The sequence below is a fragment of the Hanstruepera marina genome (assembly GCF_019880635.1).
In the GTDB taxonomy this organism is placed as follows: domain Bacteria; phylum Bacteroidota; class Bacteroidia; order Flavobacteriales; family Flavobacteriaceae; genus Hanstruepera; species Hanstruepera marina.
Genome location: NZ_JAINVX010000005.1, coordinates 115,343 through 230,685, shown reverse-complemented (window position 1 = coordinate 230,685; position 115,343 = coordinate 115,343). Strand labels below are relative to the sequence as shown.

Sequence of the window (115,343 nt, the reverse complement as noted above, 5' to 3'; positions counted from 1 at the left end):
AAAGCACCATTTATCTAGCCGATAGTAAACATGCTCCTTACGGTACCAAATCTAAAAATGAAATTATAGATTTAAGTATTAAAAACACCCAACTCCTTATTCAAAAAGGGTGTAAAATCATAGTAGTGGCCTGTAATACGGCCACAACAAATGCCATAAAAACACTTCGAAATAGTTTTGACATTCCATTTATAGGTATTGAGCCAGCTATTAAACCAGCAGCTCTCAATACGCAAACAAAGGCCATTGGTATTCTTGCAACTAAAGGTACACTTTCTAGCGAGTTATTCCATCAAACTACCGATTTGTATAGTAACGGCATACAGGTTATAGAACAAGAAGGCGAAGGTATTGTCCCTTTAATAGAATCTGGGCAATTAGACTCCGATGAGATGAAGGCGCTTTTAAATACGTACATGCAACCTATGATTGATGCCAACATTGACTATCTGGTTTTGGGTTGTACACATTATCCGTATTTAATACCTCAATTATTGGATATTCTACCTAAACATATTAAAATAATTGATTCTGGAGCCGCAGTTGCTAAGCAAACACAAATGATTCTTGAACAACACAAACTCCTGAATACGGGTTTACAGAAACCAGAATTAAAATTTTATTCAAATGCAAGCCCTGAAGTTATGGCGTCACTTTTAGAAGGTAAATATCAGGTTGAAAAACTTGATTTTTAATAGTCTTTAAACCAACTTGAATACTTTACATAATTATTGGCAATGCGGTTAATTTCACCCGAAACCAATTCAGGACTAATATCCTTTACTTTTTTTGCAGGAACACCTGCATAAATTGAACCGGCTTCAATATGTGTTTTCTGGGTTACAACAGCACCAGCTGCTACTATACTGTTACTCTCAACAACACAATCGTCCATAACTATACTTCCCATGCCAATTAGTACATTATCATGAATTGTACAGCCATGTACAATGGCATTGTGACCTATTGATACATTGTTCCCAATTGTAGTTGGTGATTTTTGGTATGTAGCGTGAATAACAGCACCATCCTGTACATTAACCTTATTTCCCATTTTTATAAAATGGACATCCCCTCTTATTACAGCATTAAACCATACACTACATTGTTTACCCATGGTAACCTCACCAACAATTGTGGCGTTTTCAGCTACATAACAGTCTTCTGGTATTTCAGGATGTTTTCCGTTTACTGGTTTTATTATTGGCATTTAAATTCCTTTGAAAAAAGGAATCTCATAACATCAAACTCGAATCCTTTTAGGTTATACATTACAACTCTTTTATTTTAGTGCTAATCTACTGATAAATAAGGCAAAAACTAAAGCATTATTTGTTTAAGGGTTTCGCTTTTTTGAGATTCAACATAAAATGTTTTTTTTAGATTCCTGCTTTCGCAGGAACACATTATTTAAAAAAAGATAAAAAATCAGATTTTTTGGAAGCCGACACCATAAGCTGTTTACCATTACTTAAAACTACACTTCCGCCTTTTCCTTTTAAATATTTTATAACTTCGTTGACATTGACCAGATAAGACTTATGTATTCGGGCAAAACTACCATCATTTAAAGCGTCTTCAAAATACTTAAGTGTTTTGCTCACCAATTTCTTTTTATTAGTATTTAGATAGATTTCTGTGTAGTTATCATCGGCTTTACAATATAGAATGTCTGCAGTATTAATAACTTCAAAGCCATCTTGTTGCGGAATAGTTATTTTACCAGAAACACTATTGGTTTTAGGTACCAATACCTGATCTTGCAGTGCATCTTCCTTACTTTTAATTTCTGTAACGTAATCTACAGCTTTTATAAGCTCGTCTATGGAAATAGGCTTCATAAGATAATAGGACGCGTGAGCGTTTAAGGCTTCCATAGCATAATGGTTATAAGCCGTTACAAAAACTGTTTCAAAATTAATATCACCTACTTTTTCTAATAGATCAAACGCATTGCCATAAGGCATTTCTACATCTAAAAACACCAAATCCAAATCGTTATTACGGATAAGAACCAATGCTTGCTCTATATTTTCTGCCTCCCCCAATACATTTACGTTAGGGCAATACTTTGATAGATAATTCTTTAAAATATCACGACTGGTTTGTTCGTCTTCTACTATAATGGCGTTTAGCTTCATAGTTTTTATTTTTTAGCAGAGTTAGTTGTTTTTTATTATATTACTCTTTTAATTCTTTTATTCTTAGTTCAGTAATTTCAGCAATAGAAATATGAGCATAGTTGTTTTGATCCATTGGAAATGTAAATTCATTCAAATATGTCATTTTATATTTCTTGATTGCATCTAAATATTTTTCTGAATCAACTTTTTCCTTGTTCAATAAATAAATCACCTCTTTCGGCCCATAACATCTCATATGAAGCATGTCATTTATTAATACTACGCCATTTAATGCTTCATCTCCCCAAATATTTTCAAAAAACCCATAATCCTTTTTTATATACGTCAAAGAATTTTGTTTAAACATCTTTGGAATAGAATCTGAATCTTTTATTAGTGAATATGATGTAACTGGTAAACCGTTTTTTACGATTAAAGGATTGCTATTTATATATCCTTTATTAAATAAACTAGATATATAATCATCTAGTTTTACAATCTCAATAGAATTATATTTACTAGTCTTGCATGATAGCAACATACCAAAGAACATAATTATCATAAATAAAACACTTTTAGTCATCAATCTTTTTTTAAAGTTACAACTACTTGGGTTCCTGTATCGCCTTCGGTTTGGTAATCGTCAATAAACACATCAACTTTATCTTTATACATATTGTTCAAAATAGAAACACGCTTTTTAATATTGCTCATCCCTTTTGAATTGTGTTTCTTTTGGTTATCTGTTTTAGAGGCTTTAGAGCGTGCTCTTCCAATGCCATCATCTGTAATGGTTATGGTAATTTCAGATGAACTCTTCTTAGCAACTGTTATTTCTAATTTGCCTTTTTCAGTTTTATACCGTAAACCATGCCAAACCGCGTTTTCAATATAAGGCTGCAACAACATTGGTGGAATTTGGTAAGCTGAAACGTTAACGTCTTCATGAACTGTTATTTGATAATCAAATTTATCTTGAAAACGAAAATGTTCCAACTTGGTATACAACTGTAATAATTCCAATTCTTTTTCAAGCGGGATAAAATCTTCTTCGCTGTTTTCTAAAACCGCTCGCATAAGAAATGAAAAATCTGATAAATATTTATTCGCCGTACGCTCATCGCTTGAAGCAATAAAACTATTAACCGAGTTAAGCGCATTAAAAATAAAATGCGGATTCATCTGGCTACGCAACGATTTAAGAGCCAATAAATTATTAGCCAATCGTTGTTGCTTGATGTATTTATACATAAAATAAGCCGTTACCAACAATAATATTAAACCACCAATAAGCGAATAAATAACCAACTGTTGCCGTTTATTGCGTTCGGTTGTAAGTTGGTATTTACTTTGTGATAATTGCCTATCGGTTTCTAAACTGGTTATTCTATTCTGCTGATTACTTATATCGCGGCTCAATTTAGCGGCTCGAACAATTTCTTGCTCCTTTTTAACGTATAATGCTTCAACCAACTCGGTATATTCCTTATAGGTATCTAAAGCTTTGTTATAATCGCCTGCACTACTGTAAACTTCAGACAGTTTACGTTTGGCGTCTTTCTCAACAACTAAATCATTCTTGGTGTTGGCCTCTTCTATACTTTTTTCCAGATAGGTAATAGCATTGTCATAATCCTTTTTTAAATAATAAGCGTTACCTATTTTATAGTTTTGTTTTTGGACCGTTAAAGCACTTTCTATTCCAATTACTGAATCAAGTTCTATATCCTTTATATCATTTATGGCTTCTTTTCGTAGTTCAATCTCATCTGTAAAATCACTTTTCTTATTTTTGAAATCGGCTACTTTTACTTTTTCTTCTAAAGCCCGTTTTTCATTTTCTTGAGACGCCAGATTTAGCGAACTTTCATAAAAACCTTCTGCTGCATCCTGTTTCCCTTGTGCATCATACGTTTGGGCTATTTTAGAATTTAGATCGGTAACCTTTGGTTTTATTAAATGTTCAGTTGCAATATCCAGCCCTATCTTATAATTGTCTAATGCTTCATCAAACTCTTTAATACTAAAATTTGTATCACCTAAACCTTCATATAGGATAACTTTTTGCCAATTAGAAAGTCCTTCTTTTGGGATACTTTGATAAACCGAAATACTCTCTTGATAATTCTTGTTTAAAGCATAGGCCTGACCTAATTTTAGTTGCACATCATTAGAGTTTATACTCTGCAAACTTATACGGTAATTTGTAACAGCTATATCATATTGATTCCAATGCAAGTAAATGTCTCCTAAAGTTTCATAAACTTCCGCATTCTCTTTTCCAGAACGGCTTTCAGTCAAAGCATCAGTAACAAATTGAATACTTTTTTCTAAATCGGTTTTTTTATAAAGCAACGCTGAGTCTATTAACGAGTTAAATGCTATATCAGGCTCGTCCTTTATTTTTGCTTTATTGGAATAACGGTATGGGCGAACCTCTACACGTATGCGCTCTCGATTTTTTATTGTATAATAAACCGTTTCAAAATCCTTGTGCTTTATAACAAGTTCATCTCCAAACTTTACTTTTATTCTAAACTCACCAGCACCATTTGTAGTTGTATATGCGCCACCATTAACTTCTATATTAGCATTTGAAACAGGCTTTTGCAATTCACTATCATAAATAAATCCTCTTACAGTAAACGCAGGATCACCTCCAAGTTTCTGCCCTAGAATTATTTGGCCACTAAAAACCAATATTAAAATAAGTACTCTTTTTACAAACGTTGTCATCTGCATATTTATAATTGTATAAACATACACACTTTAGACCTTATAATAAAATGCCTTACATAGATTTTCAGCTTAAAAACGTTTAAAATTAATGCGTTTACACAATCAAAAATCCTATTTACTCATTCAAACCATACACTTACTCATTATGGGTTTTTTAATAGGAAAGTTGTATGTTCTTTTACAACATACTATTTCCAACCTTATTCATTAATCTAATATTATTTATTTATGAAAATTATTTTAAAAGCACTTATCATTTGTGCATGCTTGGTTGGAATATTGACTAGTAAGGCAAATCCAAACGTTAAGACTGAAAAACATCAAAGTTTAAAACCAATTACTAAAACTGAAAAACAAACCATTAAGGTGGCTTTACTTTTAGACACCAGCAATAGTATGGATGGTTTGATTGATCAAGCTAAAGCACAGCTTTGGGAGATTGTCAACGAATTATCCTATGCTAAATGCGATGATGTCAGACCTAATTTACAAATCGCCCTATACGAATATGGCAATGATAATTTAAACAGCCTTGAAGGTTATATTAGACAAATTATTTCTTTTAGTTCAGATTTAGATGAGATTTCGAAAGCCTTGTTTTCATTAACTACCAATGGTGGCAACGAATTTTGCGGTCATGTAATTGACACTTCTGTCAAACAATTGAATTGGGGTACAGACCAAAAAGACTTGAAGTTAATTTTTATTGCCGGAAACGAACCCTTTACACAAGGCCAGGTAAGCTATAAAGACGCCATCACAAATGCTTTGGAAAAAGGCGTTAGTGTAAACACTATTTTCTGTGGTGATTACAACCAAGGTATATCCAGCTACTGGAAAGATGGAGCGGACTTATCTAAAGGCAATTATATGGCCATAAATCATAATCAAGCTACTGTACATATTGCATCGCCTTATGACGATAAAATATTAAACCTTAACAAGCAATTAAACCAAACTTATATTGCTTTTGGAAAATCTGGAAGACAAAAAATGGCTTTACAAGAAGAACAAGACAACAATGCCAGAGGTTATAGCGAAGCAAATGCGGTTAGTAGAACAGTAAGTAAAAGTTCGCATTTATATAATAATGCTACATGGGATTTATTAGATGCCGAAAAAGAAGGTGTTTTTAATTATGACACATTTAAACAAACCGATTTGCCAATTGAGCTTCAAGGGAAATCAAAAAAAGAAATTAAAGCGTATTTGGCTGAAAAACGTAAAGAGCGTGAAACCATACAAAATGAGATTCAAGAGCTTAACTTAAAGCGCAAAACGTTTATAGCTGAACAATCTCGTAACAAAGAAAACCTATTAGAAAATGCTATGATTGAAGCTGTAAAAAAACAGGCTTCGCTGAAAAATTATCAATGGGAATAATTGCTGAAAAAGAAAAAAGCGCCTTACAATTAAGGCGCTTTTTTATATGTAATTTTTTTGTTGATTTAATTAACCGCTGGACAATTACAGTGGTAACGTTCCTTTCTACAGCTAAAGTTATAACCTAATGTAATTTGATGGAAACCTCCATTTGTAAATGTTACAGAGTTAGCTTGGTAAGCATACGTATACGCAAACATAAAATTGTTAAAGTTAACACCTACTAGAGGCGATACATATTGCAATTTTTGTGTGGTTACGCTTCCTCCATCTACATATTCAGCTCCATCTAAACTTCTTCGGTAAGATAATCCAGCCCAAAGTTTTCCAAAATCCATTTCCTTATAAACTTTGGCATTGACATCAAAAAACGATTCTTGAGTACCGTCTCTATACTGAAACATTACAGATGGTTCGTAACTCCACTCGCTTCCTTGCTTACCAAAAACAATACCTGTTAAAAATAAGAAGCGTCTTAAATTACTTGTAATTTCAATATCATTGTTAATGCCATCATTTTTAAGTAAATTCTTTACGGCAGCATGTGCATAAAAATTATATAAGAAATAAGAAAAGCCAAAATCCATATTGAAATTCGTAGAACTTTGCTCAATACCAGCAATAATTCTATCTGGTAATTCGTTTAAAAATGCTGTTTCATCTAACTTATATTGAATAGCTCCTACACTTAATCCAAATGATAACATATTTAAATCCGTCTCACTTCGTGAAAACATTAAATGATGTGCATAAGTCACATAAGCACCATTTTGAGAGTGATAGCCATTTTTGTCAGCATAAAATATAGCTCCAATTCCAGAATTGGATTCTCCTATTCTACCATTACCACTAATGGTTAATAATTTTGGAGCATCCTCATCTCCAAACCACTGTTGTCTACCCGTCATTCTAATTTTAGAACAATTTGCAGCACCAGCCATAGATGGAAATAACAAATAATAATTATCTGTTAAATAATCTGTATAGATAGGAAGTCCTTCCTGTGAATTTGCTTGTTGAAAAAACAAGGCAACTAAAGCTATTAAAAAAAACCTTTTTATTTTCATAGTATGTATTTCAAGGTAGATAGGCACGCTAAAAATCATAATCCTTACTCCTATATAAACTCTGATTTTATAATAAAATTATAAATCTGCGACCAAATATATAAAATTTACTTTTTATCGCTTAATTTATATAGTTAAAGCTTGCAAAATATCAAATTAAAAAGGATTAAAAAAATCCTTTTTAAAATAGTTTAAATAGATTGTGTAAATAGTTGAACTCTCTTGTAATCTTTTAGTATTTTTGCACAAAGTATTTAAGCTATGAAAACCTATACCGTTTCTATTCAAGAAACTTCAAACAATACCATAATTAAATTTGAACTCAATGCATTTATTACCAACCATCAAAGCTTTGAATTCAATAATATAGACGAAGCAAAAAACTCACCTTTAGCGCAGCAGTTATTCTATTTACCATTTGTAAAAAAGGTATATATCTCTAGTAATTTTGTTGCAGTTGAACGCTTTAATATTGTAGAATGGAAAGATGTTCAAGAGGAAGTCGCACAACAAATTGAGGACTATCTAAACAATAACGGCATTGTAATAACAGAAACTGAAGCCGTTAAAAAAGTACCCGTAACGGTTTATGCCGAAAGTACTCCAAACCCATCGGTTTTAAAATTTGTAGCCAATAAAAAACTTGTAACCGCGACATATGAGTTTAATTCTATTGAGGAGGCTAAACTTTCACCACTTGCAACAGAGTTATTCCATTTTCCATTTGTAAAAAGCGTTTTTATTGAAGACAATTATTTATCTGTAAGTAAATATGATGTTGCCGAATGGGATACCGTAACGATGGAAGTTCGTGAACACATTAGAAACTTTATTGCTCAAGGAAAAGATATAGTTGACCCTCAAGCTCAACAAATCTTGAAAAAAACTACCGAAGAGCTTGACAAAACTTTTGAAAGTTATGATGATACCTCAAAAGAAATTATAAACATTTTAGAAGAATATGTAAAGCCTGCTGTGGCAAGTGATGGCGGAAATATTATGTTTCAATCTTATGATCCCAACGACAAATCTGTAAAAGTTGTACTTCAAGGTGCCTGTAGCGGTTGTCCTTCCTCAACATTTACATTAAAAAATGGTATTGAAAACATGTTAAAGGAAATGTTGAAGGGTAAAGTTGAAACTGTTGAAGCCATAAATGGCTAGCTAGTTTTTCTGTTTTATTTTTCATATCTTATTGCTATTGTTTAATCGCAAAAAATAAAATTATGGCAGTATTAAAAGTTATTGAAATTTTATCGAATTCAGATAAAAGTTGGGAGGATGCCACCAGAAAGGCAGTAAAAGAGGCATCAAAAACTATAAACAATATTAAATCGGTTTACGTAAAAGAACAAAGCGCTATTGTTAATGGTGACGACGTAACCGAGTTTAGAGTTAATCTTAAAATTACATTCGAAGTCAAATAATTAATTCCAAACGCTCTTTATGAGCGTTTTTTATTATGAAATATCTAGTAATCATCCTAATAACGCTAGTAGCTATTGAGCATTTTTATTTCATGTATTTAGAAATGTTTTTATGGACAAAACCCAAAGGCATTAAGGCTTTTGGATTGAAATCAAAAGATTTTGCAGAAGAAACTAAAGTGCTAGCCGCCAATCAAGGCTTATATAATGGTTTCTTGGCCGTTGGCTTGATATTTTCTATTCTTATTAAAAGTAGGATGGTTTGCATATTCTTTTTGAGTTGTATTGTTATTGCGGGTATCTATGGTGCTTTTTCAACACAAAAAATTAAACTTTTCTATCTTCAATCTGTACCTGCAATAATTACATTACTCCTGATAACATTTTACAATTTCATTTTTTAAAATAGAAATCAATTTAGTTTCTATTCTCTTTATTACCTTTGCTAATCAATTAATTAACCAAAAACATAAATATGGAAAATATTGATTTAGGAAAATGGACTGAAATAGCCATCGATTTCGTTACTACCTACGGCTTAAAGGTTATAGGTGCAATAGTCATTTGGATTGTTGGTTCTTGGTTTATAAAAAAGATCATTGGAGCTACTAAAAAAATAATGGCCAAAGCTAATTATGATGAAAGTCTTCAAAAATTCTTACTAAACTTATGTACTTGGGCCCTAAAAATTTTATTAATTATTACCCTTCTTGGAACTTTAGGTGTCCCTACTACTTCATTTGCAGCTGTTATTGCTGCAGCAGGTTTAGCAGTTGGTTTAGCTTTACAAGGATCATTAGGTAATTTTGCTGGTGGTGTTTTATTAATGATTTTCAAGCCTATTAAAATTGGTGATTTAATTGAAGCACAAGGTGAAATTGGTGTTGTAAAAGAAATTGAAATTTTCACAACTAAGCTTACTGGTTTATCTAATAAAGAAATCATTATTCCAAATGGCGCTTTATCTAATGGCAACATTGTAAATTATACAACAGAAGGCACAAGGCGAGTTGATTTAGTTTTTGGAGTAGGCTATGATTCAGATATAAAGAAAACCAAAGAAGTGTTGATGAATGTTCTTACATCTCATCCAAAAGTACTTCAAGATCCAGCACCAGCTGTAACTGTTATGGAGTTAGCAGATAGTTCAATTAATTTTGCGACTAGGCCTTGGTGTAAAACCGAAGATTATTGGGAAGTTTATTTTGATGTTACAGAACAAACAAAAGAAGCCCTTGATGCTGCAGGTATAGAAATACCTTATCCACATCAAGTAGAGATTCACAAAGAATAATTACGATTTTGGCTTTGGCTTTAAAGCCACAAAATCTTTTAAATAATACGGTTCAAAATAAGCGACATCTTCGATGTCGTTTTTTTTGTACTTATTATATGCTATTGCACTTATTTCATTAGCAGACGGTAGTTTACCATCAATAAAAAAAGCATTATCATGCTTGATGATGTTTTTAGCTTTTTCTACACCATTTCCAATAAAGTATACCGGAGAATCCTTTAAATAATTTAAATAAATAGTTTCAGTTAAAATTTCGGCATCGGTATTACGAATGGGATTATAATCTGCTTGATAAACTGCCGAATACACTTCCATGCGTCTAGCATCCAATAATGGAATAATGACACCTTCTTTTACAACTACCTGATGTGCTAAAGATTCTAAAGTCGGTACGGCTATCAATGGTATTCCTAGTGCAAAGCACAGGCCTTTTGCCGCAGAAACCCCTATACGTAATCCTGTGTATGAACCTGGACCTTTACTAACCGCAACAGCCACCAAATCTGATTTTGAAATATTATTTTCTTGAAGTATTTGTTCAATAAAAACATGCAACCGTTCAGCATGAGAATAATTGTTATTATAATCTTCTAACAATGCAAAAGTCTCTCCTTCTTTTGAAAGAGAGACCGAACAATTTGTTGTTGCTGTTTCTATACTTAATAGTATTGACACGTACTTATTGGGTTATAGGTTTTCCTAAATAGAAATCTAATACTTTTGTTTTAAATACAAAATCATATTTCGCATTTATTAAACGTGATTGAGCATTTATAAGTTGAATTCTAGATTGTTCTAAATTAAAAGAATTCATATCGCCAAGTGAATAGCGCTCTTGTGAGTTTTCAAAGGCCAATTTTTGAGCCGCTACTGATTTTTTAGCAGCTTCGTAGGCCTTTAAAGCCGCTTGCGCATCAGTAAAAGCTCTTTGTATATTACTCTCTAAATCTAGTTTAGCTTGTTCTAAATTCAGCTTTGCATTGTCCTCACGAATTTGCGCTTGCGCAACAGCAGTTTTATTTTGGAATTGAGAAAAAATTGGAACCCTTAAACTCAAGCCAAAACTTTGTGATTTATTATCGTTTAACTGATCAACAAATGAGGCCTCATCATCTCTTAAGTTGGTATAGAATACGTTAGTGCCAAATCCATAGTTAAATGACACAATAGGAAGGAAACCACTTTTTGAAATTTTTGTACTTAATTCTGCGCTTTCAATATCCTTTTCTGCAACCTTAATTTCGTAACGGTTATCAAAAGCATAATCTAAAATCTGATTAATATCACTATACATTAATGCTGCAGATGGGCTATCAATTTCTATAATTTGAACTTCAAATCCCTCATAAGGTAATTGTAATAATTGAGATAAAGATAAAATGGCCAAATTATAGTTATTTTCAGCTACTGTTAAATTTTGCTCATCACTACTTAATGTAGCTTCAACATCATAAACATTTACTCTGGGTTGCGAGCCCGCATCCACTAACTCTTTAGTTTGTTCAAGTTGCTTTTTAGTGAATTCTAATTGAGCACGTGCAACTTCTAAATTCTCCTTGTTAAATAATACGTTTAGATATGAATTTACAACGTTTAAGGAAATATTATCTCTTATCCTATTTAATTCTAACTGATTACGTTCAAGAGTTAATTGTGATTGCTTGTATAAATTTGTAAGTCTAAAACCATTAAAAATAGTTTGATTTACATTAATTCCCAAGTTTGTACTATTAGCTGTTCGGTCAACAAATTGCCCTGGAAATATTTCCTGGTTACCTAACGTTAAACCTTGTCTTCCACTAAAATCCAAAGAGGGCAACCTACTTCCATTTCTGGCAATTACATCCTGTTCATTAATCAATAATGTATTCTCGCCTTGTTGCACAGAAATATTGTTTTCAATAGCATAATTCACGCACTCTTCTAATGTCCAAACTTTTTGTTCTTGAGCAAAAGAGTTTAGGTATGAGAATACTATTACTGTAAAAACTATTACAATTCTTATGTTATTCATCTTCATTGTCTTTTGATGCTTTGTTCCATACTTTTATTTTATCGCCTTCACTTACACCATCTTTAATTTCAATGTTTATACCGTCTGAAATTCCAGTTTCCACATATTTCTCTTCGTAAGTGCCATCTTCTTTTAATATCTCTACAAAAGGCTTTTCAGTAATTCTGTTAAATTGTAATAACGACTCTTTTACAACCAAAATACTATCTTTACTTTCTAAATCAATTTCTGCATTGGCACTATATCCTGCTCTTATTTTAGTTGACTGTTCTACTTCAACATCAGCCTTGATAGTAAACTGTACAGCTCCATTTTCTTCAATTCCTTTTGGTGCTACAAAGGTTAATTTTGCAGGGAATTCTTGTTGGTTTATTGCTCCTAAAACTACAATAATTTCTTTTCCTTCTTCCAGTTTTCCAACTTCGGCTTCATCGACTTTTCCTTCAAAAATCATTTTGCTCATATCTGCCACAGTAGCAATGGTTGTTCCGGCATTAAAGTTATTACTCTCAATTACTTGATCTCCTTCACGAATTGGAATTTCTAAAACTGTTCCAGGTATTTGGGCAACAATGTTTGTATTTGCAGAGCTTCCTCCTGATAAAGATCCTTGTTTAATGATTTGAAAATCGTTTTGTGCTTGTCTTAATGTTTCTTTTGCTTGATTAAAAGACAACTCACTGTTTTCAAAATCTTGTTTTGAAATAACACCTTTTTCAAATAATGCTTTATTTCTATCATAAAGTATTTTTGTATTATCATAAGACAATTGCGCGGTGTTTATACGACTACGCGCGCTAACTAAAGTCTGCTCATTTGGCACGACACGAATTTTAGCAATAAGGTCGCCTTTCTTAACAATGTCTCCCTCTTCGACTAAAATTTTATCGACAATCCCAGAAATTTGAGGTTTTAATTCAATTTCTTCTTCAGGATTTAACTTTCCTGTCGCTACCACTTTGGTATTAATAGAGGTATAAAAAGGCTCTTCTACTTTAAACTCTTCAATTTCTTTAGAATTTGAGTCTTTAAAATATTTTATTACCCAGACAAATAGCACCAATAGTACTATACCAATGATTATTTTTACTGTTTTGTTCATTTTAAATTTATGATTGATTATTCTATTCTTCTCTTAAGGCTTCTATTGGTTTAATACTCGTCGCTTTAAACGCAGGTATCAAACCTATTAATGTTCCTAGTATTACTAATATGATGATGGCTACAAAAACCACTGCAATTGATACTGATGCGTTTACAATTGTAGCATCTGGACCTTGCCCAAAAGCTGAATCCAACGCAATTAAAATCCAACCACCACTTATTATTCCAAAAAAACCTGCTATTAGCGTTAAGGTAACAGCTTCTACTACAATTTGCCTTTTAATTTCAAATGGCGTGGCTCCTAAAGCGCGTCTTACACCAATTTCTTTGGTTCGCTCTTTAACCGTAATAAGAAGGATATTTCCAATGGCAAAAACACCTGCAATAAGTGTTGCAATTCCCACAAACCACGTTAGAAACTGCATACCTGTTAAAAACCCTGTCATTTTAGCAAATTCACTACCTAAATTAAAGCTACCAAAGGCTCGTTTATCTTGTGGATGAATTTTATTTAAGTTTTTCAGCATTAATTTAGAGTCTTCTTCAATTTGCCTAATATCATATTCAGGTTTTCCAGTAATCATCATCCATCCAATCTGGTCACCTTGATTGTAGATTTGCTGAAACGTTGTAAAAGGAATATGAATCTCGGTTCTTGGTCCCATATTAATATTGGAATCCTCAAACAAACCAACAACCATAAAATTCATGCCATTAATTTGGATTAACTCTCCTATGGCCTCTTCGTCTTTTTCAAAAACCTGCTTGTAAATACTTTCAGAAATTACAGCTACTTTTTTTCTGTTGTCAATATCATTTTGGTTAATAAAGCGTCCATGCATTAAGTTTACTTTCTGTACCTTGTCTAACAAGGGATAATCGCCATTAATTCCAAAAGTACCGGACAATTCTCCCCTAACAACCAAGCCTTGATTTTGATTTCTTGGAATAACAAATTCAATACCTTCTATATTTTCTTCTACTTTTTTCGCATCAGTTAAAGACAACCTAACACGTTTACCTTCTTGAAAGCCTTTAAAAGGTTTACTAGTACTTTGCCCCCAAATAAAAACACTATTAGTTGCAAAACTTCCAAAAAGTCTATTAAATGAATTTTCCAATCCACGTGCAGAACCCAATAATGCTATTAACAACAAAATTCCCCACCAAACACCTACCATAGTTAATATGGAACGCAATTTGTTTTTGTTAAGACTATCAAATACTTCTTGCCAAGTATCTCTTTCAAATAAAAACTTAAACATACTAATCGTCTCTTAAGGCTACTATTGGTTTAATACGTGATGCTTTTTTCGCTGGCAAATATCCCGCAATTCCTCCTGCTACAATTAAGGTTATGGTAGCACTAACAATAAGCGTGGTACTAACTCCTGGGTCTTTAATAAAATAGGTCTCTAACATAGGTTCAGCTAATCTTAATACCCCAACTCCCATTAACAATCCTACATATCCTGCAATAGCTGTAATTAAAATTGACTCTAATAAGATAATGGATACAATTGAACGTGGTGATGCACCCAATGCTTTACGAATACCAAGCTCTTTTGTTCTATCTTTTACAATAAATATCATGATATTACTAATACCCACAATTCCGGCTATTAGGGTTCCAAACCCTATTACTAAAATTATAATTCCTAAAGCAAATGTCATTTGTCCAACAGCTTTAGTCCCCTCTGCCATATTTCTTACCCTAATGGCTCTTTGGTCATCATCAGCAACATCAAAACGTTCCTTCATTTTATCGGTAATCAATCTTCCAAACGAAATGGCTTCATCAAAATCCATATCCGGATTATAGGTTAGGTTAATTTGATCAACATAATCATTATTACCATAAATGCGTTGAGCCGTTGATACAGGCATGTAAATTAAACGCTCTTCATTATCGCCTCCATCATCTGTAAAAACACCTACAACCTTAAACTGAATACCATTCATATTAAGATACTTGCCAAGAGCTGTTGTTTTAAGGAATAAATCCTCTTCAACCAAACGACCAATAACCACCACTTTGGTTTCATTATCAATATCTAGCTGATTGATATATCTACCTTCTTTCATTAAGGTTTTTTCAAGATATTGATGATCAGGATGTACTGCGCGAACCGAATAGTTGTCCTTTTCGTTTCGGAAAGAAGCAGTTACATTCCTGTAAATTCGTGACGTAATATATTGTACGTCGTCACCAAAATCTTCTTTTAAATAATCGTAATCTTCATTTTTAAATTGAATACGTCTACCTGCCTGCAGGCCTTTGTTTGCTTTTGTAGTTCTACCAGATTGTATAAAAATTGAATTATTAGCATCGTCAACAAATGCTTCAGCAAAAGTGTTTTCCAGGCCTTTTGCCAAACCAAATAATATGGCAAACAATAATATGGCAAATGCAACGGTAAAACCAGAGAGTAAGCTTCTGGTTCTGTTTTTATTAATACTTTGAAGTATTTCCCGCCAAAGATCTCTATCAAACATACTGTTCTGCTCTTACTTGATCTACTTTAACATCCTCCATTATCACACCATCCTTAAGGCGTACAATACGCTTACACATATTGGCTATATCTTCTTCGTGGGTTACAATTAAAAGTGTTTTTCCCTCATCATTTAATTGTTGCAGGAAAGCCATAATTTCGTACGAAGTTTTGGTATCTAATGCACCTGTGGGTTCATCAGCCAAAAGCAATTTAGGGTTTGCAGCCAATGCACGTGCAATAGCTACACGTTGTTTTTGCCCACCAGACAACTCACTTGGATGGTGGTCTGCCCAATCACGTAACCCAACTTTTTCTAAATGAAATAAAGACTTTTCTTGGCGCTCTTTTCGCTTTAATCCCTGATAATACAAGGGCAAAGTAACATTTTCTTGGGCTGTTTTATAATTGATTAGATTGAACGACTGAAAAATAAAGCCTAAAAACTTATTTCTATATATAGCTGCTTTCTTTTCGGTAAGATTCTTGATGGTGACACCATCTAAAATATATTCGCCTTCATCAGCCTCATCAAGCATGCCTATAATATTCAGTAAAGTAGATTTACCCGATCCTGAAGAACCCATAATGGCAACCATTTCGCCTTCATCTACAGAAAGGTCTATTCCTTTTAAAACATGTAAACTTCTATCTCCAATTGGGTAAGATTTGTGCAGTTTTTTTATGGTTAGCATAATTTACTTTTGGTTTATTTCCCTTTATGTTATTAGTTAGACTACCTAAAGGAAAAAATGTTACAACAAAAGTAAATATTAATTAAGGCTTGTCTTTTTTAGTCTTGTTAAACTTTTTATAAATTAAGAAGCCTAAACCGCCTATAAGTATGTAAGGCACAGCCATTAAGTAAATAATCCCATCGTTTATTCCTTTGGCTACACCCTGACCTTCTTCGCTTTCTAAAACAGCTCGGCACATAGCACATTGTGCTTCAGAAGGGGTACTGAAAAGAAATACAATGAGTGCTATGAAGATAATTTTTTTCAATATTTTAATAATAAGGTGAAATCATGATATAAACTACAACCCCTGAAATAGCCACAAATAACCATAATGGAAATGTGTATCGTGCTATTTTTTTATGTCTTTCAAAATCGTTTGTAATTGCCCGAACATAGGTTATTAATACAAAAGGTATGATTATAATTGACATTAAAATATGAGAAACCAACACTGTAAAATAAAAATAACGCATAAATCCTTCTCCTCCATATTTAGTTGAATCGCTAGTCATGTGATAGGCTACATACATAAGCAAAAACACCACAGACAAAATAATGGCAAACTTCATTAATCTTTCATGCATCTTACGCTTTCCGTTAATGATTGAAATAAATGCAAGTACCAAAACCAAAGCAGTAATTGCATTAATTGTAGCATAAATTGGAGGTAAAAACACAGGTAATTCAACATCTAATCTTACCCCAAATAAAGCGGCCACTACTATTGGAATAACTATAGATAAAACTACAATCCATTTATTATATTTTTTGCTTTCTGCGCTTACGTTATTCATTACTATTACTCTTTTAGTAGTTTAGCGATGTCTTCTTTTAACATACTTATTTCTTCTTTCATACCATCGTCATCAACTTGTTCTTCTTCACTTATAATGCCTGCATAAAAAATCTTAGGGTTTCCAAACTCATCCTTCCTTGATCGAATAAACCCGTGCTTATCTATGAGTGCAAAATTGCCTGAATGCTCAAAACCTGCTTCTACACTATCATCTTTTCCAACATAAATATTAAAACCTACATTAGCTAATTCGTAGATTTTTTCTTCCTCCCCTGTCATTAAATGCCAATTTGAATTTGTTATACCATATCTTTCGGCATAGGCTTTCAAGACTTCAGGTGTATCAATTTCAGGTGTAATGGTAAATGATGCTACACCAAAATTTTCTAGACCTTTAAATTCATCTTGAATTTCAATTAAGTTTTTATTCATTCGTGGACAAATTGTTGGACAGGTTGTAAAAAAGAATTCAACAACATACACTTTCCCTAAATAGTCTTTATCTGTAATAATTTTACCTTCTTGGTTTGTAAAGCTAAATTCAGGCACTTTTTTTGGGGCACCATTTATATTTAAAAATACAAGGTCTGACTTGGTAGAATTAACATCTCCATTTGCAACATTCTGACTTCTACTATCACTACGAACCGTATCTCCATTTGATATGCGATCTACAATTCTAGGAATAAAAATTATTCCGAACACCAATATTATAAAGGCGATACCAACAAATGAATAGTTTTGTTTTTTACTCATTACTTTCGTTTAAATCGTTAGCTCTTCTAGATGTTGAGTCAAAATTTCCTTTTCGCTTTTGCCTGTACTCAGTAAACAAAACACGTAAATCTTCTGAACCCATTTTATTCTTTATTACTGCAACCTCAATGCAGTCATAGGAATTTAAACCATAGACCGGTTTATCTTTAGCTTTTTCATTATCTGTTCTATCATCTATTCTTCCTCTCTGGTTTAAATCTGTATCTATTATAAACACATTATCTGTTGATAAATTGGAATCTAATTCGAAATCTGCTTTTAATCCCTTAAAAGTTTTTAGAATCTCATCTTCATTTGCATACACAAAATGCCAAAACCTTAAATCTTCATATGTTGCAATCTCTTTGTACAATTCTTCTGCATCTTTTTGAGCGTCTGAAGTTGCAACAGCTACTATTTGAAATTTTTTAAAGCCTTTAAACTTATCGTAAACCAACTCTTTTAAGTTTGATGCTGAAATAACTTTATCTAACGGTTTTTTTCCTAAAAAAGCTAAAACGGTAATATGCCCTTCGAGCTGTACATTAGCGTTATTTTTAGGCAACTCTACAACGTTTTCCTTTACAATATCCAAGGTGTTATAATTGTCCTTTGATAATGATAAAATTAAAACAAACATAACTGGAAGTAAGAACAATACACCAAGTATGACGTTTCTTTTTATGAGCTTTTTATTCATAATGCAAAAATAAAAAAAGGCGGTTTAAAAACCGCCTTAATCTCTTTATAATATTGTGTTAATTAAAAGTCTCTTTTAACAAATCCTGTAGAATAAACACCTTCAATATAACCGCCTTCTTGCAACAATATAAATACTAAATAGCAAATTAAGAACACAGCAGTCCAAACTACCATACGTCTTAATGCTTTGGTTTCATCACGCATGTGCATGAAGTCCCAAGTAATATAATAAGCTTTAACAATTGTAAGTATAATGAATATCCAGTTCAACAATTTCATACTAAGAACTTGGGTCATTAAAGCTTCAGGCTTGTATATACCCAATGCAACTTCTACTGCTGTTACTATCGACAATAATATTAATACACCCCAAATTTTTTGAGTATTGGATTTAAACTTTACTAATCCTCTTAATATTTCTAATTTATGTTCGTGTCCCATTTTTTTATTCTATTATCTGAAATTAAACAAGGTAGAAGAACGTGAATACAAATACCCAAACTAAATCTACAAAGTGCCAATAAAGCCCTACTTTTTCAACCATTTCATAGCTCTTACGTTTTTCATACGTCCCTAATATTACATTAAAGAAAATAATAATATTAATGACAACTCCAGAAAATACGTGGAATCCGTGAAATCCTGTTATAAAGAAAAAGAAATCGGCAAATAATGGCGAACCATATTCATTTACATAAAGGTTAGCGCCTTCAACAACTGCTTTACCATTTTCTTTAATTTGTTTAAGAGACTCTGCACGAGAAAGCACTGTTTTTTCACCTTCCTCATTGATTACTTGTGTTCTAACTAAAACATTTTCATGCGACTCTAAACCTTTAATTACCTCATCAACCGTGTAAGTTGGCAGCGTACCTTCTTGTACGAACCAAAGACCGTTTTTACGTTCGTGTTCAGATCTGTATTTCTCTTCAGCTACTACAAAATCAGCTAAAGCAACACGTTTCCCTTCAGTATCAACAAACTGCAAAATGTTACCACCTTTTGTTTGTATAGCACCATAATCTCCTTTAATAAACGTAGCCCATTCCCATGCTTGAGAACCAACGAAAATTAAACCACCAATAATAGTTAAGAACATGTACCAAGTTACTTTGGTCTTGTTCATTTTATGACCGGCATCAACAGCCAAAACCATAGTTACCGACGACATAATAAGAACGAAAGTCATGAACGCCACATAAATCATTGGCAATTCTTGACCATGTAAAAAAGGTACGTGGGTAAAAACTTCGTCTGCTATTGGCCAGGACTCAATAAATTTAAATCTTGAAAACCCGTAGGCTGCTAAAAAACCTGAAAACGTCAAGGCATCTGATACGATAAAAAACCACATCATCATTTTACCGTAACTTGCTTTTAGCGGTTCGTTTCCGCCTCCCCAAGTTTTACCTTCTGTTCCAGTATTTACAACTGTAGTACTCATATTTAAGGTTTAGTTTATAAAAGTTGCACAAAAATAATCAATTTATTTATCTAAAGAAATATAAAAACAAAAAGAGATACACCCAAAGCAAATCTATAAAGTGCCAAAAGGTTGCTGCTAGTTCAAAACCAAGCATTTTCGATGTATTATACTTTTGTTTAAAATGATTATAAATTACCACCAACAAGCAGATTAGCCCAACAACCACGTGCAAAATATGCATTATAGCTATTAAATATATATAAGACATGGTTACATTACTTGTTGGCCCTGTAAAATTGTAACCTAAATCAATTATTTCTTGAAAGCCTCTAAATTGATTGTAAATAAAAATTAACCCTAAAACAAAGGTTATAATTAACCACAATGAAGTTGTTTTGGCATTATTATTTTTTAAACTTCTCTTTGCCAATAAAAATGTTATACTGCTTATTATAATAACTACTGTACTTACAATAAAAGCCTGTGGTAATTCAAAATCTGACAGCCAATCTGGTCTACTACTACTTACAACAAAAGCACTGGTCCAGCCGGCAAAAGACATGATAAGTGAAATAATACCAAACCATAGCATCATTTTTTTTGCTCTGTTATTTTTCTCTTCTTGGGTTCCTTGGGTTAAATCCATGGTTATCTAATAAATTTATCTAAAACGTAAACTATTTGAAGCAATGTAATGTATGAAACACTGGCCAACATTAATTGCTTTGCAGCTTGAACGGTCATTTTCTTATATAGCTGAATGGCGTAATACAACATTCCTATTCCTAATAACCCAACAACAATAGCTGAAATAGGTGTTAAATATAAACGTCCTGTAATACCAAAAGCTGGAATTAATGATACTAACAAAGTCCAAACGGTATACATTATAGTTTGAACAGCTGTTGCTTTATCTTGTTTTCCTGTTGGCAACATAAAAAAACCTCCTTTTTTATAATCTTCATATAAAAACCATCCGATAGCCCAAAAATGCGGAAATTGCCAAAAAAATTGAATAGCAAACAAGGTTCCTGGTTCGATACCAAAATCGTCTGTAGCGGCAACCCAACCTAACATAAATGGAATGGCTCCTGGAATAGCACCCACAAAAACCGACAAAGGCGTTTTGGTTTTTAATGGTGTATACACACAGGTGTATAGAAATATTGAAATAGCCCCAAACATAGCTGTTTGCGGATTAATGACATACAGAATGATTATTCCTAGAAGCGTAAAAATTGATGCAATAATAAAAGCCGTGGTTACAGACATGCGTCCTGCTGGAACAGGTCTGTTTTTGGTTCGATCCATTAAGGCATCTAAATCTTTCTCAATTATTTGGTTGAACGCATTAGACGCTCCTACCATAAAGTAACCACCAAAAGCCAAAAGCACTAACGTTTTTACATCAATAGTTTCAGCACCTAAAAGATAACCAGCTAGTGAGGAAAACACCACGCTTAATGCTAAACGCATCTTCGTGATTTCTTTAAAATCTGTTATCCATGAAACAGAAGTTATAGTCTGGTTTTTAGTAGTCAATTGCTCTTTTATTTATCGCGGTTTATTGCGACCGCAAAGATACTTGTAAAAATAGTATTGAGCAATTAAATACTTTTAAAAAACCTTAAATCTAATGGTATTTAGTAGTTTATTGTTTAGTTAAAACAACATCTGTTGGTATAGAAAAGCCTTCTGAGATGTTCGGTAAATTATTAATCATTTTTTGTTCTTTATTTGATATCCTCCAATGTGCTTCAGTAGCTATAATACCTCCTCCAGGCACTTCAAGCGGGTTAATGAGCTCAATACTAGAATTAGAAAATTTTTCATTAATAATATCAATAAAATCAAAAATTAACTCTGTGTCTGAATAATACCCACTAGTGTAGAAAGGAACGGTAGCCCCATCCCACATATTTGTACTTGTTATATTACAATCTAAAGTATTAATAATTTCCACTCCATTTTCCACGTATTTATATTTACCTACTAAATAATCTCTAAAATGGTTACTATGTGGTCTATTAACTAACTCAACTTTTTCCACAATAATAGTAAGTACATTATTGCCTTCGACCCATTCCCAAATACCTAAAAATGGGGCATATTTATTTTCTACATCTTTTACATAGCAACCATCAGTTAATTCAATATCGTCATCATTTTCATAATTTGTCATCGATATTACTGGAGTTTGAGATGCACAACTAAATGAAGTAATTAATAATAAAACAATAAAACTTCTCATAAAGTAAAATTATAGCATCTATATAAAATATCTAATATAGAATTAGTAAAGTAGTTTTTACATTGAGTAAACGGGTATCTAAAAATCAAAATACCAATTGAATAAGTCCGTTCGAATACCTATGTTAAACCAAATTGTATTACTACTTCTAGTAGCTGTGTTTTCAACTTCTGGATTAAAATCCCTAAAGGTTACATCTGCAAAAAGTTTCAAATTAGTTGCTGGATTTATAAGATATCCTGCTTGTATGTTGGCAAACAAACTGGTTGTTTTGTTTCCTTGACCTACTGTAACTCCTGTATCAAAAGGTCTATCGTTGTAATTTCTGTAAATATCACCTCCATAACTAAAATTATCTATACCATCATTAAAATCCAAACCGCGTTCACCAACAATTAACTTGGCATTTCCAAACCAACGTTTATAATGATAACGACCAATAAGCACCAATTCACTAAAATTTGATCCCCAAAGATGCGCCATAGATTGGTTACTATGCCCATAATTCAATACAATGGTGTTGTGTGAATAGGTATACGGACGAACACGATTATATTCCAATTGCAACATTAAGTTTTTAACTTTAAAGGCATTGTAATATTTATATCCCAATTGGTAACCAAATTTGTTTTTCCAACTTTTTTCGCCTCCAGAAACATCACTTGTTGAAAATTCATCAATTATTAACTGCCCATAAACATTCATATTGTCATTTAACTTGAATTTAGATGACAATCCCAACAAGGCATTTCCAGCACCTTGTCCTGTTTCAAACTCAATAGCTCTGAAGAAAATTATTGGATTTAAGTAGTTAATATCGAAACCACGATTATTAGCATTATTCCAGATAACCGATTCAAAAAAACCAACATTTAGGCGTTTTGAAACATTCCAACTTAAAAAATGTGTGGCCATATATTTTGGCAAATACGCACCATCTTCTTCAACTTCTGGTCTTACATCACGCAGCCACGTCCACGTACTGGTATATTTTATTTTCCAAAATGTCGCATTTAGTTTTAAAAATGGATAAGGGGTAGCGGCATCACTTATGAATAAAGACCTATAACCATCACCTATAAAATTTTTACCATGACCAAATTGTATATTTAAAAAATCAGCTGGCGTATAAGACAAATACGCTTCAGCAACGGGATAATCGTAACCATTATCTTTAAAATCTTTTGCAATGCCACGTCCAGGAATAATGGCTACTTCGTCAGCTGCTTTAATAGACTCGGCGTACTGATTGTAATATTGTGCAAAACGCCCTTGGCTTTCAAAAAATGAGGTGTAAAAACTGAATCGTTTGCCCAGACCACCTTGTATGTTAATACCTCGCGTATTATTGTAGGTGTTGTTAAAATCTGCTTCAGTATCTTTTCCCAACTCAAAATCAAAAATAGGATCAATGGCAAACCAATAATCCTTTCCTTCTACCCTCACCAAACGCTCGTTCCATAGTTTTCTTCCCGCAAATGAAGATTTGTCTTTCATTAAAGCCTCTTTCTCCGCACCAAAATCATAATATTTAGCAATATCTTCATATATAAATGGTTTAGAACCTGTATGACTGTTGGTACCCACTAAATTTACACTGCGTTCAAATTGTGCATAGTAACTATGCGTAAACGGAATGTTTAATTGACTGGTATACTCGCGATTGGAAAAAGGTTTGAGGTTTTGGTTGACTTGGTCATATTCTGTTTTTGCGCCTTGTTCCAATTCGGTCAGCTCATCATTTGATGCTAAATCTTTTGTTTGAACGGATTTATCTATTAACGGAATTGGAATAGGCATGGAATATTGTTTGAACGTCGCATTACCATTATATGTAGCCGGTTCAATTTTTGGAAACTCATTAAAAACACGTCTAGTTTCATCTTTAAGCTCATTATACATGGCGTCTACATAAATCACTCGAAACGCGCCTTCCTTATCTACTTCAAACAAGACAACTACTTCTCCTTTATAATTGTTTTCTGAAACCACATCTGGAACCTTAAAATTATTAAAGATGTGTTTAAAAACTTGTGTATCGAAACATTGCTGTAAAGAATCTGTAGAAACTGTTGCACAATCAGGAAAAACTGGCGGCTTTTCGTTAAATAAATTATTTTGTGCAACACTGGTGAAACCTATTAAAAAAAGTAATACGGAAAATGCTTTTTTAATCATGTAAATCGCGTTTATTCGTGGTGAAAGATACTATTTTTTTGATTAGCCACATAGCAAAAAACCGTTATCATAGTACTACAATAACGGCTTTAAAATATTGAAATTGCTCTATTTAATTCCTAATCTGAAAAATTATAGGAATGGTGTATAATACATCAACTTTTTTATTACCATGTTGCCCGGGAATCATGCTTGGTAATTTGTTAATTACTCTGTTGGCTTCTTTAGCCAAATTATCATGTGGAGCACTGGTTTCCAAAATTTCTATATCGCCAAATTTGTTTATTTTGAAATTTACATAAATTTTTTGAACACCTGACAATCCCAAATTGGTTCCTTTTCGTGTATCAAATTTTTTCTGAATAAACTTACCCATTTTATCTGACATGCATTGTCTGCGGGCATCATTTGAAATAGCATTTTCACACCCTGGAAAAATAGGAACTTGCTCGACCAACATAATATTGAATTCTTCAGGTTCTTTAGGAACATCAATATCTCCTGGATCTAATGCCTTGTCTGTATTTGGTGAGTCTTCAGTGAATACTTGACTTGCAGTTTCTTTAACATCTGAATCATTTTCCCTTACATCAAACTCTTCTGGGTTTTTAGGCTCTTTTTTTGGAAGCTCAACTACCTTTTCAACAGGTTTTTTGTAAATTTCATATTTATCCATCGTGAATTCGGTTTGTGGTTCTTCAACCATTGTGAATTCTGGAATTACAATTTCGGATTTATAAAACTTCATTTCTAATAATCCGTAGGCACATAATAGACACAGAATTAATCCTACCTGAAAGTAAAGGGCAGAGTTTTTTTGTAAATTTGCATCATGCTTGTGAGGTTTTTTCACGACTTTATCATTTTGCCGAATGATGTCGTGATTTTTCTTTGAAAAAATCATAATACTATAGTTTAAATTGTTAATATTATGATAAAAACACAATAAGCATACCAAAAAAGAAATCCCGTTACAGAAATTGTAACGGGATTTTATATTTAACCTTTATGAGGTATTTTTAATCTTGTACCTGGAACTTTATTGGCAAGAAATATGGAACTCTTACGGCTTTACCCCTTTGCATTCCTGGCTTCATTTTTGGTAACAAACCTACAACACGTTTAGCTTCTTTTTCTAAACTTGGGTGTGGCGCTCTAGATTGAATATCTACTATATTACCATTTTTATCAATCTTAAAGAACACATTGATTTTCTGAATACCAGATAAGCCTAATTCTTGTGCTAATTCTGTATTAAACTTTTTAGCAATAAACTTATTTATCTTTTCGTTCATACAAGCCTTTTTTGCATTGTTATCACCTTTTTCACACCCAGGAAAAACCGGAACGTTTTCAATAACTGCAAACGGAACTTCTATATCTTCTTCTACTTCTTCTACCTCTACTTCTTCTACCTCTACAATTTCTTCTTCCTGACTAGTTTCAGTAGATTCAATTACAGTTTCCTCAACTTCTTCTTCGTCTTCTACAACTTCAATTACTTCTGGAGCTGCAGGAGGTGGTGGAGGTGGTGGAGGTGTTGCAATCTGTTCGGTAATTGGAACTTCTTCGTCTAATTCTTCATCTAAATTTAACTTACCAATGTCGATTGCGGCCTTATCGTAAGTTTTGAAGTTAATTGCATAATTTGTTAAAAAAAGCATTAACGCTAATCCAATAGCAAAAAACAGCGAACTGTTTCTTCCAACATTAGCTTTAGGGTTTTTCTTCGGTTCCATAATTATAAATTTATTACTGCTCGCTAAAATAACCAATTAAATGGAAATTAAACAAGTGATTAATATTTTTTAACGTCTCTTTTTATGTTAAATAAGAAAACAAGCACAGTTAGTAATACCCCTAGTACATTTGCGGTTATATCTTCAACATCAAAATGACGCGTGTTTGTAAACACTTTTTGAAGTACTTCAATAATTATACCAAAAAGCATAGCGCTAACAGAAACGTAAGCAATAGCTTTATTTTTTTGCACTTTAAATCGCGTGTTTAAAGTATAAACCCAAATAAAGGTTAACAAAGCATAAGCACAAAAATGAAATATTTTATCTCCAAACGAAGGTGCAAACGATTCTATTCCACCTAAATCGATAGTGATTAAGCTGAATATTAAAAGTGTAACTGTATAAAGGGTTGAAAATAGTAAGGCTTGCTTTTTAAGCACCAATAAGCTCTTTATACTCATCGGCAGACATTAAGCCATCAACATCAGAGATATCAGCACATTTTACTTTTACCATCCAACCTTCACCATAAGGGTCTCCATTTACTTTTTCTGGCTCATCTTCTAAAGCTTCATTAAATTCAATGATTTCTCCAGAAACTGGCAAAAACAAATCTGAAACCGTTTTAACAGCCTCTACAGTTCCAAAAACCTCATCAGCTTCCAAAGTTTCGTCAACTGTTTCTACTTCTACATAAACAATATCACCTAATTCACTTTGAGCAAAATCGGTAATACCAACTACGGCAACATCGCCTTCTAATCTCACCCATTCGTGATCTTTAGTGTATTTTAAATCTGATGGAATATTCATAATGTTTTATAATAAGAGTTTCGCAAATGTATTTAATAGGTTTTTAAAATCAAACAATTCATGACTAATTACCAAAATTGTATCGCAAGGTTATTCCTGAACGAATAGTTGTTTGCGGAAATGCCGTAGAAATAGCATACTCTGCAAAGGCATAATCAAAATAGAAAATCCCTGTAAGGTTTTTGCTAAACGCATAATCTGCAGTAAACTTTGTTGACCAGATTGTTTGTCCAGAAGTCACCTGATTATTATTTAAATCTAAATATCTAATTATGGTTAGGTTATCTCTTACTGCAACGTCGGCTTTTAAATTTAAATCACTTACTATCATTTTTTTAGGTCCCGCAAGTTTAGATTTAATTCTAACATCCTTTACCCTATACCCTAAACCTACAATATATTCTTTCCCCTGAATTTCAGTCATTAAATTATTATCAAAACTTAATGAAAGTAATCTGTCTTTTTTCATTTCTAAAAGAATTTTTATGGAGTTTTTCATTTCCATATCAATTCTAAACAATGGACTAAACATTTCTGTCAAGTTAATATTGCTATACAACTTTTCATTTTTAAAGTTACCACCTTGGTCTAATTCGGTTGGATTTTCAGCATCGTAATCTAAATTTGTTCTGAACTGATTAATACTATAAGTTGATCTATAACCATGAACTATTGAAAAACGCTTGAATTTATCTTTAAACCATTTGAAGTTCATGAAGCCCGTGTATTTTAAATCCCAATTTGGAATAGGGAAGCTTCTAAAAGCGGAAAGTGAAATTTTATCTGAACTTTTTCCTGTATAAGCCGATAAAAACGAAGGTAGCAATACAGCTTGATTATTCTTTCCAAACCCAACTGGATAGCCTTCGGCATCTACTGGGAAGTTTGTGGTTCCATAAAAATTCTCCGCTAATCTATTAGCTATTATTAACCTGTTATCCCTAAAGGTCTCGAAAGCTTTAGATTGAAATTCATCGCTTTTACTGAAAGCTGTTTTAATTAAAACGGTAGATATTAAAAAGTTCCCAAAGGTATTCGGTGTAAGCGACTCATACTCTAAATCGTCACCTATTTGATTAACACGGTAATTCTCGGTATAATTTTGCGCATAGGTTCTGTTGCCTACCAAATCAATTTTAAGATCTCTTGTTGGTTCTAAATTTGCTGAATAATCAAATTGCTCTATATGGTTTGTAGTATACTGCTCATTAAAATCTGGGTATAATGTAAGCCATCCATTCCTTGCTGCTTTTTCACGTACATCACGTTGGCTACCAAATGTAAATCCTGCAGTAGGCTTTAATGTACCTATAAAGCCTGGTGTTTGTAAATAGCCTGGTAAATATGTCCCGTTTGTTTCAGAATAATTTAAGGTTACACGCTTAATACTAGTTAAAACATCTACACCAACGTTTAATAATTTGGTTCCTGTATCATTTTTAATCTTCTGCTGCTTTTTAGGGTTTTCACCGTCATTTTTTCCAGCTTGTTGTTTTGCAGCGGCCTCCCTTGATAATGGCTGACTTGCTGTTGGTGTACGCCTTACTGGTTTTTTCTTCAAACCAATATAATCGTACAACTTATTCATATTTAATGTTGTATTTAAATTATGTTGATTGGCATTTGAAACCACATTACCCAAATCATATGTTTGACCATTTACCTCGAGCTCTCTAAATAAATCTGACCCTTTTTGCCATTGGAAATCTCCGGTATAGGAATACGTGGCATCAATAAATGCAAATGTTGGTATTTTATTGAGTGGTATTTGATAGTTTACACCTAACTGTTGAAACTGTGTGTTAGGATCACCAAAATCAAAAAGACCATCCCATATATCTAAAGTCGGGTCTTGTTCTCCATTAATAATGCCATCTTTAAAATAATTCCTAACGATATTAACATTAGAAGCCGTAAAATTAAAACTCAATGCTTTGGTTAAATTATAATTTAAGGCATATTGAAAATCGAATGTATAATTACGTTTATACAATTCTTCTAACCCAATATTAGCACCACCTAAATCAATTTCCCTAAACTTCTGCCTGTTATATTGCCTGTTAATGTTAGTGTTAACCGTAAAACTTGCTGGTAAAGGGTTAATATTAAAATCCTTGAGTAATTTCCAATATTTGCTTCTGAAAATTGAATCGTTATTCTTAAATGGTTCAATTACCAAAGGATCAAAATTAAATGCATAGTTTACTCCTGTTCGCAATATTTTATCTTCTGAACTCTCAATTTCAAAATCGCGGTGTTCAACCTTATTGAAGGAGTAATTAAAAGTTAAATTCTCAACGTCATAAAATTGCGGTTTAGATTCCCCTGTTCTTATTTTTCTAACGCCAATAAAATTGATACTCTTTCTCTTGGTGTAATTCTCGTTGACATTTAAAATAGAATCCTTGTTATTGGTATTATCCAATTGGGTTTGCAATTCAATATCGCGATAATACTCATCAAACTTTGGTGTTATTTTTTCTTCACCTACACCGTAATTAAATGGGATTTGAAGACCCCATTTTTCAGGAAATAATTGTCCTACATTTACATTAGTAACAACGTCATATTGCTGAACATCTTCTCTGCTACGTTGCTCTGGTCCTTGCTCTATGGTTCCAAATCCCGATGTGCTTTTTCGTCCTGCCGCACTTACGCTAACAAAATCGGCCACATTAGCATCTAAACTTAAAGTAGCAGCCCAACCACCCTCACTGTCCATATCTGATAAACGCAATTCATTAAACCACAATATTGCACACTTATCCATTGTTGAACGGTTTTTAACACCAACCATTAAAACCCTTACATCACCAAAGTTTGGATTACCAATTATACCAACACGATGATATTCGTCTCCCGAACCTATCCCACTAGGTAATGGATCGTAAGCCATAACAGGATTTTCGCTTAATTGCTCTCTAACAACATCGTAATAAGTTGGATCTGTTGCTGTAATAGTTCCTTGAGCAATAGATTTAGATTTCATTTGCTGAAGGACTTCCAAAGGCAAATTAATTTCATTTTCTTGAGGCCACAGTTGTTCTCTAGATGTGCCTTGGGATACTTTAAGCGGTACTAAAATTTCGTAATAGTTTTGGGTTAAATCGTTACCCATTCTAATAAAACCAAAAAGATCATCATCAGTTAATCCAGGAACATCACCCGGTTCGGCGTGCATGAACATGCGTAAGCGGTTAAATTGACGCATATCAACATTTACATTCTTGAAAATTGCACGACCATCTTCAGGCTCTAAATCGCAAACATTAACCAATAAGGATTGTTCATTTTGCCTGATAACCGTATTATTATTGAATAATTCTTGAGGTTCAACTCCAGGAGGTGATTGATAAGCATTATCGTTTTGTATCGTTCCAATTACTCCTACAGTAAATTCGGTGTTATCCAAACTTGGATCACCACCATCTGAATCTAGCGTTTGTGAGTATCGTCTCCATTCACTCCTTACTAAATCCAATGTTCCAAATCTGAAAACTGTTTTTTCAGAAAACTCCTTAAGGTACATTCTGGCAAAACGAATAGAACGCAAGTCTGTTATTCCTCCAATAGCATCACTATATTCTTCAACAGGGATTCTAAACTGATACCATTTTGGAACAACCGATTGCCCATTAGGCAACTGTCTAGTTTCATCTTCCTTTATATCAACAATGTAAGGGTTATTAAGGTTAAGTGTAGCAGGCGTTAAATCTAATTCATATTCAAAATAGCTATCAATAGTGTTCATGGTATTATCTCTATTGATATCTTCTACATCAGGTTGTGTAGTTGAACCACGATTTGTATTTGAAAATGTATCAGGTGAGTTACCATCTACACCATTGTATTGCAAGTATCGTTCAAAAATATCTCCATCTCTATTTAAGTAATACACATAGTTATCTGCCGCTGGATCTTCCAACCCACTATAGTCAACAAACTTCAATCTCTCATCGTTATCATTATAACCATCATAACCAACATCTTGATTTGTACGCTCATCACCAGTTGTGTCAAAGGCATAAATAAGCGATTGGTCTTGAGGATAAACCGTATTCCAAGAAGGCGACTCTGGCAATACTCCTACAACATTACCATCGGCTGGCAACCCATTCTCATAAAGTTTTCGTCCATCCTTTATAATATCTTCTGATATGTTTCCAAGATTAAATACTAACTTTCCTCCAGGGTTTGCTTGATTATCTTGAAAAGGATCTTGTAACCAAAATTCAATATACTCAACATTCGCCTGTTCAAAATCTGTTGATGTTAACTGTCTAGAAATACCTGCCCAACTATCTTCAGGGTTTAATAATGTATTGGTACTTATATCAACACCCGTTGTTTGAAAATTATACGGCCCTCTTCTATCTGGATAAAATGTTAAATCTAAAGTGTTTAATACAGCTGTTTGTCCTTGGGCTATATCTTGTTGAGGGAATAATTCGTTAATAAAAACCCTACTGGTATACAAATCAGATATGTCATCATCTGAAATTCCAGATGGTGCTTGATTACCATAGAAAATCGGGTCAATAAAGTACCAATTTAACAAAGCTCTGTTATAACCTTGTTCAATTCCGTTTTGGTCATCATTATTATTATTAATGTTTTTTGGTCTACTGGATAAAAACCATGACTGTGGCGACTTTAAGTCTATGTTGTTTTGCGAACCCTCAAAGTCATCTACATACGAAGTGGCTTCTCCATTAAAATCTGTTCCGCTTGGTGCACCCGGCAATAAATATGCAAATTCCCCTCTTAAGGCAACATTTGAAGGCACATCGGTATCAATAGTCGGAATTTTATTAGCAAGACGTGTTAAAAAAGGAACTTCGGTAGAATAGTTCCCGTTAAAACCAAACATTTGATTGTTTATTGGCTCCTGACTATAGATTGCTTTTTGGGTTATTGGTCTCTCTTTTAAATGTAACCATGTTCCGCCTATGACAAAATTTTCATTAAACGCATGCTCTACATTTATTCCTGTATAACGTTTTGTTTGCTGACCGAAAACCGCGTTATTTTCTGTAGAAACCTGAATAGGCGTGTTTGATGATTTTAAGGCTTCATCTAAAATTTGAACTGTACCTAACTGATAGTTAACGGTATAGTCAATGCCTTCTACCAGAACACGTCCACCTGCTGTAACTGTAACCGAACCACGTGGCACATTAAATGCTCCAATTGGAATTCCGTCACCACCTGATGATTTGTATCTTCCTTTTAATAAGAACTTGTTTTTTTCAGCTTCTTCTAAAGCTGCTGTTTTGGTTTCCTTATATAGTATATCGTAAACATATTTACTTTGGTTATCGTTATAGCTCAAAGGGTTATTATAATCCTCACCACCTAATGCTAACGTATTAAATAAATACTCTCCAAATGGCTCGGCTTTTGTAAATACAATTTTACCATTAGAGGGAATAACAGTTATACCGGGAACAAAATCAAAAAATCCATCCCCATTTTGTTGAGGGTCGTTATTAAAGTTCAACCTATCAAAATTGAAAAGTTTTAAAAGTGTGGTTTCCTGAATCGGATTTCCGTTAAAATCCGGAAAAGGCGTACCATCAACAGGAGTAATAAAGTTTAACGGAGAAGCTTCATTATAAAATATATTGATTACAAAGTCATCTCTTTCCAATTGATAAGCCCCTGTATCATAAATATTTTTCATCATTAAGTCCCAGATAGGTTGGTCAACATTAGTAACTGGGCTTTTTAACATTTTAAGAACTAGGGCATTATTTGTTACCATTGTAATGCCACTATTGTCATCCACATCGGTAGCATTAACACCATCATTAGCAAATTCACCAACTTGATAAACTTGACCTCCAACAGTAAATTGGTAAGCTACGGCTAAAACTTCATCATTATTCAAGCGCTGATTTAAGGAAATATACCCTAATTGCGTGTCTACAGTATATTCCTGACCTTGCTGTAATTTTCTGGCATTTTCTAGTTTTGCATAGTCTGAACCTTCATTAACCTGTGTTGACAAACTACCAAAACCTTGTTGTGCTGTTGCAATATCCCGAATCATTTCATTTAACACAGAGCCTGATCCAATTGCCGTTGGGTCAAAATCATTATTACCATTATCTGGATACGCATTGGGTCCTACGTTAATAAATCCTGGTGGAATTGGGTTTAAATAAACATTGTTTTCATTAGGGTCTGGATTAGATTCACCTAAATCTTGTAAGGCTACAACATTTCTAACGTTTTCTGTTCTATTTGCCCTGTTGGTAACCCAAACTTCTATTCTTGTAATTTGGACATTTGTATTAATAAATGGATAACTTTCAAGAGCTCTATCGTAATTATCCCTAAAATAATGACTTAAGAAAAAGTGCCTGTTTTCATCGTAATCTCTAGCAAAAAAATCAAATTCTTCAATAGTACCTCCTCCTTGGGCCACTACCGTACGCATATCAGATTTTTGTTCTGAAAACACTCCGGTAATGGTTGTTTTACCAAATTGGAGTTCTGTTTTTACACCAAATAAACTCTGTGCTCCAGTAATTAAGGAGCTGTTTAATGGCATACTTACATTACCTACTTCAATTTTTTGAATAATGTCGTCTTCAGTTGGTGTATATTCTAATTTAATAATATTCTGAAAATCAAAAGTTGATTCCGTATCGTAATTGGCCGTTACTTGCAACCTTGTTCCAATTTTACCCAATAAACTTAAGCTGATACGCTGATCGAAATCAAATGTAAAACTACTTCTGTTTTGTGGTGAAAAGGCAGGGTTATCTTGTTTAGTGTATAAAATCCCTAAATCTATCTCTACGGAACCTTGTGGTATAATCTCTATTGTGTTACTCCCAAAAATAGATTCAAAAAAGCCTGAATTTACGTAAAACTCCGGCAATAAATTTCGCTGTTCTTCTTCAGACCCTTCTTTTTTTCCATCAAAAGCGTCTATTTGCTGCTTGTAATAGGATTTAATATTTTCTTTTACAACCAGCTCTTGAAACTCTTCTGGAGTTAAAATAACAGGGTAATTAATATTAAACCTACCAACCGTTTCCGTATAAATATAACGGTCAGTAATAGGATCGTAAGTGTATTTAGATTCAATACTGTTAGGGTTTGGCATTTGCATGTTGCCTAAACTATACCCAGTAGGAATAGAGTCTTGCTCCGTAGCAGGCTCTTGAGACCAAACTAAAACAGAACACAACAGCATAAAAGCTGTAAATAGAAAATGTTTATTTATTTTTAATAAATTATGGTTGGTTGTATTCAAAATCTATTATAAATTTTTTAGCGCTAGTTTAATTATCGTTTCTAGATCAGCATCTGGTTGTTGCGATAGAATTTTGTCTACTACGCGCTCTGACTGCTTCTTTAAAAAACCTAAAACTTCTAAAGCAGATAACGCTTCATCTTTATTAGTATTGCTTTTAACTGTGGAATTTTCATCAATATCATATACTTTCAAAATTTTATCTTTTAAATCCAGAATTACTCGTTGAGCGGTTTTTGCTCCAATTCCTTTGATAGACTGAATTAAAGCCACATCACCTACAGCAATTCCTTCACGAACTTGTACTGGTGTTAGCGATGATAACATGGTTCGCGCTGTACTTGATCCAATACCACTAACAGATATTAAAAGTCTAAATATTTCACGTTCCTCGGTTGACGAAAAACCAAATAACGTATGAGAGTCTTCCTTTACTTGAAGATGTGTAAAAAGTTTTAAATTTTCTTGATCGGGAATTTGCGAAAAAGTATGTAACGAGATATTTAAATGATAGCCTACTCCACCACAATCAATAACTACATTAGTTGGTTTTTTTTCTACAAGTTTTCCTTGAATATGTGAAATCATTAAATAGGAATCTATTAACTCTCAAATGTAATAAAATTATTTACAAAACAAAGTTGTTTACAGCCCTATTCCTGCATTTAATTCTTGCTCTTTTTTTTCTTTTTGTTGCGCATCAATAACAGCAATGGCAGTCATGTTAACAATTTCATCTACACTAGCATCTAACTGTAAAATATGAATAGGTTTTCGCATACCCATCATAATTGGCCCAATAGAATCTGCTTTGTTTAATTCTTTAAGCAATTTGTAAGTAATATTGGCTGATTCCAAATTAGGAAAAATAAGTGTATTTACTTTTCGTCCTGCTAATTTAGAAAACGGAAAAATATCTTGAAGCATTTCACTATTTAATGCAAAATCTGTTTGCAGTTCACCATCAACCAATAAATTGGGATGCCTTTTATGCAAATATGTTACGGCTTCACCAACTTTTGTTGCTGTTTGATTTTTTGAAGACCCAAAATTTGAATATGAAATCATAGCCATTACAGGCTCCATACCAAACATCTTAACCACTCCAGCTGTCATTTGCGCAATCTTGGTCAAGTCGCTAGCAGAAGGGTTAATATTAATAGACGTATCACTTAAAAACATAGGACCACGTTGCGTCATCATAACATTGGTAGTTGCCACCCTAGTAGAGCCAGGTGCTAGACCTATTAACTCAAGCATTGGCTTTACAACTGAAGGATAACTTCGGGAGTAACCAGATATCATAGCATCGGCATCACCTTCATTAACCATCATAGCAGCAAAATAATTACGCTCTCGCATAATTTTTTGAGCTGAATAACGTGTTACTCCTTTACGTTTACGTTGTTTCCAGTAGACTTCAGCATATTTATTCTTCCGATCGGTTTCTTCATCAGATTTAGGGTCGATAATTGGAACTTCAGCATCAAACTCGATTTCTTCCATTAGTTTTTCAATGACGTCTCGCCTACCCAATAATATGGGATGTGCTATTCCTTCGTCATATGCAATTTGGGCTGCCTTTAATACATCCAAGTGATCTGCCTCTGCGTAAACCACACGTTTTGGATTTATTTTGGCACGGTTTAATAACAAACGAACTATCTTATTATCTGAACCTGAACGTTCTAATAATTCATCTTCATACTTTTGCCAATCAGTTATAGGTTGTTGTGCAACGCCACTTTCCATAGCAGCTTTAGCAACAGCTGGAGGCACTTGAGCAATTAACCTTGGATCGAATGGTTTTGGTATTATGTAATCTCGGCCAAATGTTAAACGTGTTTCCCCATATGCTATATTAACTTGCTCTGGAACGGGTTCTTTGGCCAATTCTGCCAAAGCCATTACAGCAGCCATTTTCATAGCTTCATTAATTTTTGTGGCACGGACATCTAAAGCGCCTCTAAAAATAAATGGAAAACCTAGCACATTATTTACTTGGTTAGGGTGGTCACTTCGTCCTGTAGCCATTATAATATCATCTCGAGTATCGATTGCTAAATCATAAGCTATCTCTGGATTGGGATTTGCCATAGCAAAAACAATAGGATTAGCAGCCATTGTTTTAAGCATACCAGGCGTAACAATATCTGCCATGGATAAGCCAATAAAAACATCAGCGTCTTGCATGGCTTCTTCCAAAGTATCTATTTTTCTATCTGTAGCAAACTCCGCCTTTTCTTTAGTTAGATTTTCTCTATCCTGTCTAATTACTCCCTTGCTATCTAGCATCACCATGTTATCTCTAACAGCACCACAAGCTTGATATAATCGCGAGCACGAAATGGCTGCCGCACCAGCTCCGCTAATCACAATTTTTACATCATCAATCTTTTTTTCGGCCAATTCCAAAGCATTTATTAATGCTGCTGCCGATATGATTGCTGTACCATGTTGGTCATCGTGCATAACAGGAATGTCTAACTCCTCCTTTAAACGGCGTTCAATTTCAAAGGCTTCGGGTGCTTTAATATCTTCAAGGTTTATACCTCCAAAAGTTGGTGCTATATTTTTAACTGTGGCTATAAACTCTTCGATGTTTTCAGTGTCGACTTCAATATCAAAAACATCAATATCAGCAAATATTTTAAACAGCAAGCCTTTACCTTCCATAACAGGTTTAGAAGCTTCTGGTCCAATATTACCCAATCCTAAAACTGCTGTACCATTTGAAATTACAGCAACTAAATTCCCTTTTGTAGTATATTTATAGACGTTATTTTTATCTTTTTCTATTTCAAGGCATGGCTCTGCCACACCTGGCGAGTACGCCAACGACAAATCTCTTTGACTAGCATATTTTTTTGTTGGAACTACTTTTATCTTTCCTGGTGTAGGCTTGGCATGGTAAACCAAGGCCTCTCTTCTTCTGCTTTGCTTGCTCATAAATAGTTTTTTATATGACTTACAAATGTACTAAACCTAATGCTTAAATAACTATTGTTTTAAGAAATTGATATTGCGTTTCAACCCAGAAAACTTGGTACGCTTTACCGCTGACTTTTTAAATACCTTTTTAAAAGTGTCTTCGGTAATCTCTTCCCAATCTTTTTTAGAGATTTCTAAAAGTTCAGGGTGAGGATTAAATAAAGGCTCATTATGTGGCTTTGAAAACCGATTCCATGGACAAACATCCTGACAGACATCGCAACCAAACATCCAGTCGTCCATTTTACTTTTAAATTCCGTAGGGATATTTTCTTTTAATTCAATGGTTAAATAGGAAATACATTTACTGCCATCTACTACATAAGGTTCAATAATGGCACCTGTTGGACATGCATCAATACAAGCTGTACATGTCCCACAATGGTCTGTTGTAGGTGTATCATAACCCAACTCTAAATCAATAATCAATTCGGCTATAAAATAAAACGACCCAACTTGTTGAGTTAAAAGATTACTGTGTTTCCCTATCCATCCCAACCCAGATTTAGCAGCCCATGCTTTATCTAATACTGGAGCAGAATCGACAAAAGCACGGCCGTTTACCTCTCCTATTTCATCTTGGATAAAATGAAGCAGAGATTTTAACTTATCCTTGATGACAAAATGATAATCTGTTCCGTAAGCGTATTTTGACAGTTTGTAACTTTCTGAATTCTGAACTTCTGAAGGGAAGTAATTAAGCAACAAGGAAACCACACTTTTTGATCCTTCAACCAATTGGGTTGGGTCAAGACGTTTATCAAAATGGTTTTCCATATATCGCATCTCACCATGCCTATTATTGTTTAACCATTTTTCCAATCGTGGTGCTTCTTCCTCCAAAAATTCTGCCTTACTAATCCCGCATGATATAAAACCTAAACGTTTGGCTTCAGTTTTAATAAGTTTGCTGTATTGCTGTTTATAACTCACAGCGTAAAGTTAAACTATTTAATTTTTTGATATTGGTATATTGTGCTTATAAGTTCCCATCAATCTATCCCAAACTGTAAAATACAATCCATAATTTCCTTTTAATCCATTATGGTGTAAATCATGATCTTTAGATGTATTCTGGAACCTAAAAAATTTAAGATTAGTAGTAAAATAGCCCAAATGAATGAATGTATTGTAAACCATTAAAAAGGTGACAAAAATTACAAGAGCCCAATGATGAAAAGGTATAACAAAAATAATTATTGGTATTATACCTATAGAAATAATAGCCTCTAATGGATGAAAGGCAAAAGAAGCCCAAGGTGTAGGACTATTGAATAGGTGATGGGTTTTATGAGCATACTGAAATAATTTTGAATAATGCATTAAGCGATGAGTCCAATAAAAATAAGCATCGTGGGTAACTATCATAATCAAAATGCTGAAAACAAAATACAAAACCCCAAATTCATCAATGCTTTTATATTGTTTAGTATAACCGTTATCTATCCAAAATAAAAATAGAAAAATTCCGACACCGTAAATAAGAAACGTACTTATGGAATACAAAATTTCTTTTTTTATTTGATTGAATTTAGGAGTTGATTGCTGAATTTTAAATTTTAACATTTCTTTTTTCTTCCACATATAAAATATATAGAATAAAACACCTGCAATTAAAAAATATCTAATTATAAAACTAAAAGTCCCTAAAAGCCATAACTCAATTTTTGAAAAATCATCTAACATGTCTTTGAACTATATGTAGGACAGCCTTCTTCTTTTAACACATTCAAGTTTTTGTCAAATGTCTCGTCTAGAACATTCCCTGTCTTTTTATGACAAAATGGGCAAGCGTTAATATCTCCATCTGTATCAACATACAGACCTTTAACACCTGCACTAAAACAACCTTGCCTTCTTTGATAATAACCATGATAAGTTATTATTGGGTACTTGTTATGAGCAGAGCTAAAGTTCATTTTTAGAAAAAAACCCTCTAATATTTTAATGTGTGATTGACTTAATGCAACATCTTTCTCTGCATAGTGACCAATACTTTTTGGTTCTAAAAATTGAACAAAGGCAACATTTAGTTTTTTAGCCAGATTCATATATTTCATTAAATTATCCTCAGAAATAAACTCTTTAGTAACACAAATGGAAAGTGCGGTAACTAAATTGTTATTTGCAGCATTTTTAAGACCTTCTTCTACCCAGTAATAGGCATCATCAAATTTCCTAAAGAAATTATGCTTTTCTGGCATGTAATGATCCAAGCTCACTATTACTCCTGTTAAACCAGCTTCTTTTAAGCGATATGCATTGTCATTTGTAAGCTTAAACCCAGATGTTGTTACCCAAAAATCCGTTTTATTATGTGCCCCTTTGATGGATTCTGTTAACAAATCCATTTTTAATAATGGTTCTCCTCCCAATAGTTGAATTTGACTAACTCCTTTTAGTTGTAGTTTCTTAATTATAAGTCTTAATTTTTTGGAAGTTAAAACATCTTTCTTATTAAGATTATCCCATTCATAACAATGATCACATTGTAAAGCACATTTTTTCGTTATGGCTAAAAAAACAGTATTGAATCTATTTGCTTTAATTTTTACAGTTTTAAAATCATTAAGTTGTGAAGCGATAAATTGTTTGTAAACATTACTGTTCCATCCAGGTGTATAGAGCCCCATATAATATCTACCATTAGAGTAAATCATTTTTTTTAGAAAATTATCTCCCAAAAATCGTCTACGCAATTTTACTAAATAGAATAATGACTTAACCCAATCAAGAGGATTGTTATAACAAATAATAGCAATCTTCAAGAGACTTAACTTAAGTTTTAAATGAATGAATTTTAAACTTAATCCTGAAATAATATATTGATTATAATTGTCAAATGCAGCAGCCTTTTTTTCTACTTCATCTTCAACAAGTTCTTTTTGAAGTTCTACTAGCATAAATTATAAACTTATCAATTAGTAAATATTGTCATAAGAACTGTTACTATAATCAATTAAAGCTTCATACTCTAATTTAGAAAATTCAGTAAAAGCCCCTGGGTTCCTAAATAATTTCAGTTTATTAAAGTCTGGCTGTCCTTTATATTCTCTTATATAATTATAGTAACCTCTATTTTTTAAGAAAAATGATTTTTTAGATTTAGAAGTGAGTGCATTGTATTTAAATAATACTTCAACTTGATCTCCAATTTCTGGCTGAACAAAGTAGTTTCGGTCTGCGTGAGAAAGAAGCTCTCTTACATTATCCCCATCTTGAGTAATTGCTGTAACTGGTTCTAAATATTGAAGTTGTAAGGGTATATTTTTAGAATAATCTATACCTACATAATCCACTTCCCAAAACATAAAACCAGTTTCGAGTTTAATCTTCAATTTATCAGTTTCGATATCTTTTAAATCAATTGGCACTACAATATTTCTATAGGCCATTGGTCCAACTGAATTAATTAAATCTACCAATTCCCACCCTTTATTTGTTTGTATGTATACTGAAAGTGGGATGTGTTGTTCTTTTATCCATGTTTCACTTTCTTCTTTTGAAATTGATTGCTGATCTTTTTGAAATTTATTGTAGTAACTCCCAAACTGCTCATTAAACTTACCAAAAACATAATCCAACCACATAGAGTTTTTTACTTTTAAATAAAGTTTAGCCTGAGATTTCTGCTTAGGCTTATCAAACTCTAGTGTAATATCTCTTAATGGCGAGTGATTTGATGTTTCAGAATTGAACAGATATGAAGTATTATCTTTTTTTAATAGAGGTTTAATATTTCCATCTGTAAGATTAGGTGGCAAAATTGAATCAAACGAATGTGGAACACCATTTTTATCCAATAATATTTCAACATTCTCTGGATGTTCCGCTAATATTAGTTGAACCTGATCGGTATATTGGATTTCTTTTAACTCATTAGTGATTCTTAATATAAAATCACCATTATTTGAAGTTAGATTCGGCAAGTTTAAATAATCATCTCGTTGCTGATTTGCAGTTATAATACCAGGATATAATTCCCCAGTAAAAATAAACTCTTCACCGTTATTAATATAAACAAAGGGACAAGAACCTTTTAAGGCCGATACAATGATAGTTATACCGGCAATGATACCTACAACTCCCAAGGTTACATTAGCTACAGATCTACCGCTATTTCTTTCATTGATTGATAGCGATGTTATATCTGAAAAAGGTATGGTAACCTCACTTCCAAATTTAGCATCTACATTTGAAGATAAATACAAATGCAACTCGTTAAATGGTTCTTGCTTATCTCTTTTGTACCTATGTACTCTTTTTTTTTCTCTTGGTTGTAAAGGTGTGTGTTCTAAACTTAGTTCTTGTGCAATACCGGTAATAGTTTTGTTATCTTCATTTAAAATTATGTTTTCTAAATGCCATATAGTTATACCTGTATGAATTACAGCATACCTAGATTCAGAGTTGAAATTTTCTATTTGTTTTGATAGGGTCTCTGGACTTGTGGTTAAATCTTTTACATTATAATAAGAACAACTTATTATTAAATTCAGAAATGTAAATGTCAAAATTAGAGCCAATCCTCTTGTTAAATTTTTGTTTTTTTTAAAAACAATAAGAGGACATGAATCGTTAGTTATTGTTTTCATAAAATCAGTGGTTTGTGGTACTTAAATATAATGAAAAATCCAGAAAATTCTCTGTCTAACTCGTCTTTATTTTAAAACACAAGCCGTGTAAAGTATTGAATTTCAGTTTTTTTTGCTTTACAACATCTTTAATTTGTTTTAAAAACAATGCCTTTATAAAACGAATTATTCTTTTAAATTCTCGAATCTTACAATAGCATTTTTTGGCTTCAAAGTAATCAACGGATTAATTTCAATAGTTTTTCTAACTGGCAGAATGTTGAATTTTAATACTATTTCAGATATGGTCAATATCATTTCAAACATTGCAAAATTATTTCCTATACATTTACGAGGACCAGCACCAAAAGGAAAATAGTGTGATGAATGCTGTTTAGCTTGTTCTGGAGTAAACCGTTCTGGAGCGAATACGTTGGGGCGCTCCCATAATGCTTCATGCCTATGAATCTCAAAAATGGAAAACAATAAATTACTGCCCTTATTAAAATGAAACCCATTGTATGAATCCTCTTCAATATTAACCCTATCAATAAAATACGCAGGCGGATACAACCTTAAAGATTCTTCAATTACTTGTTTTGCAAACTGCGATTGCAAAATAGCAGCCATTATATCATCTTTGTTATCGTTTAAAATAGTCTGATATTGTTTACGTATTTTATTTTGCCATTCGGGATTATGAGCCAACAACTGCACAGTGAAACTTAAGGCGTTAGCCGTTGTTTCATGCCCTGCAACAAATAGCACCAAAATTTCGTCTATTAGTTGTTCCATACTCATAGCTGAACCATCATCATATCGTGCATCCAGCAGCACATCCAACAAATCGTTGTAAATTGTTTGCTCTTGTTTCCTTTTAACAATGATATTCTTTAGGATATCTCTGGATTCTTTTGAACGCTTTAAATGTTTATCAATAATACCAAAAGATTCAAAATACCATTTTAAGTAAGGTTGCCTTAACTCTTTTACCAACATAAGCTGGTTTTCTTCTGTAATACTTTGTAAGGTTCTAATTTCCGAATCGGTTGCAGCATTACTGAATAGAGCTCTTACAACGACTTTAAATGCTAAATCACTAAAAACAGGTAAGACATTAACATTTGTATTAGGTTGAATGTATTTAATTTCATGGATTACGGTATCCTTAACGGTTTCTATAAGAGTTTCTAAATTCGATTTATGAAAAGCAGGCTGAATAAGTCTACGCTGCTTACGCCATGTATCGCCTTCAGAAGTCAATAGTCCTTTTCCTAAATACTTGGCAAGGTCTTCTGTTTGAATTGTAGATTTTTTGTAGTTTTTCCAGTTTTTTTGAAGCACATATTCGGCTAGCGTTGCATCTCTAGAAAAAATGGCATGGTTACCAAAACCAACATTTAGCTTGAAAATATCGCCGTAACGCTCAAAATTTTTACGATGAAATGGCAAAGGGTTGTTCAATATTTTTAGGGCTTGCCTTAAAAAGGTGAAAGTTGAAACTTCAGGTATCTTTTTATTAGATGCCATTAAAACAAACCACCTTGCGTAGGCCCTTTTATTTTCCCTAAATGCTTATAGGCTTGTTCGGTCACCTCACGCCCTCTTGGTGTTCTCATAATAAAGCCCTGCTGAATTAAAAAAGGCTCATAAACTTCTTCAATAGTTTCAGCACTTTCGCTAACGGCTGTAGCTAGTGTTGTAATGCCTACAGGCCCTCCTTTAAATTTGTCTATAATGGTCGATAAAATTTTGTTATCCATTTCATCCAAACCATGGGCATCCACATTTAAGGCTTCCAAAGCAAAACGAGAAATTTTAATGTCAATTTTTCCATCACCTTTAATTTGGGCAAAGTCACGAACGCGGCGCAATAAGGCATTAGCTATACGTGGCGTACCTCGACTACGCCCTGCAATTTCAACCGCTGCTTCCATGGTAATCGGAACATTTAGAATACTAGCACTTCGTTGAACAATGGTAGTCAACAATTCAGTGTTGTAATACTGTAACCGACTTTGAATACCGAAACGTGCACGCATAGGAGCTGTAAGCAATCCCGAACGTGTTGTTGCACCAACCAATGTAAAAGGATTCAAATTAATTTGAACGGTTCTGGCATTAGGTCCAGACTCAATCATGATATCGATTTTGTAGTCTTCCATAGCAGAGTACAAATACTCTTCTACAATTGGACTCAACCTATGTATTTCATCAATAAACAGGACATCACGATCTTCAAGATTTGTAAGTAATCCTGCCAAATCTCCTGGTTTATCCAAAACGGGACCAGATGTTACTTTGATGCCTACATGCAATTCACTTGCTAAAATATGCGCCAAAGTAGTTTTACCAAGTCCAGGAGGACCATGAAATAAAGTATGGTCTAAAGCCTCTTCACGACCATTAGCGGCTTGAACAAAAATTTGAAGGTTTTCCAAAACTTGGTCTTGACCCGTAAAATCATCAAATGATAATGGTCTCAATTTTTTTTCTACATCAAGTTCTTCAGGAGAAAAATGCTCGTTAGTTGGGTCTAAATTTTCGTTCATACAAAACAAATATAAAGAAAAAGCCTCTCTAAAAATAGAAAGGCTTTTTAATATTATTGTATAATTACACTAATGTTGTAATTCTTCTTCTCCTTCTTTTAACGGAACGTTTTGAGGTACAAAATCTTCATCATGACCTGGCTTACTATAATCGTAAGACCAACGGTAAACATGAGGAATTTCACCTTCCCAATTACCATGAATATGCTTAACAGGTGCTGTCCATTCTAAAGTTGTAGATCTCCATGGGTTTTGAACTGTTTTCTCTCCTGTAAAAATACTAGCAAAGAAATTATATAAATAAACCAATTGGAAAACTCCACCTATTAAAGCGAAAATGGTAATAATAACATTAACATCTGCTAAATCATCAAATAATGGAAAGTTAGAATTGGTATAATAACGTCTTGGTAAACCGGCCATTCCTATAAAGTGCATAGGGAAGAAAACTCCATATGCACAAATTGCAGTTACCCAAAAGTGAATATAACCCAATTTCTTGTTCAGCATACGTCCAAACATTTTAGGGAACCAATGGTAAATACCCGCAAACATTCCATACAATGCTGATATACCCATTACCAAATGGAAGTGAGCTACAACGAAATATGTATCATGTACGTTAATATCTAAAGCACTATCACCTAAAATTATACCTGTTAAACCACCTGTGATAAATGTTGAAACAAAACCAATAGAGAACAACATGGCTGGGTTCATTTGAAGATTCCCTTTCCATATTGTTGTTATCCAGTTAAAAGCTTTAACAGCTGACGGTATGGCAATTAATAAGGTTGTAAATGTAAATACAGAACCTAAAAATGGATTCATCCCTGAAACGAACATGTGGTGACCCCAAACTATTGTAGATAAAAACGCAATAGCTAAAATAGACATAATCATGGCACGATAACCAAATATAGGTTTACGTGAATTTGATGCCATAATTTCAGACACTAATCCCATTGCTGGTAATATTACAATATATACTTCAGGGTGTCCTAAAAACCAGAATAAGTGCTCAAATAATACAGGTGAACCACCTTGGTAGTGTAATACTTCACCTTGTATAAATATATCTGATAAGAAGAATGATGTTCCAAAACTTCTATCCATTATTAATAATAATGCTGCTGATAATAATACTGGGAATGATACCACACCAATAATGGCGGTTACAAAAAACGCCCAAATAGTTAAAGGTAGGCGTGTCATTGACATTCCTTTTGTACGTAAATTTATTACAGTTACAATATAGTTTAATGAACCCAATAACGATGATGCAATAAAAATAGCCATAGATACCAACCATAACGTCATACCCATTCCTGAGCCACCTTGAGCCATTGGTAACGCAGATAGCGGTGGATAAATTGTCCATCCTGCTGCTGCTGGACCAGCTTCAACAAATAATGAGATTACCATTATAACACTAGATAAAAAGAACAACCAATAAGAAACCATATTTAGGAATCCTGAAGCCATATCTCTTGCACCAATTTGTAACGGAATTAACAGGTTACTAAACGTACCACTCAATCCAGCAGTTAAAACGAAGAATACCATTATAGTACCATGTATTGTAACTAATGCTAGATAAATGTCAGCATCCATTACACCATCAGGAGCCCATTTACCTAATAAAGCTTCAAATAACACATTTGGTTCTTCTGGCCATGCAATTTGCATTCTGAACATTAGAGACATTAAAACACCTATAACACCCATAATAGTACCTGTAATAAGATACTGCTTGGCAATCATTTTATGATCCTGACTAAAAATATATTTAGTCACGAATGTTTCTTTATGATGATGTCCGTGATCGTCGTGTTCGTGAGTATCTGCGTGTGTTGACATAATCTTCTATATACTTTTTAAAACCTATTTATAAATTACTTAATTAAAGAATTTTTGAATTCTTTTTGTTCAGCCATCCAAGCGTCATATTCTTCTTGAGTCTCAACTACTATTTTCATTTGCATATTGTAATGTGATTTACCACAAATTTTATTACAAATCAAAAGATAGTCAAATACGTATGGCTCAAGTGCCTCTTCTCCATTGGCTACTAATTCTTTACTCTTCTCTTTACGAATGTTGTTAATGTTTGCAACTTTATCAACTATAGCTTCACGCTGTCTCATATCTGCAGTCGTAACAGTTGGTGTGAATCCAAATTGTGTAATCATACCTGGCACACAGTTCATTTGTGCTCTAAAGTGTGGCATGTAAGCAGAATGCAATACATCTTGCGAACGCATTTTAAACAATACTGGTCTTCCAACTGGTAAGTGTAATTCTGTAGTAATGACATCATCTTGTGCATTTGGGTCTGATTCATCAACACCTAAAATATTGGCATTGTCTAAATTAATTAAACGCACATTAGCTTTTCCTAATGTATTGTCATTTCCACCATATCTAGCTTTCCAGTTAAACTGCTGGGCATATAATTCAACTACTAAAGGATCATCATCTTCGTTAACGTTCATAATGGTAGTCCAGGTAAACAATCCGTAAATAATCAAACCTGCTAAAACAATAACCGGTATTATTGTCCAAATAGCCTCTAAAGTATTATTGTCAGCATAGAATAATGCTTTTTTTCCTTTTTCACCTCTGTATTTGTAAGCAAAATAGTGTAATAAAAACTGTGTGATTGTTTGAACAATAAAAATGATGACCATAGATATGATCATTAAATTATCAATTCCAGGTCCATGTTCAGAAGCTGAATTTGACATTAACGGTAAATCGCCCCAATTCACAAAACACACAATAGTAATTGCGTAAATGAAAATTAAAAATCCAATCATTAAATAAGCATTAAGCTTATTGTCTTGATCGTTTGCAACTTGACTATTTGATGCACCAACTTGGGCTAAATCAAATATTTTTATCATTTGCCAAATTGCAACGGCAATAAAAACTAAAATTATAACTGTTAAAAAAGCTGTCATTGTCTTTTCTCTTCTTTAATTAATTTTTAATAATGAAAGTGCTCACTTTCTTTAATAAATGGATTTCCTTTAGCTAATAATGGTGCTTTTGTTAAGGCTGTAAATACTACAAATATAAATAGACCAGCAAATAACATTATGGCACCTATTTCTGGTATTCCAATAAACCATCTATCACCAACTGTGGCAGGCATAATCATATTGAACACATCAATATAATGTCCGCATAGAATTACAATACCAGCCATTACAACGAACCAGGGAATACGCTTATAATCACTATTCATTAATACTAATAATGGGAATACAAAATTCATTACTACCATACCAAGGAATGGTAACTTATAATCTGCAAAACGCGTTACAAAATACGTAACCTCTTCTGGAATGTTTGAATACCAAATAAGCATGAATTGTGAGAACCATAGGTAAGTCCAGAAAATACTGATAGCAAACATGAATTTTGCTAAATCATGCAAATGACTATCGTTTACAAATGGTAATAAATCCTTAGATTTCAAGTACATTGTTATTAATGCAATAACTGTAATACCGCTTACAAACATACTTGCAAAAACGTACCACCCGAATAAGGTACTAAACCAGTGTGGGTCAACACTCATAATCCAATCCCAAGACATCATAGATTCTGTATAGATATAGAATACTAAAAATCCTGCAGCAATTCTAAACGACTTCTTAAAATTACTATTATCATTTACATCGGCATTATCTTGAGCTATTGAAAACTTACGAGCAAAATGTCTATATAAACTCCATCCTGCGATAAATATTAAACCACGTATAATAAACCAAGGTAAGTTTAAGAAACTTGATTTACCAGCTACTAATTTATCATAATCTTGATGTTCAGGATTCGTCATGTTTTCATTCATCCAAACAAAAATGCTATTATGTCCTAAAAAGTGTGAAGCTACAGCAATAGCCAAAACAATTAGTGCTCCAGGTAAGACATAAGCCGTTATCCCTTCCATTACTCTAAACAAAACAGGAGACCAACCTGCTTGCGCTGCAAATTGAATAGCATAAAATGCCAAAACACCTAACGCAATCATAAAGAAAAAGAATGCAGCTACGTATACAGCAGACCACGGTCTGTTTGCTATTTGGTGCTGTACATGTTCAACATGTTTGGTGTGCTCATCAACAGTATCGGCATGACCACCTTCTGCATGAGCATCTTCTGAAGCATGTTCATCATGACTTGGAGCAGCATGTGCTACGTCTTCACCATGACCTCCACCATGATGTGAAGCTTCTTCTGCAAGCATGGTTTCAACCTCATCAAAAGATTTATGAGATGTCATGAAACCATACACAACACCCAACGCTCCAATTATCATTAGTGCGATAGAAATGGTCTTTAATTTTTTTGAGAATGTGTACATATCTATATATAAACTTTATCTATCTTATTTTTCTAATTTAGCTTTTAGGTCCAATACATAAGCTGTTACTTGCCAACGCTCTTCTTCGTTTAATTGATTAGCATAAGAACCCATGGCATTTTTACCATAATAAATAGTATGGTATATACTTCCAGCGGTAATAGCTCTACCTACATCATCATAACTAGGAATACCTAATATTTTTTCACGTTTCACTAAAGTACCTTGGCCATCCCCTTTGTTACCATGACAAATACCACAGTAAATATCATATAACTCTTTTCCTCTAGCCAAATCTACTTTTGTAGAATCCAAAGGACTCGATAATGAATCTTTAGCGAAATTATAACCTTCGGTAGTGTTAGCTATATCGAATGGAGTAAATCCTCTAGGCACAGTTCCTTCAGCCGGTAATTGTGCTTCCCAACCACTTCTAAATGCATCAGATTCCATATAAGTTTCATATGATACAGGTTCGTACATGTTAGGCATGAATTGATAGTTTGGTTTTGTATCCTTTTTGCATGATACAACAACTACTAATACTAATGCTATAACTACTATTTTAAATAAGCCTTTCATATTAATGTGCTTCTTCTTTATCAACTAAATTAACTTCTACAGCTCCAGTTTCTTTTAACAAACTTTCTAACTCTTGTTCATTGCCATGAACAGCAATTTCCATTAAGAAATGATCATCTGTTGTTCTTGGGTCTGGGTTTTCAGCTTTTTTAAATGGCCACATTCTACTACGTAAGTAAAACGTAATTACCATTAAATGCGCCGCAAAAAATACCGTTAACTCAAACATAATAGGAACAAATGCTGGCATGTTTTCCAAATAACTAAAACTTGGTTTACCTCCAATATTTTGAGGCCAATCTTCAATCATGATAAAATTCATCATAACGATAGCAACTGTTAAACCAATACATCCATAAATAAATGATGCAATTGCTATACGAGTTGGTTCCAAGCCCATGGCTTTATCTAGTCCGTGAACTGGAAATGGTGTATATATTTCCTCGATATGATGTTTTTCTGACTTAACCTTCTTAACGGCTGACATCAATACATCATCATCTGTATAAATAGCGTGAATTACTTTTGAAGCTTCCATATGCTACTTTCTAATTTTTTGATTCTTTATTATTCTCTCCAGATGTTCTTACATCTGAACCTGTTCCAACTAAACTATCGCCACGCTCTCTTATTTTCTTATAACGCTCTCCAGAGGACTTTAGAATTGTCTTAACTTCTGCCTGCGCAATAACAGGGAATGTTCTAGCGTATAATAAAAATAATACAAAGAAGAAACCGATAGTTCCAATGAATATTCCAATATCTACAAATGTTGGCGAGAACATTGTCCAAGATGATGGCAAATAATCTCTGTGTAATGAGGTAACGATAATAACGAAACGCTCGAACCACATTCCTATGTTTACAACAATAGAAATAAAGAATGAGAACATGATACTGGTACGTAGTTTCTTAAACCACATAAACTGTGGAGAGAATACGTTACACGTCATCATTGCCCAATATGCCCACCAGTAAGGTCCTGTCGCTCTGTTTAAGAATGCATATTGTTCATACTCTACTCCAGAATACCACGCAATGAATAACTCTGTAATATAAGCCACACCAACAATAGAACCTGTAATCATGATAACTATATTCATCAATTCAATATGCTGAACCGTTATGTAATCTTCAAGACTACATACTTTCCTCATAATGATTAATAAGGTGTTTACCATTGCAAAACCAGAGAAAATCGCACCTGCAACAAAGTAAGGTGGAAAAATGGTTGTATGCCAACCTGGTATAACAGACGTAGCAAAGTCAAACGATACAATAGTATGCACCGAAAGTACAAGAGGTGTTGCTAAACCAGCTAATACCAATGATACTTCTTCAAAACGTTGCCAATCTTTAGCACGACCAGACCAACCAAAACTCAATAAAGAATAAATTTTCTTTTGGAAAGGCTTTACTGCTCTATCACGAATCATAGCGAAATCAGGCAACAAACCAGTCCACCAGAATACTAATGACACCGATAAATACGTTGAAATTGCAAATACGTCCCAAAGTAGCGGTGAGTTAAAGTTTACCCATAGCGATCCAAATTGATTTGGAATAGGTAATACCCAATACCCAAGCCATGGACGACCCATGTGAATTATTGGAAATAAACCGGCTTGAACTACCGAGAAAATTGTCATTGCTTCTGCAGAACGGTTAATTGCCATTCTCCATTTTTGACGGAATAGTAAAAGTACCGCAGAAATAAGTGTTCCTGCATGACCAATACCAACCCACCAAACAAAGTTAGTAATATCCCAAGCCCAACCTACGGTTTTATTTAAACCCCAAGTTCCAATACCTGTTGAAATTGTATAAATAATACAGCCTATTCCCCAAAGGAAAGCTACAAGTGATATAGAAAATACAATCCACCAAGATTTGTTTGCTTTACCTTCAACAGGAGCTGCTACATCCACAGATACATCGTGGTATGATTTTTCGCCTGTAACTAAAGGTCTTCTAATAGGTGCTTCGTAATGAGACGCCATAATCCTTTTATAATTGTTTCTTAATTAATTTATTATGCTTCGGTTGTATTTCTCACTTTCGTTTGATACATCACGTTTGGTTTTGTTCCCACGTGTTCTAACAAGTGATACATACGGTTATCTTCTTTAAGTTTTGCAACTTTACTTTTCTTATCGTTAATGTCACCAAATACCATTGCGCCATTACTACAAGCTGCAGAACAAGCTGTTTGGAACTCACCATCTTTAATTTCACGACCATCACGTTTAGCATCAAGAATAGTTTTCTGTGTTTTTTGTATACACATTGAACATTTCTCCATTACACCACGTGAACGAACTGTTACATCTGGGTTCAGAACCATACGTCCTAAATCATCATTCATATGGTAATCGAACTCATCGTTTTGAGCATATAAAAACCAGTTGAAACGACGTACTTTATACGGACAGTTGTTTGCACAGTAACGCGTACCTACACAACGGTTATACGCCATGTGGTTTTGACCTTGACGACCGTGTGAAGTTGCCGCCACTGGGCAAACTGTTTCACAAGGCGCATGATTACAGTGCTGACACATTACAGGTTGGAATGCTACTTGAGGATTATTTGATGGACTTTCCATTTCACCAAATTCGCTTAATGAACTTCCTAATCCTGAAATATTATCCTTTTTAGAATTATCATTCTCAAAAGACTCTTCAGAAGAATAATATCTATCAATACGTAACCAGTGCATATCACGACTACGACGTACTTCAGTTTTACCAACTACTGGCACATTGTTTTCAGCATGACAAGCAATAACACATGCGCCACATCCTGTACAGGCATTTAAATCGATTGACAAGTTGAAATGATGACCAATTGAACGGTCAAATTCATCCCATAAATCAACCTCTGGCGACGTTACTGGTGTTTCTTCATGATTAAGAGAAACTACTGGAACTTTATTCCACCCATGTTTATGATCCTCTTTATCGTATGTGTTAAATATTTCTAATGTGGTTTCTTTTATAATATCGCCACGACCCATTAACGTATTATGCAACTGAACACATGCAAACTCATGCTCCCCAGCTAATGCAGTAATTTGAGCACCTGACTGAACTGGGTTAAAATCCTTGTAGAAAGGATAGGCATTCTTACCCGTTTGCATTTCAGATTTTAATCCATCTTTACGACCATAACCAAATGCTAGTCCAACTGAACCTTTAGCTTGCCCAGGTTGTATAAGCGCTGGAATAGTAACTGAAATACCGTTTACAGTTAATTCAACTAAACTTCCATTTAATCCTCCATTAGCCACATTCCAGTTTTTAATTCCTAACTCATCAGCATCTGCCTGAGAGATTGTTAGATAATTATCCCAAGTTGTTCTTGTAATTGGATCTGGCATTTCTTGTAACCATGGGTTATTGGCCTGTTGACCATCTCCCATCGATACTTTAGAATATAGAGTTAATTCAAGACCTTGACCCGCATTAGCATTTGCCAAGGCTTTTGCAGCAGCTCCAAAGCTAGGTGCAGTTGAAGTATCTGCTTCTGCATCGATATCGCCTTCTAAAACATCTAAATCATCAGATTCCGTAGTATTATTAACAAAGAAACCATCGTGTAAAGCTTTATTAAATGAACTACCTTGAAGAATATCTTCTGACCAGATTTGCTTAATGTAATCATTATAAGACTGGCTATTATTGGTCCATTTCAACAAGCAATCTTGAAATTGTTTTGTATCAAATAACGGACGAATAGCAGGCTGCATTAAACTATAATGCCCTGTTTTTATTTCAACATCACCCCAAGATTCTAAATAATGTGGTGCTGCAGCTATATATTGACATTTCGTTGATGTTTCATCAGTTTTCATTGAAAACGCAATAGATAATTGTGTTTTCTCTAATCCAGCAGCAAACTCATCTGCATTTGGTAATGTATATAGTGGGTTTACACCACTCATAATAATGGCACCTACTTTACCGGCATTCATATCTGCCACTAATTGGGTTACTTCATTATCATTACCTTGTCTTGTTTTTATAGTAGTTTCACTATCAAAAGCATCACTGTTTAAGTGTTCGTTAATACCTAAAACAACTGTTTGGGCATCAACATCTTGAATACCTGTAACAACAACTGCTTTCGTTCCTGCTTTCTTTAATTCTGCTGCAGCTTGACTTACAGCTTGAGCAATATGCTCAGGTAAATCAACTGACACAGAACCACCAACAACTTCACTATATAATTTAGCTAAAGCTAATTTTTGTTGTGTTGGTGTCATTGGCACACGCTTATCTGCATTTGCACCTGTAAGTGACATATTAGATTCAAACTGAATATGACGTGACATTTTACCGTGATCTGGCACTCTGTTTTTTGAGTATCCAGAATCAAAACCACCACCTTGCCAGTCACCTAAAAAGTCGGCACCAACAGAAACAATGGTCATAGCTTTCGAAAAATCGTAATCAGCTAAACCTCTTTTGTTATATTGTTTTTGGAAAGCCTCTACTGCAGCTGATTCTGAAACAGCATCATAAACTACATGACGTACATTTCCATATTCTTCTCTAAAATCTGCTATTAAGTTTCTTGTTGAAGGACTTGCATACGTTTGTGTTAACAACACAACATCTTTACCAGAACCTTTTAAACTATTAAGCACTCGAGTTGTTTCAACTTCAAAATCGCTCCAAGAAATGGCTTCACCCTCTCTCATTGGACCTTGCACTCTTAAACTATCGTACAACCCCAAAACAGAAGCATTAACTCTAGCATTTGCACTACCGTGAGTAACAGCTAAAGCATTATTTTCAATTTTAATTGGACGACCTTCTCGAGTTTTAACTAAAACACTTGCAAAATCAAATCCGTCTGCAATAGTTGTAGCATAATAATTTGCTACTCCAGGCACAATCTCTTCAGGTTGCACTACATAAGGAATTGATTTAATAACTGGCCCTTCACAGGCAGCCAACGAAGCTGCAGCTGTACTAAAACCAACATATTTTAAGAAATCACGACGTGTTGTTTTAGAGCTCTCTAAAGAATCTTTATCTCCTAAAAATTCATCAGTAGGAATCTCTTGAACAAATTCGTTTTGTTTTAGCGTCTCAACAATAGAGCTATTCTCGTTTAGCTCTTCAACACTTTTCCAGTATTTCTTGTTTGATGACATATTATATAATTGAATTACTTCTTATTAAATTAATAATGACACTTACCGCATTCCAGACCACCCATTTGAGCAGCTGTTAATTGGTCTACACCATACTTTTTAGACAATTCTGCATGAATTTTCTCGTAGTATGCGTTGTCTTTAACGTTTACATTTGTTTCTCTATGGCAGTTAATACACCATCCCATTGTAAGCGGCGCATGCTGATACATAATTTCCATTTCCTCAACTGGACCATGACACGTTTGACACTCAATACCAGCCACTGAAACGTGTTGAGAGTGGTTGAAATAGGCGAAATCTGGCAAATTGTGAATCCTTACCCATTTAACCGGTTGAGTTTCTCCTGTATATTTTTGTTCAGCATCATCCCAACCAACTGCAGCATAAAGCTTTTTAATTTCACCATCGTAAAACTCCTTACTGTATTCTGCCGTAGCTGTTTCTGGAGCAACTTCGTAAATAGATTTATGACAATTCATACATACATTAAGCGAAGGGATTCCTGAAGTTTTACTTACTCTAGCAGATGAGTGGCAATATTTACAATCGATGCCATTATCACCAGCATGTATTTTATGTGAATAGTGGATAGGCTGAACAGGTTGGTATCCTTGATCAACACCTACCTGCATTAAATAACCATAAACAAAATAACCACTAGCCAACAATAAGAAAATAGCAGTAACCAATACTAAAAATTGGTTTTGCACAAATGCTTTCCATATTGGTGTGCCTTTTGTTTCAGAAATGTCTACACCTTTAGCTTCAGCAAAACGGTTAAGTGTTTGTCTAACCAAAACTAGCGCCATGGCTAATAGCGCAAATAAAACGGCTAAAGCTCCAAGAATCATTTTATTTGAAATTCCGCCTTCCTGGTTTCCGCTTCCATCTTGACCTCCTGTTACCTGCGCTACTACTGGCTCGGGTACATCTTCAGCTGTGTAAGCTAGTATATGACTTATGTCTTCATCTGTCAACTGTGGCATGGCAGTCATAGCCGCTCCACCATATTCGTCATAAATTTTGCTTGCGTAAGCATCTCCAGACTTAATTACAGCTGCACTGTTTCTAATCCAAGCTGCAATCCACTCTCTATCCAAGCCTTGTTCATCTGAAAGTCTTTGCTCTACTTTGCGCAGTGCAGGCCCTGTCATCTTCTTGTCTAATTTATGACAAGCAGCACAGTTGGCATTAAATAAAGATTTTCCTTTTGCTGGATCGCCTTCTTGAGCAGAAAGTGAGGTTGAAAACGCTAGTAAAATAATTAAACTTAAACGGAGAATGTTTTTGCCTAATTTTCGGTGATTCACCTGTTTCATATTATTAGTTGAATTAACTTCTAAACTTTGGTATGATTTTTTCATTTAATAAAAGAAAAAAATACAATAATAAAATCTCACGCAAAAGTAACATTTAAAGTCGATTTTAGAAATGTTACAGAACTGTTAATTGCTAATTTAGAGAAATTCTAAATAATAAAATAGACTGAGTTTTAGTTATTATAATTTACTTTTGTATTAAATACTATTGAAAATGAATTTATTGAAACCTAAAAATATGCTGTTTCTAGCCTCATGTCTAATTTTAACTACGCAAATTAGCTTTGCACAAGAAGGCAGTTTAAACATTAATCAAGACCCAAAAATTAACAAATTGCTGGTGGTTAAAACGGCCATGAACACATCTGAAACTGATTCCGAACGCTATAAAATTCAAGTCTTTTCTGGAAATCGTCAAGCAGAAGCCGAGAAGGCAAAGTCTATAGTTAAAACCAAAATGAGCGAATTACCTGTAATAACTGTATTTGAAACTCCAAATTATAAAGTTTGGGTCGGAAATTTTAGAAGTCGGTTAGAAGCAGACAGAGCATTATTGAAAGTTCAAAAAGAGTTTAAAAGCGCTTTTGTTTTTAAGCCTAAAAAAGAAAAAGATTAAAACTAAAAAAAAGCGACCAATTGGTCGCTTTTTTTTATAGTATTTAAAACTTATTTCAGCTTCTTCTTCACTTCTACTTCTTGGAATGCTTCAATTATATCGCCTTCTTTAATATCGTTATAATTTTTGATTTGCATACCACAATCGTATCCTTTAGAAACTTCTTTAACATCGTCTTTAAAACGTTTTAATGAAGCCAGTTCACCTGTGTAAACCACAACACCATCACGAATTAAGCGCACGCCAGAATTTCTATAAATCTTTCCGTTTGTCACCATACAACCTGCTATACTTCCAATTTTAGAAACCTTAAATATTTCTCTAATTTCAGCAGTACCGGTTATCTCTTCTTTCAACTCAGGAGACAACATACCTTCCATAGCATCCTTAAGATCATTAATAGCATCATAGATAATAGAATACATTCTGATATCGATTTCTTCTTTATCTGCTATTTGGCGTGCATTACCCATTGGTCTTACATTAAACCCAATAATAACTGCATCTGATGCAGAAGCCAACAATACATCACTTTCTGTAATTGGACCAACACCTTTATGTATAATGTTCACTTGAATCTCTTCAGTAGATAATTTTTGGAACGAATCTGTTAAGGCTTCAACAGAACCATCCACATCACCTTTGAGTATAATGTTCAACTCTTGGAAATCACCTAAAGCTATACGGCGACCTATTTCATCTAATGTAATATGACGTTGTGTTCTAACCGATTGCTCACGTTGTAATTGCGTACGTTTAGTGGCAATCTGTTTAGCTTCACGTTCATCTTCAAATACATTAAATTTATCACCTGCTTGAGGCGCACCGTCAAGACCTAAAATTGAAACTGGTGTTGATGGTCCAGCTGCTTTGACTTCTTTCCCACGCTCATCATGCATAGCTTTTACCTTACCACTGTTTTTACCAGCAAGTACATAATCACCAACTTTTAGGGTTCCTGCTTGCACCAAAATTGTTGAAACATAACCTCTGCCTTTATCTAAAAAGGCTTCAACTACGGTACCTTGCGCAGGTTTATCTGGATTAGCTTTAAGCTCTAATAATTCGGCTTCAAGCAATACTTTTTCTAATAATTCTTTAACACCGTCACCTGTTTTTGCAGAAATATCGTGAGATTGAATTTTACCACCCCAATCTTCAACCAACAAGTTCATGTTTGCTAAACCTTCTTTAATCTTATCTGGGTTTGCCGTTGGCCTATCTATTTTATTGATTGCAAAAACAATTGGCACTCCAGCAGCTTGGGCGTGAGAAATAGCTTCTTTAGTTTGCGGCATAATATCATCATCTGCTGCAATCACAATAATAGCTATATCGGTAACTTGAGCACCACGAGCACGCATAGCCGTAAAGGCTTCGTGACCAGGTGTATCTAAAAACGCGATTTTTTGTCCGTTTTCTAATTGTACACCATAGGCTCCAATATGCTGCGTAATACCACCTGACTCACCTGCAATTACATTTTCTTCACGAATATAATCCAACAACGATGTTTTACCGTGATCTACGTGACCCATAACGGTTACAATTGGAGCACGTGGTTTTAAATCTTCAGGTTTATCTTCAACTTCTTCAATGGATTCCTCAATATCGGCAGTTACAAATTCTACTTCATAACCAAACTCTTCAGCAACAATAGATAACGTTTCGGCATCTAAACGCTGATTCATAGTTACCATCATACCAAGAGACATACAAGCCGAAATAATTTCAGTAACCGAAACATTCATCATGGTGGCCACTTCGCTTGCGGTTACAAACTCGGTAACTTTAAGGATTTTACTTTCTGCAGCTTCTGCCTGTAAATCTTTTTCAGTTTGTTCTCTATGCTGATCACGTTTTTCACGACGGTATTTGGCACCTTTACCTTTGTTCGATTTACCTTGAAGTTTTTCTAAAGTTTCACGTACTTGTTTTTGTACTTCTTCTTCACTAGGCTCTTCTTTAACAACATTTCGCCTACCTTTACCTTTTCCTTTAAAACGATCGTTTCCTCCTCGATTACCTGCGTTACCTCCAGCTCCTGGAGCTCCTGCCTTACTAATTCTACGACGTCTTTTCTTGCCAGGTTCAGAATTTTTAGAATCTGCTTTCTTTTCTTCTTTCTTCTTTTTAGGTTTATTAAACTGACTTAAATCAATTTTATCACCAGCAATTTTAGGTCCTGAAAGTTTTTGGTATTGTGTTTCTACTTTCTCATCAGCCACAACTTCTTCAGAAGCTTCAGCTTCTTTTGATTTGACTTTTTCAGCAGAAGTTTTAGGTTTTTTTGCCGGTTCTTTTCCTGATGAATCTTCAGTTTTTGGTTTGACTTTTACAGCTTCTTTTTCTTCAGGTTTTTCTGCTACAACTTCAGCTTTTGGCTTAACCGCTTCCACCTCTTTAGTTTTAGGTGCTTTTTTCTTATCCGCATCTAAATCTATTTTGCCGACTTGTTTAGGGCCGGAAAGGGTTGTTTTAGCCTTAACAACCTCCTCCTCTTTTACAGCAGCAGCTTGTTTTGCCTTTGCCTGCTCTTTCTCTTCTAACTCTTTTTCGCGCTGTATTCTTAAAGCTTCTTTTTCTTTTTGTTTAGCTTCGCTAACCTCTTGCGACTTCGCCTTTTTATTAGCATCTGTTTCGAACTCATCGTGTAAAAGTTGATGAACCTCTTCAGATATCTTTGTAGTCGGTCGCTTCTCTATTTCAATGCCTTTAGAATCTAAATATTCTACAGCACGATCTAGAGAAATATTAAGCTCTCGTAATACTTTATTTAATCTAATTGTGTCAGCCATAAATTGCCTTTAATATAACCTAAATATATGTTAATCTTCAAATTCTTCTTTTAGAATTCTAATAACATCAATAATTGTTTCTTCTTCTAAATCTGTTCTTTTTACTAAATCTTGAACATCTTGTTCTAAAATACTTTTAGCAGTATCTAAACCTACTTTACTGAATTCTTCAATGATCCATGATTCTATTTCATCAGAGAATTCACGTAATTCCACATCTTCTTCAGCGCCTTCTCTAAACACATCAATTTCGTAACCTGTTAATTGTCCTGCCAATCTAATGTTATGACCACCTCTACCAATAGCTTTACTTACCTCTTCTGGTTTTAAAATAGCTTCGGCACGTTTATTTTCTTCATCAATCTTTATTGATGTTACGCGTGCAGGGCTTAATGCTCTTGTAATATACAGTTGTAAGTTGTTTGTATAATTGATGACATCAATATTTTCGTTTCCTAACTCACGAACGATACCGTGAATTCTTGATCCTTTCATCCCTACACACGCTCCTACAGGGTCGATTCTGTCATCATAAGAATCTACAGCCACTTTAGCTTTCTCTCCTGGAATTCGCACTACATTTTTAATGGTAATTAAACCATCAAAAACTTCAGGAATTTCTTGCTCGAATAATTTTTCTAAAAATTCTGGAGCTGTTCTAGACATTATAATGGCTGGCTTGTTTCCTTTAAGCTCTACACTTTCAATAATACCACGAACATTATCACCTTTTCTAAAGAAATCTGAAGGAATTTGCTTCTCTTTTGGCAAGATAATCTCGTTGCCTTCATCATCCAATAAAATAACAGCTCTATGACGTATATGATGAACCTCTGCAGTATATATATCGCCAACTAAATCTTTAAACTGCTTATAAATGTTGGTGTTATCATGCTCATGAATTTTAGAAATTAAATTTTGACGTAAGGCCAAAATTGAACGGCGCCCTAAATCTATAAGTTTAACTTCTTCAGAAACATCTTCACCTACTTCAAAATCTGGTTCGATTTTACGAGCCTCTGTTAAAGAGATTTCTTGGTTTGGATCTTCAACTTCACCATCGGCTACAACTATTCTATTTCTCCAGATTTCTAAATCTCCTTTATCTGGATTTATAATAATATCAAAATTATCGTCATCACCAAACTTCTTCTTTAATGCATTTCTAAATACATCTTCTAAAATCGCCATTAACGTTACACGATCGATTAATTTATCGTCTTTGAATTCTGAAAAAGATTCAATTAACGCAAGATTTTCCATATCTCTATTTGAATTAAAATTTTATCATAACTTTTGCTTCCACAATACTATCTATAGGAATATTAGCTTCTTTTTGAACCGTTACCTTTCCTTTACCTACTGGTTTTGGCTCTCGTGCTTTCCATTGCACAGTAATATCCTTATCGGTTGCCTTTACAAGGCTTCCTTTTACAACATCGTTTGATGTTTTTACCTCTAAATCTCTACCAATATTTTTAACATACTGCCTTTTGTGGCTCAATGGCTCTGTTGCGCCTGCGGAAGCTACTTCCAAAGAAAAATCCAGCTCTTCTCGATCTAAATTATGCTCAATAGCTCTACTAACAAAAACACAATCGTCTACCGTTACACCATTATCGCCATCCAAAATTACTTTAATGGCATTATCATTTCCAACGGACAAATCTATTAGAAATAAATCCTTACGCTCATCTAAAGCCTTTTGCAACAAATTCTCAACAGTTGTTCTAAACATTTTTTGGTATAAAAAGAGGGGACTTTCCGTCCCCTCATTTATTCTTTATTCTTTCAACGATGCAAATATACAATAATTAAATTGATTTGCATAATGATTAAAATATCAATTTTTATTCTTAATTTTAAACATACTAATTAAACTAAAAACTTCTCTTAAATGAAAAGAATACTCGTTCCAACAGATTTTTCAAAACAAGCCGAAAACGCATTACAAGTTGCCGCTCAATTAGCAAAGAAGCATGGTAGCGAAATTTATTTACTACATATGCTGGAGTTGCCTTTACATCAAGTTGATGCTTTAAGCAACCATAGCGAATTGCCTGAAGCAGTATTTTTCATGAAACTGGCCCATAAAAAGTTTGAGCAAACCATGAGCCAAGATTACTTAAAAGATGTTACTGTTCATGAAACCGTAGACTTTAATAATACGCTTACCGGTATTTCAAACACATGCAAAGAACACAATATTGATTTAATTATCATGGGATCTCATGGCGCAAGTGGCTTTAAAGAAATGTTTATTGGCTCAAACACTGAAAAAGTTGTAAGAACGGCTGAAGTCCCAGTATTAGTTATTAAAAACCACCATGACCAATTTAGAATAGATAATTTTGTTTTTGCTTCTGATTTTAAAAACGATAACAAAGAAACTTTTAAACAAGCGGCCTCTTTAGCCAAAGCTTTTGATGCAAAAATTCATTTGCTATTTGTAAATACAGCCAGCAACTTTACCACAACAGCGACTGCTAAAGCTCGTATTTTAGATTTTATAAAAGATGCAGACTTTGATAATTACACCATATCTATTTACAACGACGAAAGCGTAGAAAAAGGCATTTTGAATTTCTCACATATTATAGGAGCCGATTTAATTGGTATTAGCACACATGGAAGGCAAGGCATAGCACATTTCTTTAATGGCAGTATAAGTGAAGATTTGGTAAACCACGCCAAAAGACCAGTGGTAACTTTTAAAATTTAACACTTATAAAATAAAAGCAAAAAAGTCTTTCAAATATCTTGAAAGACTTTTTTTGTTGGCCTACTAGGGCTCGAACCTAGACTCTTCTGGACCAAAACCAGACGTGTTGCCAGTTACACCATAGGCCATTGTGTAATTGAGGATGCAAATTTATAACAAAGTTTTATTTGCACAAACATTTTTTAAATAAAATAATATCTAAAATACTTAACGTTTCCTTAAAACTAGTCTTCATTTGATAATTATTGTTAAATTCGCCTTGTCTAACAAACATCAATTTCATGGCACATATTAGCTTTAAAAAATGGAACAATTTATTAGCTTGGTTTTCATTTTTAGTTGCTTTAATTACATATAGTCTAACCGTTGAACCCACAGTAAGTTTCTGGGATGCAGGCGAATACATATTAACATCCTCTAAACTTCAAGTAGGACACCCACCAGGAGCTCCTTTATTTCAAATGTTTGGAGCTTTTTTCTCAACCTTTACTTTTGGCAATAATGAATTGGTAGGCTACATGATGAATATGATGAGTGCCGTAGCCAGTGCATTTACTATTCTGTTTATGTTTTGGACCATTAGCATGCTATTGCAAAAGCTTGTTGGAGCCCCTAAAACCTTATCAAGCACTCAAAAAATTGCTGTTTTGGGAAGTGCTTTAGTTGGTAGTTTAGCATTTACGTTTACCGATTCGTTTTGGTTTAATGCTGTTGAAACTGAAGTTTATGCTATGGCAACCCTAATTATGTCGGTGTTATTTTATTTAGGACTCCGTTGGGAACGCGATATGGATAAGCCTAGAGGTAATCGCTGGTTAATATTAATAGCCTTTGTTATAGGATTATCATTTGGGGTCCATTTTATGGGCTTACTAACTATTCCTGCTATTGGATTAATTTATTATTTTAAAAACTACAAAGAGATTACCTTAAAGAATTTTATAATAGCCAACGTTGTTTCTGTTGCCATTCTATTATTCATTTTTAAATTGTTGGCACCAAATATCTTAAGATATTTTAGTGCCATGGAAATTTTCTTTGTAAACTCTATTGGACTACCATTTAATTCAGGTTCAATTATTGCAGGAATCCTTCTCGTTGGTTTGGTTTATTTTGGATTAAAATATACACGTGAAAAGCAATACAAACATTTAAACACAGGCATTCTTTGCTTAACGTTTGTAATTATTGGGTTTTCGTCGTGGCTCATGTTACCAATTCGCGCCAATGCAGATGTTGTTATTAATGAAAATGATCCTTCAGACGCCAGAGAATTGTTGGCTTACTATAATCTTGAACAATACCCTGAAACGCATTTGTTTTATGGACCACAGTTTACCGATCAATACTCTGGATTGGATGAAAACAAACCTTATATAGATGATAAGCCCAATTATGAAAAAGATGAAAAAACAGGTAAGTATGTTATTGTAAACGATTGGGAAAAAGCAAGACAAAACTACAACTCTAAACACGCCTCAATTTTACCTAGAATGTGGAGCGGTGAAAACGCCGAGAATTATATGATTTTTACCGGTTATTTAGATTTTAAATTGAAGTCTGAATACCAAATGGAGAACGAACTTCGTGGTGCCATAAGCAAGTTTAAAAATGAAGTAGCGAGTGGCATGGTTGATTATGAAGATTATCATAATTTCTTATTACAATTTAGAGATTACATTGATGTTGAAAAGCCCTCACTGGGAAACAACATTGCCTATATGCTAGAATACCAATTAGGATATATGTATTGGCGCTATTTTATGTGGAATTTTGTTGGAAGACAAAACGACGTACAAGGCAAATTAGACGATTTTAATGGCAATTGGTTAAGTGGTATAGATGCTTTTGATGAATGGCATTTAGGTTTACCACAAGACAACTTGCCTAGTGATGTAAAAAACAATAAAGCACGAAACACGTATTATTTCTTACCCTTAATTTTAGGTTTAATTGGCTTGTTCTTTTTATACAATAAAGACAAAAAACTATTCTGGGTCATGTTAGTGTTTTTCCTGTTTACAGGTTTAGCCATTCAGGTTTACACCAATGTTAGACCTTTTGAACCTCGTGAGCGGGATTATTCGGTTGTAGGTTCGTTTTATGTATTTGCATTATGGATTGGATTTGGAGTATACGCCATAGTTGATGCATTAAAATCTAAAGTCCAATCTAAACTTTTAGCACCTGCCATAACACTTGTTTGTTTAATATTAGTCCCAGGTATTTTAGCCGCCAACAATTGGGATGATCATGATCGTTCAGATAAATATACGGCTAAAGCCATGGCTAAAAAATATTTAGATTCCTGCGATGAAAACGGCATTCTTTTTTCAATAGGAGATAATGATACATTTGCCTTATGGTATGCACAGGAAATTGAAGGCTACAGAACAGATGTTCGCGTTGTCAATACCAGCTTATTTCAAACCGATTGGTATATAGACCAAATGAAACGAAAAGCTTATGAGAGCGACCCTATTCCTTCATCCCTAACACATGAGCAATACCGTTATGGGACTCGGGATTACGTAATGAAAAAATTATTTGCCTATGATGCCATGGGCAGAAAACAGCGTTTACTAAACACAGACACGTTGCATATTAAAGACTTCATGAATTTTGTAACGAGTGATAATCCTAAAACAAAATTCAAATATATACTACAGCAACAAGGTGAAGATCCTAGTTACTATCCTTCACAGTTAGTCAATTCAAATTATTTCCCTGTTGAATATGTACAAATTCCTGTAAACAAGGAAAATGCTCTTAAATATGGTATTGTTAAAGAAAAGGATTCCGCAGATATTGTTGACTTCATTACCGTCAAAATTACAGATGGTGCATTGTATAAAAACCGCCTATTAATGTTGGACGTTGTTGCCAATAATGATTGGAAACGTCCTATTTATTTTACTGGCGGTGCTTTTGGTAATGACGATTATATATGGATGAAAGACTATTTACAACTTGACGGTATGACCTATAAGCTTGTACCAATAAAAACACCTGTAGATAAAGCCAATCCGTTTGACATGGGTCGTGTGGATAGTGACTTAATGTATAATAAAGTAGTAAATTGGGATTGGGGTAATAGCGGCAGCCCAGATATTTATTACGATACAGAAACGCGCCGAAATTCAATTACTTATAGAGGGAATCTGGCTCGTTTAATTGAGCAGTTAATCAATGAAGAGAAACTTGAAAAAGCCGAAGAAATAGCTGATATAGCTATGGAGAAAATGCCTGTAGATTATTTTGGTTTTTACACACTACTCGAACCGTATATTAGTGCTTATTATGAGGTTGGCGCTAAAGAAAAAGCTCAAAAACTCTTTAAAGATGTCGCAACCAAATACCAAGAGAATTTAACGTATTACAGTAAACTAGACCAAGAGCAGCAGCAACAAGTATTTGAAGAAATCTACACTGATATTGAACGTTATAAAAGTATAGTAGATGTACTTATGGAATACGATCCTGATTTTGCCGAAACTGAAGTAAAAACATTTACCAGTTACCTAAATCTCTTTAAGCATTTTTATGGCGATGATGATTTAGAACCTGATGAGCCTGAACCATTGGACATTGATATTTTACAGACCGATACAACCATTGCTCCAAACGAAGAGTAAGTTCAATAACTCTAGCAATGCGAATTGTACCTGTAAACACCCCAACAGTTGTTAAAAAGTTCCTCTCAAATTACATTTGGGAGGTTCCCTCAACTGAAAAAGTACTCTATCTTACATTTGACGACGGTCCCACACCAGAAATTACTAATTGGACGCTTAAAACGTTAAATGAACACAACGCTAAAGCAACCTTTTTTTGCATTGGCAAAAACATAGAAAACCATCCTGATATTTTTAAATCTATACTGGATAAAGGACATGCCGTAGGCAATCATACCCATAACCATATTAAAGGTTGGCAAACCGGAACCGCTGACTATTTAGATAATGTCTCAAAAGCTGAATCTGTTATTCAAGACAGGATTAAGAATCAAAAATCAACAATCAGCAATAAACAATCAGTAGTTCCTAAACTATTTAGACCGCCTTACGGACAAATTAAACCCAAACAAGGCAAAGCCCTTTTAGATTTAAACTACAAAATAATTATGTGGAATGTACTGTCTTTTGACTGGGATAAGAATGTAAAGCCCGAAACCTGCTTAAATAATGTAACAACAAAATCCAAACCAGGTAGTATTATTGTATTTCACGATAGTTTAAAAGCGTCAAAAAACTTAATATTTGCACTCCCAAAAGTTTTGAAATATTTTGGTGAAAAGGGATACACGTTTAAAGCTTTAAATACCTAAACGTACTCTTGAATAATACCAATTAATGTATTGGCATCTTGTTCACCACTATGGCGCCATTTCATTTCGCCATTTTTGTAGATAATCAATGTTGGTAATCCTTTTACACGAAGCGCTTCAGCCAACTCCTTATTTTTATCAACATCAATTTTAATGACTTTGGCCTTGTCGCCAAGCGCAGCAGCTACGTCTCTCAATACGGCATGCATAGCGGTAGATTGCTCATTCCATTCTGTAAAAAAATCTAACAGTACAGGAATGTTTACATCTATTAATTCCCCAAATTTTGACATACGTTAAAGTTTTTAGTCAAATCCTCTATTACAAATATAATATTTTCAGTTGATTATACGTTATTCGTTCCTTTTTTAAGCTCGATAACTGTTATTTCTGGCCAAATTCCAACACGCCCTGGAAACGCATGATAACCAAAACCTCGATTAACATTAATAAATCGTCCAAGTTCATTATACAATCCTGCCCACTGTTTATAAACATATTGCGAAGGACTCCATCTAAAAAATCCTGGTATCTCAATTCCCATTTGCAAGCCATGCGTGTGACCACTTAAGGTAAGATGATAGTTAAAGTCATCTTTCTTAACATGGTATTCCCAGTGGGAAGGATCGTGGGTCATGAGTATTTTAAAATCTTCTTTATTAACATGCGACGAAGCTTTTTTCAAATCACCAGCTTGGTTAAACCCTTTTCCCCAATTTTCAACACCAATAAGGGCTAATTTTTGACCATCCTTTTCAATATACCGATGCTCATCCAACAATAAATCAAATCCTATTTTTGGATGAATGTCCTTTACTGCTTGAAAGTTTGCAGCTTTATCTTCAGGTTGTGACCATTGCACATAGTCTCCATAATCATGATTCCCTAAAATGGAATATTTCCCAAATGGTGCTTTTAACTCTTTAAAAACATCGATCCAGTCATCCATTTCAGTTGCCATATTATTAACAATATCACCAGTAAATAACATCAAGTCTGATTGTTGCTCATTAATCAACTTAACACCATACTCAATTTTTTCTTTATTAGTAAAACTTCCTGAATGGATATCGGAAATTTGAGTGATTGTAAACCCATCAAATGCATCAGGTAAGTCTTCAAAAGATAATTGATATTTTAAAACCTTGTAATTATAACGTCCTTGCCAAATACCATATAAAAAAGAAGCGAACGGAATAGCGGCAAGGCCTAAAGCAATTTTTGAAATAAAATCCCTACGTCCAGCAAAGTCGTTTGTTTCACCAGGCGATAGTAACGAAAATAATTTACTGACTACCCTAACAATATCTTCGCCAAACATAATAATTAATAAAACAACTTTGGGTATTAAAAACGTGAGCAAGAGTCCTGCTGCCATTTGAAAACCAACTGTTTGACCAGCGCTTCGTGGAGTAGAAAAAATGGTATAGAGAAAATTGGCATAAATAGCAATGGAAACTAAAATCCAAGTCCACTTAATTAATCGGTTTCTTGTTAAGGTTTTAATGGCTTGAAAAGCATACAATTCAACAAATAAAAATATTGCTGAAAATATGATAAGGGTTATAATCCAACGCGACATAAATTTCTTTCTCTTAAGGCTTTACAAATATACTGGCAAAAAAAGCGAAGTGTTTTAATACTCTGTTAATTTTTTATTCCGTTTAGTGTCTTTATTTTCAATGATGATATGTCCCTTACTGCTGTAAAAAACACAATGGTTTTAGTTTCATTTGGCAACAAATCAAAATAGTTGTCGGAGAAATGCCCCTTTTCATTACAAAATAAAAACACATCTTTTTGTAGCGTATTGCTTGAGAGTTCTATTTCAAAACCTTGATTCGTTATAGTGATTTTCTTCTGAATGGATTGAGGTTTCAACTTTAAATCTTTTGGTTTTGAAAAATAATATAGCCAGATTTGATTGTCGTTTTCTATGCATAAAACAGTTGACGACTTATCAAAATTGAGATTTTTTAAATCCAGACTAAAGATTTGTTTACTGTCATCGGATGAGACAACATCCTGAATCTGTTTATGCAAGATACTCTTACCATCAAAATCCATTAATCGAATATTTAGGTCTAATAAAACGCTTTCTAAACCATCATTAACAGCATAGGTTTTCAGCATGCTATTTTCAACTTTTGAAGAAACAAGTATATTTTCAAAACTTCGTTTGGCTTTGTGATGCAAGGCTTTCCAGTTGCCAAAAAAATCAATACTAGACCACGATACAGCTGGCCAACAGTCGTTTAATTGCCAATACAATGTTCCCATATTATAGGGTTTTGCCCTTCGTTGTGCTTCAATGCCTTTTGTAGTGCCATATGCCTGTAATAACTGACTCACATAAATGTAATCTTCAGCATTATCAGGAACCGGAAAATCACGTTGCATATAGGCATCGACAATTTGAAATCCTCGAGCATGCTTTTGATGATTTTTAAACCCTTCCGAAGTAAAATCCAAAGTATCATTTTGATTAATATAGTTAATCACCTCATAACTCGGAAAGCTTTGAAAGCCAAACTCGCTCATAAACCGTGGTACGTGTTCTTCAAGATGCTCAAAAGGATAACCATCATGCCAAATCCACCAATCGTGTGCATCGCCTTCAAATTCATACTTTGGATTACCACGACCATATTTCGGTGACGATTCCCAATAATCAGTATCAGAAAATAGTACTACAGTTCGAGGCAAAATGGAATCAAAGACTTTTAAATAACTGTTCCAAATTTTTTCTTTCTCTTCATCGCTTCTTCCAGCTTGCCAACCCCAACGATGCCAGCCTTCGCTATTCTCGTTATTACCACACCATAACGTAATAGATGGATGATTTCGTAAACGAGTAACATTATCGATAGCTTCTTGTTCAACATTTTCTAAAAAAGCGTCATCCCCTGGATACATGGCACAGGCAAACATAAAATCCTGCCAAACCAAAATGCCTTTTTCATCACATAAATCATAAAATATGTCGTTCTCATAAATACCACCACCCCATACACGAAGCATATTCATATTGGCATCCACCACATCATTCAACAATTTTTCATAATGCTTATCTGTTACTTGATTTTGAAAACTGTTTTGCGGAATGTAATTGGCACCTTTGGCATACACAGGAACACCATTTACTTCAAAATAAAACGATTCACCAATACTATCTTTTTCTGTGACTAAATCAATAGTTCGCAAACCAACTTTTTTAGACACACTATCCAAAACGGTTTCACCATCTTTTACAACCACTTTTACATCATACAAATAAGGTTCTCCCAAATTATGTGGCCACCAGTGTTTTGGATTCTCTATAGTTACAAGTAAATGTGGAGTATTGTGATAATCATTTTTCAATATCGGATTCATACTTGATGAACTACATAAAGAATCATTTAAATAAATTAGATAATTTAATTCAGAATCAAACTCTAACTTTTCATCAATATAAATCCCTAAATGCGCGAAAGATTCACTCAATTCAAATTGTTTAACATAAACATCTTCTATCTTAAAATCATCCCAAGCCTGTAATTTCACATCACGCCAAATACCATGGGTATTCAATTTAGGGCCCCAATCCCAACCATACTGAAATTGGGCTTTTCTTGTAAAAATACGATTCCCTTCTGGTAATGTGTAATTTAATTTTGCTTTGGCTTGTTCTTCATATTTAGATGTACTTTCAAACAGAATTCGCAATTCATTATCTGTTTTTAAAAGCGGTTTCACATCAACAGCAAACCGTCTGAAGGCATTATTTGTTTTTAAAATCAAACTGTCATTTAGGTACACCGAAGCATAGGTATCCAACCCATCGAATTCCAGTTCTAAATGTTTACGATGTAATGTATTATCATCTATACTAAAATTCGTTTTATATTCCCAATTGGTTTTTGAAATACCTTGTACTAATTGTTCATTATTACCAATAAAAGGGTCATTGATAAGTCCATTTTCTATTAAATCTGAAAATACATTTCCAGGAACATTAGCAGGCAACCAAGTATCAGAGTCCGCTTGCTTGAATTGCCAACTATCATGGAGTATTGTAGTTATTGGCGTTTCATATTGGGTTTGGCATGACAAACAGCAGACTAGTAGAAAAGCAATTAGACCATATCTCATTGAATAACGTTTAAAATGTCCTGAATGGTTTTCATATCTGAAACGGTTTGTGGTGTATTTCCAAAATATTCTGAAGTAGCATTACTCACTAATGTGGAAGCCGAAGCGTGAATTTCGTTAAATCCTGCTTTTTTAAAATCAATCGCATTTTCAGGATTAATACCACTGCCTACCAAAATAGTAATGTTATTTTTAGCCTGTTCCTTTAAGTCACATAACAATTGTATGCCATCTATAGCTTTAGATTGCTGTCCTGAAGTCAATACACGATTAACGCCTAATCTGATGAGTACATCTAACATTTGTTTAGGGTTTGGCACACAGTCGAAGGCGCGATGATATGTGAATGGCAATGGATCTGCCCATTTTATTAACTCCTGCGTGCGTTTTATATCGATGGTATTGTCTTCATTTAAAATACCGGACACAATACCTTGACATCCTAATTCCTTACAAATATGGATATCCTGCTTCATAATTTCGAATTCAGCCGTGGAATAGCAAAAATTGCCACTGCGAGGACGAATCAAAACATACACAGGTATGGATAAAGCAGCAACAACTTCTTTTATAAGTCCATAGCTAGGCGTAATCCCTCCTACTGATAATTCACTGCACAACTCAATACGATGTGCACCTGCTTCTTGAGCATTGACAGCAGATTGATAGGAATTGGCACAAATTTCTAATAGCATATTATTTCACAATTATTTCATCAATAAAAGTCCACGCTTTATTTCCAGAACCTTGTTTACCTTCAGGAATAATGCCATAATTGGGAACTTTTAATCTAATATATCTTGTTCTTACCATCTTATCGAACAAAACATTCACTAAAATATCCTTTGAATGAGGGACTTCAATAATTTGACTGTCATGATCAAATTGAAATTCAATGTGTTTCGGTGCATAAATCCATTGGCCTTGTCCATTATGAAATCGTGTTTTAATTGTATTGATTTCTATTTCTTCACCCAAATCAATAGTGATTTCAACATCATCACCCCAAAATCCTAACCATTCTTTGTCACCATAGCGCGTGTCACTGCCAGAAATACCGTTTATTAAACCTTGAGCACCACTTCCAGCATACACTTTACTAGGTTCAGGACTTATGGTAATCTTTTTGCCTACTCCTTTATGATAATTGAAATATTCTGTAAATGTCTTTCCTAATTGTTTTCCATTTTTGAATACAGCGGTTTTCACAGTCATATTTTCATTAAAAGGAATCGGGTCATCATATATGGCTGATTGTTCATTTGGTTCAGAACCATTGGTGGTATAGCGTATAACTTTGTCTTTGGTGAGTGTTTTTAAAGTATAAAAAGACTCTCCATTTTCTGAAATTAAATCACCCTCTACTTCATACAAGTGATTGGCATAATTGACATCCAAAGCATCCAAACGCTTATTGAATTCCTCAACTCGATTAACAAAATCTTCGTAGTTTTTGTTTTCTGAATTACTCCAAGCGACTTCACTCATGGCCAAAATTCTTGGAAATACCATATACTCAACCTGGCGTTCGGTTGGAATATATTCTGTCCAAAGATTGCCCTGAACGCCCAAAACATATTGCGACTCATCTTGATTTAATTCTTCTGGAATGGGATTGAAACCATACACCTTTTCCAATGGTAAATAGCCACCAATAGCCAGAGGTTCGCCTTCATTGGTTGATTGATAATAATCAAAATAACAATGACTTGTTGGTGTCATGATTACGTTGTGGTTTTCTTTAGCAGCTTCAACAGCACCATTCGTACCGCGCCAAGACATAACCGTGGCATTTGGAGCTAAACCACCTTCTAAAATTTCATCCCATCCAATGATCTGTTTGCCTTTGCTATTCAGGTACTTTTCAATACGTTGGATAAAATAACTTTGTAATTCGTGCTCGTTTTTTAGACCTTCTTCTTTGATTCGATTTTGACAATCTGGACATTGTTTCCAATGTGTTTTGGGAGCTTCATCACCACCAATATGGATATAATTGCTAGGAAACAATTCCACAACCTCATCTAAAACTGTTTCCAAAAAGTTGAAGGTATTGTCTTTTCCGGCACAGAAAATATCTTCAAAAACACCCCAAGTTTGGGCTACTTTTATGGAATCTCCTGTGCAACCCAATTCTGGATATGCTGCAATGGCAGCTCGGGCATGACCTGGCATTTCAATTTCTGGAATAACCGTAATGTGATGCTTTTGCGCATAAGCAACAACTTCCTTAATATCTTCTTGGGTATAATAACCGCCATAGCGTTTCCCATCGTAGGCATTCGGTTGGTCAGAAAAATGACCAATTAACGTCTGCTCTCTGTAGGCCGACACTTCCTGAAGTTTTGGATACTCTTTAATCTCTATCCGCCACCCCTGATCATCGGTTAAATGCCAATGAAAGGTATTTATTTTCAGTAAGGCCAAGGCATCAATATACTTTTTTATAAATTCAACTGAAAACATGTGACGCGCTACATCCAAATGCATCCCACGATATGGAAATCTCGGGGCGTCTTCAATGTTTAAACAAGGAATTACCACTTCATTCTTATTGAATGAACCATTTTCAAAACCAACAGGTAATAGCTGCCTTAAGGTCTGTACAGCATGAAAAGCACCTTGGGCTGAATTAGTTTTTATCTGAATTTGTGATGTACTAATATCTAAAACATATCCTTCAGCATTGGAAATATTGGAGTCTTTTACAAAAACAATATCATCGTTTTCTTTTAACGTGATATTACTTCCCTCTTGAATAAAATTCTTCAGAAAATCAGCAGAAATATTAAAATCCGAATCATTCTGAATGCCCATTCCATCTCTTAAAACAAAATTTCCTTCGTTAATGGATTGATTTTGAGGGTTAGGAATTATCTGCAGTACAATTATTTCAGATGGTTTTTGTTTACAGTTCGAAAATAGGACGGCAAAAACAATGAAAACAGTAAATTTCTTGATTGGCATTTTAGTATATTAGATGCTTTAAATTTAGCAATCCTATTTTAAATGAAACTCCCGATTCCGTTCTTTTTTGCACTAGTAATTCAATTTACTGCCTGCAAGGAAAATAAAGACATTAAACCAGCCCAAAAAGACACATCTCTAATCTCTTATGTCAATCCGTTCATTGGAACTGGTGGTCATGGCCATACCTATCCCGGCGCCACCATGCCTTTTGGCATGATGCAATTAAGTCCAGATACGCGATTGGACGGCTGGGATGGCTGTTCGGGCTATCATTATTCCGATAATTATATTTATGGTTTTTCACATACTCATTTAAGCGGCACAGGCGTATCCGACTATGGTGATATTTTATTGATGCCAACCAATGAAGTGAACTTTAATAATGGAGCCGATGGCAAAAAAGGCTATCGGGCTCATTTTAGTCACGACAATGAAATTGCAGAACCTGGCTATTATAAAGTGCATTTAGATTCAACCAATATCGATGCAGAATTAACCGTTTCCAAACGGAGTGGCATGCACAAATATCAATTTGTCTCTCCAGAAAATCAAATCGTGGTTTTGGATTTGGAACACAGAGATGAATTTACATCACTTCAAATCAGAAAGATTAATGACTCAACAATTTCTGGATTTCGCAACAGTAAAGCTTGGGCTACAAATCAAATGTTGAGTTATTATATAGTTTTTTCTAAACCAATTGTTGGGACTGATTATTTATTAATGGGCAGACAAGATTCCAAAATTAACGATAAATTTAGAGCAACCAAGGCCGCTTTTCGATTAGAAAATCCAAACAACGAACCCGTTTATATTAAAATTGGTATTTCAGCCGTTGATGAAGAAGGTGCACGAAAGAATTTAGAAACTGAAATAGGTAACAAAAGCTTTGAAGAAGTAAAACAAGAAGCTCAAAATGCTTGGGAAAGTCAGCTTGAAAAAATAGTAGTTGAAAGCACCAATACCGATTACAAAACCAATTTCTACACGTCACTATATCACTCCATGTTGGCACCTAACCTCTATCAAGATGTTGATGGTCGCTATCGTGGCATGGATTTAGAAATCCATCAAACTAAAGACTTTGAGTATTACACCGTGTTCTCACTTTGGGACACCTATCGTGCGGCACATCCACTTTACACCATTATTGAAGAAGACCGAACCAATGATTTTATCAATACCTTTTTAGCCAAATATGACGAAGGCGGCATCATGCCCATATGGGATTTATCAGCCTGTTACACTGGTTGTATGATTGGGTATCATGCGGTTCCCGTGATTGCAGACGCCTATTTAAAAGGCATCAAGGATTATGACACCGAAAAGGCATTGGAAGCTATGAAACATTCGGCTACTCGTGATAAATTAGGATTGAAAAGCTATAAGGAATTCGGTTTCATTCCTGTTGAGGAGGAAAGTGAATCGGTTTCCAAAACTTTGGAATATGCTTATGACGACTGGACCATTGCACAAATGGCCAAGGCCATGAATAAAACTGACGATTATAAGACTTATTCAGAACGCGCACAATATTATAAAAACGTGTTTGACCCTGAAACCCAATTTATGCGTGGTCGTTTTCGCAACACCTGGTTTGCGCCTTTTGATCCTTACGAAGTCAATTTCAATTACACCGAAGCTAACTCCTGGCAATACAGTTATTATGTCCCACAAGACAATACAGGGTTCATGAATTTGTTAGGCGGAAAAGATAAATTAGATGCACATCTAGACAAATTATTTACAGCCCAAGCGGAAACTTCAGGACGCGATCAAGCCGATATTACCGGTTTAATTGGCCAGTATGCGCATGGTAATGAACCTAGCCACCACATGGCCTACCTGTACAACTTTGTCAATAAACCTCATAAAACTCAAGAGAAAGTTCATCAGATTTTAACGGAGTTGTATACCAACGAACCTAATGGTATTTCAGGGAATGAAGATTGCGGACAGATGAGTGCGTGGTATGTGTTTTCATCCATGGGATTCTATCCAGTTACTCCAGCCAGTAATCAATACATTATTGGTAAACCCTTGTTTGAAAAAGCTACCATTAATTTTGAAAATGGCAAGCAATTCACTATTCAAGCCAATAACTTGTCTGACGACAATATCTATATTGCATCAGCAGAACTTAATGGCCAATCATTAAACCATTCCTATATCTCTCATGAAGATATTATGAAAGGCGGTCAATTAGTCTTCAATATGACCAATCAACCTACGGATTGGGCGACACAAGAAGGTGAAGAACCCGTAACACGTATTTCTGACAATTTGATTGTACCTGTGCCCTTTATTGCCAAAGGCGATGTCGCATTTAAAGGTGAAACAGAGGTTATGTTGGAAAATGTAGATAAGGAAGCTCAAATCCTCTATAGATTGAATGATGGTGAATTTAAAACGTATGAGAATCCGTTTACCATTTCAGAACCTACAACACTAGAAATTTATTCTAAAAAAGCAGGTGCAGAAAGTGCTAAAATAACGACCCAATTTTATAAAATAGACCCTAATATTTCCATCAAACTGGATACCGAATATGCGAATCAATACAATGGTGGTGGCAACAATGCTCTTATTGATGGCATTTATGGCACACAAGATTTTAGAACAGGCACTTGGCAAGGGTATTTTGATACTGATGTCATAGCAACGGTTGATTTAGGAAGTAAAAAGGATATTCAAACTATTATTGTTAACTTTCTTCAAGACCAAAAGAGCTGGATTTTTCTTCCTACAGAAGTCGATTTTTTAATATCATCTGATGGTAAAAATTTCAAATCTGTGTTTTCAAAAACAATCGATACTCCAAAACCTGTAGAAGGTTCACAAATAGAAACCTTAAATTTTGAGTTAAATAAGAGTAGTGCTCGTTATGTACAAATAATCGCCAAAAAATTGGGCAAACTCCCAGAATGGCATCTTGGTTATGAACATGATGGTAGAAGTTGGCTATTTGTAGATGAAATCTCGATTAAATAATTATGGTAAAAAAACTAATAGTATTATTCCTTTTAGCAATTTGTTTTAACTGTAAAAACGAAACTGTTTCTAAAGAGAAAACAGAAGAACAAACTGACTCATACCCAACCAATGAAGACTATACAAAATACGTTAACCCATTCATTGGAACCAGTAAAATGGGTCACGTTTTCCCTGGAGCCACAGCACCTTTTGGTATGGTGCAATTAAGTCCGCAAACCAATTTTGAAGTCATGCATAATGAAGACGGAAGCTATAACAGTGAAACCTACGAATACTGTGCTGGTTATCAACACCGAGATTCAACCATTATTGGCTTTGCGCATACCAACTTTAGTGGCACTGGACATTCTGATTTGGGCGATTTTTTAGTGATGCCAACAGTTGGTGATTTGGTGATGGATCCTTTACAAACTGATGAAGGGAAAAAGGGGTTTTACTCTACTTTTCTGCATAAATATGAAGAAGCGTCTCCAGGTTATTACAGTGTGAAATTGGACAGTTATGATATTCAAGCTGAATTGACTGCCAGTGAGCGCGTGGGATTTCATCAATACACCTTTCCTCAATCAGATAATGCTCATATTATTTTAGATATGGTTTACAATGTATACCATCACGACAATAAAAATGTGTGGACGTTTATTCGAGTAGAAAATGATTCTACCATAACGGGTTATAGGCAAACCAAAGGTTGGGCACGCGATAAAAAAGTATTTTTTGCTGCGAAATTTTCCAAGCCCTTTAAAAGTTATGGCCATAAAAAATATGACCAAATAAAATATGAGGGGTTTTACAGACGATTTAAGCAAGAGGAGAACTTCCCTGAAATGGCTGGAAAAGATTTGAGAGCTTATTTCAATTTTGACACTGAAGAAGGTGAACAAATCAAGATAAAATTTGCACTCTCCAATGTTAGTTCGGCTGGTGCTTTAAACAATTTGGAAACCGAAATTCCGCATTGGGACTTCAACAAAACGTATGAAGAAACCAGTGACAAATGGAACCATGAACTCTCTAAAATTGAAGTTGAAACATTAACCGAAGATCAAAAGACCACATTTTACACAGCCATGTATCACACCAATCTTTCGCCTGTTATATATGAGGACGTGGATGGACAATATCGTGGTTTAGACCAAAACATCCATACTTCAGAAGGATTTACCAACTATACTATTTTTTCGCTTTGGGATACTTATCGTGCCTTGCATCCATTGTTCAATATTACGCAACCGCAACGTAATAACGATATGATAAAAAGTATGTTGGCCCATCACGATCAAAGCGTCCATAACATGCTTCCTATTTGGAGTCATTATGCCAATGAAAACTGGTGTATGATTGGGTATCATGCCACATCGGTTATTGCGGATGCCATGGTAAAAAACGTTGGTGATTTTGACCATAAAAGAGCTTTACAGGCTTCGGTAAATACGGCTAATGTGCGTTATTTTGATGGTTTGGGAGATTATTTGGATTATCATTATGTCCCAGATGACAAAAGTCATTCCTCTGTTTCAAAAACGCTGGAATATGCTTACAACGATTGGTGTATTGCTCAAATAGCAAAACAAGTGGGAGACACTTCAACTGAAGAAGAATTTTTAAAACGCTCCGAATACTACAACAACGTTTACGATCCAACTATTGGATTTATGCGACCAAAATTGAGTGATGGCACTTTTAGAAAAGAGTTCGATCCAATGGATACGCATGGGCAAGGTTTTATTGAAGGTAATGCCTGGAATTATGGTTTGTACGTCCCTCAAAATATTGACAAGATGGTGAGCATGATGGGTGGAAAAGAGCAATTTACCCAACATTTAGATTCGCTATTTACGATGGAAATTGAAGATAAATACATCGAAAAGCATGAAGATATTACTCGCGATGGAATCATTGGCAACTATGTTCAAGGCAACGAACCTGGACATCATATTCCGTATTTATACAACTGGACAGGTCATCCTGAAAAAACTCAATCTCGCGTGCGTATGATTATGGATTCCATGTATGGCCCAACCGTGGAAGGACTTTGTGGCAATGATGATGCCGGACAAATGAGTGCCTGGTATATTTTTAGTAGTCTTGGATTTTATCCGGTAACACCAGGATCTGCCCATTATGCATTAGGTAGTCCCTTGATTAAAGAAGCCAAAATTCATTTAGATAATGGAAAAACACTGACTATCACGGCTAAAAACCAAAGCAAAGAAAACGTTTATGTAAAACGTATTTTAATTAACGGAAATGCTTTGGAAAGTAACTTGATATCACATCAAGATATTATGAATGGTGGCGAACTTATTTTTGAAATGTCTAATACATATAAAAAGAATTAACATGAAACGCAGACTCTTTATAAAAAATGCAGCATTATCTGGAGCAGGTGTTGCTGTAGGCAGTACCCTATTAAGTTGTGCTGATAGTGATAAAAACGTTGAAACAAACGTGGCAACTCTAACAGCAGATTCAAAAGCAAGCTTACCATTGGTTATTGCCACTTGGCATGTGGAGGAGGCAACTGCCAAAGCCTGGGAAGTTTTACAAGCTGGTGGAACTGCTATCGATGCCGTAGAACAAGGCTGCATGGTTGAAGAAGCTAACGAAAAAGGGCAATCTGTTGGTAAAGGTGGTTTGCCAGATCGTGATGGGCATGTGACATTAGACGCATGCATTATGGACAAACATGGCAATTGTGGCTCTGTTGTTTTTCTAGAAAATATTGTTCATGCTGTTTCTGTAGCCAGAAAAGTGATGGAAGACACACCTCATGTGATGCTTGCAGGAAAAGGTGCTGAACAATTTGCCTTGGAACAAGGCTTTAAAAGAGAGAACTTATTGACTGAAGCCTCAAAAAAAGCTTGGGAAGAATGGAAAGTTGACAGTGAGTACAAACCCATAATAAATATTGAAAATCACGATACCATTGGTATGTTGGCCATTGATAAAAATGGTGATATTTCTGGTGCTTGCACCACTAGTGGACTAGCTTATAAAATGCACGGTCGTGTAGGAGACTCTCCAATTATTGGTTCTGGATTGTTCGTAGATAATGAAATTGGAGCTTGTGTAGCCACAGGTTTGGGTGAAGAAGTAGTTAAAACCGTTGGCAGCTTTTTGGTTGTGGAATTGATGCGTCAAGGCAAAACGCCTCAAGAAGCCTGTGAAGAAGCCATCAGTCGTATTGTAAATAAACCTAATAGTAATTATAAGGATTTTCAAGTTGGTTATATTGCCGTAAACAAACAAGGAGAAACAGGAAGCTATTCGATTCATCAATGGTTCAGTATGACTAAATACCAAGATGGTGTCAACGAGCAAATACAGTCAGATTTTTTCAATAAATCCTAAAACCATTTAATCGTTAAATCCACTATTTTTTGTTTCCAATTTGTATATGGTGGCTTCAATAAATCTACTGCACCTAAAGTATGTTGTTTTAATAATGATCGTTGGTTGGTAAACTCTAAAAAACCAAAATAGCCATGGGATTTTCCAATGCCACTATTGTTAGATCCACCAAATGGTAAATTATGATTTAAGTATTGTAATAAATTATGATTGACGCAGGTGGTTCCAGCACGTGTATTATCTAAAATATAATTGATATTCTTTTTCTTCTTGCTATATATATACAAAGCTAATGGCTTTTCTTTTGAATTAATATAGCCTACAGCTTCTTCAAGGGTTTTATACGTTTTCAATGGCAAAACGGGACCAAAAATTTCTTCCTGCATTAACTGGCTTTTGGAATCTAAATCACTAATCAATGTTGGTTCAATATAGTTTTCACTTTCGTTGGTATGCCCTCCAGATTCTATTTTTGAATTTCTACTTTTTGAATCCTCAAGACTCTCCAGTAAGCGTTTGAAGTGTTTCTCATTCACAATACGACTGTAAGATTCAGAAGATTCAGGATTTTCATTATAAAAGGTCTTTATCTGGTTTTTAAAACTGGCTATAAATTTTGACTTAATACGCTCATCTATCAAAACATAATCTGGCGCAATACAGGTTTGACCTGCATTCATGAACTTGCCATAAACTATTTTACCTACGACTTTATCAATATCAACAGAATCATCAATAATGGTTGGCGACTTACCTCCCAATTCCAACGTCACCGAAGTGAGGTGTTTGGAGGCTGCCCTCATCACGATTTTCCCTACTGTTGGTGACCCTGTGAAGAAAATATGATTAAAGGGTAATTCCAATAACGCTTTTGACGTTTTCACTTCACCTTCGACTAGTGCTATTTCATTTTCCTCAAACAAATCAGCGACTATTCTAGCCATCAAGCTTGATGTATTTGGTGTCATTTCAGAGGGCTTTAAGATAACCGTGTTACCTCCAGCAATTGCTGATACCAACGGACCGAATGTCAAGTTTACAGGATAGTTCCAAGGCGAAATAATCAAACAAACGCCTTTAGGTTCATTGATAATGTATGAACTACTTCCCAGCATGGCCAATGGTGTGTCAACTTGTTGTTTTTTAAGCCATGTTTTCAAGTTTTTAGAAACAAACTTGATTTCGTCAATAACGGGATAAATTTCAGTGAGATCAACCTCTAATTGGGGTTTTTTAAAATCAGCATACAGCGCATCTCGAATATCTTGTTTATAAGTGTACTCTAATGCGTGTTTTAATTTTTTGAGTTTTTTGACACGTTCCTTATAATTGGTATTGCCAATATTGAATTGGTTTGCTTTTTGTTTATCAAACAAACTCGCAAACATATTGTCAGAATAACTCATAAATTCATCAGGCCATGAATGGCTCTCCTTTTAAATCTTGTTCCTTAAATTTTTTCACTAGTTCCAATGCATCAGGAATAACATCACTACATAAAATAATTAACGACCCCTTTTTAGCATTTTTAACCGCATGAGTAATGGCCTCTCTTTCCGAAGGAATAATGGTGGTTTTCTTATTCGGGTCTTTCATTTGAATACCATCATTCAAAAGTTTAATAAGCTCCTCTTCTGTGCGCCCTCGTAATCGTTTATCTTGACGGATAATAATTTCATCAAACATTTCTGCTGCAATACTACCCACTTGATTAGTGTCTTCATCACGCCTATCACCTACACCTGCAATTATTCCAACCTTAACGGTAGCTTCCAATTCATCGGTAAATTTCTTTAACGCCATCATGCCCGCTGGATTATGTGCATAATCTAGTAATATAGTAAAGTCCTTAAACTCAAACAAATTCAATCGTCCTGGTGTTTGTGAGGCTGATGGTATAAAGGTTTCCAATGCAGCTTTCATGTCCTCAATACTTATCCCTTGAACATGAGCTCCCAATACTGCCGCCAACACATTTTGTATCATAAATGTCGCTTTACCACCATAAGTCAATGGGATATGCTCGGCTTTCATAATACGCATTTTCCATTCGCCTCTGCAAATGGTAACATAGCCATTTTCATAAACTGCCGTAATACCATTAAGACGCTGTAAAGCTTTTATCCTAGGATTATTCTCATCCATTGAAAATAAAGCCACATTACATTCAACCGAACGACGCATGTCATAAACCAGATCGTCATCAGCATTTAAAATGGCATATCCGCTTGGAAGAACTGTTTCTGGGATAACACCCTTAACTTTTGCCAACTGCTCAATAGTGTGGATGCCTTTTAACCCTAAATGGTCAGCTGCCACATTGGTTACAATACCTACATCACATTTTTTAAATCCTAGTCCTGCCCGAAGCAAGCCACCTCTAGCACATTCCAATACTGCAAAATTCACTGTTGGGTCTTTCAATACAAATTCGGCACTTGCTGGACCTGTGCAATCACCTGTCATTAGCAAACGGTTTTGTATATAAACACCGTCACTGGTTGTATATCCTACACGATAACCTTTCATTTTGGCAATATGTGCCATTAAACGTGAGGTAGTAGTTTTTCCATTGGTTCCTGTAATGGCAACAATAGGAATACGTCCTGTATCTCCTTGTTGAGGAAATAGCTTATCTATTACTGGTGCTGCTACATTACGCGGCAAACCTGTTGTAGGTGCCAAGTGCATTCTAAACCCTGGACCAGCATTGACCTCTAAAACTGCTCCGCCTGTTTCTGAAAGCGGTTGGGAAATATCAGTTGTCATAATATCAATACCACATATGTCCAAGTCTATTATTTTAGAGATACGTTCTGCCATACTCACGTTGGCAGGATGTACAATATCCGTGACATCTTCGGCTGTTCCTCCTGTACTTAAATTGGCCGTGTCTTTTAAAATCAGCCTTTCACCTTCAGGAATTACGGAATCCAAAGTATAACCAGCATCTTTAATAATGGTTTTAGTCAATTCATTAACAGTAATTTGCGTAAGCACATTTTCGTGACCATATCCACGACGTGGATCCTTGTTGACTTCATCAATTAACTCTTGAACCGTTGACTTGCCATCACCTATCACATGAGCAGGTGTGCGCTTGGCAGCGGCTACCATTTTGTTGTTGATAACCAAAACCCTATAATCTTCACCTGTTATAAACTTCTCAACAATTATGGCTCCACTTCTTGAACTTTCCTTGGCTTGACGGAACGCTTCCAAAGCTTCATCATAATTTTGAATATTAACCGTAATACCACGACCATGATTACCATCAATTGGTTTTATTACTAAAGGGAAGCCTACATAATCACAAGCTTCCTCCAAGCTACGTTCACGTCTGATAATATCACCACGCGGCACTTCTACTTCAGCTTGTTCCAACAAATATTTGGTATCTTCTTTATCACAGGCCAATTCTACACCAATACTACTGGTCTCACTAGTTACAGTTGCTTGAATGCGTTTTTGATTGGCACCATAACCCAATTGACATAAGGAATATTTATTCAATCGAATCCATGGAATACCACGAGCTTCAGCTTCCTCAACAATGGAACCTGTACTTGGTCCCAGGCGATCATCCTCTCTTAACTCGCGCATTTTTTGAATATCGTCAGTCATATCATAATCTTCACCTTCAATTAATGCCTCACAAATACGTACAGCTGCTTTTGCAGCATAACGCCCAACCGACTCTTCCATATAAGCGAATACCACACTGTAAACACCTTCTTCACCATAACCTCGTGTGCGACCAAAACCAACATCCATTCCTGCCAAGGTCTGTATTTCCAAAGCAATATGCTCAATAATGTGACCCATCCAGGTACCTTCTTCCACACGTTGAAAAAAACCACCAGGTTCACCAACAGAACACCTGTGCTCATACATTGTTGGAAACATAGTTGTAAGACGTTCGTAAAACCCATCAATAGTATTTGAAGGCCGTTCTTCAATCTCTTCAAGATCAAGAACCATTACAATTAATTTATGACGACGTACTGACCAATAATTTGGTCCTCTCATGGCATTTATTTCTCGTATTTTCATGTGGTTAGACTTGTTAATTTTTTAGTGAAAGATTATAAATATATACATTTTTCTAATAAAAAATTAGTTTATTTTTGTCCAATAATTTTGAACGTGATTACATGAAGTTAATAAAGGGCACGCTAATTCCTATTGGAGGAAATGAAGACAAAGGATATAGTGAAGATGATTATAACAAAGTTGATTATATAGAGGAAGGTATTCTGTCGCATGTGGTTCGTGAAGCTGGAGGCAACGATGCCAATATTGTAGTCATTCCTACTGCGTCAAGTATTCCTATTGAAGTTGGTAAAAATTACATGGAAGCTTTCAAAACTCTAGGTTGCAATAACGTAACTGTTTTAGACATCAGAAATCAAAAAGATGCTGAAAAACCTGAAGCCATTGAGCTAATAAAAGCTGCAAACTGTATCATGTTTTCTGGAGGTGACCAATCCAAAATCGCTAAAAAAATAGGCGGTTCAACTATTCACAATATTATGCTGGATCGTTTTAAAAACGAAAAAGGCTTTGTAATTGCCGGAACAAGTGCTGGTGCCATGGCTATGGCAAAAGAAATGATTATAGGAGGTAGCGCCTCTGAAGCTTTTGTAAAAGGCGCAGTAAAAATGAGTAAAGGTCTTGGCTTAATTCCGCAATTAACTATTGACACCCATTTTATCCGTAGAGGTCGTTTTGGGCGTTTGGCTGAAGCTGTTGCGAAATATCCCAAGCTTATTGGAATTGGATTGGCAGAAGATACAGGATTAATTATTAAGAATAATGTTATTCGTGTGATTGGTTCTGGAATGGTTATCGTTTTTGATCCACGAAAATTGAAACACAATAACGAAAAGATCCTGAAAGAAGGAACACCAATGTCCCTAACCAATCTAAAAACACATGTTTTGGCTAATGGCGACCGATTTAATGTAAAAAAGAAAAAAGTTAAAGTATTACCTGTTGCAGAACCATTTATTTAAATTCTTCCGATAACGAAATTATTTTATCTTAAATTTTCAGTTAGTTTGTAACGTTTTAATTTAAATTATTACTAACCAAATATGAAATTCAAGAAGACACCTAAATGTTCAAAAAACTAGCTTTATTATCGGTTTTATCATTATTAACATTTAGTTGTAAAAAAGAGATTCAATCGAAACCGAATTTTGTAAAACTAGAGTACAAAAGTTCCAAAGAAGAATTTCTAAAAAGTATTGAATTTTGCGACAGCGCAATAATTTACATGAAATATGAATCCAAAAAGAAGTTTTTATCCAGTTCTAGCATCAACAAACTTGCTATGAATTTATATTTTAAGAATACTAAAAATTTAGATGAAAAATCTTTAACTAATCACTTTAATGAACTAAAGAAAAAAGTTGAAACTGAAATTTTGAACCATAAAGAATATGATGTTTTTTATGTCAAGTTCTATAAAGGTCAATCTGAATACTCTGAAAGGGAAGAAATTTTTGATTAAATTTTGCACTCATTAATTTACAAAAGATTCCTGCTTCCGCAGGAATTTTATTTATAAATAGAAACTTCTTCTTTACCTATTGAAGATTTACAAGCGCGATACATACCTTCTGTATTAAAAGGCATGGCAATATTTCCTTTAGCATCAACGGCTATCAAACCACCATCACCTCCTATTTCAAGAATGCGTTTATTAATAACCATTTCAGATGCTTCTTGTAGGGACATCTCCTTATGTTCCATTAAACAAGCTACATCGTAAGCCACAACACCACGAATAAAAAACTCACCGCTTCCCGTGCAACTGACCGCACAGGTTTTATTATTGGCATAATTACCAGCACCAATCATGGGGCTATCACCTACACGCCCCCATTTTTTATTGGTCATCCCTCCTGTAGATGTTGCAGCAGCTATATTACCTTCTTGGTCGCACGCTACAGCGCCAACCGTTCCAAATTTTGAATCTTTTTTGGCTGAGTGATCCAATTGAAAACTATCTGTGTCTTTAATTTCCAACCACTGCTTGTAACGGAACTCATCATAAAAATAATCAGCATCTTCTAGTTTATAGTTTAATTCTTTGGCAAACTGCATGGCACCATCACCTGCTAAAAACACATGCTCGCTTTTTTCCATTACATCACGAGCCAAACTTACTGGATTTTTTATGCCTGAAATTAAACTAACAGCTCCGGCATGCAATGTTTTACCATCCATAATGGCCGCATCCATTTCATGTGCTTCTTCAGCAGTAAAAACACTACCTTTTCCTGCATTGAACAAAGGTGAATCCTCTAATGACTTTACAGCAACCTCAACTGCATCAATTGCAGTGCCACCATTTTCCAACTGGTAATAACCAACATCTAAAGCATCTTTTAAGGCTTGCTTGTAATGTAATTCTAATTCTGGGGTCATCATGCCTTTTATCAAGGTTCCAGCCCCACCATGTATGGCAATAGAAAATGTTTTCATCAATAATTTTTTCAAAATGTGAAATTACAAATTGCAAACCAATTGGCATTCATTAAAGCATAACTTTTTGTAGCTTTGATTTTCTTACAAAATCGAATTTATGTCTGAACAAAAACGCCTTTTTCTAGTTGACGCCTATGCACTAATTTTTAGAGGCTATTATGCCTTTATAAAAAACCCAAGAATAAACTCTAAGGGTGTGGACACTTCTGCCATTATGGGCTTTATGAACTCACTTTTAGATGTGATAAAACGTGAACGTCCCGATCATTTGGCCGTTTGTTTTGACAAAGGTGGTAGTGCTGATCGTGTCGAAATGTTTGAGGCTTACAAGGCCAATCGTGATGAAACTCCCGAAGCTATTAAAGTAGCTGTGCCTTACATTCAAGAAATTTTGAAAGCCATGCACATACCTATTATGGTAAAAGAAGGCTATGAAGCTGATGACGTTATTGGAACGCTTTCAAAACAAGCCGAAAAAGAAGGATACCAAACCTTTATGGTTACACCAGATAAGGATTTTGCCCAATTGGTTTCAGAAAATATTTTTATGTACAGACCCAAATCTTTTGGTGGTGGTTATGAAGTTTGGGGCATTCCCGAAGTTCAGAAAAAGTTTGAAGTAGAACGCCCAGAACAAGTTATAGACTTTTTGGGTATGATGGGCGATTCCAGTGACAATATTCCTGGGTTACCTGGTGTTGGTGAAAAAACAGCCAAAAAATTTATTGCAGCTTATGGAAGTATGGAAGGCTTATTGGAAAACACCCATGAGCTTAAGGGCAAAATGAAAGAGAAAGTTGAAGCCAATAAAGAATTGGGGTTGCTATCTAAAAAATTAGCGCGCATTATGTTGGATGTTCCGGTTGAATTTGATGCTAAAGATTTTGAATTGGATCATCCTGATATTGAAACCGTAAAAACTATTTTTCAGGAATTGGAGTTTAGAAGATTAACCGAAAATTTCCTGAAAACATTTGCCACTGAAACAGAAACTCATACAACTACTGCTGGAGCTGCTAAACCTGAAGAAAAACCCAAGCCAAAACCAACAAGCACCGCTGGTTCTGGGCAATTTTCATTATTTGGAAACAATGGTGACACTTCAGAAACTGGCAGCGAAACAAGTAATACATTTACAAGAAAAACTGCTGAAACCACGAGTCATTTTTACCAAAGTGTCACACCAGGTATGGCGACAAAGCTGTTTATTAAAAATTTAATGACTCAAACCAGTGTCTGTTTTGATACCGAAACGACAAGCATCAATCCTATTGAAGCGGAATTGGTTGGTATTGCATTTTCTTGGGAAACAGGTAAAGGTTTTTATGTAGCTTTTTCTGAAGATAGAAATGAAGCCCAAGAATTAATTGAGCAATTACGTCCGTTTTTTGAAAGTGAATCCATTGAAAAAATTGGTCAGAATTTAAAATACGACATCAAGGTTTTAGCCAAATATAATATTGTCGTAAAAGGCAAACTCTTTGATACCATGTTAGCGCATTATCTGATCAATCCTGATATGCGACACAATATGGATGTATTGGCAGAGACCTATTTGAATTACTCGCCAATTTCTATTGAAACCCTAATTGGAAAGAAAGGCAAAAACCAATTATCCATGCGAGACGTTGCTTTGGACAAACAAACTGAATATGCTGTTGAAGATGCCGATATTACCCTTCAACTAAAAGAACATTTTCAAAATGAATTGGGCGAAGCCAATACTCAGAAACTATTTGATGAGATTGAAATTCCACTGCTACGTGTTTTAGCAGCAATGGAATTGGAAGGCATTAACTTGGACAAAGACTTTTTAAACGCTCTATCAGATCAACTCGATAAAGACATTACAAATCTTGAACAAAAAATATACGCTGAAGCAGGCGAAGAATTTAACATTGCATCGCCTAAACAATTAGGAGTAATTTTATTTGAAAAAATGAAATTGGTCGATAAACCTAAAAAGACCAAGACAGGTCAGTATTCGACCGCCGAGGACGTTTTGAGTTATTTGGCAAAAGATCATGAAATCATTCAGAATATTTTAGATTTTAGAGGTTTGAGTAAACTCAAAAGCACCTACGTAGATGCCTTACCGCTTCAAGTAGAACCCTCTACGGGTCGCGTACATACTGATTATATGCAAACCGTAGCAGCAACTGGGCGTTTAAGCAGCAACAATCCAAATTTGCAAAACATACCAATCCGAACAGAACGTGGTCGACAAGTGCGAAAAGCATTTATCCCCAGAAATGCGGATTATACGCTTCTAGCTGCCGATTATTCCCAAATAGAACTCCGCATAATCGCTGCTTTGAGTGAAGAAGAAACCATGATCGAAGCCTTTAAAAACGGTGAGGATATTCACGCCTCAACAGCTTCAAAAGTTTTTAATGTTTCTATTTCTGAAGTAACACGTGAGCAACGCAGTAATGCCAAAACCGTAAACTTTGGTATTATATATGGTGTTTCTGCTTTTGGTTTGAGCAACCAAACCGATTTGTCACGTAGTGAATCCAAAGAGCTCATAGACACGTATTATGAAACCTATCCCAAATTAAAAAGCTATATAGGCAAACAAGTCGACTTTGCACGAGACCATGGCTATGTACAGACTGTTTTAGGGCGTCGAAGGTATTTAAAGGATATTAATTCCAGAAATGCTGTGGTACGAGGTGCTGCGGAACGCAACGCTGTAAATGCACCTATTCAAGGTAGCGCTGCAGACATTATTAAAATAGCTATGATAAATATTTATCAGAAACTAGAAGCTGGTAAATATAAAAGTAAAATGCTTTTACAGGTTCATGATGAATTGGTTTTTGATATTTACAAACCTGAATTGGAAACCATGAAATCGCTTATTAAAACAGAAATGGAGAACGCTTTCAAATTGGAAGTTCCACTAGATGTTGATTTAGATATTGGTGACAATTGGTTGGAAGCGCATTAAATTTTTGTAATTGCCTTTTCTAAAATCTCTTTTACTTGAAGTTTTAAGCTTTCAGGTTCAATTATTTTGGCATAATCTGAAAATACAATGTACCATCTTGAAAAGCCATGCTCAACAAAAGATGTCATGAATGTCATTTCTACTTGGTTTCCTTTTACTTTTTCAGAGACAAAACCATGTTGCATTTTACTATTGTTAATATATCGCACCACACTTTTATCAACAGAAATCACAACTTTTGTTTTTGGTATATTTTCATGCTGACTGCGGTATTCATCTAACGTAATGTGTTCTCTCGTAAAATTATTTTGAGTTGATTTTATAGCTAGCATTCTATCGGTTCTAAATTGTCTGTAATCATTTCTTAAATGGCAAAAAGCTAATACATACCAAAATCCTGATTCGTGATAAATACCCACAGGTTCTACAAAACGTTCAGAAGGTGCTTCTCTATTTAATGCTTGATATTTTAAAAATACCTGTCTTTTTTCAGCAATACTTTCAAACAAGGTTTCAAGTGCATTTGGCAGACTATCATTAAACAATTTATGTGTAGGGTCAACCAGTATTTGTGATTCTAAAGCAGAAATCCAATCTTTTTCACGACCACGCAACACTGATTTTAGCTTCATCATAGCAGACTCGTAGTAATTCCCTAATGATTTATCTACAAACTTCTGCATTAATTTTTCGGCTGCCACAAAACTCCCTACTTCCTCTCTAGTAAACATAACAGGAGGCAAACGGTATCCTTCCATAATTGAATAGCCTACACCTGCCTCACTTATAATTGGTACTCCCGAAGCTTCAAGAGTTCGTATATCACGATAAATGGTGCGCAGGCTCACCTCAAATCTATCAGCTAATTCTTGTGCCTTTACAATACGTTTAGATTGTAACTGAATGAGAATGGCTACAATTCTATCAAAACGTTTTACCGTGTCTAAACTCATAATGTGATAACATATTTCCCAAAGATAGGATTTCAGGCCGAAGTATTTTTCAAATTTTAGCTTCAACATAATAACTATACTTTATATGCAAATAAACGTACAGTAAGTGACAACCGCTTGTCAATAGTCTATTTTAAAATTTATTTTTTGCTACTGACATAAAGCTGTCACCTCCTCATTATAATTTTGGTTCAAATAATAAAATTTACAATTATGGAATCAACAGCAAACACATTATTAGAACAAGTAATTACTCCTTCCGAATTATTAGCACACCGGCAAGGACATCGAGGTTTAACCCGAAGAGCTATTGAAGCTTTTCCTGAAGAAGCTTTTTTTAGCTACTCTATTGGAGGTATGCGCACTTTTGCCGATATGGTTATGGAACTTTTAGGTATAGCTGGACCTGGTATTAAAGAAATTGCAACAGGAGAAGTCCAAAAACTAATTGAAGAAGTAGACCACGGCAACAAAAAGGCAAAAATTCTAGAACTTTGGGATGAAGCCACTGATGAAATAAACAGCTATTGGGTAAAGATAAAACCAGAGCAGTTTCAACAAAACATTAAAATCTTTGGTCAATATGAAGGTACGGTTTGGTCATCAATCTTTTATTTTATTGATAATGAAATCCATCATCGCGGACAAGGCTTTGTGTATTTACGTGCTTTAGGTATTGAACCTCCATTTTTTTATGAACGCTAAAAAATACAACATGAAAACTATTTTGGTTTTTAAAACATCTATAACAAAAAAAAGAGAAGTCCGTTTTGTAACACCTTTTTTAAATAAGTTGTTGACCAAAACCGATTATTGGAATTTTGACCTAGAGGATTGTGACAATATCCTTCGGGTTGAAACCCAAAACGCAAAAGCCATTACTATTGCATCATTATTCCACCATTTAGGTTTTTATTGCGAAGAGTTACAATAATATATTAAAACCTTATAGTATGCTTTTTATATACAAATTCGACTAATAAACACTTCATAATCATCTAAAGCAATCAAACACCTTATACACAGCCAATAAAAAATAGCCCTACACTATTTGGTAATCAAATATATAATCGTAAATTTGCAAACTCTTTTTGGGAGAGGAATGTTTAATAAGAAAAATTAATACGTGTGGACACATTAAGCTACAAAACGATTTCAGCAAACAAAGCTACTGTTAATAAAGAGTGGGTTTTGGTTGATGCTGAAGGTCAGACGCTTGGTCGTTTATCATCAAAAGTTGCAAAACTTTTAAGAGGTAAGCACAAGCCAAACTTCACACCTCATGTTGATTGTGGTGATAACGTAATTGTTATCAATGCAGAAAAAATCAACTTAACTGGAAACAAATGGACAGATAAATCTTATATCCGTCACACAGGTTATCCAGGTGGTCAAAGAAGTTTATCTGCTACTGAATTGTTTGGAAAAGATCCAGCAAGATTAGTAGAAAAATCAGTTAAAGGAATGTTACCTAAAAATAAATTAGGTGCCGATTTATTCCGTAACCTTAACGTTGTTGTTGGTTCAGAACACGCTCACGAAGCGCAAAAGCCAAAAACAATTAATTTAAACGAATTTAATTAATGGAAGTAATTCACAAAATTGGCCGTAGAAAGACGGCTGTTGCTCGTGTATACGTTGCCAAAGGAAAAGGTAACATTACGGTGAACAAAAAAGACATGGCGGTTTATTTTCCTACTGCAACATTGCAGTACAAAGTAAACCAACCTTTAGCTATGACTAACAATGATGGCAACTTTGATATTACAGTAAATGTATATGGAGGTGGCATTACAGGTCAAGCTGAAGCTATCCGTTTGGCATTATCTCGTGCTATGTGCGAAGTTGATGCAGAAAACAGATTAATTTTAAAACCAGAAGGTTTATTAACAAGAGATCCAAGAATGGTTGAACGTAAGAAATTCGGTCAGAAGAAAGCTCGTAAGAAATTTCAATTCTCTAAACGTTAATTTTATCAACTGGATTGGGAAAGTTTTACAATACTTTCTCAATCTGGTTAAATCAAAACACAAATTTTAACCCAGTTATTGTTGCCCATGACATTATGTGTTAGGGTTTAGTTTAGCATCTAAATGGTTAAGGCGATTTAAACAAAGACCACTTAATCATTGCTAATTCAACAGAACGTAAACTATTACAAAAATGGCAGTAGAAGTAAAAGAACTACTAGAAGCAGGTGTACACTTTGGACACTTGACACGTAAGTGGGATCCAAACATGGCTCCTTACGTATATATGGAGCGTAACGGCATCCATATTATCAACCTTTACAAAACAGCAGCTAAAATGGAAGAGGCTGGAGCAGCATTAAGTAAAATTGCAGCTTCGGGTCGTAAAATTTTATTTGTAGCTACTAAAAAACAAGCAAAAGATATCGTTGCAGAAAAAGCTGGCGCTATCAACATGCCTTACATCACTGAAAGATGGCCAGGTGGTATGTTAACCAATTTTGTTACTATTAGAAAAGCCGTTAAGAAAATGGCTTCTATTGATAGAATGAAGAAAGATGGTACTTTTAATTCTTTATCTAAAAAAGAGCGTTTACAAGTTGATCGTCAACGTGCTAAATTAGAAAAGAATTTAGGTTCTATTTCAGATATGACACGTTTACCAGGGGCTTTATTTGTTGTTGACATCAAGCGTGAGCATATTGCAATTAAAGAAGCTCAAAAATTAAACATTCCAATCTTTGCTATGGTTGATACCAATTCTGACCCACGTCAGGTTGATTATGTTATCCCAGCAAACGATGATGCTTCTAAATCAATAGACAAAGTATTATCATACGTTGCAGATTCAATCGCTCAAGGTTTATCTGAACGTAAAGCTGAAAAAGATGGTGCTAAAGCAGAAAAAGCTGCACCTAAAGCAAAAGCTGCACCTGCTAAAAAAGCAGTTGCTGCAACAGAAGAGGAAGAATAAAAAAATAAACAAAACTATTAAAGTCGTTTAATACGTTTCTTCCTTAAGAAATAACATTAAACGACTTTTTTAAATTAAAAAATATTATGGAAGCTATAAAAATAACAGCAGCAGAAGTAAATAAATTAAGACAAGCTACAGGTGCCGGAATGATGGACTGTAAAAAAGCTTTAGTTGAAGCTGAAGGTGATTTTGACAAAGCCATTGAAGTACTTCGTAAGAAAGGACAGAAAGTAGCCGAAAAAAGAGCCGATAGAGATTCATCTGAAGGTGCTGCAATTGCTAAAATTAATGATGACAATACAGCTGGCGTTGCTATTGTTTTAGGTTGTGAAACAGATTTCGTTGGTAAAAACGAAAACTTTGTAGCGTTAGCTAATGATTTAGCCGAAGCTGCTTTAAATTACAATTCTAAAGAAGAATTTTTAGCTGCTGATTTCGGGGGTATGACCGTTGCTGAAAAATTAACAGAGCAAACTGGTGTAATTGGTGAAAAGCTAGACATTACTGCTTTTGAAAAATTAGAAGCTCCTTATGTTGGACAGTATGTTCACATTAACAAGATTGCTGCTTTAGTTGGATTGTCTTCTAAAGTTGATAATGCTGAAACTTTAGTTAAAGATGTCGCTATGCAAGTAGCATCAATGGGAGCAACTTCATTATCGTACAAAGATTTTGATCCTGCTTACGTTGCAGCAGAAACTGAAGCAAGAATTGCTGTTATTGAAAAAGAAAATATTGAATTAGGTCGTTTAGGAAAAACCCTAAAAAATGTACCGCAATATATTTCTATGGCACAATTAACTCCTGAAGTTTTAGCACAAGCTGAAGAAGCTGCTAAAGCCGAATTAAAAGCTGAAGGTAAGCCAGAACAAATTTGGGATAGAATTCTTCCAGGTAAAATGGAGCGTTATATTTCTGATAACACAACATTAGACCAAGAGCAATGTCTTTTAGACCAAAAGTTCATTAAAGATGAAAAGCAAACGGTTGCACAATATGTGGCTTCCTATGGTGATGTTGAAATCACTGGATTCAAACGTGCTACAGTAGGATAATTATTTATCATATAATTTACTAAAGCCTCTCATGAAATTGGGAGGCTTTTTTATTGCAATTCCGTTTAAAAAATCTCAATTCAAAAACAAAAAAATTGTGTAGTTTTGCTAAACGCTCAAAAGTAACCATGAAATACAAAAGAATACTCTTAAAACTTTCAGGAGAAGCCTTAATGGGAAATCGCCAATACGGCATAGATCCTGACCGTTTAGCTGAATATGCAAATGATATTAAAACCATAACAGATCAAGGTGTAGAAGTTGCCATTGTAATCGGTGGTGGTAATATTTTTAGAGGTGTTGCTGGTGCGAGCAATGGTATGGATCGTGTTCAAGGAGATCACATGGGTATGCTAGCAACTGTAATAAATGGTTTGGCTTTGCAAAGTGCATTGGAAAATGCAGGTGTACCAACCCGATTACAGACAGCCATAAAAATTAATGAAGTTGCCGAGCCCTTTATACGTAGAAAAGCTATGCGCCATTTGGAAAAAGGTCGTGTGGTGATATTTGGAGGCGGAACCGGTAACCCATATTTCACAACCGATTCAGCTGCTGTGTTACGTGCCATAGAAATTGAAGCCGATGTTATTTTAAAAGGCACTCGCGTTGATGGTATTTACACATCAGATCCTGAAAAAGATGCCAACGCCATTAAATTTGACCACATAACATTTGATGATGTGTTGCGTAAAGGTTTAAAAGTTATGGATACAACTGCTTTTACATTAAGTCAGGAAAATGAATTACCAATTATTGTATTTGACATGAATAAAAAAGGTAATTTGCTTAAAGTCGTATCAGGAGAAAAAATAGGAACCAAAGTTAATTTATAATTGTGGCGTATTTTTTGAGTACGTTATTTTAAATTTAATTTTTTAGAAATGGAAGACATACAATTTATATTAGACACTGCTAAAGAAGCCATGGATGCTGCTATTAAGCATTTAGAAAAACAATTGGTCAATATACGAGCTGGCAAGGCAAGTCCAGCCATGTTAGGGAGCGTTATGGTTGACTATTACGGTTCTCAAACGCCATTAAACCAAGTTGCCAACGTAAACACTCCTGATGGAAGAACTATTACAGTACAACCTTGGGAAAAAGCTATGCTTCAAGAAATTGAACGAGGTATTATGCATGCTAATTTAGGGTTCAACCCTATGAATAATGGTGAGTCTATAATTATAAATGTTCCACCTTTAACAGAGGAGCGCAGATCTTCTCTAGCCAAACAAGCAAAGGCTGAAGCCGAGGATGCTAAAGTTGGAATTAGAAATGCCAGAAAAGAGGCTAATCACGAAATTAAAAAATTGGAAGACGCTTCTGAAGACCTAAAAGGAAATGCTGAAATAGACATTCAAACGATGACCGATAAATATGTTGAAAAAATTGATCATATTTTCGAAAACAAAGAAAAGGAAATTATGACCGTATAATTTTTAAAAGCAACTTTTTTGAAGTTGCTTTTTTTATATAATTATAGTATATATTATCTCTTAAGTATTCAACAAATACATAGGTTTTTGCTACCTTTGCCGTTCGTTTGAAACCTTATGTTTAAATTACTTACAAAGAATTTTTGGGACGTTGTTGCTAGACTAATTTTAAGAAATAAAATTGGTATTCTGGTTGTTATTTTAATAACCACTATTTTTTTTAGCAGACAATGGGACAATATGCGTTTCACCTATACAGAAGCCAATTTATTGCCTGATGATCATCCTGTTACGGTTACATATAATGAATTTTTTGAAATCTTTGGCGAAGAAGGCAACCTAGTTGTATTAGGTGTTAAGGATTCGTCATTATTTACGGTCCAAAAACTTAATGCATGGAATAATTTTTCAGAGCAATTCAAAACATTTGATGAGGTTGAAGCCGTAATTTCATTAAAAGATTTAAAAAAACTTAAAAAAGATACCGAACACGAACGCTTTGTTCTGGAGTCTTTTATAACCGATTCTATTTCGAGCGCAGAGGAAATTTCAAAGCTTAAGGAAGATTTATTTGAAAAATATCCCTTTTACGATAATTTCCTATTCAATAAAGAGACTCAAACTATTCGTACAGCCATTTATCTAAAGAAAGATATTGTCAATACTGCTGTTCGTAAAGATTTTGTATTTAACGATTTAATTCCGCTTATAGAAGAGTTTGAAAGCGCATACAACCTGGATGTTCGTGCCTCGGGTATGCCTTATGTAAGAACACTAAATGCACAAAACATAGTTGATGAAATAGGTGTTTTTATTGGTGCTGCATTATTAGTCACCTCACTTATTTTCTTTTTCTTTTTCCGTTCGTTTAGGGCCACCTTAATTTCCATGTTTGTGGTGTGTTTAGGTGTTATGTGGACATTTGGAATTATAGGATTATTGGAGTATGAAATAACGGTTTTAACGGCCTTAATCCCACCATTAATTATAGTAATTGGTATACCAAATTGTATTTTCTTAATTAACAAGTATCAGCATGAGGTAAAACTTCATGGTAATAAAGTCAAGTCATTACAACGCGTTATTACCAAAATTGGTAACGCAACCCTAATGACCAATGTTACTACTGCTTCTGGCTTTGCTACGTTTATGTTAACAGAAAGCACTTTACTTAAAGAATTTGGTTTGGTAGCATCCTTGAGTATTTTGGCCATATTCATTTTGTGCCTTCTTATTATTCCTATTATATACACCTTTTTACCTTACCCAAAAGATCGCCATTTAGAACACTTAAACAAACGCTGGATTGGCGGTTTTGTTGATTGGATGGAGCGCATGGTAAAACAAAGACGTATTACCATCTATATTGCTTCAATAGTGCTTTTGGTGGTAAGTATGATTGGAATGAACCAAATTAGAATTTCTGGTAGCCTTATTGAGGATATGTCTAAAACCTCTGGTTTTTTTGAAGACATTCGATTTTTTGAAGAAGAGTTCAATGGTATTATGCCTTTGGAAATTCTAGTGGATACTAAACGTAAAAAGGGCGTCACTAAATTATCAACTTTAAAACGTATGGATGAGTTAGAGGAACTTATAATAGAAACTCCAGAATTGTCCAAACCCATTTCTGTTGTTGGCCTTGTGAAATATGCCAAACAAGCCTACACCAATGGCAATCCAAAATACTACCAGTTACCTACCAGTCAGGAAAACTTATTTATCTCTTCTTACATAAAAAATTCAACTTCAGAAGTTGACTTGTTAAAGGATTTTGTTGATAGCACAGGCCAATATGCCCGAATTACCACATTTATGAAGGATGTAGGAACTGACAAAATGGAGCGTATTGAAGAGAATATACAGACCGAAATCGACAAAGTTTTTCCTGAAGAAAAGTACGACATAACCATAACTGGCAAAGCTTTGGTTTTTCAAAAAGGAACCAAATATCTGGTTAAAAATCTAGCTATATCACTGACCTTAGCCATATTTTTGATATCCTTATTTATGGCCTATATGTTTCGTTCCTTTAGAATGATAATTATATCCCTAATCCCAAACTTACTTCCGCTGGTTATTACAGCTGGGCTTATGGGTTTTTTAGGTGTTCCTATAAAACCTTCAACAATTTTAGTATTTAGTATTGCCTTTGGTATCTCGGTTGATGATACCATTCATTTTCTAGCAAAATACAGACAAGAGTTACAAGCCAATCATTGGAAAATTAGAGTTTCCGTTTATGCTGCCTTACGTGAAACTGGTGTAAGTATGTTTTATACATCCATCGTTTTATTTTTCGGTTTTTCGGTGTTTACAATATCCAGTTTTGGTGGCACAGTGGCATTAGGAGCTCTGGTTTCTGCCACCTTGTTGTTTGCCATGTTATCTAACTTGTTATTGCTCCCCTCTTTGTTATTGTCATTAGAACGCAGTATCGCTAATAAAGAAGTATTAAAAGAGCCAAGCATTAATATTATTCCTGACGATGATGATGACAACGATATAATTGAAAACAACTAAAAATTATACACTTTTGGCTTGAATAAATATCATGGTCAGGCTTGAAAGCCACTAGGCTTTTTTTATATTTGCAATCAAAATTTTAGTCACATGAAAACGTACACAGTTGCGGAATTACTTGAGAAGAATCTTGTTTTACAAGAAGTAGAAGTTAAAGGTTGGGTTCGTACATTTAGAGCCAACAGATTTATTGCCTTAAATGATGGCTCTACTTTAAATAACATTCAATGTGTTGTAGATTTTGAAAATCTTGACGAGTCGGTTTTAAAACGTATCACAACCGGTGCTGCTGTTCATATTATAGGCGAGTTAACCGAAAGTCAAGGGAAAGGACAAAATGTAGAAATTCAGGTGTCTAAAATTGATGTTTTAGGCGATTCAGATCCTGAAACCTACCCTATTCAACCTAAAAAACACTCGTTTGAATTTTTAAGAGAAAACGCTCATTTGCGTACAAGAACCAATACGTTTAGCGCCGTTATGCGACTGCGCTCTTCGTTATCGTTTGCCATACACCAATATTTTAATGAGAATGGTTTCTACTACATGCATACGCCAATTATTACAGGTAGCGATGCCGAAGGTGCAGGTGAAATGTTTAGGGTAAGCGCATTGAATGCTAAAAATCCACCTTTAACAGAAGATGGTGAAGTAAATTATAAAGAAGACTTTTTTGGAAAGGAAACCAACTTAACAGTTTCAGGACAGTTGGAAGCCGAAACCTACGCTATGTCATTGGGTAAAGTCTATACATTTGGACCAACCTTTAGAGCCGAAAACTCTAACACATCACGTCATTTAGCTGAATTCTGGATGATTGAGCCTGAAGTAGCGTTTATGGATTTGGATGGCAATATGGATTTGGCTGAAGATTTCATGAAGTATGTTTTAAAGTATGTATTAGAACATAATTCAGATGATTTAGCCTTTTTAGAAAAACGTCTTTTGGACGAGGAAAAAACTAAACCTCAAGCCGAGCGTTCTGAAATGAGCCTTATTGAAAAAATTAAATTCGTTGTCGATAATAATTTCAAGCGTGTAAGCTACACGGAAGCTATTGATATTTTAAAAAATAGTAAGCCTAACAAGAAAAAGAAATTCAAATATCTTATTGAAGAATGGGGAGCCGATTTACAAAGTGAGCATGAACGCTATCTTGTTGAGAAACACTTTAAGTGCCCTGTAATTTTATTTGATTACCCAGCTAACATTAAAGCGTTTTATATGCGTTTAAATGAAGACGGAAAAACCGTACGCGCCATGGATATCTTATTCCCTGGAATTGGTGAAATGGTAGGTGGCTCACAACGTGAAGAACGTTTGGATGTTTTAAAAGAGAAAATGGCTGCTTTAGATATTGATGAACAAGAATTATGGTGGTATTTAGACTTGCGCAAGTATGGAACCGCTGTTCATTCTGGCTTTGGTCTAGGTTTTGAGCGCTTGGTTATGTTCGCCACAGGAATGGGTAATATTCGTGATGTTATACCATATCCAAGAACACCGCAAAATGCTGAATTCTAGATTGTATTCCTGTGTGCCACATTGAATTTGTCGAAATAAAGACAGGAATTACACTTAATCAAATTATAAGATAATTATCAAAAACAATCTGCGTTAAATTATTTATGTAGATTGTTTTTTTTATTTTTATAAAAACCCAAATAACAGCATGCTAAAGCAGTATTTACAATTTAAATTATCGCAAAAATTATCCCCTCAACAGATTCAGTTAATGAAACTGATTCAACTACCTACACAAGCTTTTGAACAACGTTTAAAACAAGAACTTGAGGAGAACCCAGCTTTAGAAGGTGGTAAAGAATCGCTAGACGATGATTTTGATGACAATTTTGATAATAGTACTGACGACTATGACGATAATGAGTCTATTAACTCTGAAGACATCAACGTTGATGAATATTTGAGTGATGATGAAATACCAGATTATCGCACCCAAGCTAATAATTATAGTGCCGACGATGATGAAAAGTCTGTGCCTTATGCTGCAGGAACGTCGTTTACCCAACATTTAATCAATCAATTAAACACCTTTAGGTTAACCGATGAGGAACGTGATATTGCTGAATTTTTAGTAGGTAGTGTAGACGAAAGCGGTTATATACGTCGCGAAGTAAGTGATATTATGGACGACTTGGCATTTACCCAGAATGTTTACACAACAGAAGATAAAATTGAAGCGGTATTTAAAATTGTGCATCAGTTAGACCCAGCAGGTGTTGGCGCTAGAAATCTTCAAGAATGTTTAAGCATTCAATTGCACCGAAAAGAAAAAACTGCAGATACTGAACTTGCTATACAAATTATTGATAATGCCTTTGAGCAATTTAGCAAAAAGCATTATAAAAAACTGCTTCAGAAATTTGACATAACCGAAGACCAATTAAAAGGTGCCATAGGTATTATTGAGCATTTAAATCCTAAACCTGGAGGCTCTTACGCTGGTAATAACCGTATAGTTGAACATGTTGTCCCCGATTTTGCCATTAAAATTGTTGATGGTGAATTGGAATTAACCTTAAATGGCAGAAATGCTCCAGAGTTGCATGTTTCCCGAGAGTACAACAATATGCTAAAGGGTTATAAAGACTCTAAAGAAAAATCGAAATCGCAGAAAGATGCTGTTCAATTTATCAAACAAAAATTAGATGCTGCCAAATGGTTTATTGAAGCCATTAAGCAACGCCAACAAACTTTATTTGTCACCATGAGTGCCATTATGCACTACCAAAAAGACTATTTTTTAACTGGTGACGAGCGTAAATTACGTCCAATGATTTTAAAAGATATAGCTGATGAAATTGACATGGATGTTTCTACTGTTTCTCGTGTGGCCAATAGTAAATATGTTGACACGCCTTATGGTACAAAACTCATTAAGGATTTCTTTTCTGAATCTATGACAAATGATCAAGGTGAAGAAGTTTCTACTCGAGAGATTAAAAAAATTCTAGAAACGGTTATTGAAGAAGAAAACAAAAAGAAACCGCTTACCGATGAGGCTCTAGCTAAAATTCTTAAAGAAAAAGGATACCCTATAGCAAGACGAACAGTGGCCAAATATAGAGAACAATTGGATATTCCAGTTGCCAGATTGCGTAAAAAAATATAATGCATCAAATACTAAAAGGTTTATCGTTTGTTTTTCACCCTATAATAATGCCGCTATTGGGTGTTGTATTTTACTTTTCTAAATCGCCACGCTATATTCCCTATCAAATAGTTCAAGCTAAACTTATCTCACTATTTATTTTAACGGTTTTATTACCAATACTACTTTACTATTTACTTAAAACTTTAGGCAAAGCTACATCTATTTATTTATCAAACACGAAAGAGCGTATTATTCCATTACTATTAAATTCGGTTATAACCGCTTTAATTTTAATTCGCGTGCTCCCTAGCGATGAGATTATAGAACTCCATTACTTTTTTGTTGGTATTCTGTTTTCAAATCTTACCTGTTTGTTCTTGGCTATTTTGAAGTTCAAAGCCAGTATACACATGATTGCGGTTGGAGGTATATTTATGTTTTTTGTGGCTTTAAGTATTCATTTTAGTATTAACATAAATGGAACATTAGCTTTAATGGCTATCATTATTGGGGCTGTTGCCACTTCTCGTTTAGATTTAAATGCTCATGACTTTAAAGAATTGCTTGTTGGCTTCTTTATAGGTGTTGTACCACAGCTTATTTTGGTAAATTATTGGTTATAGCAAATAAAATATTAGTCCTACTTTAAGCGCATTCATATCGGTACTAAAATTACTGCTACTATTGATGTCACCTAAAATTGGATTAAGTCCATAATAAAAATAAATATTCCATGTATTATATCCCGCACTTATGGTTAACCCATATTGAAAATCACTAATGCTCTTAATATTGTTATTTTTAATTTTTCCTAATTCTCCTTTATATTTAGAACTGGTGGCAAAAACATACTCAATATTTAAACCTGTATAAATTCGCCAAAATTTATATTCGGATTGGGTAGATGTTCGCCATCTTATTTGGATTGGTAAATTCACAGTGTAAATCGTGAACTTATTTTTAGAGTACCCTATATTCTCTTCATCCAAAATGATGTAATCGTAATTTCCATTGCTATCTTTAGTGATTAATAGATTGTTGTTATAGGAATCTGCCGAAACACCTAAACCCACACCAAGTCCAAAGTTTCTATTTTTATTTAACGGAATATCTCGAATATACCCTAAATGAAATCCACTCGAAAATCCGCTTTGAGAGAGTCCGTTTGGCTTTTTACCCAGAATATTATAGGTAATGGCTGCATAAAATTGGTCTTCTAAATAGCGTGGATCTTCAATTTTAGAAATAGTATCTTGTTCTTTTTGTGCCATAGATTGTTGAAACCAAAGAATTCCGACAAGTAATAAAAATATATGCTTCATGGTATTGACTAACAAGATGAATTTAATAAAAAAAGACGTACTGATTTCTCAATACGTCTTTAAATTATAAAATTAAGAGTAAATTATTGGTTAAGGCTTGCAATAGCATCGCCTTGTCTAGTTTTATAATTAATTTTAAGGGCGTTAACTTTACGTAATTCCTGCTTAATATCAGAAACAAGTCCCATATTCGTTTCTTTATCCACACTTAAAACGGTGGTTAAAAACGGAATTTCTTCCTCACGCTTACTAGCACGCTCTGCTGCAATAAATGCTGCAATTTCTGACACATCAGCAAACTTATCATTTAATTGAACTCTAGCAACTGTACCCATATCTTTATAAGCACTACTAGGTTTACCTGCATAAATATACATTAACAAATTACGCTTAGCTAGCTTTTCAACCTGATCTGCAGCTGGTAATCTATTTTCAATTTTTAATGTGTTCTGACGCATAACTGTTGCAACCATAAAGAAGAATAACAGCATAAATACAATATCAGGTAATGATGCTGTAGAAATTGCCGGTAAATCACCTCCTTTTTTCTTTTTAAATTTAGACATAAATTATACGTTTTTATCTAATTAGACTTTCTTGGTTCCGCTTCAGAGAATTTCTGTGGGATTAAAAGCTTAATAGCTTCTAACTTATCCTTCAAGAACGCTTTCTCTTCGCGAGTAGTTCTAGCATCGTTGTATTTCTTTTCCGCTTCAACATAGCTCATATTCAAGTTTGGATAATCAATCACAAACTCTCTATTACGCAACTCGTTATAAGCTGCAATAATCTCGTTCTGAACTGCTATATAAGTTTCATAACTTGTAAATCTATCATTTTGTAAAGAAATAATAGCCTTATCAAAATTATCTGAAGAACTTGGATTACGTTTTCCTTTACAACGCTTACATGCATCTTCACCTGTACCTCCTCCATTATCTAAAAAAGCAACGGCTTCTTTTCTTAAATCTTTCAACTTAATCTCTCTACCTTCATTACCATTTGATTCCAAAAGAAGCTGGTTATATCTATTAACAGTAACTTGAAAAATGTTTCTTTTTTTAATAATAGGCGGTTCGGTTTCTTCTATTGGTGGCAACTTTCGATTTAGACCAGAGTCTATTTCAATGGTAGTTGTTACCAAGAAGAATATTAATAATAAGAAAGCAATGTCAGCCATTGAGCCTGCATTCACTTCCGGTGCTGATCGTTTTGCCATAATATTTATTTATTCAACATTTTTTTTACGCCTGAAAATAACATGGCTCCTCCGGCAATTAATACCAGAAAATAAAACATGTATAAACCTGCGCCTACCATTTTAGAACCATTTGCAGATAAAACTTCGCCGTCTCGTAAAGGTGTTTCAACGCCTGTAGCAAACGCGAAGTAGCAAATTAATGCTAACAATACAAAGGCTCCTACTCCTACTAAAGTATTCTTAAGTGTAGCTGTATTTGTAAACAGATTCTTTAAAACAAAGACCAATACAAATAACAACGTAATGCCCATAATAATGTAAGCTACAATTGCCATTGGTTCAACAATAGCAGTATCGCCCATTTCGGCAGCAGCTTTGATAGCCTCATCTCCTTCATTAATAATTCTAATTAAAAAGACAATTCCTGCCAGTCCTAAAACAGCTGCTACTATTTTTAAAATTTTGTGTAAATTCATAATTTAAAAATTATTGCTGTTAGTAATTACTTCTTGTTTCTAATCAATAAATCCATTAATGTTATAGAAGCATCTTCCATATCATTTACGATACTATCAATTTTAGCAATAATATAGTTGTAGAAAATTTGAAGAATAATCGCCACAATTAAACCAAATACAGTTGTTAAAAGTGCTACTTTAATACCTCCCGCAACAAGTGATGGTTGCATATCTCCAGCTGCTTGAATTTTATCGAATGCTTGAATCATACCAATTACTGTTCCCATGAACCCTAACATTGGTGCCAAAGCAATAAATAACGAAATCCAAGATACATTTTTCTCTAATTGTCCCATTTGAACACCACCATAAGCAATAACAGCTTTTTCGGCAGCTTCGATACCTTCGTCTGTTCTATCCAATCCTTGATAGAAAATAGAAGCAACAGGTCCTTTTGTATTTCTACAAACTTCTTTTGCTGCATCTACACCACCTGATTGTAATGCATCTTCAACATCTTGAGTTAATTTTTTAGTATTAGTAGTAGAAAGGTTTAAAAAGATAATTCTCTCGATGGCTATGGCTAAACCAAGAATTAAACATAAAAGTACAATACCCATAAATCCTGGTCCACCTTCTATAAAACGTTTTTTAAGCTCTTGGTGAAATCCTAATTCCTCTGCAGCCGTATCATCAGCAGCATCATCTTGAATTGTAGTAACAACTGTATTTGCATTTGTGTTTGCATTTGTAGTTGCGTTAGCTGTTCCGAATGCCATAAAACATAAAATGGCTAGGATAGAAAATAATCTTTTCATTGTTCTTGTTCTTAATTTTATTAGTTAAAGTGTTAAAGATATAAAAAAATTGTAATTAAAAAATTAAAATTACAGCAGAGAGGAAGGGATTCGAACCCTCGATACGCTTTTGGCGTATACACACTTTCCAGGCGTGCGCCTTCGACCACTCGGCCACCTCTCTGTAATTAATTTTATTACAGTGTGCCAAATAACAAAAAAACTAGCAAAGCTGAAAATTTTGTAAGTTAATTTATTGCCATTTTTTAGGTTAACTCCCCTCTTAACGGTGTTTCAAAAACGGTTTTAAAGGTTTTTGATGAAATTTCTTCACCTAATAAATACATTAGCTTTGTTATAGCTGCTTCTGTTGTAATATCCTTTCCTGAAATTACACCTATATTTTTTAGCTGCGAACTTGTTTCGTATTGACCCATATTAACACTACCTCCCGAACATTGAGTTACATTAATAATATGTATATTATTTTTAATAGCTTCTTTTAAAGGTTGGATAAACCAGTCTTCATTTGAAGCGTTGCCGGCTCCATATGTTTCTAATACCACCCCTTTAAGGTTGGGTGTCTTTAAAATACTTTTTAAAATGGTTCCTGAAATTCCTGGAAATAATTTTATTAGGGCAATGTTTGTATCAAATGTTTTATGCACAACTAATTTTTTTCTTGCATTGGGAAGGAAAAGCGCCTCGTTGTTTAGTTTGATATGCACACCTGATTCGGCTAAATGTGGGTAGTTTAGAGATTCAAAGGCTTCAAAATGTTCTGCATTGATTTTAGTGGTTCTGTTACCCCGATATAATTTATATTCAAAATACAAACACACTTCCCTAATTACGGGCTTGTTTCTATATTGCAACGATGCCATTTGAATAGAAGTAATTAAATTCTCTTTTGCATCGGTTCGTAAATCTCCTATGGGTAATTGAGATCCCGTTAATATAACAGGTTTTGCTAAATTTTCTAACATAAAGCTTAATGCTGAAGCCGTGTAACTCATGGTATCACTGCCATGCAACACCACAAAACCATCATAGTTATTATAATTATTTTCAATAATAGTAACTTGCCGAACCCAATAATCTGGGTTCATGTTAGAAGAGTCTATGGGGTCATCAAAAGATACCGTTTCAATATTACAGGTAAGCAGTTTTAATTCTGGAATTCGTTTTAAAAGGTTATTAAAATCAAATGATTTTAATGCACCTGTATTGGGATTTTTAATCATCCCGATAGTACCTCCTGTATATATCAATAGAATGTTTGGGTTGTTGCTTTCCATGAATTAAATATTAAAAACGTCTTTTGAATTTTGAGTCGTAATTTCGGCTATTTCTTCTTGAGGCAACTGGTATAACTCTGAAAGCTTTTCCAAAACCTTAACGATATAACTGCTTTCATTTCGCTTTCCCCTATAAGGTTTTGGAGCTAAATACGGCGAATCGGTTTCTAGAACAATATGTTTTAAATCAATCTCATTAATAAATTGGTCTATTTTACCGTTCTTAAAGGTTACTACTCCACCAATACCTAATTTCATATTAAAGGAAATGGCTCTTTCTGCCTGCTCTTTTGTTCCTGTAAAGCAATGAAAAATTCCATACAAATCGTCTGATTTCTCTGTTTCCAAAACTTCAAAAATTTCATCAAAGGCATCTCGACAATGAATAACTATGGGCAGTTTATACTTTTTAGCCAATTGTATTTGGTGTTTAAATGCTTGTTTTTGAATCTCCAATGTTGATGTATCCCAATATAAGTCAATTCCAATCTCACCAATTGCAAAAAATGATCTTTTAGCCAACATATCTTCCACATGGGCTAATTCCTCTTTATAATTTTCTTTTACCGAAGTGGGATGCAACCCCATCATTAAAAAAACATGTTTCGGAAATTCCTGCTCTAACTGTAGCATGGAATTTGTATATGAAGAATCAATAGCTGGAATGAAAAAACGTGTAACATTATTATCTAAAGCGCGTTTAATCATTTCTGGTCTATCCTCGCCAAAAGCTTCACTATATAAATGCGTATGGGTATCGGTAATTATCATAAGGCAAAAATATATCTTTTTACATTACTATCTTTGCTATAAACTATTAGTTATGGAAAGCATTCAAGATTTTCTCCTAAATAAAGGCTATACCAAGGTTAAATTAAAGCTAACCAAAACCAATCATTTTGAAATTAAAGCAACTATTAATGGTGTTAAAGGGCGTTTTATTTTAGATACTGGCGCATCTAATTCTTGTGTTGGGTTTGATGCTATTGATAATTTTAAATTAAAGGCTAAAGACTCTGAAGTTAAAGCAGCTGGTGCCGGCGCTATTGATATGCTAACACAAATTTCAAAAAAGAATAAACTAAAAATAGGCAAATGGAAACAAGATAAGGTCGCTTTAATCCTATTTAATTTGTCTCATGTTAACACCGCACTTACAAATCATAATGCCGAACCTGTAGATGGCATAATTGGTGCAGACATTTTAAAAAAATCAAAAGCTATCATTGATTACGAAAAGAAATATTTGTATCTAAAAATGTAATGCAATTCTTATAATTTGTTATTTTTATGGCATAATCCAAATCAGTCTTCTACACATGACCCCTTCTATAATTATTGCTGATGATCACCCACTCATGTTAAGAGGTCTGAACGACTTTCTAGAATCAAAAGGGTACAACATTATTGGAAGTGCTACTGATGGTCAAGAAGCATACAATCTTATAATAAAGCTAAAACCACAAATAGCTATTTTAGACATTAGAATGCCTTATAAAACAGGACTGGAGGTAGCAGAGGAGTGTCAAAAAAACAATATTGAAACAAAAATTATTTTAATAACCTTTGATAAAGGTGAGGCTCTTTACGACAGGGCTAAAGATTTAAATGTTTATGGCTATATATTGAAAGAATTTGCCATAGAAGAAATAGAAAAGTGTATTGAGAATGTTAAAAAAGGAAATCCTTACTTTAGTGATGAAATAGCTACTTACCTCACTGAATCTATCCCTTTGGCCAAACCTGTTGACATAAAAGGTTTAACTAAATCTGAATTAAAAATACTTAAGTATATAGCAGATAATTACACCAGCCAAGATATTGCTAATACTCTTAAAATATCTATCAGAACGGTAACAACGCACAGAAGCAATATTGTCCATAAATTAAAGCTTGAGAACCGTCCTTCATCTTTATTTCTTTGGGCAACAAAAAACAAAAGCTTATTATAAAAAATACGTACAAGTACGTATTTTTTAATACCTGATTATTATGTAATTTTACATTGCTATTAATCAAGTTCTATATTTAGGGAGAACTTAAAGGCTTTGAAGCAAATTGTTTTGAAGCCTTTTTTTATGAAAAATACGTATAAGTACGTATTTTTTTTAGTTCTAATTCAACGTACTTTTACACTGCTATTAATTATTACAGGGAATTGTTAGAGGCTCATTACCATTAAAAAGGTTTTGAGCTTCTTTTTTGCAAAAAATACGTATAAGTACGTATTTTTTATACAGTAAATACATCTTAAATTTACATTCCCAAAATTCTTATAATAATGCCTGAACTACCAGAAGACAATTATATTATGGAAACAAATAGCAGCAAAAATACGTACTTTATAATTGGATTAGTCATAGTTGTAATTACTGTAATTTCGATAAATATTCTTGTTAGTTTTTTTTAGTTAGTTAATTACAAGAAAAAAGCGCCAACTATTGAGCTGGCGCTTTTTATTTTTTTATCCTGAAAATATTATAATTCAAGTGCTTGCTTAATATTATTATCCATTAGCAGTTCTGTTGGATTTTCTAAAGCTTCTTTTACAGCTACTAAAAATCCTACAGATTCTTTACCATCTATAATTCTGTGATCGTAAGATAGTGCCACATACATAATTGGTCGGATTTCAACTTTGCCATCAATTGCAACAGGTCTTTCAACAATATTGTGCATGCCTAGTATTCCACTTTGCGGTGGATTTATAATTGGTGTAGACAACATACTGCCAAAAACACCACCATTAGAAATGGTAAATGTACCGCCTGTCATTTCATCTACAGTAATTTGACCATCACGAGCACGAATTGCCAATCGTTTTACTTCGGCCTCTACACCTCTAAACGTTAATTTTTCAGCATTACGAATAACAGGTACCATAAGGCCTTTTGGACCAGATACTGCGATAGAAACATCAACAAAATCATAGCTAATCATTTCCTTACCGTCAATCATTGAATTAACTGCAGGATACATCTTTAATGCTCTAACAACAGCCAAAGTAAAGAATGACATAAAGCCTAAGCTCACACCATGCTTTTCTTTGAACGCTTCTTTATATTCTTTACGTAAGGCAAAAATAGGTGACATATCTACCTCGTTAAAAGTAGTCAACATTGCCGTTGTATTTTTTGCTTCCACTAAACGCTCCGCTACTTTACGTCGTAGCATAGACATTTTACTTCTTGATGTACCTCTTCCTTCTACATTTACCTCTTTACCCATTGATGGAACTGCTTTAACAGCATCTTCTTTAGTAATTCGGCCATCTTTACCTGTGCCAACAACATTCGATACTGATATATCTTTTTCAGCCAATATCTTTTTTGCAGCTGGACTTGCCGTACCTGTTGCATAAGTATTGCTCTCACTACTTACAACAGTTGTTTGAGCTGGTGCTTCGGGAGCCTTATCTTTTATATCTATAGAAGCTGAAGCTTGACCTTCTGGTTTTTCAGCACTAGTATCAATAAGGCAAACCACTTGACCTACTGCAACGGCATCGCCTTCTTCGGCTTTTAGTGTAATTGCCCCACTTGCTTCTGCTGGAAGTTCTAATGTAGCTTTATCACTATCTACTTCTGCAATAGCCTGATCTTTTTCTACATAATCACCGTCTTCTACTAACCAAGTAGCAATTTCGACTTCTGTTATAGATTCCCCAGGAGAGGGAACTTTCATTTCTAAAATCATTCTGTTTCCTATTTTAGTATTCTTTAATTAACGTTGGTTGTTTTTTGTTTTGTCAAAAACATAATCTATCACCTCTTGATGTCTTTTTTTAGAACGCACGGCACTACCAGCTGCTGGCGCACTGTATGCTCGTCTTGAAGCTGCTCTAAACGTTTTGGCTTCATCCAAGTGCATAAGCATATGACTGTAAGCACCCATATTTCTAGGCTCCTCTTGTGCCCAAACTACATCATCAGCACCTTTATATTTGCTTAAAATGTTTCGTATTTCATCAATTGGTAATGGGAACAATTGCTCTATTCTTACCAATGCAACATCATCGCGTTCCAATTTTTCACGTTCTTCCAATAAATCGTAGTAGAATTTACCTGTCATAAAAACTAATGTTTTTATTTTGGAAACTTCAGCTTGCTTATCGTCTATAAGCATTTGGAAACTTCCATTTGCAAACTCATCAACTGTTGAAATAACACGTGGATGCCTCAACAAACTTTTAGGTGTGAAAACAATAAGTGGTTTTCTAAAATTAGCCTTCATTTGTCTACGTAACAAATGATACATATTGGCTGGTGTTGTACAATCGGCAACATACATATTGTCTTTAGCGCACAATTGCAGATAGCGTTCCATACGTGCTGATGAATGTTCTGCGCCTTGACCTTCATATCCATGAGGTAATAACATAACCAAACCATTCTGTAATTTCCACTTATCTTCTGCAGCTGAAATATATTGGTCCAACATGATTTGAGCTCCATTACTAAAGTCTCCAAACTGTGCTTCCCAAATAGTGAGGGTTTTAGGGCTAGCCATTGCATAACCGTAATCAAAACCAACAACACCATATTCTGACAACAACGAATTGTAAATAAAGAATTTGCCTTGATTGTCACTTATAGTATTCAGCAACACAACTTCTTCTTCGCTATCTTCAACTTTAACTACTGCATGACGGTGTGAAAATGTTCCACGTTCAACATCCTGACCTGAAATTCTGACATCATGCCCTTCTTCTAAAAGTGTTCCATAAGCTAAATGTTCTGCCATAGCCCAATCTAACTTATCTTCATCAAACATAGTTCGTCTAGATTCAACCAATCGTGATATTTTACGGATGAATTTTTTGTCTTTAGGTAATGTTGAAATAACATCGGCAATTTTAGACAAACCTTCTTTAGAATAGGTGGTATCTATTCTCTTCATCATTTCATCTTCTTGAACAGATGTATAATTCTCCCATTCATTCTGCATAAATGCTGTTATAACAGTCTTATCCTCTTTTCGAGAATCTTCTAAATTCTCTTCTAATTTAGATTTATAATTCTCCTCCAGTTGCTTTACATATGCCTGATCAACAACACCTTCAGACATTAATCGTGCAGCATATATATCTCGCGGATTTTGATGTTTTGCAATTGCTTTGTATAGTAAGGGCTGCGTGAAACGTGGCTCGTCACCTTCATTATGACCATACTTTCTATAACCCAACAAATCTATAAATACATCGCGTTTAAACGTCATCCTAAAATCTAAAGCAAACAACATAGCATGTACTACAGCTTCGGCATCATCTGCATTAACGTGTAAAACTGGAGATAGTGTTACTTTACCAACATCTGTACAGTAAGTACTAGATCGCGCATCTAAATAGTTGGTTGTGAACCCTATTTGATTGTTAACTACAATGTGAATTGTTCCATTTGTTTTATAACCATCAAGCTGTGCCATTTGCACAACCTCATAAACCAAGCCTTGACCAGCAATGGCTGCATCGCCATGAACAACAATTGGTAAAACCTGCGACGGATTTTCAGGGTACTTATCGTCTTGTTTAGCTCTAACTATTCCTTCTACTACTGCTCCAACTGTTTCTAGGTGTGAAGGGTTTGGCGCTATGTTAAGATTGATTTTTTTACCTGAATCGGTGATCCGGTCACTTGTCCAACCTAAATGGTACTTTACATCACCATCAAAAACCTCTTGCTCATAATCCTTACCATCAAACTCACTAAAAATATCTTTTGCCGATTTCCCAAATATGTTTGTAAGTGTACTTAAACGGCCTCTATGAGCCATACCCATCACAAACTCCTTAACATCATATTTTGAAGCTTTTTCAATTAATGTATCAAGAGCTGGGATTAGAGTCTCGCCACCCTCTAATGAAAATCGTTTTTGACCCACATATTTTGTATGCAAAAACGTTTCAAACGAAACCGCTTCGTTTAATTTTTTTAGAATATGTTTTTTCTCTTCAGCCGTGAAGTTTGGCTGATTGTCATTTATATTCAATTTACTTTGAATCCACTTAATCTCTTCTGGCTTTCTAATATACATATATTCTACACCAATGGAATCACAATATATTTTTTCTAAATGATCAATAATTACATTTAGCTTTTGGGCACCAATTCCTAAAATCTCACCGGCATTAAAAACGGTATCCAGATCATTTTGTGATAACCCAAAATTTTCAATTTCAAGTGTTGGCGCATATCTTCTTCTCGCTCGAACAGGGTTTGTTTTTGTAAATAAATGTCCGCGAGTCCTATAGCCATCTATTAATTTAAGAACTTGAAATTCCTTATGAACATGTTCTGGAATTTGTGTTGAAACACCTTCAATAATTTCGCCATCCATCCCATAATTCTCACTACCAAAATCGTAACCTTGAAAAAAGGCTCTCCAACTTGGTTCAACAGAATCAGGATTTTCTAAATATTGTTCGTACAAATCAGCGAAATAGGCTGTATGAGCGGCGTTTAAAAAGGAATATTTATCCATAAAATAGGTTAAAACTAAATCGTTCTAATAAATTTGTACAAAAGTACAACTTTTAAGAAAATTAGGTATGCTTTTATTATTTTTATAACATAGATTTAAAATATTTAAAATGAAAAAGAATACTCAAAGTAATTCATTAAAAAAAACAAGCGTTTTTCTTGTGCTTTTATTCGGATTGATATTTTCTGTACAGTCGCAAAACAAAAGTGAATTTTGGCAGCATGTTGCCTTTGGAGGCAGCGTTGGATTAAGTTTTGGCGATGGCTTTTTTGGCGGAACTATTGCACCAAGTGCCATCTACCGTTTTAATCCACAATTCGCCATGGGATTGGGCGCCAATTATACCTATAATGAAGAAAAGAACTTTTATAGGTCTTCAATTATTGGAGGCAGCTTAATTGGTTTATACAACCCCATACCACAGCTACAACTTTCAGCAGAGTTTGAACAGTTAAATGTGAACAGGAATTACAATAGTTCTACTCCTTTTTTAGATGAAAATTATTGGTATCCAGCATTGTTTATGGGTGTTGGCTATAACGCTGGGCCTGTAGCCATGGGTATTCGATTTGATGTTCTTTATGATAGAGATAAAAGTATTTATGCTAACTCATGGGCTCCATTTGTGCGGGTTTACTTTTAGTACTTGTTCCTGAACCAGACTTTTTGCCACTCACGCTGAAGTATCATAAAGGCAACTTTCTCAGACATTTCAAGAGTATCAATACCATCAAGTGTTTTAATTCTCTTTTCTGAAACATCAATAATATACAGTAAATTAAGATAATCCATAAATCGTTCCTGTATTAATTTATAGATCATTTCGTGCAATAACAATTTTAAACTCGTAGGCAAAACATCTTCAGAAAAGCTTAAATCTATATTAGCTAAGGCTAAATCCTTGTTAAGTTGTACAACCAACTGTTTATATAGCTTAAGACTTTCGGCTTCAGCAATTAATTCATTGAATGTCTGTGGTAATTGCATTAAACAGAACGGTTCATTAATTGTACTCCGAAAGCTTTTAATACTGCTTTTTTTGAATCAGAAATATTTAGATTGTCTAATACACTAAAAGCCTTGTTTGTAAACAACATAATTTCATTTTTTGTGGCAGCTGCAGCACCAGAAGACTCAAAAATTGATTTTATAGTTTCAATCTTATCTGTATGGTCGTTGGGTTTTAGACTGTATAAATGTTCTATTTGTTTCTTGTCTTCTTCTGAACCCAGTTCTTGTGTTTTTAAGTATAGAATAGTTTTCTTGTTTTCGATAATATCTCCACCCATTTGCTTGCCAAAGGATTTAGGATCCCCAAAAGCATCTAAATAATCATCTTGCAACTGAAAAGCAATACCTAAATTTTTTCCAAACTCATAAATATTATTCTGGTCTTGCACATTGGCTTTAGCAACAATAGCTCCCATTTTCATTGCAGCCCCTACCAATACCGCTGTTTTGTATTCAATCATTTTTAGATATTCAGCTATAACAACGTCGTCTCTAGTCTCAAAATCAACATCGTATTGTTGCCCTTCACAGACTTCTAAGGCCGTTTTGCTAAACAATTTAGCCAATGACTGAAATGTTTCACTCTCATAGTTTTCAAATAATTTATAGGCCATGATAAGCATTGCATCTCCAGACAATATGCCTGTATTAACATCCCATTTTTCATGAACCGTTTCTTGTCCGCGACGCAAAGGTGCATCGTCCATAATATCATCGTGAACTAAAGAAAAATTATGAAACACTTCAACGCTTAAGGCTGCATCAAGCGCTTTTTTAAAATCCACATCAAAAACTTCTGCTGTCATTAAGGTCAAAACAGGTCTTAAGCGTTTTCCTCCCAGTTTGAGAATATAATTTATGGGATTATATAAACTCGCTGGCTCTCGCTCCTTTAAAAACTCCTTTAAATGATTCGTAAAAGCCTCTTGATAAAATGAAATATTCTGCATTATGCAAAAGTAAAGTAATTGGCAGGATTAAAACAACTTCTTGATTGCAATGTTAAAAAATCATTAAAACTTTGGAAACTTTTTTTGTTTTTAAAGTTTCCTTCTGTACTTTTGCCAACAATTATGAAAGAAGATATTTTAAAAACAGCTGTTGATTTATTCTTAACCTATGGTTTTAAAAGTGTGACTATGGATGATATTGCCAATAATTTGGGCATATCTAAAAAAACCATTTACCAATACTTTGAAAACAAAAACATCTTGGTAGAAGAATCCGTAATGTACTTGTTCCAATTTATTTCAAGTGGTATTGAAGATATTAGGGATATGGAAAAAAATCCTATTGAGGAGATTTACGAAATCAAAAAATTCCTGATGCATAATCTTAAAGATGAAAAGTCATCACCACAATACCAATTGGAAAAATATTATCCCAAGATATTTAAAGATATTAAAGAAAAACAATATTGTGTAATGGATGATTGCGTGAGCTGCAATTTAGAACGCGGAAAAAAAATTGGTTTATATAGAGAGAATCTGAATGTAACCTTTATTTCT

The 115,343-nt window shown here is 34.4% G+C and carries 96 protein-coding genes, 2 tRNA genes and 1 pseudogene (2 of these 99 running past the window's edge); 32 read left to right on the top strand and 67 right to left on the bottom strand.

Annotated elements, in window-relative coordinates; genetic code table 11:
* A protein-coding gene (murI, locus tag K7G76_RS13490; RefSeq protein ID WP_223034743.1) for a glutamate racemase crosses the window boundary here: on the top strand, window positions 1-695 show its 3' portion. It extends 85 nt beyond the left edge of the window; only the last 695 of its 780 coding nucleotides appear in the window; the start codon falls outside the window, past its left edge; the stop codon is at window positions 693-695.
* On the opposite strand, the gene K7G76_RS13485 is transcribed toward murI, so the two are convergent.
* The 4 genes from K7G76_RS13485 to K7G76_RS13470 all read right to left on the bottom strand — a co-directional run bounded on the left by K7G76_RS13485 (window position 692) and on the right by K7G76_RS13470 (window position 4,859).
* Window positions 692-1,210 (bottom strand): gamma carbonic anhydrase family protein, encoded by a 519-nt coding sequence (locus K7G76_RS13485; protein ID WP_223034742.1) that lies wholly within the window; start codon window positions 1,208-1,210, stop codon window positions 692-694. The two genes, murI and K7G76_RS13485, sit on opposite strands and share 4 nt — an antisense overlap.
* A 196-nt stretch (window positions 1,211-1,406) precedes the next feature.
* Window positions 1,407-2,141, bottom strand: a complete 735-nt coding sequence (locus tag K7G76_RS13480) for a LytR/AlgR family response regulator transcription factor (RefSeq protein WP_223034741.1) — start codon at window positions 2,139-2,141, stop codon at window positions 1,407-1,409.
* Between the two features lie 40 nt (window positions 2,142-2,181).
* Window positions 2,182-2,706, bottom strand: a complete 525-nt coding sequence (locus K7G76_RS13475; RefSeq protein ID WP_223034740.1) for a hypothetical protein — start codon at window positions 2,704-2,706, stop codon at window positions 2,182-2,184.
* Window positions 2,706-4,859 carry a histidine kinase gene (locus K7G76_RS13470; RefSeq protein WP_255573029.1) on the bottom strand — a complete coding sequence of 718 codons (2,154 nt, stop codon included), beginning with the start codon at window positions 4,857-4,859 and terminating at the stop codon, window positions 2,706-2,708. The genes K7G76_RS13475 and K7G76_RS13470 overlap by 1 nt, the downstream gene beginning before the upstream one ends.
* A 231-nt stretch (window positions 4,860-5,090) precedes the next feature.
* Here K7G76_RS13470 and K7G76_RS13465 point away from each other — a divergent pair, with 231 nt between their 5' ends.
* Window positions 5,091-6,245 (top strand): vWA domain-containing protein, encoded by a 1,155-nt coding sequence (locus K7G76_RS13465; RefSeq protein ID WP_223034738.1) that lies wholly within the window; start codon window positions 5,091-5,093, stop codon window positions 6,243-6,245.
* Between the two features lie 65 nt (window positions 6,246-6,310).
* Here the strand turns inward: K7G76_RS13465 and K7G76_RS13460 are convergent, their stop codons facing one another.
* Window positions 6,311-7,312 carry a PorP/SprF family type IX secretion system membrane protein gene (locus K7G76_RS13460; RefSeq protein WP_223034737.1) on the bottom strand — a complete coding sequence of 334 codons (1,002 nt, stop codon included), beginning with the start codon at window positions 7,310-7,312 and terminating at the stop codon, window positions 6,311-6,313.
* Window positions 7,313-7,573: 261 nt separating this feature from the next.
* Between K7G76_RS13460 and K7G76_RS13455 the strand changes: the two genes are divergently transcribed.
* The 4 genes from K7G76_RS13455 (at window position 7,574) to K7G76_RS13440 (ending at window position 10,033) form a co-directional block, all read left to right on the top strand.
* Entirely contained in the window at window positions 7,574-8,476 is a 903-nt protein-coding gene (locus tag K7G76_RS13455) for a NifU family protein (protein ID WP_223034736.1), read from the top strand.
* A gap of 62 nt (window positions 8,477-8,538) precedes the next feature.
* Entirely contained in the window at window positions 8,539-8,739 is a 201-nt protein-coding gene (locus K7G76_RS13450; protein WP_223034735.1) for a dodecin family protein, read from the top strand.
* Between the two features lie 35 nt (window positions 8,740-8,774).
* The gene (locus tag K7G76_RS13445) at window positions 8,775-9,143 is read left to right on the top strand and encodes a DUF1304 domain-containing protein (protein ID WP_223034734.1); all 369 of its coding nucleotides are present in this window, start codon (window positions 8,775-8,777) and stop codon (window positions 9,141-9,143) included.
* A 71-nt stretch (window positions 9,144-9,214) separates the two neighbouring features.
* The gene (locus tag K7G76_RS13440) at window positions 9,215-10,033 is read left to right on the top strand and encodes a mechanosensitive ion channel family protein (protein ID WP_223034733.1); all 819 of its coding nucleotides are present in this window, start codon (window positions 9,215-9,217) and stop codon (window positions 10,031-10,033) included.
* Here the strand turns inward: K7G76_RS13440 and tsaB are convergent, their stop codons facing one another.
* The 37 genes and pseudogenes from tsaB to K7G76_RS13255 form a co-directional block, all read right to left on the bottom strand.
* A complete protein-coding gene (gene tsaB / locus K7G76_RS13435) occupies window positions 10,034-10,711 on the bottom strand; it encodes a tRNA (adenosine(37)-N6)-threonylcarbamoyltransferase complex dimerization subunit type 1 TsaB (protein ID WP_223034732.1) in 678 nt (225 codons plus the stop codon). It lies immediately after the preceding gene.
* A gap of 4 nt (window positions 10,712-10,715) precedes the next feature.
* The gene (locus tag K7G76_RS13430; RefSeq protein WP_223034731.1) at window positions 10,716-12,050 is read right to left on the bottom strand and encodes a TolC family protein; all 1,335 of its coding nucleotides are present in this window, start codon (window positions 12,048-12,050) and stop codon (window positions 10,716-10,718) included.
* Window positions 12,043-13,152: an efflux RND transporter periplasmic adaptor subunit gene (locus tag K7G76_RS13425; protein ID WP_223034730.1), complete on the bottom strand. Its 1,110-nt coding sequence runs from the start codon at window positions 13,150-13,152 to the stop codon at window positions 12,043-12,045. Before K7G76_RS13425 ends, K7G76_RS13430 begins: the two co-directional genes overlap by 8 nt.
* 22 nt (window positions 13,153-13,174) lie before the next feature.
* Window positions 13,175-14,419 (bottom strand): ABC transporter permease, encoded by a 1,245-nt coding sequence (locus K7G76_RS13420; protein WP_223034729.1) that lies wholly within the window; start codon window positions 14,417-14,419, stop codon window positions 13,175-13,177.
* A 1-nt stretch (window position 14,420) separates the two neighbouring features.
* Window positions 14,421-15,650 (bottom strand): ABC transporter permease, encoded by a 1,230-nt coding sequence (locus tag K7G76_RS13415; protein WP_223034728.1) that lies wholly within the window; start codon window positions 15,648-15,650, stop codon window positions 14,421-14,423.
* Window positions 15,643-16,344, bottom strand: a complete 702-nt coding sequence (locus K7G76_RS13410) for an ABC transporter ATP-binding protein (protein WP_223034727.1) — start codon at window positions 16,342-16,344, stop codon at window positions 15,643-15,645. Before K7G76_RS13410 ends, K7G76_RS13415 begins: the two co-directional genes overlap by 8 nt.
* An 82-nt stretch (window positions 16,345-16,426) precedes the next feature.
* Window positions 16,427-16,654 carry a hypothetical protein gene (locus tag K7G76_RS13405; RefSeq protein ID WP_255573028.1) on the bottom strand — a complete coding sequence of 76 codons (228 nt, stop codon included), beginning with the start codon at window positions 16,652-16,654 and terminating at the stop codon, window positions 16,427-16,429.
* A 4-nt stretch (window positions 16,655-16,658) separates the two neighbouring features.
* On the bottom strand, window positions 16,659-17,183 hold the full coding sequence (locus K7G76_RS13400) for a DUF420 domain-containing protein (RefSeq protein WP_223034726.1): 525 nt from the start codon (window positions 17,181-17,183) through the stop codon (window positions 16,659-16,661).
* 5 nt (window positions 17,184-17,188) lie between these two features.
* On the bottom strand, window positions 17,189-17,941 hold the full coding sequence (locus tag K7G76_RS13395; RefSeq protein ID WP_223034725.1) for an SCO family protein: 753 nt from the start codon (window positions 17,939-17,941) through the stop codon (window positions 17,189-17,191).
* Window positions 17,934-18,641: a hypothetical protein gene (locus K7G76_RS13390; RefSeq protein ID WP_223034724.1), complete on the bottom strand. Its 708-nt coding sequence runs from the start codon at window positions 18,639-18,641 to the stop codon at window positions 17,934-17,936. The genes K7G76_RS13395 and K7G76_RS13390 overlap by 8 nt, the downstream gene beginning before the upstream one ends.
* A 62-nt stretch (window positions 18,642-18,703) precedes the next feature.
* Entirely contained in the window at window positions 18,704-19,084 is a 381-nt protein-coding gene (locus tag K7G76_RS13385; RefSeq protein WP_223034723.1) for a cytochrome C oxidase subunit IV family protein, read from the bottom strand.
* A 22-nt stretch (window positions 19,085-19,106) separates the two neighbouring features.
* A complete protein-coding gene (locus K7G76_RS13380) occupies window positions 19,107-20,087 on the bottom strand; it encodes a cytochrome c oxidase subunit 3 (RefSeq protein ID WP_223034722.1) in 981 nt (326 codons plus the stop codon).
* Between the two features lie 46 nt (window positions 20,088-20,133).
* A complete protein-coding gene (locus K7G76_RS13375) occupies window positions 20,134-20,715 on the bottom strand; it encodes a cytochrome c oxidase subunit 3 (RefSeq protein WP_223034721.1) in 582 nt (193 codons plus the stop codon).
* A 2-nt stretch (window positions 20,716-20,717) separates the two neighbouring features.
* Window positions 20,718-21,611, bottom strand: coding sequence for a heme o synthase (gene cyoE / locus K7G76_RS13370; RefSeq protein WP_255573027.1), 894 nt, complete (start codon window positions 21,609-21,611; stop codon window positions 20,718-20,720).
* 109 nt (window positions 21,612-21,720) lie between these two features.
* The gene (locus K7G76_RS13365; RefSeq protein WP_223034720.1) at window positions 21,721-22,320 is read right to left on the bottom strand and encodes a DUF6705 family protein; all 600 of its coding nucleotides are present in this window, start codon (window positions 22,318-22,320) and stop codon (window positions 21,721-21,723) included.
* 78 nt (window positions 22,321-22,398) lie between these two features.
* Entirely contained in the window at window positions 22,399-24,498 is a 2,100-nt protein-coding gene (locus K7G76_RS13360) for a gliding motility protein RemB (protein WP_223034719.1), read from the bottom strand.
* A gap of 112 nt (window positions 24,499-24,610) precedes the next feature.
* Window positions 24,611-25,402 carry an energy transducer TonB gene (locus tag K7G76_RS13355; protein WP_223034718.1) on the bottom strand — a complete coding sequence of 264 codons (792 nt, stop codon included), beginning with the start codon at window positions 25,400-25,402 and terminating at the stop codon, window positions 24,611-24,613.
* A 115-nt stretch (window positions 25,403-25,517) separates the two neighbouring features.
* Window positions 25,518-26,237: an energy transducer TonB gene (locus K7G76_RS13350; RefSeq protein WP_223034717.1), complete on the bottom strand. Its 720-nt coding sequence runs from the start codon at window positions 26,235-26,237 to the stop codon at window positions 25,518-25,520.
* Between the two features lie 59 nt (window positions 26,238-26,296).
* Window positions 26,297-26,701: a VanZ family protein gene (locus K7G76_RS13345; RefSeq protein ID WP_223034716.1), complete on the bottom strand. Its 405-nt coding sequence runs from the start codon at window positions 26,699-26,701 to the stop codon at window positions 26,297-26,299.
* Entirely contained in the window at window positions 26,673-27,053 is a 381-nt protein-coding gene (gene gcvH, locus K7G76_RS13340) for a glycine cleavage system protein GcvH (protein WP_223034715.1), read from the bottom strand. The genes K7G76_RS13345 and gcvH overlap by 29 nt, the downstream gene beginning before the upstream one ends.
* A 64-nt stretch (window positions 27,054-27,117) precedes the next feature.
* Window positions 27,118-34,320 carry a T9SS outer membrane translocon Sov/SprA gene (gene sov / locus K7G76_RS13335; protein ID WP_255573026.1) on the bottom strand — a complete coding sequence of 2,401 codons (7,203 nt, stop codon included), beginning with the start codon at window positions 34,318-34,320 and terminating at the stop codon, window positions 27,118-27,120.
* Between the two features lie 6 nt (window positions 34,321-34,326).
* Window positions 34,327-34,908, bottom strand: coding sequence for a Holliday junction branch migration protein RuvA (ruvA, locus tag K7G76_RS13330; protein WP_223034714.1), 582 nt, complete (start codon window positions 34,906-34,908; stop codon window positions 34,327-34,329).
* 57 nt (window positions 34,909-34,965) lie between these two features.
* Complete coding sequence (locus K7G76_RS13325) at window positions 34,966-37,269, bottom strand: NADP-dependent malic enzyme (protein WP_223034713.1); 2,304 nt, start codon at window positions 37,267-37,269, stop codon at window positions 34,966-34,968.
* A gap of 51 nt (window positions 37,270-37,320) precedes the next feature.
* Window positions 37,321-38,244 (bottom strand): tRNA epoxyqueuosine(34) reductase QueG, encoded by a 924-nt coding sequence (gene queG, locus K7G76_RS13320; RefSeq protein WP_223034712.1) that lies wholly within the window; start codon window positions 38,242-38,244, stop codon window positions 37,321-37,323.
* A gap of 18 nt (window positions 38,245-38,262) precedes the next feature.
* Window positions 38,263-38,997 carry a sterol desaturase family protein gene (locus K7G76_RS13315; RefSeq protein ID WP_223034711.1) on the bottom strand — a complete coding sequence of 245 codons (735 nt, stop codon included), beginning with the start codon at window positions 38,995-38,997 and terminating at the stop codon, window positions 38,263-38,265.
* Window positions 38,991-40,214, bottom strand: coding sequence for a radical SAM/SPASM domain-containing protein (locus tag K7G76_RS13310; protein WP_223034710.1), 1,224 nt, complete (start codon window positions 40,212-40,214; stop codon window positions 38,991-38,993). Before K7G76_RS13310 ends, K7G76_RS13315 begins: the two co-directional genes overlap by 7 nt.
* A gap of 18 nt (window positions 40,215-40,232) precedes the next feature.
* Window positions 40,233-41,906: a hypothetical protein gene (locus tag K7G76_RS13305; RefSeq protein ID WP_223034709.1), complete on the bottom strand. Its 1,674-nt coding sequence runs from the start codon at window positions 41,904-41,906 to the stop codon at window positions 40,233-40,235.
* Window positions 41,907-42,071: 165 nt separating this feature from the next.
* The gene (locus tag K7G76_RS13300) at window positions 42,072-43,415 is read right to left on the bottom strand and encodes a cytochrome P450 (RefSeq protein ID WP_223034708.1); all 1,344 of its coding nucleotides are present in this window, start codon (window positions 43,413-43,415) and stop codon (window positions 42,072-42,074) included.
* The gene (ruvB, locus tag K7G76_RS13295) at window positions 43,415-44,437 is read right to left on the bottom strand and encodes a Holliday junction branch migration DNA helicase RuvB (RefSeq protein WP_223034707.1); all 1,023 of its coding nucleotides are present in this window, start codon (window positions 44,435-44,437) and stop codon (window positions 43,415-43,417) included. Before ruvB ends, K7G76_RS13300 begins: the two co-directional genes overlap by 1 nt.
* A 69-nt stretch (window positions 44,438-44,506) precedes the next feature.
* Window positions 44,507-46,297 (bottom strand): cytochrome c oxidase subunit I, encoded by a 1,791-nt coding sequence (locus K7G76_RS13290; RefSeq protein WP_223034706.1) that lies wholly within the window; start codon window positions 46,295-46,297, stop codon window positions 44,507-44,509.
* Between the two features lie 35 nt (window positions 46,298-46,332).
* Entirely contained in the window at window positions 46,333-47,400 is a 1,068-nt protein-coding gene (locus tag K7G76_RS13285) for a cytochrome c oxidase subunit II (protein ID WP_223034705.1), read from the bottom strand.
* Between the two features lie 26 nt (window positions 47,401-47,426).
* A complete protein-coding gene (locus K7G76_RS13280) occupies window positions 47,427-48,809 on the bottom strand; it encodes a quinol:cytochrome C oxidoreductase (protein ID WP_223034704.1) in 1,383 nt (460 codons plus the stop codon).
* A gap of 24 nt (window positions 48,810-48,833) precedes the next feature.
* Window positions 48,834-49,391 (bottom strand): c-type cytochrome, encoded by a 558-nt coding sequence (locus K7G76_RS13275; protein WP_223034703.1) that lies wholly within the window; start codon window positions 49,389-49,391, stop codon window positions 48,834-48,836.
* Between the two features lies 1 nt (window position 49,392).
* The gene (locus K7G76_RS13270; protein WP_223034702.1) at window positions 49,393-49,929 is read right to left on the bottom strand and encodes a DUF3341 domain-containing protein; all 537 of its coding nucleotides are present in this window, start codon (window positions 49,927-49,929) and stop codon (window positions 49,393-49,395) included.
* Window positions 49,930-49,969: 40 nt separating this feature from the next.
* Window positions 49,970-51,391: pseudogene (nrfD, locus tag K7G76_RS13265) on the bottom strand (NrfD/PsrC family molybdoenzyme membrane anchor subunit); the annotation flags it as partial.
* Between the two features lie 32 nt (window positions 51,392-51,423).
* The gene (locus tag K7G76_RS13260; protein WP_223034701.1) at window positions 51,424-54,552 is read right to left on the bottom strand and encodes a TAT-variant-translocated molybdopterin oxidoreductase; all 3,129 of its coding nucleotides are present in this window, start codon (window positions 54,550-54,552) and stop codon (window positions 51,424-51,426) included.
* Window positions 54,553-54,581: 29 nt separating this feature from the next.
* Entirely contained in the window at window positions 54,582-55,874 is a 1,293-nt protein-coding gene (locus K7G76_RS13255) for a c-type cytochrome (protein ID WP_223034888.1), read from the bottom strand.
* 214 nt (window positions 55,875-56,088) lie between these two features.
* Between K7G76_RS13255 and K7G76_RS13250 the strand changes: the two genes are divergently transcribed.
* Window positions 56,089-56,490, top strand: coding sequence for an SPOR domain-containing protein (locus tag K7G76_RS13250; RefSeq protein ID WP_255573025.1), 402 nt, complete (start codon window positions 56,089-56,091; stop codon window positions 56,488-56,490).
* A gap of 50 nt (window positions 56,491-56,540) precedes the next feature.
* On the opposite strand, the gene infB is transcribed toward K7G76_RS13250, so the two are convergent.
* The 3 genes from infB to rimP are packed head-to-tail and all read right to left on the bottom strand — an operon-like array spanning window position 56,541 to window position 61,026.
* Window positions 56,541-59,288 (bottom strand): translation initiation factor IF-2, encoded by a 2,748-nt coding sequence (gene infB, locus K7G76_RS13245; protein WP_223034700.1) that lies wholly within the window; start codon window positions 59,286-59,288, stop codon window positions 56,541-56,543.
* Between the two features lie 30 nt (window positions 59,289-59,318).
* Window positions 59,319-60,551, bottom strand: a complete 1,233-nt coding sequence (gene nusA, locus K7G76_RS13240; protein ID WP_223034699.1) for a transcription termination factor NusA — start codon at window positions 60,549-60,551, stop codon at window positions 59,319-59,321.
* A gap of 13 nt (window positions 60,552-60,564) precedes the next feature.
* On the bottom strand, window positions 60,565-61,026 hold the full coding sequence (gene rimP / locus K7G76_RS13235) for a ribosome assembly cofactor RimP (protein WP_223034698.1): 462 nt from the start codon (window positions 61,024-61,026) through the stop codon (window positions 60,565-60,567).
* A gap of 159 nt (window positions 61,027-61,185) precedes the next feature.
* Here rimP and K7G76_RS13230 point away from each other — a divergent pair, with 159 nt between their 5' ends.
* A complete protein-coding gene (locus K7G76_RS13230) occupies window positions 61,186-62,010 on the top strand; it encodes a universal stress protein (RefSeq protein WP_223034697.1) in 825 nt (274 codons plus the stop codon).
* A gap of 55 nt (window positions 62,011-62,065) precedes the next feature.
* Here K7G76_RS13230 and K7G76_RS13225 read toward each other — a convergent pair.
* A tRNA-Gln gene (locus tag K7G76_RS13225) sits at window positions 62,066-62,138 on the bottom strand.
* Window positions 62,139-62,291: 153 nt separating this feature from the next.
* Between K7G76_RS13225 and K7G76_RS13220 the strand changes: the two genes are divergently transcribed.
* Both K7G76_RS13220 and K7G76_RS13215 read left to right on the top strand, forming a co-directional pair.
* The gene (locus tag K7G76_RS13220) at window positions 62,292-65,645 is read left to right on the top strand and encodes a glycosyltransferase family 117 protein (RefSeq protein ID WP_223034696.1); all 3,354 of its coding nucleotides are present in this window, start codon (window positions 62,292-62,294) and stop codon (window positions 65,643-65,645) included.
* 17 nt (window positions 65,646-65,662) lie between these two features.
* Window positions 65,663-66,337, top strand: a complete 675-nt coding sequence (locus tag K7G76_RS13215; protein ID WP_223034695.1) for a polysaccharide deacetylase family protein — start codon at window positions 65,663-65,665, stop codon at window positions 66,335-66,337.
* Here the strand turns inward: K7G76_RS13215 and K7G76_RS13210 are convergent.
* The 5 genes from K7G76_RS13210 to K7G76_RS13190 all read right to left on the bottom strand — a co-directional run bounded on the left by K7G76_RS13210 (window position 66,334) and on the right by K7G76_RS13190 (window position 73,438).
* Entirely contained in the window at window positions 66,334-66,630 is a 297-nt protein-coding gene (locus K7G76_RS13210; RefSeq protein WP_103051734.1) for a thioredoxin family protein, read from the bottom strand. The genes K7G76_RS13215 and K7G76_RS13210 overlap by 4 nt on opposite strands.
* Before the next feature lie 53 nt (window positions 66,631-66,683).
* Window positions 66,684-67,919: a metallophosphoesterase gene (locus K7G76_RS13205; RefSeq protein WP_223034694.1), complete on the bottom strand. Its 1,236-nt coding sequence runs from the start codon at window positions 67,917-67,919 to the stop codon at window positions 66,684-66,686.
* Between the two features lie 65 nt (window positions 67,920-67,984).
* Complete coding sequence (locus tag K7G76_RS13200; RefSeq protein WP_223034693.1) at window positions 67,985-70,471, bottom strand: beta-mannosidase; 2,487 nt, start codon at window positions 70,469-70,471, stop codon at window positions 67,985-67,987.
* On the bottom strand, window positions 70,468-71,166 hold the full coding sequence (locus K7G76_RS13195) for a copper homeostasis protein CutC (RefSeq protein WP_223034692.1): 699 nt from the start codon (window positions 71,164-71,166) through the stop codon (window positions 70,468-70,470). The genes K7G76_RS13200 and K7G76_RS13195 overlap by 4 nt, the downstream gene beginning before the upstream one ends.
* Window position 71,167: 1 nt before the next feature.
* A complete protein-coding gene (locus K7G76_RS13190; protein ID WP_223034691.1) occupies window positions 71,168-73,438 on the bottom strand; it encodes a glycoside hydrolase family 20 protein in 2,271 nt (756 codons plus the stop codon).
* A 42-nt stretch (window positions 73,439-73,480) separates the two neighbouring features.
* Between K7G76_RS13190 and K7G76_RS13185 the strand changes: the two genes are divergently transcribed.
* The 3 genes from K7G76_RS13185 to K7G76_RS13175 are packed head-to-tail and all read left to right on the top strand — an operon-like array spanning window position 73,481 to window position 79,789.
* Window positions 73,481-76,432: a GH92 family glycosyl hydrolase gene (locus K7G76_RS13185; RefSeq protein ID WP_223034690.1), complete on the top strand. Its 2,952-nt coding sequence runs from the start codon at window positions 73,481-73,483 to the stop codon at window positions 76,430-76,432.
* A 2-nt stretch (window positions 76,433-76,434) separates the two neighbouring features.
* Window positions 76,435-78,777, top strand: coding sequence for a GH92 family glycosyl hydrolase (locus K7G76_RS13180; RefSeq protein WP_223034689.1), 2,343 nt, complete (start codon window positions 76,435-76,437; stop codon window positions 78,775-78,777).
* Window position 78,778: 1 nt separating this feature from the next.
* A complete protein-coding gene (locus K7G76_RS13175) occupies window positions 78,779-79,789 on the top strand; it encodes an isoaspartyl peptidase/L-asparaginase family protein (RefSeq protein ID WP_223034688.1) in 1,011 nt (336 codons plus the stop codon).
* Here the strand turns inward: K7G76_RS13175 and K7G76_RS13170 are convergent.
* Together K7G76_RS13170 and cphA are read right to left on the bottom strand one after the other, a co-directional pair.
* Window positions 79,786-81,195 (bottom strand): aldehyde dehydrogenase family protein, encoded by a 1,410-nt coding sequence (locus K7G76_RS13170; RefSeq protein WP_223034687.1) that lies wholly within the window; start codon window positions 81,193-81,195, stop codon window positions 79,786-79,788. The genes K7G76_RS13175 and K7G76_RS13170 overlap by 4 nt on opposite strands.
* A 7-nt stretch (window positions 81,196-81,202) precedes the next feature.
* Window positions 81,203-83,842, bottom strand: a complete 2,640-nt coding sequence (gene cphA, locus K7G76_RS13165; protein ID WP_223034686.1) for a cyanophycin synthetase — start codon at window positions 83,840-83,842, stop codon at window positions 81,203-81,205.
* 101 nt (window positions 83,843-83,943) lie between these two features.
* Between cphA and K7G76_RS13160 the strand changes: the two genes are divergently transcribed.
* Window positions 83,944-84,804: a cyanophycinase gene (locus tag K7G76_RS13160; RefSeq protein ID WP_223034685.1), complete on the top strand. Its 861-nt coding sequence runs from the start codon at window positions 83,944-83,946 to the stop codon at window positions 84,802-84,804.
* Window positions 84,805-84,908: 104 nt separating this feature from the next.
* Entirely contained in the window at window positions 84,909-85,304 is a 396-nt protein-coding gene (locus K7G76_RS13155; protein ID WP_223034684.1) for a hypothetical protein, read from the top strand.
* Window positions 85,305-85,351: 47 nt separating this feature from the next.
* Here K7G76_RS13155 and K7G76_RS13150 read toward each other — a convergent pair whose 3' ends face one another.
* Window positions 85,352-86,281: an isoaspartyl peptidase/L-asparaginase family protein gene (locus tag K7G76_RS13150; protein ID WP_223034683.1), complete on the bottom strand. Its 930-nt coding sequence runs from the start codon at window positions 86,279-86,281 to the stop codon at window positions 85,352-85,354.
* A 100-nt stretch (window positions 86,282-86,381) separates the two neighbouring features.
* Between K7G76_RS13150 and polA the strand changes: the two genes are divergently transcribed.
* Complete coding sequence (polA, locus tag K7G76_RS13145; protein ID WP_223034682.1) at window positions 86,382-89,237, top strand: DNA polymerase I; 2,856 nt, start codon at window positions 86,382-86,384, stop codon at window positions 89,235-89,237.
* Here polA and K7G76_RS13140 read toward each other — a convergent pair.
* Window positions 89,234-90,190, bottom strand: coding sequence for a helix-turn-helix transcriptional regulator (locus K7G76_RS13140; protein ID WP_223034681.1), 957 nt, complete (start codon window positions 90,188-90,190; stop codon window positions 89,234-89,236). The two genes, polA and K7G76_RS13140, sit on opposite strands and share 4 nt — an antisense overlap.
* Window positions 90,191-90,403: 213 nt before the next feature.
* Here K7G76_RS13140 and K7G76_RS13135 point away from each other — a divergent pair, with 213 nt between their 5' ends.
* From K7G76_RS13135 to K7G76_RS13080, 12 genes are all read left to right on the top strand, one after another.
* Window positions 90,404-90,895: a DinB family protein gene (locus K7G76_RS13135; RefSeq protein ID WP_223034680.1), complete on the top strand. Its 492-nt coding sequence runs from the start codon at window positions 90,404-90,406 to the stop codon at window positions 90,893-90,895.
* Window positions 90,896-90,905: 10 nt separating this feature from the next.
* Window positions 90,906-91,124, top strand: coding sequence for a hypothetical protein (locus K7G76_RS13130; RefSeq protein WP_223034679.1), 219 nt, complete (start codon window positions 90,906-90,908; stop codon window positions 91,122-91,124).
* A gap of 194 nt (window positions 91,125-91,318) precedes the next feature.
* Window positions 91,319-91,774: a 50S ribosomal protein L13 gene (gene rplM / locus K7G76_RS13125; protein ID WP_223034678.1), complete on the top strand. Its 456-nt coding sequence runs from the start codon at window positions 91,319-91,321 to the stop codon at window positions 91,772-91,774.
* Window positions 91,774-92,160 (top strand): 30S ribosomal protein S9, encoded by a 387-nt coding sequence (gene rpsI, locus K7G76_RS13120; RefSeq protein ID WP_223034677.1) that lies wholly within the window; start codon window positions 91,774-91,776, stop codon window positions 92,158-92,160. The genes rplM and rpsI overlap by 1 nt, the downstream gene beginning before the upstream one ends.
* 193 nt (window positions 92,161-92,353) lie before the next feature.
* Window positions 92,354-93,133, top strand: coding sequence for a 30S ribosomal protein S2 (rpsB, locus tag K7G76_RS13115; protein ID WP_223034676.1), 780 nt, complete (start codon window positions 92,354-92,356; stop codon window positions 93,131-93,133).
* Between the two features lie 86 nt (window positions 93,134-93,219).
* Window positions 93,220-94,191, top strand: a complete 972-nt coding sequence (gene tsf, locus K7G76_RS13110; protein ID WP_223034675.1) for a translation elongation factor Ts — start codon at window positions 93,220-93,222, stop codon at window positions 94,189-94,191.
* 128 nt (window positions 94,192-94,319) lie between these two features.
* Window positions 94,320-95,027 (top strand): UMP kinase, encoded by a 708-nt coding sequence (gene pyrH / locus K7G76_RS13105; RefSeq protein ID WP_223034674.1) that lies wholly within the window; start codon window positions 94,320-94,322, stop codon window positions 95,025-95,027.
* Window positions 95,028-95,075: 48 nt separating this feature from the next.
* Entirely contained in the window at window positions 95,076-95,630 is a 555-nt protein-coding gene (gene frr / locus K7G76_RS13100) for a ribosome recycling factor (protein WP_223034673.1), read from the top strand.
* 117 nt (window positions 95,631-95,747) lie between these two features.
* A complete protein-coding gene (locus K7G76_RS13095; protein WP_223034672.1) occupies window positions 95,748-98,153 on the top strand; it encodes an efflux RND transporter permease subunit in 2,406 nt (801 codons plus the stop codon).
* A gap of 90 nt (window positions 98,154-98,243) precedes the next feature.
* On the top strand, window positions 98,244-99,677 hold the full coding sequence (asnS, locus tag K7G76_RS13090) for an asparagine--tRNA ligase (protein WP_223034671.1): 1,434 nt from the start codon (window positions 98,244-98,246) through the stop codon (window positions 99,675-99,677).
* A 148-nt stretch (window positions 99,678-99,825) separates the two neighbouring features.
* Complete coding sequence (rpoN, locus tag K7G76_RS13085) at window positions 99,826-101,286, top strand: RNA polymerase factor sigma-54 (RefSeq protein ID WP_223034670.1); 1,461 nt, start codon at window positions 99,826-99,828, stop codon at window positions 101,284-101,286.
* Complete coding sequence (locus K7G76_RS13080; RefSeq protein WP_223034669.1) at window positions 101,286-101,891, top strand: hypothetical protein; 606 nt, start codon at window positions 101,286-101,288, stop codon at window positions 101,889-101,891. The genes rpoN and K7G76_RS13080 overlap by 1 nt, the downstream gene beginning before the upstream one ends.
* Here K7G76_RS13080 and K7G76_RS13075 read toward each other — a convergent pair.
* The 8 genes from K7G76_RS13075 to K7G76_RS13040 all read right to left on the bottom strand — a co-directional run bounded on the left by K7G76_RS13075 (window position 101,886) and on the right by K7G76_RS13040 (window position 107,115).
* Entirely contained in the window at window positions 101,886-102,590 is a 705-nt protein-coding gene (locus tag K7G76_RS13075; RefSeq protein ID WP_223034668.1) for a porin family protein, read from the bottom strand. The genes K7G76_RS13080 and K7G76_RS13075 overlap by 6 nt on opposite strands.
* Before the next feature lie 83 nt (window positions 102,591-102,673).
* The gene (locus tag K7G76_RS13070) at window positions 102,674-103,156 is read right to left on the bottom strand and encodes an ExbD/TolR family protein (protein ID WP_223034667.1); all 483 of its coding nucleotides are present in this window, start codon (window positions 103,154-103,156) and stop codon (window positions 102,674-102,676) included.
* Window positions 103,157-103,173: 17 nt separating this feature from the next.
* On the bottom strand, window positions 103,174-103,809 hold the full coding sequence (locus K7G76_RS13065; RefSeq protein ID WP_223034666.1) for an ExbD/TolR family protein: 636 nt from the start codon (window positions 103,807-103,809) through the stop codon (window positions 103,174-103,176).
* A gap of 5 nt (window positions 103,810-103,814) precedes the next feature.
* Window positions 103,815-104,267: a hypothetical protein gene (locus K7G76_RS13060; RefSeq protein ID WP_223034665.1), complete on the bottom strand. Its 453-nt coding sequence runs from the start codon at window positions 104,265-104,267 to the stop codon at window positions 103,815-103,817.
* 26 nt (window positions 104,268-104,293) lie between these two features.
* A complete protein-coding gene (locus K7G76_RS13055) occupies window positions 104,294-105,067 on the bottom strand; it encodes a MotA/TolQ/ExbB proton channel family protein (protein WP_223034664.1) in 774 nt (257 codons plus the stop codon).
* 75 nt (window positions 105,068-105,142) lie between these two features.
* Window positions 105,143-105,230 (bottom strand) — tRNA-Ser (locus K7G76_RS13050).
* An 82-nt stretch (window positions 105,231-105,312) separates the two neighbouring features.
* On the bottom strand, window positions 105,313-106,344 hold the full coding sequence (locus K7G76_RS13045; RefSeq protein WP_223034663.1) for an asparaginase: 1,032 nt from the start codon (window positions 106,342-106,344) through the stop codon (window positions 105,313-105,315).
* Window positions 106,345-106,347: 3 nt separating this feature from the next.
* On the bottom strand, window positions 106,348-107,115 hold the full coding sequence (locus tag K7G76_RS13040; protein WP_223034662.1) for a TatD family hydrolase: 768 nt from the start codon (window positions 107,113-107,115) through the stop codon (window positions 106,348-106,350).
* A gap of 52 nt (window positions 107,116-107,167) precedes the next feature.
* Here K7G76_RS13040 and K7G76_RS13035 point away from each other — a divergent pair, with 52 nt between their 5' ends.
* Together K7G76_RS13035 and K7G76_RS13030 are read left to right on the top strand one after the other, a co-directional pair.
* Window positions 107,168-107,608, top strand: coding sequence for a retropepsin-like aspartic protease (locus K7G76_RS13035; protein ID WP_223034661.1), 441 nt, complete (start codon window positions 107,168-107,170; stop codon window positions 107,606-107,608).
* A 55-nt stretch (window positions 107,609-107,663) separates the two neighbouring features.
* Window positions 107,664-108,296, top strand: a complete 633-nt coding sequence (locus K7G76_RS13030; protein WP_223034660.1) for a response regulator transcription factor — start codon at window positions 107,664-107,666, stop codon at window positions 108,294-108,296.
* A gap of 526 nt (window positions 108,297-108,822) precedes the next feature.
* Here the strand turns inward: K7G76_RS13030 and odhB are convergent.
* Window positions 108,823-110,040, bottom strand: a complete 1,218-nt coding sequence (odhB, locus tag K7G76_RS13025) for a 2-oxoglutarate dehydrogenase complex dihydrolipoyllysine-residue succinyltransferase (protein ID WP_223034659.1) — start codon at window positions 110,038-110,040, stop codon at window positions 108,823-108,825.
* A 27-nt stretch (window positions 110,041-110,067) separates the two neighbouring features.
* Window positions 110,068-112,824 (bottom strand): 2-oxoglutarate dehydrogenase E1 component, encoded by a 2,757-nt coding sequence (locus K7G76_RS13020; protein WP_223034658.1) that lies wholly within the window; start codon window positions 112,822-112,824, stop codon window positions 110,068-110,070.
* 109 nt (window positions 112,825-112,933) lie between these two features.
* On the opposite strand from K7G76_RS13020, the gene K7G76_RS13015 reads away from it, so the two are divergent.
* Window positions 112,934-113,467 (top strand): alpha-ketoglutarate decarboxylase, encoded by a 534-nt coding sequence (locus tag K7G76_RS13015; RefSeq protein ID WP_223034657.1) that lies wholly within the window; start codon window positions 112,934-112,936, stop codon window positions 113,465-113,467.
* On the opposite strand, the gene K7G76_RS13010 is transcribed toward K7G76_RS13015, so the two are convergent.
* Together K7G76_RS13010 and K7G76_RS13005 are read right to left on the bottom strand one after the other, a co-directional pair.
* Window positions 113,464-113,811: a hypothetical protein gene (locus K7G76_RS13010; protein WP_223034656.1), complete on the bottom strand. Its 348-nt coding sequence runs from the start codon at window positions 113,809-113,811 to the stop codon at window positions 113,464-113,466. The genes K7G76_RS13015 and K7G76_RS13010 overlap by 4 nt on opposite strands.
* Entirely contained in the window at window positions 113,811-114,785 is a 975-nt protein-coding gene (locus K7G76_RS13005; protein WP_223034655.1) for a polyprenyl synthetase family protein, read from the bottom strand. Before K7G76_RS13005 ends, K7G76_RS13010 begins: the two co-directional genes overlap by 1 nt.
* Before the next feature lie 123 nt (window positions 114,786-114,908).
* On the opposite strand from K7G76_RS13005, the gene K7G76_RS13000 reads away from it, so the two are divergent.
* Window positions 114,909-115,343, top strand: the 5' portion of a protein-coding gene (locus K7G76_RS13000; RefSeq protein WP_223034654.1) for a TetR/AcrR family transcriptional regulator. The gene runs 174 nt beyond the window's last position; the window shows 435 of its 609 coding nt (coding positions 1-435); the start codon lies at window positions 114,909-114,911; its stop codon lies off the right edge, out of view.

Excerpts from the sequence above, each read along its gene's own strand:
- pyrH (WP_223034674.1), top strand. The coding sequence starts at position 94,320 with ATGAAATACAAAAGAATACTCTTAAAACTTTCAGGAGAAGCCTTAATG.
- K7G76_RS13355 (WP_223034718.1), bottom strand. The coding sequence starts at position 25,402 with ATGATTTTTTCAAAGAAAAATCACGACATCATTCGGCAAAATGATAAA.
- K7G76_RS13065 (WP_223034666.1), bottom strand. The coding sequence starts at position 103,809 with ATGGCAAAACGATCAGCACCGGAAGTGAATGCAGGCTCAATGGCTGAC.
- K7G76_RS13280 (WP_223034704.1), bottom strand. The coding sequence starts at position 48,809 with ATGTACACATTCTCAAAAAAATTAAAGACCATTTCTATCGCACTAATG.
- K7G76_RS13080 (WP_223034669.1), top strand. The coding sequence starts at position 101,286 with ATGCATCAAATACTAAAAGGTTTATCGTTTGTTTTTCACCCTATAATA.
- K7G76_RS13395 (WP_223034725.1), bottom strand. The coding sequence starts at position 17,941 with ATGAGTAAAAAACAAAACTATTCATTTGTTGGTATCGCCTTTATAATA.
- K7G76_RS13260 (WP_223034701.1), bottom strand. The coding sequence starts at position 54,552 with ATGTCATCAAACAAGAAATACTGGAAAAGTGTTGAAGAGCTAAACGAG.
- K7G76_RS13375 (WP_223034721.1), bottom strand. The coding sequence starts at position 20,715 with ATGGATTTAACCCAAGGAACCCAAGAAGAGAAAAATAACAGAGCAAAA.
- K7G76_RS13010 (WP_223034656.1), bottom strand. The coding sequence starts at position 113,811 with ATGCAATTACCACAGACATTCAATGAATTAATTGCTGAAGCCGAAAGT.
- K7G76_RS13030 (WP_223034660.1), top strand. The coding sequence starts at position 107,664 with ATGACCCCTTCTATAATTATTGCTGATGATCACCCACTCATGTTAAGA.
- K7G76_RS13445 (WP_223034734.1), top strand. The coding sequence starts at position 8,775 with ATGAAATATCTAGTAATCATCCTAATAACGCTAGTAGCTATTGAGCAT.
- K7G76_RS13220 (WP_223034696.1), top strand. The coding sequence starts at position 62,292 with ATGGCACATATTAGCTTTAAAAAATGGAACAATTTATTAGCTTGGTTT.
- K7G76_RS13305 (WP_223034709.1), bottom strand. The coding sequence starts at position 41,906 with ATGAAAACAATAACTAACGATTCATGTCCTCTTATTGTTTTTAAAAAA.
- rpsI (WP_223034677.1), top strand. The coding sequence starts at position 91,774 with ATGGAAGTAATTCACAAAATTGGCCGTAGAAAGACGGCTGTTGCTCGT.
- K7G76_RS13350 (WP_223034717.1), bottom strand. The coding sequence starts at position 26,237 with ATGGAACCGAAGAAAAACCCTAAAGCTAATGTTGGAAGAAACAGTTCG.
- K7G76_RS13290 (WP_223034706.1), bottom strand. The coding sequence starts at position 46,297 with ATGTCAACACACGCAGATACTCACGAACACGACGATCACGGACATCAT.
- odhB (WP_223034659.1), bottom strand. The coding sequence starts at position 110,040 with ATGATTTTAGAAATGAAAGTTCCCTCTCCTGGGGAATCTATAACAGAA.
- K7G76_RS13415 (WP_223034728.1), bottom strand. The coding sequence starts at position 15,650 with ATGTTTGATAGAGATCTTTGGCGGGAAATACTTCAAAGTATTAATAAA.
- K7G76_RS13385 (WP_223034723.1), bottom strand. The coding sequence starts at position 19,084 with ATGGGACACGAACATAAATTAGAAATATTAAGAGGATTAGTAAAGTTT.
- gcvH (WP_223034715.1), bottom strand. The coding sequence starts at position 27,053 with ATGAATATTCCATCAGATTTAAAATACACTAAAGATCACGAATGGGTG.
- K7G76_RS13020 (WP_223034658.1), bottom strand. The coding sequence starts at position 112,824 with ATGGATAAATATTCCTTTTTAAACGCCGCTCATACAGCCTATTTCGCT.
- K7G76_RS13300 (WP_223034708.1), bottom strand. The coding sequence starts at position 43,415 with ATGGCATCTAATAAAAAGATACCTGAAGTTTCAACTTTCACCTTTTTA.
- rpoN (WP_223034670.1), top strand. The coding sequence starts at position 99,826 with ATGCTAAAGCAGTATTTACAATTTAAATTATCGCAAAAATTATCCCCT.
- K7G76_RS13450 (WP_223034735.1), top strand. The coding sequence starts at position 8,539 with ATGGCAGTATTAAAAGTTATTGAAATTTTATCGAATTCAGATAAAAGT.
- K7G76_RS13155 (WP_223034684.1), top strand. The coding sequence starts at position 84,909 with ATGTTCAAAAAACTAGCTTTATTATCGGTTTTATCATTATTAACATTT.
- K7G76_RS13185 (WP_223034690.1), top strand. The coding sequence starts at position 73,481 with ATGAAACTCCCGATTCCGTTCTTTTTTGCACTAGTAATTCAATTTACT.
- K7G76_RS13040 (WP_223034662.1), bottom strand. The coding sequence starts at position 107,115 with ATGATAATTACCGATACCCATACGCATTTATATAGTGAAGCTTTTGGC.
- K7G76_RS13360 (WP_223034719.1), bottom strand. The coding sequence starts at position 24,498 with ATGATTAAAAAAGCATTTTCCGTATTACTTTTTTTAATAGGTTTCACC.
- K7G76_RS13140 (WP_223034681.1), bottom strand. The coding sequence starts at position 90,190 with ATGAGTTTAGACACGGTAAAACGTTTTGATAGAATTGTAGCCATTCTC.
- K7G76_RS13310 (WP_223034710.1), bottom strand. The coding sequence starts at position 40,214 with ATGCTAGTAGAACTTCAAAAAGAACTTGTTGAAGATGAAGTAGAAAAA.
- K7G76_RS13250 (WP_255573025.1), top strand. The coding sequence starts at position 56,089 with ATGAATTTATTGAAACCTAAAAATATGCTGTTTCTAGCCTCATGTCTA.
- K7G76_RS13365 (WP_223034720.1), bottom strand. The coding sequence starts at position 22,320 with ATGAGAAGTTTTATTGTTTTATTATTAATTACTTCATTTAGTTGTGCA.
- K7G76_RS13035 (WP_223034661.1), top strand. The coding sequence starts at position 107,168 with ATGGAAAGCATTCAAGATTTTCTCCTAAATAAAGGCTATACCAAGGTT.
- rpsB (WP_223034676.1), top strand. The coding sequence starts at position 92,354 with ATGGCAGTAGAAGTAAAAGAACTACTAGAAGCAGGTGTACACTTTGGA.
- K7G76_RS13255 (WP_223034888.1), bottom strand. The coding sequence starts at position 55,874 with ATGAAACAGGTGAATCACCGAAAATTAGGCAAAAACATTCTCCGTTTA.
- K7G76_RS13430 (WP_223034731.1), bottom strand. The coding sequence starts at position 12,050 with ATGAATAACATAAGAATTGTAATAGTTTTTACAGTAATAGTATTCTCA.
- K7G76_RS13075 (WP_223034668.1), bottom strand. The coding sequence starts at position 102,590 with ATGAAGCATATATTTTTATTACTTGTCGGAATTCTTTGGTTTCAACAA.
- K7G76_RS13465 (WP_223034738.1), top strand. The coding sequence starts at position 5,091 with ATGAAAATTATTTTAAAAGCACTTATCATTTGTGCATGCTTGGTTGGA.
- K7G76_RS13345 (WP_223034716.1), bottom strand. The coding sequence starts at position 26,701 with ATGAGTATAAAGAGCTTATTGGTGCTTAAAAAGCAAGCCTTACTATTT.
- K7G76_RS13230 (WP_223034697.1), top strand. The coding sequence starts at position 61,186 with ATGAAAAGAATACTCGTTCCAACAGATTTTTCAAAACAAGCCGAAAAC.
- K7G76_RS13175 (WP_223034688.1), top strand. The coding sequence starts at position 78,779 with ATGAAACGCAGACTCTTTATAAAAAATGCAGCATTATCTGGAGCAGGT.
- K7G76_RS13055 (WP_223034664.1), bottom strand. The coding sequence starts at position 105,067 with ATGAAAAGATTATTTTCTATCCTAGCCATTTTATGTTTTATGGCATTC.
- K7G76_RS13460 (WP_223034737.1), bottom strand. The coding sequence starts at position 7,312 with ATGAAAATAAAAAGGTTTTTTTTAATAGCTTTAGTTGCCTTGTTTTTT.
- K7G76_RS13205 (WP_223034694.1), bottom strand. The coding sequence starts at position 67,919 with ATGTCGCGTTGGATTATAACCCTTATCATATTTTCAGCAATATTTTTA.
- K7G76_RS13390 (WP_223034724.1), bottom strand. The coding sequence starts at position 18,641 with ATGAATAAAAAGCTCATAAAAAGAAACGTCATACTTGGTGTATTGTTC.
- K7G76_RS13485 (WP_223034742.1), bottom strand. The coding sequence starts at position 1,210 with ATGCCAATAATAAAACCAGTAAACGGAAAACATCCTGAAATACCAGAA.
- K7G76_RS13070 (WP_223034667.1), bottom strand. The coding sequence starts at position 103,156 with ATGTCTAAATTTAAAAAGAAAAAAGGAGGTGATTTACCGGCAATTTCT.
- K7G76_RS13015 (WP_223034657.1), top strand. The coding sequence starts at position 112,934 with ATGAAAAAGAATACTCAAAGTAATTCATTAAAAAAAACAAGCGTTTTT.
- K7G76_RS13135 (WP_223034680.1), top strand. The coding sequence starts at position 90,404 with ATGGAATCAACAGCAAACACATTATTAGAACAAGTAATTACTCCTTCC.
- K7G76_RS13200 (WP_223034693.1), bottom strand. The coding sequence starts at position 70,471 with ATGAGATATGGTCTAATTGCTTTTCTACTAGTCTGCTGTTTGTCATGC.
- K7G76_RS13440 (WP_223034733.1), top strand. The coding sequence starts at position 9,215 with ATGGAAAATATTGATTTAGGAAAATGGACTGAAATAGCCATCGATTTC.
- nusA (WP_223034699.1), bottom strand. The coding sequence starts at position 60,551 with ATGGAAAATCTTGCGTTAATTGAATCTTTTTCAGAATTCAAAGACGAT.
- polA (WP_223034682.1), top strand. The coding sequence starts at position 86,382 with ATGTCTGAACAAAAACGCCTTTTTCTAGTTGACGCCTATGCACTAATT.
- rimP (WP_223034698.1), bottom strand. The coding sequence starts at position 61,026 with ATGTTTAGAACAACTGTTGAGAATTTGTTGCAAAAGGCTTTAGATGAG.
- K7G76_RS13420 (WP_223034729.1), bottom strand. The coding sequence starts at position 14,419 with ATGTTTAAGTTTTTATTTGAAAGAGATACTTGGCAAGAAGTATTTGAT.
- K7G76_RS13195 (WP_223034692.1), bottom strand. The coding sequence starts at position 71,166 with ATGCTATTAGAAATTTGTGCCAATTCCTATCAATCTGCTGTCAATGCT.
- K7G76_RS13060 (WP_223034665.1), bottom strand. The coding sequence starts at position 104,267 with ATGAATTTACACAAAATTTTAAAAATAGTAGCAGCTGTTTTAGGACTG.
- K7G76_RS13095 (WP_223034672.1), top strand. The coding sequence starts at position 95,748 with ATGTTTAAATTACTTACAAAGAATTTTTGGGACGTTGTTGCTAGACTA.
- K7G76_RS13470 (WP_255573029.1), bottom strand. The coding sequence starts at position 4,859 with ATGACAACGTTTGTAAAAAGAGTACTTATTTTAATATTGGTTTTTAGT.
- K7G76_RS13130 (WP_223034679.1), top strand. The coding sequence starts at position 90,906 with ATGAAAACTATTTTGGTTTTTAAAACATCTATAACAAAAAAAAGAGAA.
- frr (WP_223034673.1), top strand. The coding sequence starts at position 95,076 with ATGGAAGACATACAATTTATATTAGACACTGCTAAAGAAGCCATGGAT.
- K7G76_RS13190 (WP_223034691.1), bottom strand. The coding sequence starts at position 73,438 with ATGCCAATCAAGAAATTTACTGTTTTCATTGTTTTTGCCGTCCTATTT.
- K7G76_RS13180 (WP_223034689.1), top strand. The coding sequence starts at position 76,435 with ATGGTAAAAAAACTAATAGTATTATTCCTTTTAGCAATTTGTTTTAAC.
- asnS (WP_223034671.1), top strand. The coding sequence starts at position 98,244 with ATGAAAACGTACACAGTTGCGGAATTACTTGAGAAGAATCTTGTTTTA.
- K7G76_RS13400 (WP_223034726.1), bottom strand. The coding sequence starts at position 17,183 with ATGAATAACGTAAGCGCAGAAAGCAAAAAATATAATAAATGGATTGTA.
- K7G76_RS13285 (WP_223034705.1), bottom strand. The coding sequence starts at position 47,400 with ATGACAGCTTTTTTAACAGTTATAATTTTAGTTTTTATTGCCGTTGCA.
- ruvA (WP_223034714.1), bottom strand. The coding sequence starts at position 34,908 with ATGATTTCACATATTCAAGGAAAACTTGTAGAAAAAAAACCAACTAAT.
- K7G76_RS13380 (WP_223034722.1), bottom strand. The coding sequence starts at position 20,087 with ATGAGTACTACAGTTGTAAATACTGGAACAGAAGGTAAAACTTGGGGA.
- K7G76_RS13170 (WP_223034687.1), bottom strand. The coding sequence starts at position 81,195 with ATGAGTTATTCTGACAATATGTTTGCGAGTTTGTTTGATAAACAAAAA.
- K7G76_RS13215 (WP_223034695.1), top strand. The coding sequence starts at position 65,663 with ATGCGAATTGTACCTGTAAACACCCCAACAGTTGTTAAAAAGTTCCTC.
- K7G76_RS13005 (WP_223034655.1), bottom strand. The coding sequence starts at position 114,785 with ATGCAGAATATTTCATTTTATCAAGAGGCTTTTACGAATCATTTAAAG.
- K7G76_RS13045 (WP_223034663.1), bottom strand. The coding sequence starts at position 106,344 with ATGGAAAGCAACAACCCAAACATTCTATTGATATATACAGGAGGTACT.
- K7G76_RS13160 (WP_223034685.1), top strand. The coding sequence starts at position 83,944 with ATGAAGTTAATAAAGGGCACGCTAATTCCTATTGGAGGAAATGAAGAC.
- K7G76_RS13210 (WP_103051734.1), bottom strand. The coding sequence starts at position 66,630 with ATGTCAAAATTTGGGGAATTAATAGATGTAAACATTCCTGTACTGTTA.
- K7G76_RS13425 (WP_223034730.1), bottom strand. The coding sequence starts at position 13,152 with ATGAACAAAACAGTAAAAATAATCATTGGTATAGTACTATTGGTGCTA.
- K7G76_RS13455 (WP_223034736.1), top strand. The coding sequence starts at position 7,574 with ATGAAAACCTATACCGTTTCTATTCAAGAAACTTCAAACAATACCATA.
- K7G76_RS13475 (WP_223034740.1), bottom strand. The coding sequence starts at position 2,706 with ATGACTAAAAGTGTTTTATTTATGATAATTATGTTCTTTGGTATGTTG.
- K7G76_RS13270 (WP_223034702.1), bottom strand. The coding sequence starts at position 49,929 with ATGGAAGCTTCAAAAGTAATTCACGCTATTTATACAGATGATGATGTA.
- tsf (WP_223034675.1), top strand. The coding sequence starts at position 93,220 with ATGGAAGCTATAAAAATAACAGCAGCAGAAGTAAATAAATTAAGACAA.
- cphA (WP_223034686.1), bottom strand. The coding sequence starts at position 83,842 with ATGAAAATACGAGAAATAAATGCCATGAGAGGACCAAATTATTGGTCA.
- ruvB (WP_223034707.1), bottom strand. The coding sequence starts at position 44,437 with ATGAACGAAAATTTAGACCCAACTAACGAGCATTTTTCTCCTGAAGAA.
- K7G76_RS13480 (WP_223034741.1), bottom strand. The coding sequence starts at position 2,141 with ATGAAGCTAAACGCCATTATAGTAGAAGACGAACAAACCAGTCGTGAT.
- K7G76_RS13275 (WP_223034703.1), bottom strand. The coding sequence starts at position 49,391 with ATGAAAGGCTTATTTAAAATAGTAGTTATAGCATTAGTATTAGTAGTT.
- K7G76_RS13315 (WP_223034711.1), bottom strand. The coding sequence starts at position 38,997 with ATGTTAGATGATTTTTCAAAAATTGAGTTATGGCTTTTAGGGACTTTT.
- K7G76_RS13150 (WP_223034683.1), bottom strand. The coding sequence starts at position 86,281 with ATGAAAACATTTTCTATTGCCATACATGGTGGGGCTGGAACCTTGATA.
- K7G76_RS13410 (WP_223034727.1), bottom strand. The coding sequence starts at position 16,344 with ATGCTAACCATAAAAAAACTGCACAAATCTTACCCAATTGGAGATAGA.
- infB (WP_223034700.1), bottom strand. The coding sequence starts at position 59,288 with ATGGCTGACACAATTAGATTAAATAAAGTATTACGAGAGCTTAATATT.
- K7G76_RS13325 (WP_223034713.1), bottom strand. The coding sequence starts at position 37,269 with ATGAGCAAGCAAAGCAGAAGAAGAGAGGCCTTGGTTTACCATGCCAAG.